The organism is Asticcacaulis sp. MM231 (genome assembly GCF_964186625.1).
In the GTDB taxonomy this organism is placed as follows: Bacteria; Pseudomonadota; Alphaproteobacteria; order Caulobacterales; family Caulobacteraceae; genus Asticcacaulis.
Genome location: NZ_OZ075110.1, coordinates 57,672 through 173,014 on the forward strand (window position 1 = coordinate 57,672; position 115,343 = coordinate 173,014).

The 115,343-nt window shown below is 55.4% G+C and carries 78 protein-coding genes and 6 pseudogenes (2 of these 84 cut by a window edge); 18 read left to right on the forward strand and 66 right to left on the reverse strand.

Translation table 11 applies throughout. The features are described from left to right. The 3 genes and pseudogenes from ABQ278_RS19625 to ABQ278_RS19635 form a co-directional block, all read right to left on the reverse strand. Positions 1-37, reverse strand: a pseudogene (locus ABQ278_RS19625) (TetR family transcriptional regulator); its annotated part reaches 425 nt to the left of the window's first position; the annotation flags it as partial. Next, positions 36-527: pseudogene (locus ABQ278_RS19630) on the reverse strand (ATP-binding protein); the annotation flags it as partial. The pseudogenes ABQ278_RS19625 and ABQ278_RS19630, both read right to left, overlap by 2 nt. Positions 528-545: 18 nt before the next feature. Continuing rightward, positions 546-1,130, reverse strand: coding sequence for a Mu transposase domain-containing protein (locus tag ABQ278_RS19635; protein WP_349322716.1), 585 nt, complete (start codon positions 1,128-1,130; stop codon positions 546-548). A 104-nt stretch (positions 1,131-1,234) separates the two neighbouring features. Between ABQ278_RS19635 and ABQ278_RS19640 the strand changes: the two genes are divergently transcribed. After that, the gene (locus ABQ278_RS19640) at positions 1,235-2,317 is read left to right on the forward strand and encodes an IS5 family transposase (RefSeq protein WP_349320246.1); all 1,083 of its coding nucleotides are present in this window, start codon (positions 1,235-1,237) and stop codon (positions 2,315-2,317) included. 137 nt (positions 2,318-2,454) lie between these two features. On the opposite strand, the pseudogene ABQ278_RS19645 reads toward ABQ278_RS19640, so the two are convergent. Further along, a pseudogene (locus ABQ278_RS19645) lies at positions 2,455-2,850 on the reverse strand (IS21 family transposase); the annotation flags it as partial. Positions 2,851-2,876: 26 nt separating this feature from the next. Here ABQ278_RS19645 and ABQ278_RS19650 point away from each other — a divergent pair. Continuing rightward, the gene (locus tag ABQ278_RS19650; protein ID WP_349322717.1) at positions 2,877-3,374 is read left to right on the forward strand and encodes a hypothetical protein; all 498 of its coding nucleotides are present in this window, start codon (positions 2,877-2,879) and stop codon (positions 3,372-3,374) included. Then, positions 3,371-3,970, forward strand: a complete 600-nt coding sequence (locus ABQ278_RS19655; protein ID WP_349322718.1) for a hypothetical protein — start codon at positions 3,371-3,373, stop codon at positions 3,968-3,970. The genes ABQ278_RS19650 and ABQ278_RS19655 overlap by 4 nt, the downstream gene beginning before the upstream one ends. A 25-nt stretch (positions 3,971-3,995) precedes the next feature. On the opposite strand, the gene ABQ278_RS19660 is transcribed toward ABQ278_RS19655, so the two are convergent. Together ABQ278_RS19660 and ABQ278_RS19665 are read right to left on the reverse strand one after the other, a co-directional pair. Then, entirely contained in the window at positions 3,996-4,787 is a 792-nt protein-coding gene (locus ABQ278_RS19660) for a hypothetical protein (RefSeq protein ID WP_349322719.1), read from the reverse strand. Between the two features lie 25 nt (positions 4,788-4,812). Beyond that, the gene (locus ABQ278_RS19665; protein WP_349322720.1) at positions 4,813-7,005 is read right to left on the reverse strand and encodes a hypothetical protein; all 2,193 of its coding nucleotides are present in this window, start codon (positions 7,003-7,005) and stop codon (positions 4,813-4,815) included. Between the two features lie 358 nt (positions 7,006-7,363). On the opposite strand from ABQ278_RS19665, the gene ABQ278_RS19670 reads away from it, so the two are divergent. The 3 genes from ABQ278_RS19670 to ABQ278_RS19680 all read left to right on the forward strand — a co-directional run bounded on the left by ABQ278_RS19670 (position 7,364) and on the right by ABQ278_RS19680 (position 9,643). Beyond that, positions 7,364-8,242 (forward strand): YqcI/YcgG family protein, encoded by an 879-nt coding sequence (locus tag ABQ278_RS19670; RefSeq protein ID WP_349322721.1) that lies wholly within the window; start codon positions 7,364-7,366, stop codon positions 8,240-8,242. A 107-nt stretch (positions 8,243-8,349) separates the two neighbouring features. Then, positions 8,350-9,105, forward strand: coding sequence for a phytanoyl-CoA dioxygenase family protein (locus tag ABQ278_RS19675; RefSeq protein WP_349322722.1), 756 nt, complete (start codon positions 8,350-8,352; stop codon positions 9,103-9,105). A 13-nt stretch (positions 9,106-9,118) separates the two neighbouring features. Further along, positions 9,119-9,643: a GNAT family N-acetyltransferase gene (locus ABQ278_RS19680; protein WP_349322723.1), complete on the forward strand. Its 525-nt coding sequence runs from the start codon at positions 9,119-9,121 to the stop codon at positions 9,641-9,643. Between the two features lie 158 nt (positions 9,644-9,801). Here ABQ278_RS19680 and ABQ278_RS19685 read toward each other — a convergent pair whose 3' ends face one another. From ABQ278_RS19685 to ABQ278_RS19705, 5 genes are all read right to left on the reverse strand, one after another. Further along, positions 9,802-12,069 carry a hypothetical protein gene (locus ABQ278_RS19685; protein ID WP_349322724.1) on the reverse strand — a complete coding sequence of 756 codons (2,268 nt, stop codon included), beginning with the start codon at positions 12,067-12,069 and terminating at the stop codon, positions 9,802-9,804. After that, positions 12,026-12,418, reverse strand: coding sequence for a hypothetical protein (locus ABQ278_RS19690; RefSeq protein WP_349322725.1), 393 nt, complete (start codon positions 12,416-12,418; stop codon positions 12,026-12,028). The genes ABQ278_RS19685 and ABQ278_RS19690 overlap by 44 nt, the downstream gene beginning before the upstream one ends. Continuing rightward, positions 12,415-13,110 (reverse strand): hypothetical protein, encoded by a 696-nt coding sequence (locus tag ABQ278_RS19695; RefSeq protein WP_349322726.1) that lies wholly within the window; start codon positions 13,108-13,110, stop codon positions 12,415-12,417. Before ABQ278_RS19695 ends, ABQ278_RS19690 begins: the two co-directional genes overlap by 4 nt. Positions 13,111-13,970: 860 nt before the next feature. Next, positions 13,971-14,636, reverse strand: coding sequence for an FAD-dependent oxidoreductase (locus ABQ278_RS19700; RefSeq protein WP_349323053.1), 666 nt, complete (start codon positions 14,634-14,636; stop codon positions 13,971-13,973). A gap of 217 nt (positions 14,637-14,853) precedes the next feature. Further along, positions 14,854-15,357 (reverse strand): hypothetical protein, encoded by a 504-nt coding sequence (locus ABQ278_RS19705; protein ID WP_349322727.1) that lies wholly within the window; start codon positions 15,355-15,357, stop codon positions 14,854-14,856. Positions 15,358-15,937: 580 nt separating this feature from the next. On the opposite strand from ABQ278_RS19705, the gene ABQ278_RS19710 reads away from it, so the two are divergent. Further along, the gene (locus ABQ278_RS19710) at positions 15,938-16,621 is read left to right on the forward strand and encodes a hypothetical protein (RefSeq protein WP_349322728.1); all 684 of its coding nucleotides are present in this window, start codon (positions 15,938-15,940) and stop codon (positions 16,619-16,621) included. A gap of 95 nt (positions 16,622-16,716) precedes the next feature. Here the strand turns inward: ABQ278_RS19710 and ABQ278_RS19715 are convergent, their stop codons facing one another. After that, positions 16,717-17,520, reverse strand: coding sequence for an ISNCY family transposase (locus tag ABQ278_RS19715; RefSeq protein ID WP_349322729.1), 804 nt, complete (start codon positions 17,518-17,520; stop codon positions 16,717-16,719). A gap of 178 nt (positions 17,521-17,698) precedes the next feature. Then, a complete protein-coding gene (locus tag ABQ278_RS19720; RefSeq protein ID WP_349322730.1) occupies positions 17,699-19,351 on the reverse strand; it encodes a S9 family peptidase in 1,653 nt (550 codons plus the stop codon). Positions 19,352-19,871: 520 nt separating this feature from the next. Between ABQ278_RS19720 and ABQ278_RS19725 the strand changes: the two genes are divergently transcribed. Then, complete coding sequence (locus ABQ278_RS19725) at positions 19,872-21,938, forward strand: M13 family metallopeptidase (RefSeq protein ID WP_349322731.1); 2,067 nt, start codon at positions 19,872-19,874, stop codon at positions 21,936-21,938. Here ABQ278_RS19725 and ABQ278_RS19730 read toward each other — a convergent pair. The 25 genes and pseudogenes from ABQ278_RS19730 to ABQ278_RS19850 form a co-directional block, all read right to left on the reverse strand. After that, positions 21,902-22,276 carry a WGR domain-containing protein gene (locus tag ABQ278_RS19730; protein ID WP_349322732.1) on the reverse strand — a complete coding sequence of 125 codons (375 nt, stop codon included), beginning with the start codon at positions 22,274-22,276 and terminating at the stop codon, positions 21,902-21,904. The two genes, ABQ278_RS19725 and ABQ278_RS19730, sit on opposite strands and share 37 nt — an antisense overlap. Positions 22,277-22,338: 62 nt before the next feature. Continuing rightward, positions 22,339-22,471: pseudogene (locus ABQ278_RS19735) on the reverse strand (SOS response-associated peptidase); the annotation flags it as partial. 236 nt (positions 22,472-22,707) lie between these two features. Then, positions 22,708-23,571 (reverse strand): nucleotidyl transferase AbiEii/AbiGii toxin family protein, encoded by an 864-nt coding sequence (locus ABQ278_RS19740; protein WP_349322733.1) that lies wholly within the window; start codon positions 23,569-23,571, stop codon positions 22,708-22,710. Between the two features lie 178 nt (positions 23,572-23,749). Then, a complete protein-coding gene (locus ABQ278_RS19745) occupies positions 23,750-24,472 on the reverse strand; it encodes a hypothetical protein (RefSeq protein WP_349322734.1) in 723 nt (240 codons plus the stop codon). Between the two features lie 353 nt (positions 24,473-24,825). After that, complete coding sequence (locus ABQ278_RS19750; RefSeq protein ID WP_349322735.1) at positions 24,826-25,179, reverse strand: hypothetical protein; 354 nt, start codon at positions 25,177-25,179, stop codon at positions 24,826-24,828. 538 nt (positions 25,180-25,717) lie between these two features. Further along, positions 25,718-26,320, reverse strand: a complete 603-nt coding sequence (locus tag ABQ278_RS19755; protein ID WP_349322736.1) for an RES family NAD+ phosphorylase — start codon at positions 26,318-26,320, stop codon at positions 25,718-25,720. Then, positions 26,317-27,000, reverse strand: coding sequence for a hypothetical protein (locus ABQ278_RS19760; RefSeq protein ID WP_349322737.1), 684 nt, complete (start codon positions 26,998-27,000; stop codon positions 26,317-26,319). The genes ABQ278_RS19755 and ABQ278_RS19760 overlap by 4 nt, the downstream gene beginning before the upstream one ends. A 92-nt stretch (positions 27,001-27,092) precedes the next feature. Then, positions 27,093-27,587 (reverse strand): PIN domain-containing protein, encoded by a 495-nt coding sequence (locus ABQ278_RS19765; RefSeq protein WP_349322738.1) that lies wholly within the window; start codon positions 27,585-27,587, stop codon positions 27,093-27,095. 174 nt (positions 27,588-27,761) lie between these two features. Next, complete coding sequence (locus ABQ278_RS19770) at positions 27,762-29,993, reverse strand: S8 family peptidase (protein WP_349322739.1); 2,232 nt, start codon at positions 29,991-29,993, stop codon at positions 27,762-27,764. Between the two features lie 163 nt (positions 29,994-30,156). Next, positions 30,157-31,233, reverse strand: a complete 1,077-nt coding sequence (locus ABQ278_RS19775; RefSeq protein ID WP_349322740.1) for an ATP-binding protein — start codon at positions 31,231-31,233, stop codon at positions 30,157-30,159. A gap of 245 nt (positions 31,234-31,478) precedes the next feature. Then, positions 31,479-31,658, reverse strand: coding sequence for a WGR domain-containing protein (locus ABQ278_RS19780; protein WP_349322741.1), 180 nt, complete (start codon positions 31,656-31,658; stop codon positions 31,479-31,481). A gap of 155 nt (positions 31,659-31,813) precedes the next feature. Continuing rightward, positions 31,814-32,059: a WGR domain-containing protein gene (locus ABQ278_RS19785; protein ID WP_349322742.1), complete on the reverse strand. Its 246-nt coding sequence runs from the start codon at positions 32,057-32,059 to the stop codon at positions 31,814-31,816. A 259-nt stretch (positions 32,060-32,318) separates the two neighbouring features. Next, the gene (locus ABQ278_RS19790) at positions 32,319-32,852 is read right to left on the reverse strand and encodes a hypothetical protein (protein WP_349322743.1); all 534 of its coding nucleotides are present in this window, start codon (positions 32,850-32,852) and stop codon (positions 32,319-32,321) included. A gap of 21 nt (positions 32,853-32,873) precedes the next feature. Then, on the reverse strand, positions 32,874-35,357 hold the full coding sequence (locus tag ABQ278_RS19795; RefSeq protein WP_349322744.1) for an RHS repeat-associated core domain-containing protein: 2,484 nt from the start codon (positions 35,355-35,357) through the stop codon (positions 32,874-32,876). Positions 35,358-35,368: 11 nt separating this feature from the next. After that, on the reverse strand, positions 35,369-37,702 hold the full coding sequence (locus ABQ278_RS19800) for a hypothetical protein (RefSeq protein ID WP_349322745.1): 2,334 nt from the start codon (positions 37,700-37,702) through the stop codon (positions 35,369-35,371). Positions 37,703-39,872: 2,170 nt separating this feature from the next. Further along, positions 39,873-40,493, reverse strand: a pseudogene (locus tag ABQ278_RS19805) (hypothetical protein); the annotation flags it as partial. 531 nt (positions 40,494-41,024) lie between these two features. Next, positions 41,025-43,430 (reverse strand): RHS repeat-associated core domain-containing protein, encoded by a 2,406-nt coding sequence (locus tag ABQ278_RS19810; protein WP_349322746.1) that lies wholly within the window; start codon positions 43,428-43,430, stop codon positions 41,025-41,027. After that, positions 43,427-48,031: a hypothetical protein gene (locus tag ABQ278_RS19815; RefSeq protein ID WP_349322747.1), complete on the reverse strand. Its 4,605-nt coding sequence runs from the start codon at positions 48,029-48,031 to the stop codon at positions 43,427-43,429. The genes ABQ278_RS19810 and ABQ278_RS19815 overlap by 4 nt, the downstream gene beginning before the upstream one ends. A 141-nt stretch (positions 48,032-48,172) precedes the next feature. Then, positions 48,173-50,971, reverse strand: a complete 2,799-nt coding sequence (locus ABQ278_RS19820) for an Ig-like domain-containing protein (protein ID WP_349322748.1) — start codon at positions 50,969-50,971, stop codon at positions 48,173-48,175. Positions 50,972-51,186: 215 nt separating this feature from the next. After that, complete coding sequence (locus ABQ278_RS19825) at positions 51,187-52,008, reverse strand: type II secretion system F family protein (RefSeq protein ID WP_349322749.1); 822 nt, start codon at positions 52,006-52,008, stop codon at positions 51,187-51,189. Continuing rightward, a complete protein-coding gene (locus tag ABQ278_RS19830) occupies positions 51,899-52,405 on the reverse strand; it encodes a hypothetical protein (protein WP_349322750.1) in 507 nt (168 codons plus the stop codon). The genes ABQ278_RS19825 and ABQ278_RS19830 overlap by 110 nt, the downstream gene beginning before the upstream one ends. Then, positions 52,398-54,068: an ATPase, T2SS/T4P/T4SS family gene (locus ABQ278_RS19835; protein ID WP_349322751.1), complete on the reverse strand. Its 1,671-nt coding sequence runs from the start codon at positions 54,066-54,068 to the stop codon at positions 52,398-52,400. Before ABQ278_RS19835 ends, ABQ278_RS19830 begins: the two co-directional genes overlap by 8 nt. After that, positions 54,065-54,808, reverse strand: coding sequence for an A24 family peptidase (locus tag ABQ278_RS19840; RefSeq protein WP_349322752.1), 744 nt, complete (start codon positions 54,806-54,808; stop codon positions 54,065-54,067). The genes ABQ278_RS19835 and ABQ278_RS19840 overlap by 4 nt, the downstream gene beginning before the upstream one ends. Beyond that, positions 54,805-55,227 (reverse strand): type II secretion system major pseudopilin GspG, encoded by a 423-nt coding sequence (gspG, locus tag ABQ278_RS19845; RefSeq protein WP_349322753.1) that lies wholly within the window; start codon positions 55,225-55,227, stop codon positions 54,805-54,807. Before gspG ends, ABQ278_RS19840 begins: the two co-directional genes overlap by 4 nt. A gap of 440 nt (positions 55,228-55,667) precedes the next feature. Continuing rightward, on the reverse strand, positions 55,668-59,867 hold the full coding sequence (locus ABQ278_RS19850; protein WP_349322754.1) for an RHS repeat-associated core domain-containing protein: 4,200 nt from the start codon (positions 59,865-59,867) through the stop codon (positions 55,668-55,670). 211 nt (positions 59,868-60,078) lie between these two features. Here ABQ278_RS19850 and ABQ278_RS19855 point away from each other — a divergent pair, with 211 nt between their 5' ends. Together ABQ278_RS19855 and ABQ278_RS19860 are read left to right on the forward strand one after the other, a co-directional pair. Beyond that, a complete protein-coding gene (locus ABQ278_RS19855) occupies positions 60,079-62,337 on the forward strand; it encodes an Ig-like domain-containing protein (RefSeq protein WP_349322755.1) in 2,259 nt (752 codons plus the stop codon). 31 nt (positions 62,338-62,368) lie between these two features. Then, positions 62,369-62,761: a hypothetical protein gene (locus tag ABQ278_RS19860; protein WP_349322756.1), complete on the forward strand. Its 393-nt coding sequence runs from the start codon at positions 62,369-62,371 to the stop codon at positions 62,759-62,761. A 215-nt stretch (positions 62,762-62,976) separates the two neighbouring features. Here ABQ278_RS19860 and ABQ278_RS19865 read toward each other — a convergent pair whose 3' ends face one another. The 7 genes from ABQ278_RS19865 to ABQ278_RS19895 are packed head-to-tail and all read right to left on the reverse strand — an operon-like array spanning position 62,977 to position 68,180. Then, positions 62,977-63,663, reverse strand: coding sequence for a hypothetical protein (locus tag ABQ278_RS19865; RefSeq protein ID WP_349322757.1), 687 nt, complete (start codon positions 63,661-63,663; stop codon positions 62,977-62,979). Further along, positions 63,644-65,569, reverse strand: coding sequence for a type II secretion system secretin GspD (gene gspD / locus ABQ278_RS19870; RefSeq protein ID WP_349322758.1), 1,926 nt, complete (start codon positions 65,567-65,569; stop codon positions 63,644-63,646). The genes ABQ278_RS19865 and gspD overlap by 20 nt, the downstream gene beginning before the upstream one ends. Positions 65,570-65,574: 5 nt before the next feature. Next, a complete protein-coding gene (locus tag ABQ278_RS19875) occupies positions 65,575-66,054 on the reverse strand; it encodes a hypothetical protein (RefSeq protein ID WP_349322759.1) in 480 nt (159 codons plus the stop codon). Then, a complete protein-coding gene (locus ABQ278_RS19880; protein ID WP_349322760.1) occupies positions 66,030-66,569 on the reverse strand; it encodes a hypothetical protein in 540 nt (179 codons plus the stop codon). The genes ABQ278_RS19875 and ABQ278_RS19880 overlap by 25 nt, the downstream gene beginning before the upstream one ends. Next, on the reverse strand, positions 66,566-67,312 hold the full coding sequence (locus ABQ278_RS19885; protein ID WP_349322761.1) for a hypothetical protein: 747 nt from the start codon (positions 67,310-67,312) through the stop codon (positions 66,566-66,568). Before ABQ278_RS19885 ends, ABQ278_RS19880 begins: the two co-directional genes overlap by 4 nt. After that, positions 67,309-67,851 (reverse strand): prepilin-type N-terminal cleavage/methylation domain-containing protein, encoded by a 543-nt coding sequence (locus tag ABQ278_RS19890; protein WP_349322762.1) that lies wholly within the window; start codon positions 67,849-67,851, stop codon positions 67,309-67,311. The genes ABQ278_RS19885 and ABQ278_RS19890 overlap by 4 nt, the downstream gene beginning before the upstream one ends. Continuing rightward, complete coding sequence (locus tag ABQ278_RS19895; RefSeq protein WP_349322763.1) at positions 67,848-68,180, reverse strand: hypothetical protein; 333 nt, start codon at positions 68,178-68,180, stop codon at positions 67,848-67,850. Before ABQ278_RS19895 ends, ABQ278_RS19890 begins: the two co-directional genes overlap by 4 nt. Positions 68,181-68,309: 129 nt before the next feature. Here ABQ278_RS19895 and ABQ278_RS19900 point away from each other — a divergent pair, with 129 nt between their 5' ends. Next, a complete protein-coding gene (locus ABQ278_RS19900; RefSeq protein WP_349322764.1) occupies positions 68,310-68,996 on the forward strand; it encodes a hypothetical protein in 687 nt (228 codons plus the stop codon). A 148-nt stretch (positions 68,997-69,144) separates the two neighbouring features. Here ABQ278_RS19900 and ABQ278_RS19905 read toward each other — a convergent pair whose 3' ends face one another. From ABQ278_RS19905 to ABQ278_RS19920, 4 genes are all read right to left on the reverse strand, one after another. Then, positions 69,145-69,474: a hypothetical protein gene (locus ABQ278_RS19905; protein ID WP_349322765.1), complete on the reverse strand. Its 330-nt coding sequence runs from the start codon at positions 69,472-69,474 to the stop codon at positions 69,145-69,147. Then, positions 69,471-70,568 carry an IS5 family transposase gene (locus tag ABQ278_RS19910; RefSeq protein WP_349322766.1) on the reverse strand — a complete coding sequence of 366 codons (1,098 nt, stop codon included), beginning with the start codon at positions 70,566-70,568 and terminating at the stop codon, positions 69,471-69,473. Before ABQ278_RS19910 ends, ABQ278_RS19905 begins: the two co-directional genes overlap by 4 nt. A 586-nt stretch (positions 70,569-71,154) precedes the next feature. Continuing rightward, on the reverse strand, positions 71,155-71,898 hold the full coding sequence (locus tag ABQ278_RS19915) for a hypothetical protein (protein WP_349322767.1): 744 nt from the start codon (positions 71,896-71,898) through the stop codon (positions 71,155-71,157). After that, positions 71,888-75,793: an RHS repeat-associated core domain-containing protein gene (locus ABQ278_RS19920; protein WP_349322768.1), complete on the reverse strand. Its 3,906-nt coding sequence runs from the start codon at positions 75,791-75,793 to the stop codon at positions 71,888-71,890. The genes ABQ278_RS19915 and ABQ278_RS19920 overlap by 11 nt, the downstream gene beginning before the upstream one ends. A 151-nt stretch (positions 75,794-75,944) precedes the next feature. On the opposite strand from ABQ278_RS19920, the gene ABQ278_RS19925 reads away from it, so the two are divergent. After that, on the forward strand, positions 75,945-78,065 hold the full coding sequence (locus ABQ278_RS19925; protein ID WP_349322769.1) for an Ig-like domain-containing protein: 2,121 nt from the start codon (positions 75,945-75,947) through the stop codon (positions 78,063-78,065). Between the two features lie 725 nt (positions 78,066-78,790). Here ABQ278_RS19925 and ABQ278_RS19930 read toward each other — a convergent pair. Both ABQ278_RS19930 and ABQ278_RS19935 read right to left on the reverse strand, forming a co-directional pair. Beyond that, positions 78,791-79,249: a hypothetical protein gene (locus ABQ278_RS19930; RefSeq protein WP_349322770.1), complete on the reverse strand. Its 459-nt coding sequence runs from the start codon at positions 79,247-79,249 to the stop codon at positions 78,791-78,793. A gap of 167 nt (positions 79,250-79,416) precedes the next feature. Further along, the gene (locus ABQ278_RS19935) at positions 79,417-79,725 is read right to left on the reverse strand and encodes a PadR family transcriptional regulator (RefSeq protein ID WP_349322771.1); all 309 of its coding nucleotides are present in this window, start codon (positions 79,723-79,725) and stop codon (positions 79,417-79,419) included. 182 nt (positions 79,726-79,907) lie between these two features. Here ABQ278_RS19935 and ABQ278_RS19940 point away from each other — a divergent pair, with 182 nt between their 5' ends. Further along, a complete protein-coding gene (locus ABQ278_RS19940; protein ID WP_349322772.1) occupies positions 79,908-80,501 on the forward strand; it encodes a recombinase family protein in 594 nt (197 codons plus the stop codon). Position 80,502: 1 nt separating this feature from the next. Next, the gene (locus ABQ278_RS19945; protein ID WP_349322773.1) at positions 80,503-83,493 is read left to right on the forward strand and encodes a Tn3 family transposase; all 2,991 of its coding nucleotides are present in this window, start codon (positions 80,503-80,505) and stop codon (positions 83,491-83,493) included. Between the two features lie 324 nt (positions 83,494-83,817). Here the strand turns inward: ABQ278_RS19945 and ABQ278_RS19950 are convergent, their stop codons facing one another. The 9 genes and pseudogenes from ABQ278_RS19950 to ABQ278_RS19990 all read right to left on the reverse strand — a co-directional run bounded on the left by ABQ278_RS19950 (position 83,818) and on the right by ABQ278_RS19990 (position 100,719). After that, positions 83,818-84,327: a hypothetical protein gene (locus tag ABQ278_RS19950; protein ID WP_349322774.1), complete on the reverse strand. Its 510-nt coding sequence runs from the start codon at positions 84,325-84,327 to the stop codon at positions 83,818-83,820. Positions 84,328-84,341: 14 nt separating this feature from the next. After that, positions 84,342-86,567 carry an RHS repeat-associated core domain-containing protein gene (locus tag ABQ278_RS19955; RefSeq protein WP_349322775.1) on the reverse strand — a complete coding sequence of 742 codons (2,226 nt, stop codon included), beginning with the start codon at positions 86,565-86,567 and terminating at the stop codon, positions 84,342-84,344. Next, entirely contained in the window at positions 86,564-91,021 is a 4,458-nt protein-coding gene (locus tag ABQ278_RS19960) for a hypothetical protein (protein WP_349322776.1), read from the reverse strand. Before ABQ278_RS19960 ends, ABQ278_RS19955 begins: the two co-directional genes overlap by 4 nt. A gap of 115 nt (positions 91,022-91,136) precedes the next feature. Then, positions 91,137-93,617 (reverse strand): Ig-like domain-containing protein, encoded by a 2,481-nt coding sequence (locus ABQ278_RS19965; protein ID WP_349322777.1) that lies wholly within the window; start codon positions 93,615-93,617, stop codon positions 91,137-91,139. A gap of 337 nt (positions 93,618-93,954) precedes the next feature. Continuing rightward, entirely contained in the window at positions 93,955-94,326 is a 372-nt protein-coding gene (locus tag ABQ278_RS19970) for a type II toxin-antitoxin system PemK/MazF family toxin (RefSeq protein WP_349322778.1), read from the reverse strand. After that, positions 94,326-94,625 carry a hypothetical protein gene (locus tag ABQ278_RS19975; RefSeq protein ID WP_349322779.1) on the reverse strand — a complete coding sequence of 100 codons (300 nt, stop codon included), beginning with the start codon at positions 94,623-94,625 and terminating at the stop codon, positions 94,326-94,328. Before ABQ278_RS19975 ends, ABQ278_RS19970 begins: the two co-directional genes overlap by 1 nt. A gap of 602 nt (positions 94,626-95,227) precedes the next feature. After that, positions 95,228-96,475 (reverse strand): type II toxin-antitoxin system HipA family toxin, encoded by a 1,248-nt coding sequence (locus tag ABQ278_RS19980; RefSeq protein WP_349323054.1) that lies wholly within the window; start codon positions 96,473-96,475, stop codon positions 95,228-95,230. A gap of 394 nt (positions 96,476-96,869) precedes the next feature. After that, a pseudogene (locus tag ABQ278_RS19985) lies at positions 96,870-97,218 on the reverse strand (transposase); the annotation flags it as partial. 453 nt (positions 97,219-97,671) lie between these two features. After that, positions 97,672-100,719 (reverse strand): TonB-dependent receptor domain-containing protein, encoded by a 3,048-nt coding sequence (locus ABQ278_RS19990; RefSeq protein ID WP_349322780.1) that lies wholly within the window; start codon positions 100,717-100,719, stop codon positions 97,672-97,674. 294 nt (positions 100,720-101,013) lie between these two features. Between ABQ278_RS19990 and ABQ278_RS19995 the strand changes: the two genes are divergently transcribed. From ABQ278_RS19995 to ABQ278_RS20010, 4 genes are all read left to right on the forward strand, one after another. Beyond that, on the forward strand, positions 101,014-101,547 hold the full coding sequence (locus tag ABQ278_RS19995; protein ID WP_349322781.1) for a DUF2271 domain-containing protein: 534 nt from the start codon (positions 101,014-101,016) through the stop codon (positions 101,545-101,547). 10 nt (positions 101,548-101,557) lie between these two features. Beyond that, positions 101,558-102,403, forward strand: a complete 846-nt coding sequence (locus ABQ278_RS20000) for a DUF4198 domain-containing protein (protein WP_349322782.1) — start codon at positions 101,558-101,560, stop codon at positions 102,401-102,403. A 185-nt stretch (positions 102,404-102,588) separates the two neighbouring features. Continuing rightward, positions 102,589-104,865 carry a catecholate siderophore receptor Fiu gene (locus ABQ278_RS20005; RefSeq protein WP_349322783.1) on the forward strand — a complete coding sequence of 759 codons (2,277 nt, stop codon included), beginning with the start codon at positions 102,589-102,591 and terminating at the stop codon, positions 104,863-104,865. A 73-nt stretch (positions 104,866-104,938) separates the two neighbouring features. Next, positions 104,939-105,619, forward strand: coding sequence for a Fe2+-dependent dioxygenase (locus ABQ278_RS20010; protein ID WP_349322784.1), 681 nt, complete (start codon positions 104,939-104,941; stop codon positions 105,617-105,619). On the opposite strand, the gene ABQ278_RS20015 is transcribed toward ABQ278_RS20010, so the two are convergent. The 6 genes from ABQ278_RS20015 to ABQ278_RS20040 all read right to left on the reverse strand — a co-directional run. Further along, on the reverse strand, positions 105,616-106,785 hold the full coding sequence (locus tag ABQ278_RS20015; RefSeq protein WP_349322785.1) for a serine aminopeptidase domain-containing protein: 1,170 nt from the start codon (positions 106,783-106,785) through the stop codon (positions 105,616-105,618). The two genes, ABQ278_RS20010 and ABQ278_RS20015, sit on opposite strands and share 4 nt — an antisense overlap. Before the next feature lie 319 nt (positions 106,786-107,104). Then, positions 107,105-109,291 carry a methyl-accepting chemotaxis protein gene (locus ABQ278_RS20020; RefSeq protein ID WP_349322786.1) on the reverse strand — a complete coding sequence of 729 codons (2,187 nt, stop codon included), beginning with the start codon at positions 109,289-109,291 and terminating at the stop codon, positions 107,105-107,107. Positions 109,292-109,647: 356 nt separating this feature from the next. Beyond that, the gene (locus ABQ278_RS20025; protein ID WP_349322787.1) at positions 109,648-110,892 is read right to left on the reverse strand and encodes a glycoside hydrolase family 5 protein; all 1,245 of its coding nucleotides are present in this window, start codon (positions 110,890-110,892) and stop codon (positions 109,648-109,650) included. A gap of 90 nt (positions 110,893-110,982) precedes the next feature. Beyond that, positions 110,983-112,566 carry a GH39 family glycosyl hydrolase gene (locus ABQ278_RS20030; RefSeq protein ID WP_349322788.1) on the reverse strand — a complete coding sequence of 528 codons (1,584 nt, stop codon included), beginning with the start codon at positions 112,564-112,566 and terminating at the stop codon, positions 110,983-110,985. A gap of 50 nt (positions 112,567-112,616) precedes the next feature. After that, positions 112,617-114,668: a beta-galactosidase gene (locus ABQ278_RS20035; protein ID WP_349322789.1), complete on the reverse strand. Its 2,052-nt coding sequence runs from the start codon at positions 114,666-114,668 to the stop codon at positions 112,617-112,619. A gap of 76 nt (positions 114,669-114,744) precedes the next feature. Further along, positions 114,745-115,343 carry the end of an alpha-L-fucosidase gene (locus ABQ278_RS20040; RefSeq protein ID WP_349322790.1) on the reverse strand. It continues 979 nt past the right edge of the window, so 599 of the gene's 1,578 nt are visible here — the last part of the coding sequence; its start codon lies beyond the right edge, outside the window — the gene reads right to left on this strand; its stop codon occupies positions 114,745-114,747.

Sequence of the window (115,343 nt, forward strand, 5' to 3'; positions counted from 1 at the left end):
CTTCGCGCGTCGGGAAATGACGAAGGAGGGTGGCTAAGCAGGTCAACGCGGGCGATTTGCTTCAGAAGCTTCGCGTAGCGTCCATCTGCCCTTGCCAGGGCGAGCGCCGTAAACAGTCGAGATGCCCGGTGATAGGCAACAGACATGTCTTCCCGACAGGCCTTCTGACCGAGAGCACAGGCAAGCCAGCTTTTACCGACCCCGCATGGCCCTGTTATCAGCAGGTTGTGCTTTCGTCTGATCCAGTCTGCGCTGGTGAGCTTCAGGAACATGGACTTGTCCAGCCCCTTGGCAGCCCAGTAGTCGACATCTTCGATGGTGGCCGACTGGCGTAACCTGGCGGTTTTGGCTCGGCTTTCATAGCGCTTCTGCTGGCGCAATGTGGTCTCTTGCTCGAGCAATATTGCCAGCCATTCGGCATGGTCGAGGCCGTTAGCTTCCGGCTGATTGGCAAGCTCCTTGAAGCCTTTTGCCATGCCGGTCAGGCCAAGCGCCTGGAGTGTGTCGTGGATTGGATGTGTCAGCATAATCTATGTCCTTTGTTTTTACTGAAGGAAGTACTGCGGCCCCCGCAGATTGGGATGGGTCAGTATGGATTCTGGTCCGTCATCCGTGCCGGTGGCATCCAGCCTGTGTTCGATGATCGAGGCGATGCTTTTGTAATTGAAGGCCCCTATGGCAACGGCCCTGGAAGCCACCCGTTCTGCCCGCGCCGGTTCAAGTTTTTTGAACATGTTCATGACCCCAAGGCAGGTTCGGTAGCCGTGCTCGGGATGACGGTGGCGGGCCAGAATGGCGACGATGAGCCCTTCGGTCTCGCGACCGATGGACAAAGCCCAGTGGCTGAACCGTTCGGGTGACCATTCCGCATAACTGCGATGGGAGCTGGGCATATGGTCCGGATTTGTACCATGTGACCGGCCATTGTACCGCCGCTCATGGACAGCAACCTGTTTGCCCCGGTGGAAGATCTCAACCATCCGAGCTGTTAGGCGGGTATCGACCTGTTCCCGGATCAGTTTATGGGGAACTGAGTAAAAGAAGCCCGCCAGCTCGATGTGATAATCCAGAGAAACCCGCGCCAGCTTCCACTCAGCAAACTCGTAGTCCGTCGCGGGCAGCTGGGCCAAAGCGGGCCTTTCTAAGGCCTCGAACAGCTCTAACAGTCTGCTGAAAAACCTCTGGTCATTTTGATTTTGCCGTGATTCCCTTCTTGAGCGAGAAGGAGCAACCAATGCGTGGCGAGTTTCGGGATCAGGGCGGATTATTTTCGTACATATCGTTGGAAGAACGCGTTCCGGATACGCATCCTCTTCGCAAGGTTCGTGAGTTGGTTCGCTCGGTTCTGGTCGACCTGAACGCGGACTTTTCGGCGATGTATTCGGAGGAAGGGCGCCCTTCCATTCCACCGGAACAGTTACTGAGCGCCTTGCTTCTGCAGGTGTTCTACGGCGTCCGCTCGGAACGCCAGTTGATGGAGCAGTTGGATTACAACCTTCTGTTTCGATGGTTCGTGGGCTTGTCACCCGACGCGGCTGTGTGGGTGGCGACGACATTCACCAAGAACCGTGAGCGCCTGCAGAAGGGTGATGTTTTTACGAAGTTCATGACGGCCTTGCTGTGCCACCCAAAGGTTACGCCCTTACTCTCGGACGAGCATTTCTCAGTCGATGGCACGCTGATTGAAGCCTGGGCTTCGTTCAAGAGCTTCAAGCCGAAGGACGGGCCGGACGATACGGACGGGTCTGACTTCCATAATCAGAAACGCGGCAATGACACCCACGTCTCGACGACCGATGGCGACAGCCGCTTGTACCGCAAGGCTCAGGGCCGTGAAGCGAAGCTGTGCTACATGGGCCACGCGCTGATGGAGAACCGCAACGGACTGGCGGTTGGTAGCGTTGTCACCCAAGCCACCGGCACGGCCGAGCGCGAGGCATCCGAAGCCATGCTGGCGGTTAGGGTCAAGCACACCGGCAAGCCGGCGACCGTAGGCGAAGACAAGGCTTATGATGTCGCTGCACATGGCGAAGCCTTACGCAATCTTGGCGTGGAGCCGCATGTCGCCCGTAATAACGCCACGACTAAAACCGGCAAGACCAGAACGACCATCATCGACGATGAAACGGCCGCCAGCGATGGCTACGCAATGTCACAGACCCGGCGAAAGATGATCGAGTGCATCTTCGGTTGGGGCAAGCAGCACGGCACGATGCGTAAGACAAAGCATCGCGGCCTTGAAGCTGTAGCTGGAGATTTTCTGCTCAATCTCATAGCCTACAACCTCATCCGGATACCCAAGTTGCTAACCGCATAGGAGAGGTCCGTCTAAATTTAGGAAAGCAACAAAAACAACAACGAATGAAGACCCATAAAAGACCAAGAGACTTACGCAAAAATGCGGAAAGGCCAAAGGCAAAGCCTTTTTCAGCAGACTGCTAAGCGGCTTTGCCCGATCTTGCGCATGATGCGCCCATTCATTCGCGCCATTATCTCCGCAATGGCTTCATTGGCTTCGGCCAGAGAGAAGAAGGTTTGATGGCGCAGGCGCCCTAAAATGTAAGACTGGGCAAAGCGAACCCCAGCCTCGACCTTCGACTTATCCTTTGGTTTATAGGGCCTGGCTGGAAGGACACCCATATTATAGTGGGTCGCCATCATCCCGTAGGTTCGGTTGATCTCGGGGTCGTAGAACGAGGCCTTGTTGACGCCTGACTTGAGATTGTCCTGCACAACTAGTCTCGGCGATCCCTGGAACACGTTGAGCATCCGCACGTGTGCGCCGATCCAGTCTGGCAGGGTTTGTGTCCAGGTGGCCTCGGCATAGGTGTAGTTTGACGCCCCAAGAACGTTGGAGCTCCGAAAGGAGCACAACCATGCAGTTATTGTCTTCGTTGTTAAAAATCCCTGTGATCGCAGGTCTCGTGCCACGGATTTCAGACAGCTTCCAATCCGAAGCGGAAGCCTTGGCGAAAAAACTCAACCTCGCTGCCCAGGCGCGAGAGGAAGGTGTTGAAAACCGACCTCATAGCAGCGAGACTTCTCTGGATAAACCGCAACACCAGATCGTCGAAGAGATTCGGTCGCGGGTCAGCCAGCTCAAGCAGCTTGCCGTCGCTGAGAACGCCAAGGCAATTGCACGCATCCGGTCCGCAACAGCGGAGACGATCAATGTCGAGCTGATTCTGGCGCAGATCGGCGCCGAGGTCTCGAAGGTCAAGCTGGCTATGCCCGAAAAGCTCGAAACGGCCCGGCTGACCGAGCGCAAGAAGCTCAAACATCTGCGAAAATTCAAGGCCGACAACCGGTTGAGGCGCTCTGCCCATTATGCCCGTGTTCCCTCGTCGCCATCGAAGGTGCGGTCAATGCTGTGATTTTCAGCTCCGCACTTGACGGCGGCCTGATCGAGGGCTGGTGCATGGCGGCCATGTTCAGCGCGGTCAATGTGGCCACTGGTTTCGCAGGCGGCTTTGCTGGGCTTAGGCTGATCGGCCATTGCAATCGGACTCTTCGGCTGATTGGCTGGACTGCGCTTGGCATCGCCGGACTGGTCGGCCTTTACTGGAACTTCCGGATCGCCCAGTTTCGCGATGCGCTCGAACGCGCTGGGGATGGTGCTTCCTTCTTCTCAGTGGGCTCCGAAATGGGCTTCGCACTACCATCCTCCCCGGCCTCGGTCGCGCTGTTGCTGCTCGGCGTAGGCGTGTTCCTGGTCTGTCTGCTGAAGGGCCGGTCGGGTGTCGTCGACGCCTACTGGGGCGATCGTGACGCCGACCACAGCTACGAAGCCGCGCGGCTGGACTACGACGGCGAACGCGAGTCCTTTCGCCGCTCAATCGACAAGGTATACGAAAAGGCGATCGGCAAATTGCGGGACAGGCACGCCGCCGACAGCCGAAACCTCGCGGCGGCCCGTCGGATTGTCACCGAAGCTCTCCAATCGAACCGGCCAAACTGGTCGGTTCCATAGTAACCTCTCGCTTCCGGTGCCGGATTTATTCAAGCTTTAGATTGTCGAGTTGCTTTATCTCCGCCGCCACCGCATCTGGCGATCTGATCAGGGAAAAAACTCGCTCGAAGTCATCGTTGATATCATACGAGGCCAAGGGATCCTGGGACACGCCATCGACTACAGTCGGTCGCATGTCCGTTTCAATGAAGGTTCCCTCGGAAATCTTGGCCTCGATATAGATGCTCACCGCATCCGGATTTTCCGGCGCACCGTCGTAAAGCTGGCCGATCTGCCGCAGCGCCTGCAACGCATATCCGCGGGCCTGCTGGGCCTCGCGCGTCAGAGACCTCGCCATCGCCCGCTCTAGGCATGGCACGAAGTAGATGCAATAGGCTCGGGGGCCGTTCTTCCGCGTCAACAGGTTGCGGCCGGCTTCCAGCAGGAAGGACAGGTAGGTCCGCTCCGAGCAACCATACATGTAGATGTCGCGATGAACGCCGTCGAGGCATTCGTCCGCGGCCTTGATCATCTCCTTTTTGCGCAGTAGATGTGCATGCGCGATCCGGAAACCGAGCGCGTCATGCTGCGCGCCGGCGGACGTGCTCTCGAAAAGGTTCTTGACGCACAGTTGCATCGCCCGTTCGGTGTTCTGCTGCATCACATGCTCCTCGTCCACAATGCTGGTCAAGGCGGCGATGAGTATGTGGGCCATGTCGCGTCTTAGGGGTCGCTGGTCGTATTTCGTAAACTCGTAGTCGTAGAGACCAACGGTCTCGAGCTGACGCGCCTGCAGGTAATAGATTTGCGCCGTCCGGCTGACGACGCGTTTGCGCAACTCGATGACCTTGCAATTCCTTTCGTCAGGCCTTTCGGGACCGACCTCCTGATCGATAAGCGCACTCGCCGAATTCTATGACATGCCCGGCTTCGATAAGCGCGGGCGCGCTTCCCTTGACGGTCAGAGCGAGGGCGATGTTCAGCATGGCGTCCGCCTCCGCGAGACGACCCCTGGCGCGAACGATCGAATGCGCTTTCACGAACGCGGACTTTGCGGCGTCCAACTCTCCAAGGTCCAACTTCGCAAAGCCTACGTCGTCGTAATAGGGAGCGTGCTTCGACTCCGGAAACGCCCAGTGCGGCGTCATCAGGCCGTCGTGGCTGCCCATGAGCTGGAGCAGTTCCGCCGTCAGGTGATAGGCGCCGTGCCGGTTGGAAAGCGCGCGAGACCCTGAACTGCCCGCCGTATTGCCGTTCAACTCGGCCTGGAACAGTTTTTCGTAGCAGATGCTCAGCACCTCATGGGGGTTTGGCTGAACAGGCTCCCCATTCCGGCGCGTGTAGATGTCGGTCGGAAAGTCCCCGAGGACCTTGGGGGCTTCGCCTTCAAACCCTTTGGCATCCTCGACCGAGCGCACGAGATGCCGGATGCACTCCGACAGGAAGTACATGCGCGATCGCCCCCAGTGAGCTTCGTATGGGAATTCGTGGTTGAGCATGACCTTCTGATGCCGCAGGTTATGGAGCCTGCGGGCAACGATGTAATGGGTCATGCCCCGGTCGCATCTCTTGGGATAGGTTCGCGCCTCCTCCTTCCAGTGGTCCTGAATAATGGCGCGGAAGCCCAACGGTGCCGTGTACATTATCGGTTCCTTGCCCGACTCCGGATTGGGGTGCACCTGGACGACATCGCCTAGATCCTCCTTGAGAATCCGCTTGGCTCGCGGAAAGTCGAAATAGGTCGTGACCCGGCAGAATTCCTTGATGGCGGGAACAGTCAGCCAGTACATGGCTGTGCTGATCCACCTGAGGACTCGAATGTCGGCCTGGTTCATGCCGAGCGTTTTCGACTTCAGATAAAGGGCCACCTCGTCGACGTAGCGCTGTACCTGCCGCGGAATGCCGCCATCCAGCGTTCCGACCAGCTTCATAAAGCCGCCGGTCGGATCGAAGTAGGCATAGTTGTCGCGGTTCGAAGCGAACAAGGCGCGCAGGCGGATATCTATTGGTCGCTTCTCACGGTTGTTCTTCAGATTCAGCTGCAGACGCGCACGCTTGGTCCTGAACCCGTTGTGGTCGTACAAGTGGCCGTGCCAGCGCTTCGCCTGAAAGAGGTCGAATTGCTCCATGAAGAAATCGAAGCGCTCCGGTCTTGGCACCGACAGCAGGTGATTGAGGTTCGTCAGCTTATGGCAATGCGCCACGTCGAAAAGGACTGTTTGCCCCCTGACATCGGTCGAACCGATGAACAGGATCAGCGGATGATCGGTCCTTGCCGACAGATTGTTGCGCTGGATAAGGGTGATAAGACGCCTCAGGGAAAGGTTCGCCTCGACGACCTCGTCCTGAAAATGCTCGTAGTCGTTCACCACGAGAAGGGTTTTCGATTCCTCGAGCTTGCCGATCAGGGCGCGTAACGACTCATCGTCGCGGCCTTCGACGCCGAAGGCCCTCCTGACCTCCGACAACTCGGCTTCATACGGCTTATTGAGATTCGACGGTGAAATGGCGATGACGCGCTGGAACTTCGATGGATCGAGATCGGGAAGGATCTCTCTCGAAATGAAGTTGGCGCCGCAAAAACGGGGGGCGGGCCAGTAGATCAAGGGAAGCCGGCAAGCATCGATTTCGGCGGCCAGCCTCTGAATGAGCAGATCCTCCGTCGCGGAATTGGTGGCGAGCCACCCTTCCTGAACGCCATCGCGCTCGATGGCCACCACCTTGGGAGTCGTCACCTGCTTCGCGGGCCGGTCTTCCGTCGGCCAGACCCGGCGGAGAAGTTCGGTGAGTTCCGGCAGGCTCTCGACATTGAAAAGGCCGGGTGCCTTGAACAGCTTTGCAACCGCCTCCTGGCCCTTTTTAGTCTGAAGAGCGCTCCATAGCGGCTCGCAGGGCTTGCCGGGTTCATTCAAACTTCGCGTGACAACGTAGGGTTTTAGGTCTATATCGAGCGCCACCCGAAGCGCCCCGGCCGTTATGTTGGCTCTACGCCAGATATCGTCCAAATCCGATTTTATATAGGCGAGGATACGCGTCGGCAGCAGTGTCTGGTTCAAGTTTCTCAAGCCCCCGAAAGCCTTAGTGCAAGAACGTGAATTCTCCTGATACGTGAGGGAATTACGGTTAATTTGCAAGTAGGAAATACTCAGACCACGTACTTTTTGCAGGCGCGACACCCTTGACTGGAAAGGGATTTGCTCCAGCGACCTTTCCCAGCAAACCTAAAAGATTGTCGGCTTGACTGACCTCCGGCCAGAGGTTTCAGTTATCGCCATCCGCCGAATTCCACATGCGAACTCGGCGGTTGCGGGGCGCCAGGAGCGCGCTCCGGTGTGCAACTGGCTAAGACGTGCAACGGGTTCGGATTCGCGGCTTCATTGTTCAACTCTTAGTCGATATGAGCAGGAGTCTGCGATGGCAGAGCAAGTTTCACGGGTTGGTGCGGCGCGTCCCGTCAAAAAAGGCGCCCATGCGGATACGGACTCCTACGGAAGCCTCTCCCCGGACGGCGACCGAAGTGTCTGGTTCAATGAGGATATTGAAGGGCCACATTTCCAGTGGCTGCCCCCCTGGGCAAAGCTGGCGGTCGGAAAATTCCACGACCGTATCCGGGACAGGAATTTCCCCTGCTTCTTCGCGCCAGCGGCGGACCGCCAAGGCACGATCGTCTATTCCTTCCTGAAAGGCACGAATACGGCGGCCGACATCGAGGCTCTCCTGGCGCAGATCGGCGACTATCTCCATGGCCTGAGGAGCCTTCCGGCTCAAAAGGCGGACATGACCGTCCTCGTCGCCTTCGTCATGCCGCCGGCGCGTCGCCAGACACTCGGCCAGTACGCGCGTCAGTCCTTCGATCTTCTGAGCGAACTCCATGCGCTCGATCCGGTGGATTGGCCGCTCCACATTCCGAAGGACCAGAACGATCCCAAATGGTCCTTCGCCCTGTTCGGCGAGGCGCTGTTTATCAATATCAGCACGCCCGCGAACGTAGTTCGCCGTTCCCGGAATCTGGGTGAGGGTCTCGTCCTGATCATTTCCCCGCGCGAGGTGTTCGATCGCATCGCGCCGGCAGGGGAGGCGGGCGACCGTGTCCGTGGAAACATCCGCCGCCGGTCCGCCGGCTACGACGGTCTCGAGACCGCGCCGTGGACGACGAACTACGGCATGGGTGGCCCTGGCGGCGAGCGTAAGCAGTACCTCCTGCCCGACGACAACGAGAACTCCATCGACCTCACGATCACGTACCGCGATTCCAAGCCTGGCCCGGGCAAGTGCCCGTTCGGTCATGGCTGATACCACCCAAGGCCCCGGCAGTGCATCGGTTTTCCGGAGCGCCGCCGAGGCCCACGCTCTTTCGAACAATCGCGGTCATTCCGCATCCTCTCATCAGGAGTAACGCCATGCTTACCTCCGCACAACACGCCAAGTTCCGCAAGGACGGCTATCTCTTCCTCCCCGGGCTTCTGCCGGCCGCTCTGATCAACGACCTAAGGCGCGAGTCCGAATCCCTCCTCGGCGCCGGTCCGAAGCGCCAGGCCTGGAACGAACGCGCATGCTTCCGGCGCAAGCCGTTTCGCGACCTGCTGACCGACGAGACCCTGATCTCGATCGTCCGCGACCTCGTCGGGGACGACCTCCAGCTTCTCGCCCTCGACCTGAGGATCGTCGGCCCGGGCGTTGGCCGTGTCGACTGGCATCGCGACACCAGTTTCGTGTGCGATCGCACCCTGGCGGTCAACTGCGCCATCTACCTGCAGGACACCAGCGAACGGCTCGGGCCCCTGCAGATCGTTCCCGAAAGTCACCGCAGCGAGGCCGAGCCATCGGCGCCGGACGAGACGCTCGCGGGCGGCGTAACGCTCCCCGGACCGGCGGGCTCCGTGGTCATCCACGACGCGGCGACTTGGCATACCGCCAGCCCGAACCGCACCGGCGACCGTTGCTGGATGGCCTTTCCCTTCTTCGGCAAATTCTGGATCAAGCGGATGGACCACTACTTCACTCAGCCCCTGCCAGCGGCGCTCACCCAAAGCCACGATCCCGTCATCCGCCAACTGGTCGGTGTCGAGCTCCAGCCCGGCGTCCGCAGCTTCCTGGGCGACAGCGCCGAATACAATCTGCGCGGCGAAGTCGGCATCGACTTCGAAGCCGCGTGAAGGAGAGATCACCATGGAAATCATGAGAGCCCAACGCCGCCACGCCGCTCGCGTTTTCGAACTGCTTGGAGAGTTCGCCAGGGCCGAGAATCAGCCCGTCCCGGACCCGACGCTGTATTTCAAGTTTCTCGATGACGGCTGGGGAGCCACGCCGCGGTTCGAGGCCTGGCTGGTGGTCATCGACGGGATTGAGGTCGCCCTCGCCCTTGCCTTCAATATCTACTCCTCCTTCCAGGCGAAGCAGGTTCTGTACCTCGAGGATCTGTTCGTAGTGAACTCCCGTCGCCGGCAGGGCATAGCCAGCGCCCTGGTGCAGCACCTTGCCAACAGCGCCATCGAGCGCGGCTACGCCCGCCTCGACTGGAGTTGCAAGGGTGATAATCCGGCCGCAAGCAGCCTCTACCGGAAGGTATGCGACCGGGAGCAGCCCAAGACCTCCTACAGTATCGTCACCAAACGGGAGCGAAATCCTACCGGCGACGCGGAAAAGCTTCTTCGCTGGCAGTCGATCTGCCGTAACCTGGTCAGCCAGGCCTGAGGCAGGACGGACCGTCACCTTTATGTGGCCGGAGCCATGGCTCCGGCCCATATGAGGAAAATCGACATGAACGCCAGCGATCTTCGCAGGACCACCATCGCCTTCGCCCCCTCCCGAACGAAGTCTATTGGCCGGTCGATCGCGCAGCCGCCTGCTGTTCAGATGCTATAGTCGCCGGACCGTTCCGATAGCGGTTCCGCCCCATCGTCGTCATCTGGCCGCGGAATCTTACTCAAAGTGCTACGGTAGGATTGGTAGACCTGATGCAGAGCCTTGAAAATCCCTGTGTCCAGCCGAAGGAATGATTTGTCGGGAGGTACGAAGTGCATGCCCTTTCCGTGTACCCCCTCAATGCAGAAGTAGAGCTCGATCTCCAGTTTCAGCAGATCAGGCGTGGGAACGACCTCCCGTTCGCAGAAATAGACTCTCAGTCGCTCGAGGATGGGACGCGCTCGCTCGCTGGCAGGGTAGTTTCGAATGCCGAGCGGGATGGGCAATAACTCGTCCAACCCGCAAGCCGCGGCGAAATTGATGCCGATCTGGATTTCGAGTTGATTGTAGAAGTTCCGCCTTTGGGCCACGAACGCCTTGACCTCCCTTTCCGTGGGCAGGTTGTCTAGGCAATCCGACAATAGAGCGACAGCCGTACGTATGTGGGCGGCGGCTTCGAGATGCAGACGTCTTTCCTCCGGAGGAGTGGGCAGCGCCACGAAATCCTGGCGAATGCTCGTGATCAGGGTGGCCGCGTAGAAAAGGTTCAGTGCGGCCAACTCGGACTTTCCGCGCAGGAGCCTAAGCTGGTGGCAGCCGTCCTTAAGGCGCCCCTGATGATAACGAATGCAGCCATTCAGAATTTCCTCGGCTCTTCGGAAATGTGCAGCCGCCAGGCTTTGGGTCTCCGTACGGGGAGAGGGGCTTATGGAGCCGATGTAGAATCTTTTTGATAGAGCGCAAAGGAAGAACGCCTCCGCCTGTTCATCGCTGCCCACGCGTGTCGCACCGCCAGGCAAGGCCTTCATCCACATCAGGCAAAGGTCGGCATATTCATCGGCCTCGCCCCATTTGGAGGAAACGAGCGCCAGCCAGGCGGCGAAGTAGAAGACGGTACTCGGCTGTTCGCCCAAAATCTCCCAATGAGAAGGCGTCAGTCGCTCCTTGCCGGCTTCCATGACGTCGTCCAGAATACCGCCCAATTGGCTTTGGCGGAAGAACGCTATCGGCACGCGGATATGACCCGGATCCGGGGATTTCCAGTCGCGAATGAATTGTTTGGCAAGCGGCACGGAATATCGCTCGCTTCCGGCAATCGCGCCGTCGATTTTCTTCTGGATATATTTCTTGACGGCCTGCTCGTAGGATGCCGGATCGTGATTGATCTCCGGCAGTTCCTGTTCGAGGCGGTAAAGCCGGGCGCGAACGTAATCGTCCGCCAGTCCGAGTGTCAGGCGCTCGATAAAGCGAAGGCCGTCCATCACTTCGTTCAGTGCCGGCAATGAATGCGGGCCACCTTCCTCTCTGATTTGGTCGGCCAGCAACTTGAGGTCGGGCTCCTGGCTGAGTTTTTTGCTTTCACCGAGGCGCAAGGGCATCGAAAGCCGGGTTTCCATGCGCCCCTTGGCTAGGTTCTCCGAAAAATAACGGCTTCGCGTGAAAACCAACGGGGACACGATCGTATTCACCGTCTGACGAATCTCCTGGAAGATCATGCGCACGTCGCCGCCGAGGGCATTGTCCGAATCAGCCATATTGATCATCGGCGTGTATTGGACGATGCGCCTCAGCGCGAACGGCAGGTTCTTTTTAAATATTGCAGATGAGGTGTACCAGCGCCGATAGGTATCGAACACGAGGTCGTCGGCGGTTATGAAGAGGACTGTTTCTCCCATATTGTCGGATTCATAAGCAGCGTGGAGTACGTGCGCGAGAGTACAGGCATCGGCTTCAAGCGCTTCTTCGGATCTCGGCTTTGTATAATTCTTTCGCTTTTCTTCCTTCTTGAGTTCCGCGAACCAGAACTCCTTGTCTTTCTTGAGGACGGAGCGCGGAATGTCGTATTTCTTGCCCAACAGACGGATATGATTGCTGATATTCGTCTCCATCAGCCGATTGAGCTGATCGACATTCTCTCGGAACCGGTCCTTGTCCAAGGCTTTCAGCAGCACACGGTTTGCGACGATGCTGGCGATTTCCTCGGTCTGAAATTTTCCCTGTTCGTTGTATTCCCTATGGTCGGCCTCGAGTAGCGCATGCGTCGCCGCGAGCGCCTTGACGCCGGCGACCGTCGGATTTTCGAGCACGGCCTTGGCCTTCTGAATAAGCGTGAACTGTTCCCTCACCATGGATTCATTGGAGTGGAGGCCGGTCCAGATGTCCCTCGTGATGCTAGTCAGCCGTCGGGCGTATTCGTGAAAATGCCATTCTGACATGTAGATGTAGCCATCGCCGCGGGCGCGAAAGCGGTTCGAGAACAGGAACTCGGTCGTTAGGCGAGCGGTTTGCCGCGGGATTGCCTTCAGCTCCCTCGAGTTCCAATTGGCTCAGCGAGAGCCAGTCGGTGGAGTGCAGGCTTGCCTGGGGGGCACGTTCGTCGTGTGGATCGATGAAGAGCTCGAAAATATTTGCATCGAAGACGATGACAGGCTCGGAATGATACTGGAAGTCGTGCTTTGCCTGAAGGCTGTCGACCATGTTCCGGTCGATGTCGAGACTTAGGTCGACCAGTTTCAGTTCGTAGCGAAGTATGCGCTCGACGTCCTTTTTCGAAAGATCGCTCATGAAACCGGTTCCCATGGTCCGGCCGGAAGCCCGACCAGGTCGGCCAGTTTTTCACGGGAACCCTCTTCCATGAACGCGCCGGAACGAAACATATGCCGGAGAAAATCATCCGTCTTCTGCTCTTCGGGGATCTCCTTGACTGTCTGAGGCTTGACTATCAAGAGGCCTGCTTCCTTGGCAAAGGCATGTAGCGGTATGAAAATAACGGACCGCCCCCTGCCGGTGAGCGCTATCCCAACGGCCTCGGTCACATCGCTTGTCTCATCGCGGTTCACCCGTGTGACCAGATGCCCGCGAACGCGATTCCTGAGCTCGCTTCCCTCTGGCAGCGTGTCCAGCTCGATTTCACCTACGTCGCGGACGAGGAGGGAAATGGCGCCGACCTTTAAGCGTATTGCCCCCTTCAAGGCGCGAATTTGACCAGACAAGCTCTCGGCTCCGCCGTTCACGATCTTCACGCCGGCGCCCAGCAACCTCAGATGGGATTTCGATTTCAAGGTATGAACCGGGACGTCGTCGGCATGGTCGCAGATTTCGAGCAGATCGCGCGAATCGACGCCGTTGGATGCGCCGGCGGGGGGGACCCAGTCGGGCTTCGAGGTGACCAGGACCACGGCCTTGCAGCAGCCGATTGCATCGACCGCCTTCACGACGGCGGCCCCGGACGCTCGGACACTAGGCGTCATATTCATCAAGGCCTCCTTCGGAAGCTCGTACGAAGATACCGCCGAAAAGCGACGCTATCTTGTTCACGCCGTATCGGCCGTCTCCCAGACTTGCCACGCACTGCTCGCAGACCTCACGGTCTGGCCAGGCTAGAGTGTAGGTATATTCCTCGTTGTCGGCGTCGATGACATAACGATCATCGATCTCCTCGAACATGGCTCGCACATAAGGTAATCGTCTGCCGAGATCCTTCGGTTCCGGGTCGTCCTGGCACAGAAGCCTTGGCTTATTCACCTCAAGTCGATCCGCCAGCATGATCTGGCGAAGCCTTAGGCTTTGCTGTTCGCGCACGTCGATGATGTTGGATCGTTCGGGTTCGGATCCGTGGCGTGGAACCAGGACGTTGTTCGAGTTGCTGACCACTCTTGCAAATTCCGAGTCGATCCAACTCGACAACTCGTCGGAATTGTAGCGGCCCTTTCGATACTCCAGCCGATTTTCCAGAAGCGCGTGGGCAACGAGGAGCTTGTGGATCGGCGCCGAGTTCGGACCAAACGGCGCGTCGAGGGGCGACACGAGGAACGCCCGTCCATTCAGCTTGATCTTGTTGAGCGACTTGGTCAGCAATTCGTTGACATGGGCGTAGATCGGATCGTTGTCGTCCTCGGGGGGCAAACGGAGCTTTTTGGCCTGTTCGACATAAACCATCTGCAGGTGGCGAGCGACGGCGCTGTCGGAATAGGCTGCGGCCGCATTCTCAGGGTCGCGCGCGACGATGGAGCGGGCCCACATCAATGCCTGCTGCTCGGCCTTCCGGATTTCCTCGGCTATCTTGGTCTTGAACAATGCTTCGGCGACGACAACCGTCAGCCAGCCATTCAGAAAGTCACCGTGCACCAGACGCAGCGCCTCGATCAGGCCGCCGTCTCCGCATCCTGTGATGTAGAACTTGAGCTTTCCGTCCTTGCTCTTGAGCGCTTCCTCCCGCTTCTCGATGAGCGTATCCGGATGCCAGTACGATACCGAAGTCCTTCTCGGCCTCGGCATTCTCGATGCCGTAGCCGGTCGCGACGATGACCAGGTCGAAGCTTAAGTCGGACTGCCAGTCGGGTGTTCCTTCGCAGCGCAGCCGTCCGTTCTTCGCGGAAAAGTTTTTCGTATAGTCGGTTATGGGGGCGTTCAGTGTAACCTTCAAAGGCTCGTGGGGCGGATTGTCATCCTCGCAATGAAAGGGTTCGAACGACTCCTCCCATTCATCCTTGATGTTCTGGATGATCTTGCTGCATGTCCCGGCGCACCAGTCGAATACGGGCAGGTTGGTGGAGTGGTGGGGTTGCTCCTGTGGCCATAGCGCGATCGACGGGTGAATCAGCCTGTGATCGGCATTGCTTTGTCTGCCCAGGATCTCCTTTCCGCCTTCGAACACGTGAACCTTGGCGCCGTAGTGCCGCAATGCCGCCGCCGCCATCAAACCGGCCAGTCCCGCCCCGACGACGGCGACCTTCAGGCTGGCAGCGTTGTGAAGCTTGCCGAAGAGGTTTAGGCCCGTAATGAGGTCTAGAGCCCTGTACTGCTGCGAAGCAAAGCTTACGCGCTGCGCGTAGGTCCCCACGAAGAAGCAATCGAGCTTCGTATGCAAGAACGCAGCTTCGAGCACCTGATGATGGTATTCAGTGTCCACGCCGGCCCCTTCGTCATGAATATGTCATGCTAGGCATAGTTTTGCTGAAATTTCAACCACTGCGACAGCATGGTCAGGATCATGTGTCCTAACTCTCCCAAGGTCTCCAGTCCGCAACATGGGCAACAAATTGCTTGATTGGATGAAAATCCAACCACAGATGGACGCCCCAGACATTGAGGATGACGCTGAGGATGAGCACGGCAGTGACGCCGCTCGTCAGGTACAATGCCAATTGATAACGCTTGCGCCGACGGGTCGTAATGACGATCAGATTTTCCAGGTGGGTGAATTTCTTGCTTTTGTATGAGGCGGCTGAGGAGGCCCAGATCGCGCTCAGGCACAGCATGCAGATGAACAGATAGGCCAAGAGTTCGAAGAGGAGCAGGACATCGTACTTTTCGTCGGAATGTCCGAACTGGAAAAGAAGAAGCGACGAGATCGCAACCATGATGGACACGTGAGAGAGGAGGGCGGAGGTCTTGTCATTCAAGCCTTCCGCGCCGCGTATGGCGGCCTGGCCCATCTCGGTTGCCGAGATTTCGACAGTGATGCGGGTGTACTCGAGACCTTTCTCTAGGTCGTTGTCCATCTGTCCCTGCCCGTCGCCGCCCTGCCGGCTACGATCCGCGCCGTACCGGTTGGGTGCTCATTCATTGAATCCAGGGCAAATAAACCACTCAATTTCCTCGGGTACCAGTTCGTGTAAATTTTTGGTTAACCATGTTGCGCAATTGCATCGCTTGGTGAGGCTGGTAGGGCGAACTCGATTTGGCTGTCACGCGTCGGCAGGGTCTGTCTCAGCGAGCGAACGGACGGACGATTTCCAGGATTCGTTTACGCTGCTTCGGGCTTTGTATCTTTGGAAAGGCCTCCGCGAGCTCGACATTCTGAAACAAAGACAAGTCGCATTTCAAACTGGAATCCGCCTACAATTTTTTTGTCTAGGCCGATTAGAGATGTCGCAGTTTGTGCCATTTAGAAATGTCACCGGTACCGTCAGTGGAGTAGGGCGGCGGGCGGCGCGGAGCTTTTCAAGCGAGCGCAGCGCCCGACCGTCGACCGACGCACTGGCGTTCTTTCGGCGAGTTTTGGTACACGCGCGAACGCGTAGCGGTTTTCTTTGCATGGGCTAACTGTTAGTTATTCTGTCTTCCATAAGGGGCGCTCATATGAAAACGGAAGATTATACCCCTGATGCCATTTGTGGTTCGCTTGGGATCGGTGTTTTCGATGAACCTTTCACCCGCGGTAGGCCAGGGCAACAGTTTCGTATGCTTCTCTGTCCATCGTTTGCACCTGAACTATCTATTACATTGACTGAAGTCACCGCTGCGTCGGGAAGTCCTCGAGGGCGAAGCGATGCTGAAATAACGACTGTGCTCTTGGTTGCCGCATCCCGCACACAAATCTGGACAATGGACAAGCCGGGGCTAGTGACTGTCGATCATGCAAAATCCGAAAATGCTTCGCTGACTCTCAAGGATTTGGAGCTCAAGTTCCGTGGTGCTCTCGCTGCGCCATCTCAGTCCGTGGTTACGTTGGATGGTATGCCAGTTTATGCAGTCTTGCGCAGGTACGGCAACTCAATTTTGGTAAGAGAAACTCCTGCCAAGGACAGCCCATTCGGAAAGTTTGTTGCTGAGATAGTGAATGTCGCCTTTTCGGTATCTGACAACATCGGTTGCCAGAATGCGTTAGCCCACGCTGGATGCTATGTGGGCCTCGATCTACCTGTTGAAGCGGTTCCTGAACCAAAACACTCAACGCAGGTAAGTGTTATCGGCGTGCCTGATGATCAAAACGAATTACTAGCTGCTTTGGCCGCAGTAGCTGGTCGTCAGACGCGCAATTAGGCTTACCGGCGTGCTGGTTAGCCCAGGCTGAACATGTGCTTGGTCTGATCACGCCGCTTCGGGCCCTTGCTTGTGCGCATGCCCGGCGGCTCGGTTTACTGACTCTGGCGGATCAGGGCGAGGAGGCCGCCCAGCCGCTTGTTCTCAAGCACTGCAGTCTCAGTGACACGTCGCAGCTTGTCGAATGTGCGGTAGGGCATGCTGGGGCCTTTGTAGCGGACCTCCAACCAACCATCGGGGAAATCCACGACCTCGACCCGCTGGCCGATCGCGGCCTGGGCGAACTCGGACGGTTCGATCATGAAGAGGATGTTATCGTACTGTAGCGTCAGGGACTGCGAAAGGGTTCTCTCGGCACGCCAGGTGAAGGCCTCGTCGAGCCGATCCCTGGGCGTCATGGGCCGGTGGAGATCCTTGTCGTTGAATGGCGCCTTGGCGAAACGGGCATTGTAGTCGGCCATGAAGGTCGGCAGGAAGGCGTTGCCAGCCTCCATGGTGCAGATGCCGGCGAGCCGAAGCTCCTTCACGAGCCGGTCTTGCAGGGTCTTGTTGGCGCGCTCGACGCGGCCCTTGGCCTGGCTGGAGTTGGCGCAGATGATTTCGATCGTCAAGGCCTTCAGCGCGCGACCGAACTGAGTCATGCCGTCGCCATGAAGCCAGGCGGCCTTGTTCACTCGGAAGACGGCATGCTTGTCGGTGTAGAAGGCTATGGGCTTGCCGTGCTCCTCCAGATACCGCTGTGTGGCGTTGAAATAGGCGAAGGTCGACTCCGACTGGACGAACTGCAGGTGCATCAGTCGGCTGGTCGCATCATCGATATAGACGAGTAGGGTGCACTTCGGCCCGCGTTTCCTTGAAATCAAACCGCCGGCGCCTTGCAGCCGGTAGCGCTTCAGCAATCGCCAAACCTGTCGTTCGCTGATCCCAAGCAGGGGTTTTCGGCCGAACCGTGCAAAAAGTGACGATAAACAACCTTCTGATTTTGCATGATTATTCGGGATGGTCGCGCGACAAACCTTTGAAAATATTAGAAAGTCAGGCTTTCGACCGGATAGCGCCCAAACCGGCCACTTCCGACTAAGGCCCAAATCGATCATGATCTTCAGACCTTTGACCCAGATGCTTCTCGAACCAGGCCACTGTCCGGTGCAGTGAATCAAGTTGATCTTCACGCTTGGTCAGCCCATGCCCCTCGTCAGCATAAATGACGGTTTCGACGATTGCGTTCTTGGCACCAAGTGCCGCTTGTAACTGTTTTGCCTGGGCGACAGGCACGCGCGTATCCCTTTCGCCTTGCAGAATCAGCAACGGCACATGAATATTGTCGACGTAAGATATTGGTGAAGCATCTGCGTAAAGCTTCCCATTTTGTTCTAGCTCTCCCAGTAACGACGTGATGAAGGCCTTTAGAGAAGGATCTGACGCCGTTGCCATGGTACGCCAGTCAATGACCCCGCACGTTTCTACCGCAGCAGCAAAAGCATGCGGCGCCTTGCCCAAGGCCATAAGCGCCAGGTAACCACCGTAAGAGCCTCCGGAAATACCGACACGATTAGGATCGACATAGCCGCTGGCCACCAGAAAGTCCTTCGCCGCGAGTAAGTCTTTTAAGTCGCCATTACCAATGTCGTGGACATTCGCCCTCTGGAAAGCCGTCCCGTATCCAGTTGACCCGCGATAATTGGGTTGTATTACAACATATCCGCGGCTGGCTAAGACTGTCGCCTCCGCGCTGAAGCCGTCCTGCGCTTGTGACGTCGGACCGCCGTGTGCAATGACGACGGCCGGTGCACGACCGCGCCGCTCCAAATTGAACGGCATGGTTACAATTGCGCTAACTAGAGTTCCGTCGAAGCTGCGATACGTCACGATCGTTGATTTAGGTAGGACTGACCGATTCAGACTACCCATCGCGAGGTTGGTTATTTTTCGTAACTGCATCTTGCGGATATCAACGGCGTACAATTCCGTCGGCTCATCGGCCCCGGATCGGGCGACAAGCACCTGCCCTGAATCCGAACTGAAGGCATTCTGGGGTGCAGCGCGGCTCTGTCCGGGAGGGATCGGTAAGGGAGTTTCCTTCATGGCCGCAATGTCGATCACGCTGAGGAACGAACGCCCATCGACGACCGTTCTCAGTAGCATCTTGCGGCCGTCTGGTGATATCTCGCCGGCCTTTTGCTCCCAGGGCGTCGGCTGGGCCCATCGGAACTCGCGCGTCGCAATATCGTACACCGCTGCACGGTTACGCCCAGTACCGTCATTCGTAGTGATCGCAATATACCTGCCATCACGGGAGGCTCCACCGGCCTCAAAAATGGTGTCAGGCTTAGCGAGAATGGGAGTTTGCCTGCCGGTATCCCGATCGACAGCGAACACCCCGGTTTCCGTTCCGGCCGCGTTGGCTCTTTCAGCAATCAGTGTCTTCCCATTCGACACCCAGGCAACCGGGCTCCAGCGAAAAGTAGGGTCGGGTTCGGAAACAAGGGGGCGGGTCGCCAAGGTTCGAAGATCGATGAGGGCAAGTTCGACTTGGGCCTGCGCGCGCCCTTTTGTCGTCACAACGGCGATCTGCCCGCCGGGTGAAATCAGCATATCAAATTCGCGGACATCGGCAGTCGTCGTGATGTTTTTTGCAGGTCCACCCGCGGTCGGTACCGCCCATATATCGTACATCTCATCGCCGCCGTGGTCCTGGAGGTAGTAAAGCGTGCGTCCGTCCGGCGACACAACCAGTCCCCGTTGCGCTTCGTCGGACTGTGTCAGTTGGCGAGGCCAGCTTCCGGCCAGTTCTGTGCGCCATATATTCATCCTTCCTGTCAGAATTCGTGGTGAGAAAGACCTCCCTGCCGTCAGGGCTCCAGACAGCGGACGACAAAGAACGCGTAAAGACAGCGTCCTCAATTGGAATGGGGTAGGCGTCCGGATGGCTAGTACTTTGGAGCACGAGAGGATTCGTGACCGCCCGCTCAGGCGTGGCGATTTGGGCCGCAGCTGTTGTAGAAAGTTGGCATGCAAGTCCAACGGTCAAACTCACCAACGCAAACTTCAAAACGGCTCGGCGTGTTGTGACGAAATCCCACTCGATCATAATCAAACTCCATATATACGAAGACTATCGTACGATTAAATTCGTAATTGTCAAATGATGCGGTCGGTCAAGTGCTGCGGCGTATTAGGACCTACGAAAATTATCGTTGACGATCTACGAAGGTCATCGTACGTGTCTTGCGTAGATCTGGAGGCGGATATGTTGCGCGCTAAATTCAATCTGGCTGTTTTGAGCGCGCTGGCTGTTCCGGCTCTGGCGCAACCCGTCGGTGCCGAACCATCGATCTGTCCGCCGTCCGTTGCGATGTCGGGCGCGTTCGCGCCCCAAGGCATCGATACGTCGACGTTCAATCGCACGTTACACCCTGGCGACGACTTCTTCGCCTACGCCAACGACGGCTGGGTCAAGGCTACGCCGATCCCGTCGGACCATTGGGACTATGGGCAAACCGACATTCTGGGCGCGACGGTCGATGCACAGATCAAGACTGTTATAGTCGAAAGCGTCACCCATCCAGGCGCACACGGCACCCCGAGCCGGCAGGTCGCAGATGCCTATGCCAGCTTCCTGGACAGCGACGGCATCAAGCGGACCGGATTGGCTTCGGTAAGACCTGAATTGACGCAGATTTTGTCCAGCCGAACGCCGGATGAGGTGGCGCGCTGGATGGCCGACCCGACGTCGAGTTCGCTCTTCGCCATCAACCTGTTCCCCGCCGACGGTCAATGGCGCGTTCATCTCGATCAGCAAAACCTCAGCCAGCCGATGCTTGGACTCAACCGGGATGACTACGGTCGAGAAGACGCTGCCAAGACGCGCACCGCCTATCAGGCCTATATTGAGGAACTGTTTGAAAAGGCAGGCGTGGACGCCGCCGCCGTCCGCGCGGTCCGCGTCGTCGCGCTCGAAACCGCGATAGCAGCCAACCAATGGGAATTCAACCGGTTGCGCGACCGCCGCGCCAACTACCATCCGATGACGGTTGAAGACCTCACGCGTTACGCCCCTGGCTTTCCGTGGCGCGCCTTCCTGAAGGCGCGCGGCGTCGGAAAGGTCAAGGACATCGTGCTGGGCACCGACACGGCGGTTCAGGCGCAAGCCCGCCTCTTTACCGCGACGCCCCTGGATGACTGGAAATCCTATCTTGCCTTCCACTGGCTGCAAAACCAGATCGATGTCCTGCCTGCCGCGTTCCGGCAAGCTAGCTGGACCTTCTACGGTCAGACCCTGTCGAACGCAAAGTCTCCGCCCAGTCGGGAAGAGGTTGCCTCGCGCCTGGTCAACACGTCGCTGGGACCGCTGATCGGACGCCTCTATGCTGATCGATATGTGAGTCCCAAGACAAGAACCGCCGCGCAAGGGATGATCGACTATCTGCGAACGGCGTTCGACGAACGGCTCGTCAACGTGACCTGGATGGATGACGCTACACGCAAAGAAGCACGGGCCAAGTTGGCGCACGTCTCGTTTAAGGTCGGATATCCCACCTTGTGGCGGGACTATTCCCGCGTAGATATCCGACGCGGTGACGCCGCCGGCAATTTGCGCCGCATAAGACAGGCCGACTGGGCCCATCAGGTGCGACGGCTGAACCCGAACATAAAGGACGAGCCGTGGTATCAAACACCGCAGACCGTCGATGCCAGCTACAGCGTCCTCTACAACGCGATCGAACTGCCGGGCGCCTACCTTCAGGCGCCCTATTTTGACGCAGACGCCGACCCCGCAGCTAATTTCGGCGCAATCGGTGCGATCATCGGTCACGAACTAGGGCACGGTTTCGACGATCAGGGCATTATCTACGACGGCGAAGGCCGTATGCGGGACTGGTGGTCGAAGGACGCTCTCGAACAATTTTATACCCGGACTGAAGCGCTGGTTGACCAATACAGCGCCTTCACCCCCTATCCCGGCCTGCACCTCGACGGCCAGAAGACGATCGGAGAGAACATTGCGGACCTATCTGGGGTATCGCTCGCCTACCGCGCCTATCATATGTATTTGCAGGATCATCCATGCGTGGGCCGGGTCTCTATGGACGGACTCACAGGTGACCAACGCTTCTTCCTCGCGTGGGCGCAGGTATGGCGCTATCAAGCGCCGGAGAGCGCCATACGCTGGCTTATCAAATACAACCCGCACGCCCCCGCCCAGTATCGCGTAAACGGCGTGGTACAGAATTTGGATGCCTGGTACGCGGCCTTTGACGTCAAGCCGAGCGACGCGCTTTACCTGCCGCCGGAAAAACGCGTGCGGATCTGGTAATGCTTGGAGGCCCAGCAGTACGGCATGGCTACTGCTTTCCAGGCACGTCGCATTCGGCTCCTGTTGGGCAAAGGACATTCCGTTACGCGATCGTTAACTCGCCGCGTGAGGGGAGGGCCTCGGCCGGACGGAGCCACGCCTCCACTTCGTGGCGGCGACCCGGCTGGCCATCTCATCGGCCGCGTCTTCTTCGGAAAACCAAAATGCTTTTGATTGTCCGACGGCGCCGATCCGACCCGACCCCAATGGCGCTCGATGGTGAACTCGCCAAACAGAGTTGGCTTGACGTCTATTTCGTACCAGCGCGCCATGTTTTTCTTCGGACCGCCCCGCGTCATTCGAGTCGCCGTTTTATAGCAATCCAAGTGCCAAAGAGAGACAATTTATATCATTGAATGGCCTCGGTCGTCAGGAAAGCGTAGAGGTCGTCGGTCGTTTCGCCGTCTTTTACCTTGCGCACAGATGTCCATTGCGGCGTCCAGATGCCGGCAAAGAAGAAGAGGGGGCTTGGTCTTTTGCAAGCTGCACCAGACGTTCCGCGGCATCACTAAGACCCCTGATCCTGACGGACACATATTCCTCCCTGGAATTGTATCGAACTCTACTCGCGGCAGCTTGAACTCTCACGAGGGGGGTGAAGTCTAGGATGTGCGCGAGCGCTGAAGACAGGCCTGGTCGCACCACTGTTGCGATGCTCTATGTATTTTTTGGACCCAAAAAGTACAGTCGAACGGGTCAAACTCGCCTGGCGGCGGGTTGTCGCTGCGTTTCAGGACCAGGGGAGGCTTTTGTAAAATCCTCGCACGCGTTCATAGGCGTCCTCGAATTCTGGTAGCGTCCCAATTTCAAGCTTCAGGGTGTCCCAGTCGTGGCGGGATCTCGCCCGGGTTTCCTCGTCATCAAAGGAGTTGATCGTGGGCTCGATATTTCGTGACCGCGATTTTTCCACAAAGGTCTTCAGTATCTCTGCTCTGAGTTTTTCATCGGGAGCATGCTCCGCTACCAACCTGTCAATGTCCTGACGGCGATTTCGGTCACGTTCCTTCTGCTGCAAAACCGAACGAAGTTTTTCAGCTATCAGCTCGGACAAGCTATAAGCCCTTAGCTCGGCGCCACCGGTTAGTTCCAGGATCTGAAAATAATTCATGATCTCGTTGAAGGAGATGTCGACCTCGATCAGCCGGGGCACCTTACCGTCGTTCAGGGTCTTTTCCTCGTCCGTGCCACGGACCGCGAAAGCAATCTTGATCTTCAGGGCCGGGGCCTCGGCGGTTTCGAAGATCTTCTTGGGCTGCTTTTTTATGGAATGAACCTTCAGGATAAGGTCCGTATAGCCTAGCCGGGCTGCAACACTCGGGAATGCTGAATTTAGAAGGGCCTCAATTCTCGCATCGACGGTCATGTCTGGATTCAACCCGGCGGTAAGGTCGATGTCCGCGGTCTGCCGGGGACTGCCGTAGGCGAGGCCCATCAGGATACCGCCTTTCAGGTAGAGCTCCTCATTGAGCGGGTGGGTTGAGGCTATTGCGTTCAGGGTAATTTCAATTGCCTGCCTTTGACGAAATGTCACAGGGTCGGCCTTGGCCTTGTCGACCCAAGCGGCAACGTCGATTTCCACGTGGGTGTCAGACATTCAGTGAAAGCATCCAAACTTCGGAATGATCCGAGACAAATTCACGGTCCGGATCAAGCTTCCTTGAACTTCCCCGCTACTCAAGGCCTTCCATTTTTCCACCTGATTATGGACCAACCGCATACGCTCTTCAAGGATATAGCCTGCCCGGACCTTCGCGATATCGGTCCGCGCCGTATCAACAGCCTCGATTATCTCGTTTAGATAGGTACGCGCATGTTGCTGCCAGACGTCGAGAACGTGGGTCATGCCCCCGCAAAGGTCGGGTTTCTGCACCATGTCCAGGAAGGTCTGTCCGATGGTGGCAACGCGAACCTCGCTGCTTCGGTCCTTCACGTACGCGCCCGACGTCTTCGAACTCATACATTGTGAGAGGCCGACCACGCACCTCATGCGGGTGGTTGATTATCTTCATCGCGAACGGGTTTTCTTCCGCAGCTTCGGTTAAGGCGCTTTCACGTAGGTGCAATTTTTCTTTGAGCGTCGACCTGTCGGGACGTGACATTATCAGGCTTTCAGGATGGCGATCCGTAAGCCCCCATCGCTGCATGGCAGAGAGATGGGACACATAACAAAATTCATCGACCAAGGAGGCAATGTCCTCAGCGGGCAGGTCCGGAACGCTCAGAATCCGCAGAACCGATGGTCCGTAATCCGGATCCGACGCGATCTTGCCGTTGTCCTTCAGGCTGTCTCGCAGCCGGAATGTGTCTGCTTGGGCCGGTGTGTGGCTGCGAAGATAAAGTTTCTTGTCTGTCGGCTCGGTGTACAGACGCCAGACCAGTCGATGAAATTCGAATATCGAAAGCACCGGCCGGTTATGGACATGAAGCAACTCGACAAGATGCTTGCCGGCGTGAGTTAGCTTGTCCGAGAAGGGCGTCGGCAGTCGCTGGGCCATAGTTATTGGTGATCCGATTTATAAGCGTCCTAAGGACGCTTATAAATCGGATCACGGGAGAAGTCAAGAAGCGCTGTCCAAACGAGCAATCGGCTTGACTTCTATAAAGTACCTATTATATACGTCCTAAGGACGTATATAATAGGTACTTCTGGGAAGTTTGAAGCATTCCGTTAGTTGGCTCCTGAAAACGAAGCATATTAACCTGCGTTGCGGCAGAAGGCGCGCAATGAAATGAAGCGGATTGTCATCGACATCAATTGCTTCGAGCACCCGGATCTTTCGAAAATTATCTGTCAGGCTCGTCTTCTGCGATGCACGCCTTCGGGCTCGATCCCCAACAAGTACCAAGGTCAGACCGTCTGGTCGAGCAAGAAGGTCCGGAAATCGCGAATGGGCCGCCACAGGCCTGCCGCGTTGGCGACATAGTGCTTGCAGGTCAGGACGACCTTCTGCTCTTCGCCGAAGCGAAGATAGTCCCTGTGGGCTTCGGACCTGACCGACATGGCGGCGGGACCTACGCCGCCTGTTGAGATGAGCAATGCGCCCTTTCGACCCTCGCGAATTGCCGTCTCCAGGCATGCGGACGCCTGCGTGGAGCCGACGTTTCGGGCGCGCCAGTGCTTGACCTCGATATTGTACCAATGAACGTCATCGACCAGTATGTCGCAGGCGACAATGTCCCGACCGCCATCGCGTGCCGGCACCACTGGATGAAGGCATAGAGGGCGTTCTTACGCGACTCGATGGTCCCGGCGGCATAGTTGCGCGTCTGCAGGGCCTCAAGATAGCGCTCCATCAAGGCCACCAGCCCCTGCGGATCGTCGCCGCCTGGCAAGGGGGGATTGCTCCGGCCGGTACGGGTCTTGGTCCGGCTGGCGGCTTTCGATGTGCCTGCCTCGATCTCGGCCGCCTGGGGTGTACTCGCATAGCCGGGACCGCTGCGCGGGCCGTTCGTCCGGGGCCGGGATTGGCGGCGGATCATCCGGCGAGTGCCACGCCGTTCAGCCTGGCGCCGTTCAGGTGCGGTACGACTGCGACCGGGCGATCCTCCGTCCCGAGACATGCGTTTTCGGCAGTTTCGGAGACAACCTCACGCTTTTGGCGTCCGGTTGCAATAAAGGCATCTATTTTCCGATTTTCCATGGCCGCTATATTGGCTTCGGAGCAATAGCCTGCAATTTAAGGTGGCAGCGCTGCAAGCGGACCAATCACTGCGCTTCCTACCAAACGAGACGTCGTGATTTATACCAGGCTAGGACCTGGCATTCGGATCACTTCTATTTTCAGCTCGTCCATATAGTCTGTAAGCTTTCGCAGACGTGGCAGATCGATAGAAGCAGATGCAGTGATGCGTCCGGTGATCGCTTTGTCGTATAACGCAACGCAATCCTTCTTGGTGAATCTGGAGGGATAAAGGATGCCGTCCAATGATGTCTGGCTATAGAGACGTTCGCTGAATGCTCGCCCGGCTTTGTGATTGCGACCGTTGACGGCGTCCGTTGGAATATTGAGAAGCGTGGGGGCATCAGCCCTAAGATCGAGGAGCTTGAACTTGGCACTGCGCGTAATCTCGCACATTGACCAAAGGTCGAACTCCTCTTCCGCCATTTCTCGCTTTGCCTTGTGTTGAAAACGGTCGCGGACGATAGCTTCCGCGACTGACGTTTTTGGATCGGCAGCAAGATAGATCAACTGGAAAGCTTTTGATGGGCTCGCAAACCGCGTCAGACCGTACCCCATCCCAAGTGGAGTACCAGAGTGGTCTCTTTTGAGACTGCGGACATATCCAACGAGAGTGGCGTCAACAGTAAAGGCGTCGAGGATCTTGTTGTTCAGCGTTATCATTGCGACTCGAAAATGGTCCTAGCCGCTTCTATAACCTTCACGCTTTCGTCTGTCTTCAGGACATCCAAGGGCTTCTTGCCCTTCAGTTCAGGGCAGGGCTCAATGAGCCAGAGCCAAGCTATTCGCTGGCCACCGGCGATCTTCGTAATCTCGGCCAGTCCCGCAACCGGGCGCCTATCCATAAATTGGGCAACCGGAAACACGTGTTTTTTGACGCCCTTCAGGAAGCTGATGACGTGTCCTGCCTGTTGCCAGTCATAGAGCGTCGACCTGGAAATGCCGAACGTCTCTTGGAGTTCAGTTGTCCCAGCCATTTTACCTGCCCAAACTTCGAGCGGGATATCCTTTGCATAGGCATGCAGCTTAGCTTTGCCCTCACTCACGGATACAAGTTCTCCCAGACCTTCGCCTTTTGCGATTTCGGCGGGTTTCGTGTGGATCATAGAATTGAGCAGAGTCTTGACGACTAGGACCAAATCCGGTTGTGAGCGCTGAATCAGATTTCCATAAAGCGAGGCGTTTTCCTCGACCATTACCGCGACAATGCCGGCAACGTTGGCTGTCAATGTCGCCGCCTGTGGCCCAAGTTTTGCCTTTAAAGTGGGCTGCAATTCATCGGCGATGCGATCAGCACGCCGCGCGTCCTTAGCCGTAAAAGTAATTGCTTCGGCGGTTGCCATGGGTCAAGCTCCAAATGTGCAGAGACATATAGTGCATTTTGTCCGGATTGTCCAGTTTGTTTGCAATGTCCGGACCAGGTGCGCATCCAGCTTCAAGCGGCCTTATCAACGTAGGATTTTAGGAGGATAGCGTCGGCCATGCTGTTTCGTTGCCGATGGAAGGGTGCGGATTTTGTAATGGCGCGGTCGGCGGCGCGGCGCTTGACTTCATCGGTTATGCCAATGCAGTCAGTGTCCCCGAACGTCTCGTCGATGGTGTATAGTGCTTCGTTAACGGACTGCTCGGTGTAGCCGATCAAGTGATCGATCTCGTTCAGCTTTTGGATAAGAGCGTCGCGGTCTTCTTTGGCGCCGAATTGCGCGATGGCCTGCCGCACCGGTCGGAAATGGCTTTTAATGCTTTTTCGACTTTCGGCGATCACCCTGTCCCGGTTCGAATTGAACTCATCGACCACGATCTGCGGCAGGATCAGTGTAAGGCGTTCGGCTTCGATCATCGCCGTCAGCATTTCGAGGATGGCAAACTGCCGCGCGTCCTGGACGATATCGAGCCAGACCGAGGTGTCGATGAGCAGATGAAGTTTCAATGCACGGTACCTCTCTCAAAGAACGGACATTCGCACGAGAATGATCGAACCGGGAGTCCGCGTTCCACTCTTTCAGGAACCGTGCATTGGGAGTCCTCACCAACTTATTGCCACCTCCGTGGAATGGTTCTTGGACCCCGGTTTCAACGGGAGCCTTGTCAGTCTATTCAGCCCTTAAAATAAGCTGCCTTGAGTTGTGATCACCCTGCGACTTAAGCTTTGTTGAGCGATACGGACTGAAACCTTGTGGGCGGTTTCAGTGTAAAGATCTGTCGTTACCTCACCCGCATCAATTTCGACCACGAGAGCAAACCGGACGCTATTCTGTTCAGGATGTTCGACCATTTTCGACTTCCACCAGCCGGTCACGGGGTGAACGGCAAGAAGATTGCGCCGGGCGAGGTCGGAAGCTTGACAGGTCAATTGGTCGATTTGGAGAGAACCAACGTCACGCCGGTTAGGTCCGAAATCCCAGATGTCCTGGAATTTCGAAGCCGCTTTTTCGTCTCCGCCCACAGCCTTACTAATTCTTTTGGTGAACTCGGTCATGCGTTCATCGGGCCCATTCAATTTAAAGCGAAGATTATGCGATGCATACCCGAATTTCGATCCCCTTGCGGCCTCAGACGGATTGGGAACAATAAACGTGCTTAGGGCGACCCTTAGCGTAACAGGCGTTGCGCCTAAGGCACGCAATGCCTCGGCCGGCCACGGCAACTGGAATAGCTTCATCTCGTTGTGAGCGTGAGGAGAATTGGCTTTATCATGCTTCTTGTAAGGCGTTATTCTGTCTTGCACGATTAGGCTCAATGCATTCGAGGCACTTCGCCGCGCACGGTCCATATCCGGAACGCCAAAACCGTATCGAGTGAATAGAGGGTCGAAGTCACCCTTCTTAGGTTTGACAGGCAAGTAGCTCAGCATCTGTGGCGTCCAGCGCGCGGAGTTCACAAACAGCGCTCGGATCGTTTCCGGCCATAAATCCGGATAATCAGTCCAAAGTTCGGTTATCGCTTTGGCGCCTAAAGCCGTGGCGCCGCTCGTGTCGGCGATCGTCGTGAAAGTACGTGTTGGATATTCATGGGATGTCGTCAGAGTGGCAAGGGCGGGATGAGGGTAGGGTGGGGGCAGGTGACCATGCACCCAGTTACCCCCTTCAAAGACGACGTCTGGCTTAATCGGCCATTCCGAAGTCCAGCTCGCTGTTCGAGAAGACGGCGACATGTCACCGGCAGGCGCCACCGTAGCCATTTGCTGTTGGGCAGGCATAACGGTTTTGGTTGTATACGCGCCGACTGCGACCACGTTCCAAGCGTGAGCGGGCGATTGCAGTTCGTTATCCAGGTGATCGCAGGCAGCGGGATAAGAAAGCGTACGAAATGAGGCTTGGTCTGTGTTCCCAGCCGAAACCAACATTAGGCGTTGAATTTTCACATCGCCTGCCACACCCGCGGAGAGCTGATCAAGCGTACTAGACCAAGAGGTCGGGGCGCCGTCGTGTGGTGTATCGTCCGATGTCGTCGTCGCCATGGTGAAAGTCCGCAAACGATCCGGCGTAAGTTCGACCGCGTTTACACCCGCAAGAGTAACGGCGCCCAGGAGGTGGTGTGGATTGCTCCCCCGATCTGGGATTATTTTCACGGATTCTAGCCGGTGATTTATCTGAATTGGTCCCATGGTTTGAAGCGCTGCCGCGACGTCGCCATACAAAGCAGCGCCCGCGAGTTCTGTTCCATGCCCATCCACATCGTTTAGCCCCCAAGCGGGCCGTGCTGCATGACGGTCGGCCGAATTGAGTACCGGCGCGATCAGTGGATGAGCCAGCGAAATGCCCGTGTCCATAATAGTCACGAAATTTCGGGTAGGTAGTGGCCCATAAGTCGTGCGGCGTTGTAACTCGGCAAGCCAGCCATCTTGTTCATCAACTGGCATAGAATCGAAGAAATCGATCATGTTTGAAGGAGAGGCGAGCGCTTTCACAGCCCCAAAATGTTTAACCGCGGATGCCAGCAAAGCCTGAGTGGCAGAAGCCAAGACCACGATGTCTTCAGGAAAGTCCAGGCGTTCAGTATCGAATACGACCCCGATCGCTGTAGCCTTCCGGATAAATTCACCAGCTTGATCCTTTTCGAGCCAAACTTCCCAAGGCGCCGTCACGGTCGGTGAGGGGAATTTCGCCGACGGGCTGCGCCATAACTTTCGAAGGCTAGCTTCGACGATTATGCCTATGCTTTGAACGAGGGCAGCGTTCTTTGGCTTTCCCCCCTTACCCTCGTCAGTGACAGGTGTATCTTCGGTTTCAAATTCAGAGATTTTGCGACGAAGTGCCGATAAGCCTTTAGGCGTCGCAAAGATCGTAGCTTCCTCCGGTCGCCCGGCTTGAGTATCGGCGGCGCGAACGGTCAAAAGATTGAGGCCGCTCTTGTTCAGGCTGGCTGTATTTAGGTCTTCGCCGGCGCGACTTTGGACGTTCAGATAAACGCCGGGAAGACCGCCTGTGGCTAAATCAGGAAGAGCGTCAAGACTTCGTAAGAGCGCTTGAGCATGTCCAGCCCGATCAAGGACGTCACTAGGTGGCTTTCCGCCCCCGCCGCCCTTTGGGCTGAATGGGCGGCTCTCCCCGATGTCGTTGACTATCAGATGTTTGCGATCCCTCGGCATTTATAGCGCCCCCTATGCCCTGTAACGATCGCCGTCTATTTAATGATGCAGCTATCGATTCTGTGTCGATTCGTTCTGAACTGTTTAGAACGGCTCGCCGTGCCGCGTCTTCGCTGGCTGCGATCACGTCTGCTGTGGATAGCCCGTGAGCCAAGTGCGTAACCGCGGCCCAACTGATGGGGGCAATGTCGAAGGCCTTCAACCGCCGACGCATCACTCTTTCAATAGCAGGCTCGCTGGGCAGCTCGTATACCAAGACCAAGTCGAACCGTCGCAAGATCGCACGATCAAGAATCTCAGGAAGGTTGGTTGTTGCGACAATTATCGATGGACCAGTGTCTTCATCGAGAAATTGAAGAAACGAATTGAGAATGCGGCGGGCCTCGCCCACGTCGTCACCGCCGCGTGTAGCTGCAAGTGCGTCAATCTCGTCGAATAAATAGACCCCGCGTGTCGTGCGAACTGCATCAAACACGAGGCGCAATTTCTGGGCAGTTTCGCCCATGAACTTCGTAATCAAGCCATGAAGCTGCACCGTGAACAATGGGAATTTGAGTTCGCCGGCAAGAGCCGATGCGCTCATGGTTTTTCCAGTGCCTGGCGGACCTGACAACAGTAGACGGCGACGGGGCCGCAGGCCCTTGGCCTCAAGCGCGTCGGTCATCCTCGTTTCAACGACTACGTGGCGCAACTCGTCGTCGAGTTGCTCAGGAACGATAAGATCGTTGATGCGGGCGGTCGGATAACTGGCAGACAAGAGACCCGCGAGATCACCACGTGGTGCGGCAATCGGCGTTGGGACAGCGCGAACTTTTTCAGGCGGGCTTTGACCAGCCTCGGCCCAGCTGCGAAGTTGCTCGGCGAGACGCTTATGGCCTTTTTGTTCTTCGGCGGCAGCAAGCTGCATGGCGAGGTCGAAAAAACGATCCTCATCTCCTTCAGCATGGCTCTTGAGAAGCCCTATAAGTTGCTGTGCCGATGCCATTACAATTGCCTGATAGAATTCGTGAAACGAGTTACGCTGTGATTGAGACTACACGCCAATGGTATTTTTTAGTTAACTGGTTTGCATCTTATCGCTTGAAGCGAGCCAAATAATGTCAGTTCGGGGTCACAGGCAAGGATTATAACGTTCCTGACCCAAAGATCGCGCTCATGACGTGCAGACGGCGGGGTGTACTGTCGATGACTGATATCATCGACTAATTTTTTGTTTGAAAAGCTTGGCCACTAACTCGTCTGCGTAAAATCCCGTGGAAAACCAATGCTCTTTAGACTGGCCATTCGTTCCGATAGACTCCAGTGGCGTATCACGGAGATATCGCCAAATAGGCCTAGTTGGACGTCGAGTTCATAGAAGCGAGCCATATTGCGCGCTTCGTCGACCCGTTTCAAAATAATAGCCGTCATGAACAAAACGTCAGTGCATCCATGGAGTTACAGTAGCATATCTTTCGAATTTGGCAAGAAATTTCCCATAATTACCGTTATACTTCAATGAGTTATGAGGTTTTTTAAAAGGCATCACGCCTGTCCAGACACCCACTATCGAAAGGGTTAACAGATTAAATAGGGGAGGGAACTGGCGAGGTATAGCCACGGCGAAGCTTTTGGCTCAGGAGCCTGCGAGCTAGTTCGGTCGCGCTGGTGTCTTCAGCGAACCATTGCTGTTTGGATTGACCGTTGGCGCCGATCCGGCCCCAATGCCTGGTTACCGCGACATCGCCAAAGAGACCTGGCTGAATGTCGAGCTCATAAAATCGCGCCATATTTCGCGTTTGATCAATTCGCCGTAAAACTGTCGCTGGCATCGAAAAATCCTTAGTGAATCCAATGACCTAACGTAACATGTTTCGCAGATTTCCCATAACGAAAATTACTCCGCGATTTTATCGCGCATAATTAGTATTCAGGAAAATGGCCTGTCGATTTCCCATAAGATATATTATGCGATAAAGGTTTGTACCCCATCACCGATAGAAAGGACATGCCTCTCACGGATAGAAATGACACAGCGGCATCCACTTATCTCGGCCCGCTGCGTGTCCAAACGAACTGAGCCAGCTCTATCTACTGGATGCTAATGTCGAATTTTGATGGCGAGTCAGCTGATTGTGTTAGTCGCGTCCCCAGCTCAGCTGCAGCATAAGCTTCAGGTCCGACCCAAAACTCGCCAGCTTTCTTGAAGTGTTTCCGAAATCCCGATCGAAATAGCTTCATAAGTTGTTTTGAGATTTCGGTGTCCGACACGGTTGAGAAATAGCCCGCAACTATAGCCTCTTGCCATTTCCCTGCCGGTGCCAAGATACCGCTGTCAGCGTTAGTCAGCTGATCAACTAGGTATCTCGTCTTGCCACCAGCCCCGGCGATGGTTCTAACATTCACAACCTGAGAGACCGGCGTAATTAGGTAGGTTGCGCTGCCCGCACTTCGCGGGCTGCTCGCCGTGCCGATATCTGCGATTTGAGCGGAACTTGTAAAAGCCTCAATCCGATCGTCTTCAAAATTACCAGTCAGAGTATAACGTAGAGGCAGTGCGGCTTCAACCAACGACAGGACAGGTAGCAAATCTTCTTTGGTCGCCAAAAAATTAATCTGAGACATACCGCACTGCCTTTCACTTACTTACTTATTTATTATCAGCAGCGTGTCAAAAGGAAACTTCTCCGCAATCCTTGCCGCTGCCGCTTCTTCGCGTTGCGTAACCACTCCACTGAAATGGTCGACCGTTTGTACGCGCAGCCATTGTCCATTTCTTGTCGCCGTAATGTCAACATAGGTTCCTCCTTTTGTGGTGCCCTTCGCGCCGGCTGCGGCAAAGTACTCCTCCTTAGCCCGACCAGCCCCGTTGGTTATCCTCCAGCCCTGGGATTCCAGATCGCTAGCAATTGCGTCATTTAGCGTACGTGTTGCGTTGCTCCCCCATCGACCACCCGATCCAGACAAATAGCGGGTAAGTAAGGGGGATGATACCTCATAGGCACCGGCGGCACCTTCTTTAATGACGTTTCCGAGGCCATCAGTTCCCACTATCAACGCAACATTGATCGCTGTTCCGTAAAGCGTGCGCATCTGCACCGTTTCAGGGACTAGTGTGCCCGCACCCATCACCGGCGCCACTCCAGCAGCCGTCGGGTTGATATACATCATCCGACCAGTTGGCGTTGGATCGTTCAGGTCGTGCACATATTGCTTTACGGCAGTAATCGTATCCCCGATGGGATCGCGAGTGGGAGGCGGCTTCCATCCTGGCATGGTCGCGGCCGCATATTCTGTACCAGTAGGATCCGCTCCGTTTATCGGATCTCCAGAGGTGTAGGCATATAAGTTCAGATCGTCCTTAGTGCCGACAGGGTCTGTCTGCAGAAAACGACCGTACATCGGATCATAGATGCGCGCTTTGTAGTAGTATAGCCTCAGTTCTGGCAGGACAGTTTGGCCGGTATACCGGAAACGGCTTCCGCCCGTGAATGAGAGTTGATCAGCGGCGTTCTTCGGCTCGCCGTATGGTCCGTATTTGTACCTCTCAGTGACTGTACCGCCGCCATTCGCCGATGCGAATATCGAACCTTGGTAGTTGGCATAGAGATAGCTGACTGTTGTCGAGTTAACGTCGGTCCCGCTTGCTTCTGCCCACGGATCATCCACACCGACGCTATGAAGATACCGCTTAGTGACCTGGCCAGCCGAATTGTACTCGGCGATCAACCGTGTGCCATCGTAAAGGAATGTCTTTGCGGTAGTTTGACCATTTTCTGTTACCGCATAGGCGGCCAGACGCCCTTCCGGATCGTAAGTTAGCTGCGCGGATATCCCGCCATTCGTGGCACTAATAAGCCGATTATAAATGTCAAATCCGAATGTTCGTCCTCCGGCCCCCTCATTCGTAAGATTGCCGCGTGCATCATAACCATTGGACAGCGCGGCCAAAGTAGAGTCGCGATTAAGCCCGTCAAATGTTCTCGGATCTGAAGAAGCGGATATCTCCCGGAACTCATATTGATCCGTATTAGTTGAGACAAGAGACGTGCGCTGCGAGGCCGGATTGAAGGTAAAGGCCCAGGAAACATTTTTAGTGGAGTCGGGGAAGGTGTATCCAAGCCCCGTCAACCGGTCTAGTCCATCGTAAGACAAGGACGTCGAAGTGCCATTCGCCCGCCCTCTCCCGGTCAAACGCCCCGCAAGGTCGTAGCTTTGAGAGATATAGACGCCGCTGCCGGTGACTTCAGAATAGGTCAGCCGGTTCAAAGCGTCGTATGTATAGGACTCAGTCTTGTTGTCTGGGAAAAGCAGTGTGCTGCGTGTTGACGCCTGAGTGTAGCCGTAGGTGACAGTCCGGTTATTAACATCCGTTGACGTCTTGATACGGCTCAACCCGTCGTAGGTGTAGGTAACTTTCGGGCCTGTCGAATTTACGAGCTGCTTGGAAATAACTCTGCCGCTAATGTCGAACGCGGTGAACACATCGCTGGCCGTCCCAGGCGCATCCGCACTGACCTCCCGGTTGAGATTATCAAAGCCATAAATGATCGTCTGATTGTCACGCCTTTTCCAACTGGTGCGATTGCCGTTGTTGTCATAACCGAACGTTTCGTAATCGGTCGTACTGTAGGCCCCCGCCGTCGCCACTGCATTGTCAGGTGACGATGTCGAGAATGCGGTCGGGCGCACAGGCGACGGATAATTGAGTACGGAAAGACGGTCGAACTCATCGTACGCCATGTGAGTGCGATTGCCGTTAGCGTCGACCACATCAGTTGCGCGGCCATTCGGCGAATACGCGACTGTCGAGTAATAGCGCGCTGATGTTGTGCCGTACGCCTGAATGGTCTGACGAACCTGGCCAGCTGCATCGTAAACCGTTTTCGTAATACGGTCTTGTCCGAATGTTCCAGCACCACCCAAATCACACGCGCTTGATGGCAAAGCATTGAAGACCACCGGGTTCATTCGTAGGGCTGAACATTCTCGCCGCCCATTCACGTCATAGCTATATTGGGTGACGCCAACGATGGTATCTGCGTGTGTCTGCGTGGCAACCCCACTGCCGCCAAACAAAACACCGACAACACCCAGGACCAGCATCCTCGCAAGTTTGATCGCTTTCATTGCCCTCCCCCTTAAGGTACGACTGCGTCAGTGCGGATGGGCCGCGCCGCTTCGTCGAAAGTCGTTACCATTGCAGACGTCCAGGCGTATTCCGTACACCCGGAAGGTACGCTTCCCGTGTAGGTGATATCCCGGCACGTTCCGTTTTCAGTTCGATATTCAAGCCCATCCAAATCATAAAAGTGCTTCAAGATCGGGCGCTTCAGAGGCCCGCCAGCGTCCGGATCCGGTCCAATCTCAAGCAGCTTCCGCCGTAACCCGTCGTATGTCGTGATACTTTTATCGTCGATGTCTGTGCGGGGACCGTCGATAGAGATCACATTTCCAAACGTATCGTACTCGTACGTCGTCGTAATCGCCAAAGAGCTGTCCCCTGCACGGAGTTTTTCCGCTGTTAGAAGCAGGTTGCTATTGTTGTATTGATATTCAACCACTGTATCATCTGCGCCACCACACGTTGCTACGCTCGCTGCGCAGATTTCCTTACGGGTCACCCGCCAGATAGCGGCTCCGGAATAGGGGGTGCCCGCAGCATCTTTCAGCGTTGGATGAAGCTGGGTATAATAATAGCGGGTTTTAGGCCGCACCCCATTGACGTCCGCAGGCCCTGTTTCACTCAATAACCGCCCATCGTTAGGATCATACTCGAAGTCGGTCTGATTGTTTTTGGGGTCACGCACCCAAGCCGGCTTGTTGCAAGTTAGTGGATTGCCACAAGATGCGGCAAAGGATGAGGTTGTTGTTAGCGCGGCGCCCGTGCCTGTCTTGGGAACAACCTTAATGGTTTGAACGTTTCCTCGGGAGTCATACTCGAATTGGGTTGCTCCTGGATACTCATTATTGCTGTTTTTAGTTGTACTTCCCTCAGGGGGAACGATTGCGGTCAGTTGAGAGCCGCTATCGGCCAACTGCGAATACATGTAGTTGGTGGCCCGTCCCAATTCGTCTACGATACGAGCGGGGCCAAATGCACCATAGTAAGCAGTCGACTTAGATATGCCATCAGGAGCAAGCAGGTCGACCGTGTACGGGCCGTTAATGACAGTATCATTAGTATTCTTATAGGTGTAGCCCCACTGCGCCCCGTTCTTCGAAACCTTGTAAACGCCGGTCTCATAGTTTGTTCCGGCTATATTCACGACAGTTTTGGCAATATTGACAATCTTTCCGAGAGGGCTCGTAATCGTGACAAAGCCTTGACTGGAACTAAAGCCCAGAACATTGACTCCGTTCTTATTAACCCAGCGATATCCGTTCGCATCAACGTACGCCGAGGTCTGTGGAGCGGAGCAGTCATTGGCATCCTGTTCGCAATACTCGTATGCTCTATTCCAGGCTATAGCCTTATAGAAGGTGCCGTCTGAATTTGTGCGAAACTTCAACCCCCACCCAAGGTTGCTCGAAACTGTCTTCTTGCTGGGGCTAAAGCGGCATTGCGGATCAAGATATTGACCACTACTGTTTTTATAAGAATAGCTATAATACCTATATGTGCAATTTGTATATTTGACAATGTTGTTGCTTGCATCACGATTGTATGTGACGGTTATTTCTTCACCATCGATGCGCTTCAGACTAGTCAGCACTCCCTCGTTATAGGTGAGCGTTTCTCCACTTGCCAGGATAAGCTTGTACTTTCCAAGCCCCCCATTGTCCTGCAAAGTGGCGACGTTACCGCCGTTATAGTCCATAAGTTTGTAAACACCCGCACTATATGGGTTTCTGGATACGGTCGCCGTCAAGATTGTGTAGGTGATGTTGTGCTCTAGCTTATTAACGCCACAATTGTATATCTTCTTGCCGCCTTCCGTACGCTCCTGAACACTAACAACCTGATATTCAGGCGCCGGGAATTGTTGACCGCAGGGAACAGTAATATTCGCGAATATCCCTGCGTAGGCGTAGCTCGGATTTGTATTGGCGGAGTCGGTCGTCCCAACAATTTGCCCTTCACCGTGATAGTTTGCGGCAGGAACTGTTGTGGTGTTATAGGTCGAAGTAATCGTGCCGCGGGAAAACTTGAACAAACGTTCGCCGAAGGAAACGACGACCAGCATGTTGGAGTAATCCTCCAATTCTTCAGCAGTGCCTGAATAGGAGTCATATTTAAGGGTTTGCTGGAAGGCTAACCCACTGCCCTTGTTGCCTATAGCCAGGTCCAGTGCTGGGAGGTTGAAACCACCTGTCGCCAACTCAACTCCATTGCTGTCAACGGAGACGAAACCGTTAGGCTTCTCAAGGCTCTGTGCTATTGCGATTGAGAACGACGCCGTCCCCAGAACACCAGAAACCATCAGCACAGCCAACACTGGCAGGCATGACATCCGCTGAAATCTTAAACGCATTTGGATTTTCCCCTTCGCGCAGTGCGCGCCGCGTGTTTGCCGTTGCCTCAGGCAATCGTCCCGCTAACAGTGCCATTGTTCATCACAGTGACTACGTTCCCGTTCTTGCGAATGGCATAACCGGCCTGCCCAACGTTCGAATTACTGTAGCCAGCGCTTCCTGCCAGCCCCGCATTTCCCCCATTCCCCCCATAGGCGCCCCACTGACCAACACCGCCAGCTCCGCCGCCAGCAGTGCTGCCGCCCGTTCCGCTTACGCTGCTATATCCACTCATCGAAGCATACCCACCTGGTGCACCATTTGGAAACCCGCCCCCGCCGCCGGAACCGGGTCGCAACCCAGAAGCTCCCTGGGACTTCGGCGCGCCACCAGCACCGCCACCACCCCCCCCCTTCACAGAGCCACTGCTCGCGACCGTGATTGTTATCGGCGCCTGTATGTAAATAGCATCCCCCCCATTTCCGCCCGATCCGCTGTTGCCATTGCCTCCAGCGCCACCGCCGCCATAGACATTTCCATAGACAATCAATGTAAGCGTTACGCCGGCGGGCCACGCACCGGTGTCTAGCCCACGTCCAGTGCCGCTAGCGCCTGAAAGCGTCACATTGGCCGGCACCTCAAATTGAAATGTTGCGTTGGCCGCCCCACTATAGCCGACCGCGTTGGCCAGAGATCTGAGGTCGCCCGAAGAAGAAACCTGAATGACCGTAGGTCCCCCCGTTAGGCTTCGACTAGTTTGAACCCGGTTGCCGACCTTGTCATATGTAAAAGATGAACTCGAACCATCGAGATAGGTAACTTTCGTTACCCGTCCGAGCGGATCGTATTCATATTTTGTTTCCCCTGCCAACGTTCGTCCAGCGGTAGTTGTTGCGACCACAGCTATCCACGACACCGTTTTGCTGAAAAAATCTCGCCTGGAGGTGCCCCGTCCCGCCGTCTTGAACACTTTCACCGTTCGCCCCCCCTGGAACCATATTCGCGTATATCGTATACATAATTCAGGGCCACACGCAACCGTGAAGTGAAAAAATAATCGGAGAAAGTGAGTTTCGCCGAGACAGCATCGTTATCGAGAGCGCATTATTGGGGTGACGCCGTAAGCCGGAGTCAAAAACCGCGCTAAGGGGACAAAGCAAGAACGAGCGGCTCTCATTTTCTGAGCGCCTCGACACCGAGCTCTTTCCACATCGTTGAGCCGGGCACCGACATCCTTCTGGGTTACACCACTCGCTAATGGAAAACGAATATCGTGGAAGAGAATGTCGTCTCCCTCGAAGTTCTGCATAGACGGGGTAGTGGCGTTCGCGATCCGCCCTAAGGTCTCTGTCACCCAGACTATCGTAAACAGGAAGGCCGCTTCCCGCAGTACATCATCCGCTAGCCTTGGCATGGATTTTCTTTTCTCCTTACCACGAAGGCGCTTTAACCCATCGAACAACAGGGCCTACATTTCGTTGGAAAACGCCAGAAGGGCGCATACGAAGCGAACAACGTAAGGAAACGAAGGTGGCTCCAACCGCAACGATCGCAATGATCGCTAGAATATCTTCCAGCCTGTAAGGCTCGTGCGAGCGGCTGAAATGATAAAACGATTTAAACCAGTTGAAATCATGCAGTATATAGATCCCGACCAGACTGAGGATAATTGAGACGCCTAGCGCCCATAATTTTCTAAAAACTCAATGCTGGATATTTCCCAAGGATTTTCCATTTATACTCAAAGAACCTTTATAGGAAAGTGTAATAGAAATTGACTGGTCTTCACACTCCGGATGTATAGCAGTCGTGTTAATAACGTATGTGACCCCATCAAGAGGAGACTTGTTATCTAGGAATTGCGCCTGCTGTATATTAAAATTTGACCTTATCCAGAGAGCCGCGCCGATGCGCTTACTTCCAATATCTCCAGTCGAGGCGTGGAATATCAAAATTCTAGACCAACCATTCTTAGTTACTATTAACTCAGGGTCAAACTTTCGGATAAACAGGCCACCCTGCTCAGAGGTGAGTGAACTTACCTCGCCCGACAATGTCGCTACATCGCTAACTGAAAAAGTTTCAGTTGGGTTATATTTGAAGGCGAGCGGACATTTGCGCGTCGCTGCATACGACGGATTCATGGATGTGGTTATACCTACGAATAATAGGGCTGCCACGATCGACTGTCTACCTCTGACCGGATGCATGTATATGGTCCTGATGTTGCTGTTCAATTGTTCTTCCCTCTGGTGATGCCCGACGTCGAGACCAATCTACAGGATCACCTCCAGAAGTCAGCTTTTTTGTGGAACTATTGGGGCCAAAATTCTCACGCGAATTTGGCTCGTTTGAAAGTGCATTTTGTAGATCAGTGGCACCTTCATTCGACCTATTTACCCGTTCACCATTTACACGGTTTATGTCAACAGCTCTGCCTCTCCCGTGATTGCTGTCGGGAGAATGCTGTCCCCCGGTAGAACTATTAATATTGACCGAGTCAACGCCAGACTTTGCGATTGCACTTTCAACCATATTTGCCGTCTCTGTTGATATCGGTTGGTTTGGGCTCGCTCCTCTCGGATTATCATTTTCAAATGTCACCCTTGCCGGTGCCACGTAACTTCCATTTCCCGGGATCTCGGATGAGAAGCCAGGGGTACCTTTCTGACCAACATTAGAGTCAATTGTCGACAAACTACAATCTGAGTTTGCGCAAGTAGATAGACCGGAAGGATCCGTTGCGTTGACTGGATCCCCGTGGACATACGCATACAGGTTCAGGTCATCTTCTGCACCGACGGGGTCAGTTTGTAAGAACTGTCACCCCTGACGCACCTGATCGTACTGGCAACGATTTTTCCTTGGTGCCTCTGTGGCTTACGGCGCATTTTTGCCGTCGCGATTCACGCGCTGGCTAAAAATCGCCTTGAGGCGGTTTTTCTTCAGTTTTCAAAGACCGTAAGCGGCAACATGGCACAGGCCCGCGCGTGTGGGAAGGCCCGTTTTAGCTGGCTAAGAGGAAGATCGGGCGGGACCAGGACTCAGTCGTCGAAGCCGTCGTCCAGGTCGCCGTCATCGCCGTCCGACAGGATGAGCGCCAAGCCATCCACTGGATGTCTTGTATTACTTCCTCTTATTGAACCAATCAAAATAGCCGAGATTAGACAGCGCTAAATATATAATAAACCAAATGCCAATGAGGCCCCAAAATGTATAGAGTCCAAATTTTTCCGAAAAAGTTGGAAAGTTAGCGTTTGCAAACATATAGACAAAAAATACTACCAGGAATACCGCTGTCACCAACTTGCCTACGAACGATTTATTCATCTCTAACCTCATCTATTTGTTTTTGAAAAGTCCACCAAAGAAATTTACAACATCCTTTACAGATAGACTCCCTCGCGCATCGATGGACTGAGATGCCCCGACGCCGACCTTTCCAACTTTGAGGTTGAATTTTTCTACAGTTGAAATGTGGGCATTCCCTCGCCCCGTAATCCGCTCACTACCGCCGGTAGACACTGGCGCACCCACCTGATCGCCACTCTTTCCTGCTTCTTTTCCGGTTAATGGCACTGTTCTTGAGGCGCTAACTGGGCCAACGGTGACGTTTGTACTTGTCGTGACGGCCGTTGTATCGTGAATTGTTCCGCCCTGAACTGCAACCTGAACCCCTGCGCTACCATTGAGCCCCACAGCTCCGCCGACAGACGCGGTTACACCTACATCCCACTTGTCCGAAGTCGCCCAGTTCTCTTCTAGCGACGGGAGTTCAAAAATTATTCCTACGGACCCTCTAATTCCCACTCCAGGTGTCGCCTCGCCTCCAATTTCGATGGAAACGGTCGACTGCCCAGTAGGATCGCTCCCATTGACGGGATCACCTTTGACATAGGCATAAAGGTTCAGGTCATCCTCTGATCCGACGGGATCAGTTTGTAAGAACCGCCCGTATCTAGGATCGTAAATACGGGCCTTATAATAGTAAAGGAAGGTATCCGGCAGAGCGATTTGCCCCGTATAGCGGAACCGTTCGCCAGTCCACTTTCCATCCATAGGTTCACCGTATGGACCGTAGGTGAAGATATCGCTAGTCGTCACGGTTCCCGCACTATCCGCCAAGGCTATGATGCTGCCCTGATAATTCGCGAGCAGGAACTTTCCGCTGGTAGCGTTTACGGAAGCGCCGGTGAACTCAAGCAAGGGCTGATCATTGCCAAGTCCGTGCAGGTATCGTTTAGCCAGGTTGCCAGCCTGATATTCCGCAACCAGGTTGACCCCGTCGTAGGCGAATTGAATGACGGTCCCAGCCCCTGCCTGATAGCTTGATAGTCGCCCTTGCGGATCGTAGGTCAGTGTTATATTCGCCACCCCGCCCGTCGCCGTCAGGAGCCTGTTGTCCATATCGTAGGTGAACACCCGTGCGCCTGGTGACGTGCCCTCACTCGTCACATTACCATTGGCGTCATAGCCGCCGCTAACGGCTGCGATGCCGGCGTCCCGGTTAAGACCATCATAAGCACGACTGTCCGTCACCGTCATCTTTTCGATATAGTCGTACACCGATGTACCGGGCGTCATGTTTGTGATTTGTGACGCCGGGTTGTAAGCAAAGCTCCAATTCACATCACTGCCTGTCACCACGTCATGGCTGAACGAGGCTGTCCGGTTCAGGTCGTCTGGAACAATAGTCGTAACAACATTATTAGACCGCGTGATACTAACCAGTCGGCCGCGCGTGTCATAGCCGGGCGTCATACCGATCGTTGTGGCGCCGACACCAGTCCAACTCAACATGTTTCCGACGTTATATTGATACCCCTGCACCACCCCATCAGGATAGGTCATGGAGATCCGGTTGCCTGCCTGGTCATAGGCATAATTGAAGACGCGGCCGTTGGCATCACGCGTGGCAATCAGCCGGCCCGCCTTATCATATTTTCTGTAGAGACCTGGCGTCACTATATTGTCGAACCGCTCGGTACAATCCCCTACGATACTGCCATTGTCGGTAAAGGCTTTGCCACATTCTCGGTTAAGTAAGTCGTATGATGTGTACACATCGGTGGTCGTCCCGGGGAGATCATCCAGCCACTGACGATTTAAGCCGTCATAGCTGAAGGCGTGGGTCTGGCCGTTGCGACGGCGCCAAGTCGTGCGATTGCCTGAGTTATCATAACCATATTGCTCGTAATCTGCGGTGCTGGTCGCGCCCAAAAGAGGAGTTGGGCCACCAGTGGCGGCGCGCGCAGTGTAAGGCTCGATGCCATTGCACCAGGTATTTGCGGTGGCCGAACAGGGCTGGGTCGTCCGGGTCACTGATGTGCTGGGATAGTATAGATACGCCAAACGATCAAAGCCATCATAAACCAACCCAGAGATATTGCCATTCGCATCCGCCTCAGATGCTTTTTGACCATTCAGGGTGTAGGTGTAGGTGGCATAAATCTGCTCATTCGTGGTCCCGACGCCGCGTTTGACCTCGATCGCGTTGCTATCGCGATCATATATCGTCCGGGTGATACGATCCGGACCAAATGCGCCTTCCGTGCCTAAGACACAGGCATCCGTCGCGGTACTCGCAAGGTTCATGCGAACCACAGCGCATACGGGTCGATCATTGGCATCATAAGAAGTTTGGGTGAGACTCAATATGGTCTCCGCATGTCCCTGACCATATGCCACCAAGCCTAAAACCAGGGCTGATGCCGTGCCCCAAAACCTTTGCTGACTGAAGCGGCTCATGGCTTGGTCACCTTCGATTGGATTTTGTTACCCATCGCATCATATGTCGGCACCTCGGATGTTGTGATTACGAAGCCCGTGCCATCGGAGGCCGTGGCGGTGCCTGTATCGGTGCGGGAGACAAGGCTGTCGGCGTCGTAAGTGTATTTATTTGTCTTCCGAAGAAGGGGGCCTGCGCCATCGGGATCAGGGGAAATAACTGCGGTGATACGTCGACCACCGTCCCATTGATAGGTTGTAATGTCCGTGACATCTGTTCGCGGGCCATCCACCGAAATCAGGTTCCCCAGCGTATCGTATGTTAAGCTGGTCGTCAGATTTAAGCCGGTGGGATCAACCGTTACATCCTTTAGGACGTAATGGTTCGATGGATCATAGCTATATGTTGTAGTTAAGGATTGAGATGCCCCGATTTTTTCGATTTTCGAGGTTAAGAATCTTATCCCGTTATGTGCCGTGTAAAGATAATCTGTTTCCGGCCTTGGACCTGTCCGACCAGCCGGCAATTTTATGTTTGTTAGCTCTCCTGTAGTCGTATTCCACGTGTAATTTTTAATATTGCCAAGGGCATCCGTCTCAGTAGCTGGCTTGTCGCAGACTATGTTATTCAGACAATTGACGACGGTTGGGCCTTCTACATAGCTGGTAAACGTATTGATGTCGTCTGCGCAGGTCTGTGCGCCCACCGCACACGTTTTAGAAAATTTTCGCTCTTGAATCAGATTGCCGCGCAGATCATAGGACTTTAACGAGCCATTGCCTTCCGGTAGTGTCGTTCGAACAAGCCGGGACATATTGTCAAAAGTTTTCGTGGTGACACGTCCCGACGGCGACCTGCTGAAGATATTTCCATTTTTATTGTCAAAGATGTCAATTGTAACGTTCCCGACGCCATCTAGGGACTCGCTGCGCTTCCATTCCTCCGCCCCGTACAATCCGCTGTAATAGTACGACTTAGTGTGGGAGTTCCGATCGATCAATCGGACCACTCGCGACATGCCGTCATACTGCAATTTTTGGTACGGAACGGACGCATCTTTGGCCGTGAACCATCGCCGCAGTTGATAGTCGTTTCGGACAGTAAGGTCGACTTCGCCGCCCCCCGACCCCTTATTATATTCATATCGCGTGACGTGGTTAAGCGGATCGGTTGCCGTAAAATAGTTGCCATTGATTTGACCGCCGTTGTCAAAGGTTGCCGTCCGGCCGGTTTCATCTGCAACACTTTTGAGGGCATAGGTGTAAAAGCTTGTCATAGCGCAGCTTGAAGTCGAAGCCTGTCTTGTCCACTTTTTTTCAAAGTTGAACACCAGCTTGTGGCCCACGCTATTTGTGACGCTATATAGTAAGTATCCAAATTGCCCTGTGTAGGGCTGGTGGATAACTGTATTATACTGATCCAGATAACAATTATCACCCGTCGAGAGAACATAGGGTGCATACTGGAAATTTAACTGGAAGCCGTTTGGGAACGTCCAATTGTCGGCTTTGAATATTTTAACATAATTCGAATAACTGGATGGAGAGCCTACCAAAGTCTGCGTATCATGCGTAATAGTTGCCTGATCGTAGCGATAAGGCGAGAACGTTATAACCTCGCCAGACGCGGAAATATAACTCCCCTGAGAGGATATTTGGGCCGTCGGACTTTGCGGAGAGAAGAGAGTCCCATCAAACATCCTGTGAAAAACGACCGGCTGTGCGCCCGTACGCACCATGACAGTATTGTAGGTGTAAGGCCCAATTTCCCTCTGAATGTTATAAAGAGCAAACATGGCTCCAAGCTTGGTCTGAAGGTCAGAACTCGTTCCAAGCTCGCGCGTGATTTCAAGATTTGCGATAAATTCGCTGCCGAGGTATGCGCTGATCGAGCCCAGAGCATACTCAAGGTCGGTCGAGTGAAGTTTCATGACCTGGTAGTTGTGCGTCCAGCCACCACCAAGTCGATCATGGTATTGTGAATCAGGGCCACCAGTGACAGACGAACCACTTGCCGTTGAAGCAAGGCCGCCTGAGGTCGTATAATAGTAGGTCGAAGAATTCCTACTCTTTTCCGAATATGTCGGTGAAAAGGTCCGAACAAAAGGCAAACTATAAGGGAAGTCGCCTGTCCCCGTCACGATGTCAGGACCGGCCACATATGACATTTCGCCCGAACTTGGCGAAACAGATAAAAATTTGCGTCTTAGTGTGCTTGCGTCCACCACCTCAACTGATTTCATGGCGGTCGAAAGCGCGTCACCGACCGTCGTTCCGCCTTTGACATACTCCCAAAGAGTGAAAGCGCGCTCACTAGACACAGATCCGCTACCGGCCTTGTAAAACAACTCGCTTTGAGCGCCTTGCATCATCAAGGTAGAGTAGCCTTGGTTGGCGACATCTTGGAGCGCCAAATGGCGCCAGCAACCATCTGGCCCCAAACTGTTATTGTTCAGATCTAAATATTTGATACAAAAGTGGCCATAGGTGAAGGATCCATCAGTATTCGCGACCTTGTCCTGATGGGGGGTCATCAACAGATAGGTTGACATATTGGCTGCGGAAACGTCGTAGACCCGACTGGCCTTGGTCGTTGACTGCACCGGTTGATAACCAAAAAAAGCTGTCGCCGCGGATATGCCCTGACTGCCATCTACAGCATTGGCCCGCGACTCGGCTTCTGCAAGCATGAGAGCGTGCATGTCGAAAGCCGCATTTCGGTCTTGCGCCGTGCCACTTTGAGCGGTGACACTCACACTTTCTTGCAGGGACATAATTGCCAGCCCCTGCATGCGACCTGCGTAAACAATACCGATATCATGGTGGCGTGAGCTGACCGATTTCCCCACACCGTCGACAAGCGTGTCCGCATAAGTACGTATGGTACCGAAGGCCTCACCAACAACCGCGTGCTCATCGAACTGACATTCGCGCGAGACTAACCGTGTCGCGGTCGTCGTTATTCCACAACTTAGCCCATTGGGATTTTTCAGCGCTATCCGGTCACTCATACTTTTGTGTGCGGATGGGCCCGCCTGCCCAAACTTTTGCACAATCGTAATCGGCGCATATGTTAAATAATTTTGTTCCGGGTAGTGGGTAGGATAGAGCCCTTGCGACGGAACATATTGGGCCGGGGTTGCAGAGATCCCGCCGTCCCAATAAAGATACGCGGCTCGCATTTGGCGGTAAAAGCCAACTTCGTCCGAAGGTGGGTCAACCGTCTTGAAATTTACGATATCGTCAGCATAGGTACCTGCCGCAGCTGCATAGGGGTGATCAACTTGGATCTGAGCATATGGCGCGGCAATCGCACTGCAGCTTCCTGCCGGGACATAGCTAAGAGTTGATATGTTGGTGCCATCGACGGAGAAGAAATTTGAAGCGCCAGCAGTCAAAGCTCTGACATATACTAAGGCGCGCCCTGACGTCTCGTCAGCGAAGAATGACCCGCAGGCAGTCCCGGCTTTAACACGTAGTACCGTCCTGAATTGATCCGGAACGCCTCCAGACCAAGTGGTTCGGGCATTATAGCTCAATGGAGCCGCCGGCCCACTTTGAGCATTGAGTTGCCTGCCACCCAGAACGTCATACACCGACGCGGCAACGCCCTGGCCGTTAATATTCTGGGTCTTTATGTAAGTTGCCAGATTCGATTTGAGGGTATCGTTTGCAGTCTTGGCGCCACCAAGATTGTAGTTATCAACGTAGGGAATGCCATTCGCTACGCCCTGAGTGGCGCCGACCATCCCAGCATTCTTGACGGTTGTCCCACAACTCGGCGCGGCTTGGGTCCCACAACTCATGGCCGAAGGCAAATCTATGCCAGTCCGGAGCGTATAGGTTTTAAACGAGGGATCATAGATGGTCCCGTTAGCCTGCACCCAAATATGCGAAAAGGTAATACTGTTCAGATTGCCCGACAAGGTCGCGCAATCTGAGGATCCGTTGACGATGGCGCCTATACCTCCGTCGGCGAGCAACTGGCATGCAACCTGCGCGTCCACGACAAAACTTTGCGTGCTATCATTGAGGCTCTTCACCAAGCCCGTCCATTGCCCAAACTGTGCAGCCGTGAGTGTCGCGTCGCCAACAATGTAGTTAGCTGTAATTCCACGCTCCCGTAACAACATCACCATAAGCTCGGCTTGATCGAAAGGCGTCCCGGATTGGTCCAACAGTGCGCCACGGCCGCCTTTCGACAAACCGTATCGAAGCTCAACAGCGATATTGTTTCGCACGTAGTCGAATACATTTTGGATGTAGGCGGGCGCATCTGCGGGTAAAGTCCGGGCACCCAACAGCGAATTTGAAAGTGTTTGTATCTCGATTGCTGAAGCGTTGCCTGGCGTTGGGTCTGCGAGAGATAGCCCAACCGTGTGACTGGTTCCCCCCCCATAATATGACCAGGCTGTCGCCGGCGATATCATGGTCGCCGTCAAGAGTTTTGTAGATGGAGGGGCAATGGTCTCGCTTGTCGCCTGCGTGGCGTTCGCCGCATTTGCTTCAGCCGCGATTCCACTCGCCGTTGCAATCATGGCAAAGCCCGATAAGCAGAAAGCCAGCGCAAAAAATGAGCTTTGCCAAAGGGTATGTCTTGTCGCCCCTTTTGATAATTTCATTGACCTGCCCCACAAGATTGTTCGTTATTTTAAAACACTTAGAACGCTATTTTTACTTGACAGCAGTTGGACCTACAAAAGTGCGGAACGCAAACTTCGCAGATTCAATGTAGGAACTGATGGTGCCGTGCCCGATCCGTGCTAATTTTGAACACCCGTGATCGTGCCATTGTTTATTATCGTCACGGCTTGACCATTCTTCCTTATTGCGACACCAGGCGTTCCGCCGGCAGCGCCGCTATAGGTTTTGCTGCCGCCAGTACTGCCACTTGTGGCAGCGGCTCCGCCATTTCCGCCCGCGCCTCCAGGTGCGGAACTTCCAGACGCATAACCCCCGCTGCCCCCAGCACCGCCGCCAGCAGTTGTGCCGGGAGATCCTGTCGAACCGGAATCCCTTTTTGAGGCTGATGAATTGGTGCCACCGCCGCTACCGCCTGCCCCATTGGGGAAACCGCCGCCGCCGCCGCCGCCGCCATTGCTGTACGAACCTCCGGGATTGCTTCCATACATATAGCCGCCGCCACCGCCACCAGCGCCGCCCGCCTTAATCGAGCCACCGGAATTGATAGTCACTGTGATCGGAGCCTGAATGATAAGTGCGTCACCGCCGTTGGCACCCACAAACCCGTTCTGCGATACGCCGCCACCGTTCCCACCAGTTCCTCCGCCACCATAGAGATTGCCGTTGACGACCAATGCTAAGGTTACACCAGCGGGCCATGTTCCTGTATCAATGCCTGTGCCTCCGCCGGCGTTCCCCATGACATTCGTCCCGGCTGGAACAACAAATTGATAGCTAGCAGGAGATCCGTTATAACCGTTATTGTTCGCCAAAGTGCGCAGATTGGCCGCAGAGGTGACGTTTATCGTTATGATCGGCTGCGGTTGCACGGTGACGGAAACCGTCGCGGGCGCTGAGGTTCCGCCAGGCCCCGAAACTGTGTAAGTAAAGCTGTCTGGGCCAGAATATCCAGTTGTGGGCGTGTAGATCGCGGTTGTTCCAGAGATCGAGGCGACGCCATGGGATGGTCCAGATGCGACGGATAGCGAACTATATACGCCCGATGCAGCAAGGCCCACGATACTGGTGGTATTATAAGGCGCTGTCATCGCTACATTTCCAGCGGTCGGAGCGGCCGGTGTCGCAACACTCACAGACACGGTAGCCGCAGGGCTTGTGCCACCCGGACCGGTCGCAGTATACGTAAAGCTATCCGCCCCATAATAGCCCGCGGTCGGCGTATACGTGGTCGTTGTGCCGCTGATTGAAGCCGAACCATGGGCGGGTGAGGTGGCGATGGCTAGTGAGCTATAGACTCCGGATGGTGACAGCCCAACGCTGTTGGCGGTATTGTAGCTGGTGCTTAGCGAGACATTGCCCACGGTGGGCGCTGCCGGCGTCGCTACGCTTATGGTCACCGTTGCGGCAGTACTAGTCCCCCCGGGCCCGGATGCAGTGTATGTAAAGCTATCACTGCCGTAATAGCCTGCGGCGGGGGTATAGGTGGCCGTCGAGCCGCTGATTGAAGCCGAACCGTGGGCAGGGCCAGTCGCTATTGCAAGCGAGGTATACACCCCTGACGGAGACAGGCCGACGTTCTTCGATGCGTTGTAGGCGGTACTCGTCGATATATTCCCGACAGTAGGTGCGGGCGGTATCGCAATATTCACCGCAACTGTACCTGGCGCACTGGTGCCACCCGGGCCGGTAGCCGTATAGGTGAAGCTGTCCGAACCATAATAGCCGGCCGTTGGGGTATAGGTTGCTGTCGTTCCACTGATTGAAGCCGAACCGTGGGCGGGCACAGAGGCCACCGCAAGTGAATTATAAACACCGCTGGGGCTCAAAGCGACCGATCCGGCCGTATTATAACCTGTGCTCATCGACACATTGCTGACAGCAGGCAAGTTTGGAACTGCCACGGATACTGAGATCGTCGCCGTCGAGCTGGTGCCACCCGGTCCGGTGGCTCTATATGTGAAGGTATCTGCACCGAAGTAGCCTGACGTCGGCGTGTAGGTTGCTGTTGTACCCGAGATAGAAGCCACGCCATGGCCAGCGTTGGTCACAATGGACAGTGAGGTATAGACACCGGAAGGGCTAAGTCCCACCGAACCTGTCGTATTATAGGCGACGGAAAGAGACCCATTACTGGCCATCGGTGCAGGCGGCGCCGCAACGCTGACAGAAACGGTGGCCGGCGCGCTGGTGCCTCCAGGGCCCGTCGCTGCGAATGTGAAACTGTCGCTACCGTAGTAACCGGCCGTGGGCGTATAGGTCGCGGTCGCTCCGGACACGGACGTCGTTCCATTCGTTGGACCGACAGGGATGGATATGGATGTGTATACGCCTGACGGCGCCAAATTCACTGATCCGGCTGTATTGTAGGCCACAGAAAGAGATTTGTTGCTAACGGTCGGCGTGGCCGGTGTGCCGACTGTGACATTAACGGCCGCAGTCGCAGTACCGCCCTGCCCGTCAGAGATCGTATATGTGAAGCTATCGGCACCGTAGTAGCCCGCCGTCGGCGCATAGTTGACAGAGGCAGCAGAATAGCTAGTTGTGCCATGAGCTGAGGCTGATACTGCGGTCACCGTGAGCGGATTGTTATCTGGATCGGTATCATTCGTGCGGGGATCGATCGTAAAAGACGCCCCGTAACCGGTCGCCACAGTGTCATTGTTCGCAACTGGGCTACGATTGAGCCCTATTCGAGCAACCTGTGTACGATTGCCCGCTGCATCGTACTGAAATGTGACCGTGCTGCCATCCGAATACGAAACGGAGACCACACGACCAAGCGAGTCGTACCCGTAGGAAATTCCGGCGTTTGCTGAAGCTGCTGTTAAGCATACAAAAGCTGCGGTTGAAAATACAACCCGCTTCCAGTCAGACACCGCAGATTTTGTCGGCAAACAGCCGATAACCCCTTTACGCATATTCCCACCCCGAGCGTATTTGTGTAAGAGTTTACCACGAAAAACGCGCTAAGCAAGAAAAATGGGCAGGCTTTGGCCAATACTCTTGCGTTTAGGTTGTGAATCTCTTTTCGGACAAGGATTGTGGCGAGTTCAGTTCGATGCCGACAACTTATGAAATCCATTTCGCTTAGGTTGTGGTCTTGTTATATATATTGAAGGCCACCGTCTATTGCTCAGGTCCCGGCCACCGACCCGATGTCGGTCAGGGCGGTCAGTACACCGGCCATCAATGCGCCAATCATGGCACCAAGAACCATGATCAAAAGCGGGCCGAGCAGCTTCGAATATTTGGAAATACGGCCCAGCGCCGCCGTTTCCTCGCGCTCGCCCGCGCGGCCCAGCATGGGGCCCACGGCGCTGGATGCCTCGCCAACCTCGCACAGCTTGATCACAGGTTTGGGGAAGCCCTTCACACTGCGAAAGCCCTCGCTCAAGCTCCTGCCCTGTCGAACCAGGGTCATGACGATATCAAGTCGCTTACGGGCTTCACCATTGGCGACACTTCGGCTGCACAACCTCAGGCCTTCACTGAGGTTGGCGCCAGCCTGAAGGCTATCGCCCAAGGTGCGCGCGTACCCGCCGAACACAAGCGGCGTGACAATGCTGCGCAAGGGGCCATCAAGAAGCCAAACGTCGGTCCATGAACGTAAGCCCCCGTATCTCCAACCGAAATAGACCGACAAGCCAATCAGGGGAACAGCTCCAGCCAGGAATGGCCACCCGGACTGAAGGGCACGACTTAGGAACAGGATAACGCTGAAGTAAACGGGCATCTTCTGACCGGAATCGGTAAGCAGGGGCGCAATGGCCGGGACGACAACGAGCAGAATGATGCTAAGGGCTGCAATGGCCGTCACGAATACAAATGCTGGGTAGCTCAGAGCTTCAAACAACTGCTGACGTATTTTCCGGCGGGTCGCCAGGACTTGCGCGGCGCTCTCCAGCCCGGCGGCTGCATCTCCCCTTGCCTCCCCGGCTGCAACCAAACCCCTCAAATGCGTCAGGGCCAGGGGAATGATCGTACCAAGCGCGGCTTCGAGACTCGCGCCCCCCAGAAATCTTGGTCGATACGTCTTTCATCACCTCGTTGTCACTGCTCAGCACACCAAGCGCGGTGCGAATGTCAGCGCCTGCGCGAAGTAAAACCGCAAGGCTTTGGAACAACTCTTCCAACTCGAAATCTGACAATCCCTTTCGAACCGTCAGCCATTTGGGAAGAGAGGTGCCAGCGCCTGCCCTGCCCTCGGCTTTTACCCTGATCGATAGGGGCGATAGATTATCGGCACGTAGCTTGGCATAAACTTCGGCTTCGTTGACCGCCATGATTTGGCCATGCCGGGTTTTTCCGTCAATCTGCACGGCCTTGAAACTGAAATTGGAAAGCCTACTCATCAGCGATAATCGCCACTTCGTCGAAACTGGTTTCGCCCAGTTCAATTTGACGCAAGCCCTCTTGCACCATTGTCGTGAGCCCGGATTGACGACCAAATGCCTTGAGGGTTTCGAGGTGCGCGCCATCGCCGACCAGGCCCAGGAATGTCTCTTCAGCCCAGACCCCTTCAGCAAGCGCGATCCGCCCGTGATAGCCCGTGCCGCGACAACGCGAACAACCTCGCGCTTCGAATTGGCGGGCCGGAACAGGCGCGCCCACCCGGCGTGCGAAGTTTGAGAGCAAATCGGTGACTGGAACGTCGGCCCGGCAGATGCAGAGTTTACGGACAAGCCTTTGCGCCATGACCCCCTTGATGGAGGCAGCAAGCTGATAGGGCTCAATCCCCATATCGTGAAGCCGTGGAGCGACAGCTAGCGCCGTGTTGGCGTGGACTGACGCCAGCACCAGGTGTCCCGTCATCGCCGCCTGGACAGCGACAGCTGCGGTCTCAGCATCGCGTATTTCTCCAACCAGGATTACATCAGGGTCTTGCCGTAGGAACGAGCGCAGGCAAGCAGCAAAAGTGAGCCCTATCTGGCTTTGCACCTGGGTTTGCGACACGTGCTCGAAATGCCGCTCGACCGGATCTTCGACGCTCAGGATTTTCTTTCCGGAGTTTTTGAACGCGGCCAGCAGCGCATAGAGTGTGGTGGTCTTGCCGGAACCCGTAGGGCCTGTCACGAGAAACAGGCCGTGGGGCGCGCGAACCGCCTTGTCGAGCAAGTCAGTGATGTGAACGGGCAACTGAAGCGAGCCAACATCCTGGGGGGCGCTTGCCCGGTCCAGGAGGCGCAAAACAGCGCCTTCGCCGAAGACGGTCGGTGATGTCGCCACCCGCACATCGATCGATCGGCCGGCGTTGATAAACGAAGCGCGTCCGTCCTGCGGAAGGCGGCGCTCACCAACGTTTAGGTTCGACAACACCTTGATACGCGAAACGCAAGGACCAGTGAGATCAGAAGACGCCGTGACATAATCTATCAGCCGGCCATCAACGCGTAGCCGGACGAGCAGGTCATTACGGCGCGGCTCAAAATGGATGTCCGAGGCATTGCGTTCCACGGCTGCCGAAAAGGCCTGTGACACAAGCTCCACCGCCTGCCCCTCAACGCCGTGATCTTCGACAAAGGCCAGGTCGCGCTCTATGCGTCGCTCGTCGAGAAAGCTGTCGGTCTGAATTTCGAAGTTGTCTGCATCGAAAACCCGCCTCCAGTCCGCCAGGCGTGCGACGCTTAGGGCAATATCGCGACCGACGGCAAAGCTTAGACCAGCCTGCATCTCTTCGTCGAACGGATCGCATGCGGCACACAGCAACGTTTCCCCGTCAAGCCGAAGAGGTACTACGCGGACCTTGCGCAAAAATTCTTGACCAAGCCCCAGATCACGATAGTCGACCATCACAGGCTCGATGTCCGGATCCCAGAGCGTCAAGCCTGTGACCGAAGCATAGGCGCGCGCCAGGTCATCATCCGACAACAGGCCGAGTTGGTTCAGAACCTGCTCGACGGGTTGCCCCGTGCGATCACTGAGCGTGCGGGCGCGGCCAATCGCTTCGGGCGTTATCCGACCCAATTCCAGCAGGTTGTCGAGGACATCATCTCGGATGATTTCAAAGGCATTCATAAAAACCACCCCTCCGGTACCAGGACGCCCAAAACAAAACTGGCGACAGCTATAAACGGGCCAAACGGAACAGCGCCCTTGCGTCGTCGCAGTACTACAAACCCCAGCGCCATTATAGCCGCGAAGGCTAATATCGCGGGTGTCCTGGCGCCAAGCCACAGAGCGAGTGCCGCGACAAGCTTCACATCCCCTAACCCCAGCATACCTCTTTGATGGCGCCGCTCCAAATACCATTTGAGCGCGAAGAGAATGATGAACGCCGCCACAGCCGCGACAAGGCCGTATTGCCACGTATTCGTCATTGCTCCGATGGCTAAAGCGCAGGCCGCGACAAGAGCTGTGAGCACATCGGGCAGTCGCATCGTCTTCAAATCGATCAAGGCCGCGGTAAGCAGGCAAAGACAGAGAAAGCCAGTCAAGGCACCTAAAATATCAGGTTGGACGTCAAGGCAGATCGTTAAAACGAACGCACCGAGAAACTCACCCACCATATGAAAGCGATCAATGGGCGCATGGCACGTTTGACAGCGACCATGTGATAGGACAAAGCCTATCAGAGGCAGGGTTTCCAACCAGCTGAGTTGCCGGTGGCAATGATCACATTGAGACCGCCCCCGAAGTGGGTCTTTGCCCTCCGACATTCGTATGGCTGCTGTCGCGGCAAAAGAGCCCACAACCGCGCCGACGCTTAAACCTAAGACTATAAGAAAAGCCAGGGCAGCCGGAAAGTCCGGGGTCATTTTAGAGCGACACTGATATCCGCATCGACGCCCTTGCCACCCGTCTTGCCGTCTGCACCCAGGCTGGTGATCGAGACGGCACCATCTGCGCTAATCGCATAGGTGATCGGGTGACCCCATGGGTCATTCACGGATTTGGCGGACTTTAGATACGGCCCTAACCAACCTTCAATACCCGGATCCGCGACAAGAGCGCCGAGTCCCTCTTCCTGGGTGGGGAAGCGACCAGTATCATCCTTAAACATTTCGAGCGAAGCCGAGGTCGTATCCAGTTGCAGCGTCGCCGTCTTAGCACGGGCGCGCGACAATTGCCCCAAAAGCGAGGGCGTCAAAACCGCAGCTATGAGTGCGATAATAACGATCACCACGAGCATCTCAGTCAGAGTGTAGCCGTCGTCGTCATTTACGTCCCTGTTCAAGGAAGTCCCCCTGTTATCTCTTAGCTTCATCCATGAACGTGCAAGGTCAGACGCTATCATTTTAGTAGTCAATTTGACAACAATAGTTGCGTCGCTGGGTTTTCGTAATTGCTTGACATAGCGCTTTGGGCAATTTCTGGCGCATCCGTGCCGGTTCAATGATGCCAACAAAGAGCTGGCTCAGTTCGTTTGGACACGCAGCTTCATAAATTCCTCTGCCAATTTTGCCCGCCATCGACCATGTGGCTACCGGCTAATGAAATTTGGCGACTTCTACTTAAGTTTTTGAAGGGCAATATTGCAAACAAGCATCAAAATTGCCACACCTATTAAGTCGTCATTTGAGAACGTTCCCCAAATGAACTTCATTATTAGCATAGTTACCCCAACTACCTGCAGACCTATCGCAGAAAACTTTAGAATTTTTTTAGCAAGTGATGTCATGTACCGCAGCCCGCCGGCGGGGCTGCTTTTGGAACGATAGAAAGTCCAAAAGGCCTGTAACCGGCACCAGTCGTCAAAGATGATACAAAAGTTGAAAAAGTGGTCAATCCACCGATAACAGGACTCTTTCCGCCGATTATTGCCGCAGTCGCAAATCCGTCGTTCGCTTTAGTCGCACCATCCTGCAAGGACGCATAATTTTTGCACACTATCTTTTGGTAATCAGGCGTGAATACTAATTTGCCGTCTTTATTGCGAACATAAACACACATGCCAGCCGTATTGCGGTATTCGCAACCATCGGATGCAGCAGCGGTAGCGGCTGTAGCCGGGGTTTGAAGAAAGTTTTGAATATTCTTATAGTCATTAGCGGTCAACTTCGCATTAAAAGGCTTTCGCTTTGCTTTACCATAAACGGTAACAAACGTCATGCCTTCACCGCCGGATGTTCCAGAACCACCTCCATCCTCGCTGCCAGAACAGGCGACGGACGGACCTTCATCGAAATAAATTTGACCAATGCGACCTGGATCATCTGATTCGCTAATACGCCACACCCAATGTTCCCGTTTACAGGTGACAGCCAGTCCACTGGGATCGCTCCCATTCAAAGGATCGTTGTGAACATAGGCGTAAATGTTCATACCATCCGAGTAATCGATCGGATCGGTCTGCAGGAAGCGTCCAAGGCTCGGTGCATACATTCGGGCCTTGTAGTAATAGAGGCCCACCTCCGGCAGCCATGTCTGACCAGTATAACGGAAGCGGCTGCTCAGCGAGCCGGAAAGCGTCGAAGGCACACCATACTCGCTGTAGCCATATACGGTATTCACGACACCGGCGCTGCTGGTTACGGTTGTTACCGAACCGCGTTCATCGCTATAAAGATAGTATTTCGGCGTGGTTGTAACGCCCTCGTACCAAACCAGCGGATTGTCGGTACCTGGCCCGTGCACATATCGACGAAGCAGTACATTCGAAGCATTATATTCGGCAATCAGATTTTTACCGTCATACAAAAATTTAGTCGTTACGCTACTCTTATTGATGCTGTAGAGCCGGTTCTCAGCGTCATATGTAAGAGTTGAGGTGACACCCCCTTGCGTTGCCGAGGTCATCAGGTTGTTGACGTTGTAGATATATGTCGCACCCGAGCCGTCACCCGTAAGATTGCCGCGACTGTCGTAGGCGAAAGCTGTGCCACTATTGACATTGATGATCCGGTTAAGTCCATTAACGCTGTAAACAGTTGTAGCGGCCGTGCCGGGACCAGCCACAACGTAGGCGGCATTGCTCTGCGTGCGGGACTTGATTTGGTCGGCCGCCGTATAAGCGAGTGTGATAATGTTGCTGGTGCCTGATGCTGCATTCGTGAGACTGTTCAAACGCTGGTTAAAGTCGAAACCTGCTGTCGTCGAGTAACCACTCGCTCGGTTTAGTGCAGCGACATTGCCATAACTGTTATAGGAGTAGGAGGCAAGCGCTGAGCTGCCATTCTCATAGATCCCCGTGAGTTGGTCGCCATTATTATATTCATAAGTGATGTACAGGCCCGTACCAGGATAGGTCATCTGGCTGCGGCGGCCAAAGGCATCGTAACCATAGATTATTGTACCTAAAGGCTGGGCATCGCTCATTAGCCAACCGACGGCGTTGTAGTCGTAGGTCTCACTGGCCGCGGCGCCGCCTGTCGTGTTGTTAACGTGGGTTAAAACTTGATTGAAGTTGTTGTAGGAGAAAGTCTCTGATACCGCATTCGTCTTCGATATCAGACGGCTCAGCGCATCGTAGCCAAAACTGATCGTGGAGGCAGCATCGCGTAAAATCACAGAACCCGCACGTCCATAGTTATCAAAATTCGTCTGGGCGCAGTCTGTTGTAGAACTTGCGTGCGTTGTTGTACCAATCGGGTAACATAGACGATACGCACGGTTGAAGTCATCGTAATAGTACGTCGAGCGGTTGCCATTACCGTCTTCCAAATAGGCAAGTGTGCCGTTGGTGTTATACCCTTTTGCCACTTCCGTCCGGGCAGAGCTCGTACCAAAGGCGCCTATTACCAAAGTGACAGCTCCTGAGCTGTCGTAACTTGTCTTCGTAATTCGGTCGTTGCCATCGGCTCCCGCTGTGCCAAGAGAACAGGCTCCGGTGGAGGTAACGGTGCCGAAAACCGAAGGATTAAGACGCTGTGCCTGGCAACTAATTCGAAGGTTGTTATCGTAGGCCACCTGACCGAGATAGGTCAGGGCACCGGCATCATAATGACGGGTGATTGCAGGCAGAACCGTAGTCGCATTGTAGGCGGTCGCGTCGTTGCGCAGCACCGTCATGGATTGCCACTCGGTCTTGGCTTGGGCCCAACGCGCTGCGGCATTGGTCCCACTGTAGATCGCCGATGTGCCAGCACCCGCTGTGCCGGTTTCGCTGTTACTTACATTGCCATTAGTATCGTAGGTGGTTCGGCTCGCAGAGCGCTTAACGATGCTAGCTCCATCGGGGTCCATACTTACTGCGCCAACGGGTCGATTGCCGGCATCATAGAAGAAGTAGCTTTCATCGACCTGACCGGCCTTAGGACCATCGATGACGATAACATTGCCATTGATGTCATAGGTGTAGGTCGAGGTTTGATACACGTTTGTGCCGGAAGCTGCTGTGCTCAGATTGGCATTACCGAGTTGAGTGGTGACAGTTGTCGGCAGGATATTGTTTGTGCCGTAGGAATATACCGTACGGTTTTCATCGGCTGTGCCCACACAAGCGGGCGCGGCACCCGTCATGCAAGTCGAAGTCGAAGACAGGCGCCAGACTTGAGGCTGCGCTACCAGGGTGCCGGCGCTATTCTTGGCATAGGGCGTATATTGGTTATAGGCATAGCGGACTTGCGGCGCAACGCCGTTCACGACTGGGCGTGTCAGGCTGAGAACATTTCCATTATTGCCATCATACGCATAGGTCGTTACTGCCCCCGTTGCGTCTGTGGTGGTTAGAGGCTTGTCACAGTATTTCTGGGTCGCGGTTGTACATACCGGATAGGTAGCACTGATCACGATGTCGGCCAGACCAGAGCCAACCTTGGCGACGGTACGCTGCTCGATGACATTGTTTTTGCCGTCGTATTTGTATTGGGTGTAGCCCCCCGTTGGCGTCGACCCACTCCAGGTGGCGTCAGGCCATATGACCTGCTTCACAGAATTCAGATAACCGCCGTTTGCATCGGTCGCCGTGTAATAGGTGTAGGTCGTCTTGCGGCCAAGTTCATCCTGATCTGTGAGGATATGTGTGTCGTAAGTTACGATGTGCGTGGACGCATCCGGATTTGTGACGGTAGTGGTCTTAATGGTGCCATTGGTGGTACGAACGTACTGCCACTGGCTCGATCCGACCGTGTACAGGTAGTGATCTATATCACCATTCATCGCAAAACTTTTGGTGGCCCCTGACGGATAGGTCACGCCGCTGGAGTTCACTGTGGGCGTCGAAATGGCTCCCGTGGCCGGCCAACTCCCCGAATTTGTCGAGGTACAGGCCGATGGTGATGTTGGCTCGCAATAGTCCAGAGATGAGTTGACGATATAGACTTTGCTGATTGTCCAGGTCTCTTGCCCCGCGCCCGGCACGTTGTGTAGCAAATCATATTTTACTGTCCAGCCTAGCGAACTCGTGACTCCGTTAAGATGAAACGATTTAACTATGTTGGCAGTGTCGATGACATGCGTAGCGGTCTGATAATAATATTTGAGCACCTCGCCGTCGGGTTTCGTCTGCTGGATAAGCATCCCCGAAACCCTGGGCGAGTTCATGCTCGTGTCGTAGATCCAAATCGATCCGTCGCTCTCCGTAACGGTAGTGAGACTTCCGCTAATAGAAACCGTACTACCGTCTGCCGTAGTCGGAGTGGTCACCACGCCACCGTAGGTCCTCGTCCCATTCGTATAGATCAGCCCGACGAGATCGTCATAATACGCTCCAGAACCGGAGCTTGGCGCCCGACTTATGCCCGCAGTAGAGATCGGCGTTCCGCCAGCAACGAAGTCCAGAGACATCAGGTCGACGTTATTTTGATCAATGATTCGGCTGGTCGGCGGCTGAGGCGCGTCCTGCGCCTGTGCCTGTGAAAGTGCTCCCGCAAGCAAGCTCATCAGAGCACATCCGGCAACTCCAGCATGCAAATACTGTTTTCTGGTCATTGTCATCCCCCAAGGCTTTGGCCAACCGATTCGCGTTATCCGCGCACAAGTTGGCAAAGCTCGCAAGAAAATTTATCATGACATGCATGCCATTTGACGTAAATTCATGATAACAAATTGACGTAAAACAATTTTTGCTTGTGAAAATTATGTACTTGCAAGGCGGTATTATTTTGTACGATTGTGACGGTGTCATAGGGGATCGACGGGGGAATTTATGCGCCGAACACTTGGTATTCTTATAGCCGCTGGCTTGCTCGTGACAAGCCCAAGGGCTGATGCGCAAACCTATTCTTATGACGACCTTGGAAGGCTCTCAACCGTCATCTATGCCGATGGCAGCAAGGTCGTGTACCAGTATGACGCGGCCGGCAACCGCACAGCTGTCACAAACATACCCCCGGCGCCAAACGCCGGAAACGTTTTGTTGTCAGTTCCTTATAACACCGCGGGCTCAGTAACCCTGACGCCGACGGGCGTTTACTCTGCCCTCTCCGTTGTGACAGCGCCCGCACATGGTTCGGCAAGCATCAGCGGAACGACGGCAACCTTTACACCAACGGCGGGTTACTACGGCGCAAACTCCTTCACCTACCGCGCAACCGGCCCAGGCGGAAATAGCCCGGCAGCAACCGTCAGCGTCACGGTGGGCTTACCCGCAGCACCGGTGGTCAGTAATAAGTCGCTTTCAGCCGGCTACAACACGGCCGGAACAGTCTCGCTAACGCCTACGGGTGTCTATTCTTCCGTAGCGGTGGTCGCAGCGCCTGGACATGGCTCCGCGTCGATTAGCGGCACGACTGCGACCTATACGCCGACGACTGGTTATTATGGCTCTGACAGCTTCACCTACAATGCGACAGGTCCGGGCGGAACGAGTTCGACTGCGACGGTGACCGTAAATGTCGCAACGCCCGCCGCGCCGACGGTGAGCGCCAAGACCCTTGCTGTCTCCTATAATACGGCCGGTACCGTCTCGCTTACACCAGGCGGGGTCTATACCTCTGTCACGGCCGCTACGAACCCGGCGCATGGCTCGGTTTCCATTAGCGGCACGACCGCCACCTACACCCCGACAACATCCTATATAGGCTCCGATAGTTTTACCTACACCGCGACAGGTCCGGGCGGCACCAGCGCCGCAGCGACCGTAAGTGTTACGGTAGCCGCACCTGCGGCGCCCACCGTCAGCAATAAGGCGCTCACCGTCGCCTATAATACCGCCGGTAACGTCTCCCTGACGCCAAGTGGTGTCTACACATCCGTCGCCACCGCAACGAACCCGGCCCACGGCGGTGTCTCGATCAGCGGGACTACAGCGACCTACACGCCGACGAGCGGCTATTACGGTTCGGACAGCTTTACCTACACAGCCACAGGACCTGGCGGCACGAGTTCTGCGGCCACGGTTGCCGTTACAGTGAGTACGCCGCCTGCGCCGACGGTTTCGCCTGCTACGTTTACCGTGGCATACAATACGGCCGGTACAGTCTCGCTAAATCCAAGCGGTGTTTATACCTCTGTTGCCGCGGCGACGAACCCCGCACACGGCTCTGTGTCAATCAGCGGGAGCACGGCGACCTACACACCGACGAATGGCTATTACGGCGCAGATAGCTTCACCTACACGGCGACAGGTCCTGGTGGCACGAGTTCAGCGGCGACCGTTTCTGTTACTGTCGCCACACCGGCGGCACCGACTGTCTCGGCTAAATCTCTGTCCGTCGCCTACAATACCGCCGGGAGCGTCTCGCTTACGCCAAGTGGGGTCTATAGCTCAGTTGCCACCGCTTCCAACCCGGGCCACGGAACGGTGTCCATCAGCGGTACAACGGCCACATATACCCCAACGACGGGTTATTATGGCTCTGACAGCTTCACCTACACAGGCAGCGGACCGGGCGGCACCAGCTCGCCTGCCGCCGTTAGTGTAACGGTTGGCAATCCAGCTGCTCCCACCGTCGGCAACGTGTCTTCGACGGTGACCTACAATACGGCAAACCAGATTGGCTTAGCTCCGTCGGGTGTCTATAGCTCGCTGGCCGTAAGCTCTAACCCAGCCCACGGTTCCGTGTCTATCAGCGGAACGACGGCAACCTATACGCCAGTCACCAACTATTACGGCGCTGATAGCTTCACTTATTCCGCAACAGGACCAGGCGGAACGAGCGGACTTGCAACCGTTTCGCTCAATGTTGTCGATCCGAACAATCACGCGCCTACGTGTACGGGATATGTGGTCTATCCGACTTCCCCGGGTATCAGCGTCAACCCCGCCACCTTTACATTCCAGAACGCTGGCTTGATAAATCACTGTTCGGATCCAGATGGTCATACCCTTACAGTTGTCAGCCCTTCAGCCCCATACACCATACAATCCTACTGGAATGAACCAGCGCAACTTACATACACCGTGACAGACGGCCATGGCGGTTTTGCGACCGGCTACGCGACCGTTCTCCGCGGCGGAAACTAGTGCAAAAACGAACGTACTAATTGAGAAAGTTATGGGCATGGCCTGGCAACGGAAAATGAATCAAGCAATCGCAGCCATATCGTTGATGCTCCTCATAAACGGCGCTTTAGGAGGAAACGCATTGGCACAAACGGAAGGTGGTCCGTCTTGTCAGAGCAAAATCCTGACAATTGGACCAATGCCGGCTGATTTAGAGCTGGGGGCATTTTCCGTCGATCCTCTGAAAGATGGTCCGGCATGCGTCGATCCGACTGGCGGGAGACTCAGGCTTGTGTCCGTCGCTGCACCGGGCACACTCGATCCCACCTTTGGCATCCATGTCAACGCGCCGCCGGCACCTGGGCAGACCTTGACTATCGGCTTCACCGTCGAAGATTTAAAGGGCGTGCGTGCCTCGACGACCCTGTCGATTGTCAGGCAATAGGGGTTGCCGACCAACGCTAGCAAAACCGAACCGCGCCCTTTGGATCGGACTCCGACGCTGGGAATTCCGGTTCGCTGATCTGGCCCAAACAGAGTACGTCAATATGTCTGAAGCGCATATTGGTGATCCGTGACGCCCGCCAAATCGCAGGCCTGCAGGCTCCTGCAGAGGCGACCTGGAGACTCAGTAGACATATGATTGACACGGAGCACGAGCTAACCATGCGTCTGGACCGTTGTGACGCTTGCAGCGCAGTTTGGCATGACAGGCACGCTGATATCTTCTTCAGCTATGACAGCAAAAAGGTGGTGCGGATCTCCGAGAAATCGAACCAACCGCTCCTGTAGTCTTGAACCATTGCTCGCCCGTATCCGCCACACCTGACCATCGTGACCTGCAGACACTGAGATAATACCCGTCCCCTCGGGTAGCGGCTTGTCCGGTGATGCGTAGCCGTACTTTGAGAATAAGCTCCTAAGGCAATCAAACTGTGGCGCGATTCCATCATCGGAATGCTGCGTGTAGACCCTCAAAAACTCACTCTTGGGAATAGCCGTATATTTCGCCAATGCGCTCTCGTCGACCTCGGCGATTTTGGCAAGGGGCCATTTACGGCCTTCGTATTCCGCGCGTAGAGCCACCTTGATCGTGCCGCCTGGAACCACGATGCTTTCGTCGCGGACGATCGTCGCATCGCCTTGCGCCCTCGTGATGTCTGCCCCTAGTCGCAATATCGCAGTGTTGATAGCCTCATCCTGCTGTGCCCTGAAAAGCGCTCGCTCGGCCTGTTTTTTTTGCGTCATGACCAGACTGAGAACACCCGCGCACAGCATGGAGAGGGCGGCGCAGATAACGATGGCTGTCACACTCGCATAGCCAGCATCATCGGACAGGCGGCGCAAGACCAGCCTCCGGCGCTGCCGCGGGTATAATCAGGAAGCCTTGCCGCATAAGTTCCTGCAAATCCGCGCTAAAATTGGCGGTGATGACGCCATAGTCAGTCGGGTTACGGATGATCTTGGCCTGCAGAAGAATTACAAGCTCGGTCCGGCCGCGCGAATGGGTTTGGCCCTTGAAGAGCCCACCCACCAAGGGAATGTCTTTCAGGCCAGGAATGCCATTGTCGCTGGTGGAATCGCTGGAACTGATCATGCCGCCCAGGGCCACGACTACGCCTTCCGGGACGATGAGGCTGGATTCGATCTTGCGTTGATTGATCGTGGGGGAGTCGATGCCCGATGTGACCGTTTTTACAACCGAGCTCACTTCCTGGCTGACCTGCAGCATAATCCGGTTTTCGCTGGTGATGCGCGGCGTGACTTTCAGCATCACCCCCGTGTCCTTATAGTCGACTGAGTTGATCACGGGCGTATCGGACGACGATGTGGATTGCGCCGATTGCACCACGACTGGCACCTGGTCGCCCACCTGCAACGTCGCCGCCGTATTCTCGACCGTCGTGATCTTCGGCGCCGAGACGATGCGGACATTGGACTGCGAGCTCAGGGCGTCGATCGCTGCGGAAATATCCGTCCCGACGTAACTGATCGAGAAGCCCGGCGCGACGGGATTGAAGCTCGTCGAGTCACCGGTGTAATTGCTCACCTTGAGATGGCCGTTCGAGGCCAGCGCCGCCCAGTCGATTCCGTAGTTCAAATCCTTGGTGAGGGCGACCTCCGCAATCGAAGCCTCGATAAAGATTTGAGCCGGCTCATGGTCGATCTCATTGAGCACCTCCTGAAGACGGATACGCGTCGCTTCCGGCGCATTGATGATGATCGAGTTGGTATCCTTATCGGCCACAATGCGCACACCGTCCGCGCCCCCCTGCCCCGCCGTATAGCCCGCACTGCTGGAAGCAGGCAGTGAGCTGGTTGAGGTTGCGGTTGCCGGTGTGGTCCCGCTTCCAGCTAATGATGGCTGCATAAGGTCAGATCCATTACCAACGACAGCGTTGAGCGTTTTGACGAGGTTTTCAGCAGATGCTCCGCGCGGGTGGTACACCCATGCCTTGATGGCCTGATCCTTAGACGGCACATCGAGGCGTTGCACCCACTGGCCGATATGATCAAGCACGTCCGACGACTGCGAAAAGGCAAATATACCGTTCAGCCGGCGCATGGGTGCAATCGCGACACTCGATGTGCCCGACGCCTTGATAAGGTCAGTCAGATCGGTCGCCACAGCCGAAGCGTTCGCGCTCGATAACGGATAGAAGCGAATCCGCAACTCGCTAAGGGTACTTTGATCAAACAGGGCGATCGTGGTGATCGCATTGTCCAACTCATCGGCCCGACCACCCAGCAGTATCAGGCCCTGTTTGTCGGATGAATAGAGGACGAGGTCAGACTTGGAGACTGATGTCAGGGCCTTGGCGATTTCTGTCGCGGAGCCGTAGTTGACTGGCACCGCCCGAATCTGGAAGCCAATACCAGAAGCTTTGCCGGTGCCCGTGGTAATCTGCCCGCCGACCGTCGCCGATTTACGTGGTTTAAGGACGACGGCCTGGCCCTCCTGCATCATCACGACGTCATATTGACTAAGGGCCGCCTCGAACGCGGCCAGAAGCTGCGCCTTGGTCAGCCTTTGCTCGATGCTGAAATTGATCTTGCCGGCGACGCCTGGATCAACGCGATAGGCAACCCCTAAACTGTTACCGAGGATTTCCTCAGCCACCTGGGAAATGTCCGCATCCTTGAAGACAAACGTATAGGTCTGGGCCGACTGCGCCACAGCGCGTAGCGGCATCGAAACGGACAATGGCGCCGCGACAACTGCGACCGCCACTACCAACGAATTATAACGCATACCTTTTATCCCCCGACACTGCTTGTTGGCGCCGCCGCTGCGGGCGTGTCACTCATATTCACTGTACGCTCTCCGAGTGGCGTATCAAATCGTGCGCTTCCCGCCTGAACGTCGATAAGCTGCACGTCACCGCTAAGCTCGCCGGCGCGAAGCCAAGCCGGTGAAGCACCATCTATGCCGACCAGCGCAGCCTTGCGACTGGCGGAGATCGACACGCCGAAGAGCTGAAAGGTCTTCTCAGCATAGGCGCCCGTACCCGTCGTCATAACGAAGATAGGATGCTCGACAAGACTATCGGCAGAACCACTGTGAGCTGTTTTTTTCGCCAGCGTCGACAGCTTCGGCGCCGCGTTGGCATCCTTGGCGAGAGCGTCCAATTTTCGACTGTCGGACTGGGTCGGGTCGATGAAACCAAGAAGAAGCAACAAGGCCCCGCCCGTCACCGCACCGACGCTCAGGACTATCCTTGTTTTTTCAATCGACAATAGAGCCGTCCTTCCACGTTGAGATCGACCGAGCTGGTCTGATTGCGCAGATGCATACTGTCCAGAAATACTGTGGGCTGGTACTGCGCCAGGATATTCAACGCGCCCACGGCCTGCTCGTAGCCACCACTGGCTTTTAGAGTGAGCGTGTAAGCCCGCAACGGATGGATGCCATCTGTGGGCCCATCATCTGAAACATCCAGGGCCTCTATCTTGACCCCACTGTTAAGCAAAGAAGCGCTTAGGCGGTTTCTGAAAGCATCGCCCAGATCCTCAGTACAGACACTACCCAAGGGATAGGTCTGAAGATCGCCTTGTGTCTTCTCAGCGGCCTTTATAACAAGCGCCTGCCGCTCCAGAGCCGCCATGCGAGCCTTGGCATCGCTTGGTTTAGAGAGACACCACATACCGACCATCAGGATCACCATCACAGCCCCGGCGGCATAGGCGCCTATAGGGATGTCAGCGATACTAAATCCGGCAGGCTTGCGCCTTTGAAACCTTGGTTCGATCATGGCTGGCCATCCTGACCCGGGGCAACCCAAAGCCAAACGTCCTTCCGGACGGGCTTCGTCGATCTTTGCAGGGGGACGGTTGCGTCCTTCACCGGTGAATCCTTGCCTCTTGCCTCGACCGCCCAATAGCCTTTATTCCAATAGAAGGCTTCGATACGCGATGCCGGATCGCGTTTGAGGCTAAGCGTCTTAAGTTCGGACAAGGCCTGGCTCATCGATCTATGCCTCAGATCGAGCTCTTCCAAAGCGGCAGCGTCCAATCGCGCTTTCTGTATGCCAGTTGCCTCGCGCACCGCGCGCGTCATCTTGGCCTCCAGCGTGCTTAATCGATCTTCTTCCGCCGCGCGACGTTGTAAGGTGAGTGTTCCCATGGCGAGCAGGCTAATCGCCATCACTAAACCAGAGCCCAGTATCCACATCTGAGACTTGTTCTGATCTGACCTTTGCTGCGGCGACGGCATGTCGATGGCAATGCGTTGTCCCTGGATGTCCAGCTCGAATTTCAGGCCGTCGCGCATCTCAACGGCTCGCAGATAGATAGCAACAAATTTGCCTGTTTCACCAAACGCCCAGGGCTTCAGTCTACGCACGACGATGGTGATATCATCGCCCGATACCGGAGAGGTGTGCTCTGCCTCGAGCCGGGCGACGCGGGTTTGGTCCCACGGCCAAGCCGGCGGCGCGTTGACCACGCGCGTGAAGGGTTTGAAGCGCACGCGCTCCTGAATGTTCAGATCGTTCATGGCATCGCCACCTTGGAAGTGTCCGGTTCAGTCTGAGGGCTGACCTCACGGCAGTTACGCGAAATCATATCAAACTGGCAATCGCCTGCATGTTCAACCGGTAATTTAATAACGGCTAGGGTTTTCCCCTGCTGATCCCGTAGCGCCACGGCTTCAAGACGCGCTGACGGCGTTGAAGAGGATGGCTGGCCGTAAGGCCAGACGGCATGGGCGCTACCGCCACTCAGGTAAACAAATGTGCCTGTTGGTGCGCTGAGGGTACAAAGCGGGGTTGGCGCCGTTGGATCGCAGGGAAAAGCCATCTGCCTTGCATCCCCCTTAAGCTTGTCGTCGGTTATGGGTTGAAGGGGCAAAAGCCGCTTGGCGGCCTGCGCCTGAAATGAAATCAAATCCTTGTCTCTCTTCGCTTGCGTGACAACGCGCGAATTGAATTTGGCGACTATCCTGCTGGCCTGTAATGCCCCTGCCAGTGCCAGGCTGATCACAAGTAAGGCGATGAGTGCTTCGGTCAGCGTAAATCCTGAATCCTTCCGGGTCATGAAACGGGCACTTGGGAACACCAGCGCGTCCCCACCAGGTGATAGGCCCGTTGACGTTTTGGCGCTCTGACATCGACAGAAATCTCGCACATCGGCACGTCATTGACCCTTTTGGACTGGACCGTAACCTTATAGGCAAGGCCGCCCGACACGCCTTTGTAATCACCGGCGATGCGGGGTGTTGCTTCCATGAGGCCGATCATCAGGTGCTGCGCGTCCCCCATGTCTCTTGCCGTTTGAGTCTGAGAGCGAGCAATTTTGATGGTCGTGAGACACAGCGCTATCATGAGGGCAATGATGGCAGTTCCCGTCAAGGCGTCTACCAGCAAGAACCCGGCCTCGCCATCGCTAACCTTCTTACATTGCACGCTGCCCCCACCATGAAAGACCTCGCGATCATCCCTAAAAAAGTAACATATTCCTTCACAGCGAGCAACCGTGCGTAGTATGCTGCTCTCATGACATGGGGCAAAAAGACCAACAAAAGACTTCTGGCGGTGACGGTATCTATTGCCCTCCACGCCCTCCTCCTCGTTGGCCTCATTCCTTCAAGCGGTTCAACTTTAGCCAATGTGTCGACAACGGGGGAAGGTGAGTCAGAAGCCGAAGGCATCCGCCTCGATCTTGTGGGCATTGAAGACGATGGCGCGGCGCCTGCGCGCGCTTTCCAGGCGCCCGCTGCGCAGTCATCCCCTATGGATACTTTCATGCAGATGACCGACACGACCGCGCCTTCGTCGGAAACTCCCTCCAACATATCCAATCCCGCGAAATCCATCAGCGAAGCATTGGGTGAGAATCCCTTTGAAGCTCAGCCCGGCGCTGCGGCACGAACGGCAGCGGAAAACCACGTAAACGCGAACAACACGTCGGTTAAAACGCCCAATGATTTATGGAAAGCGATTGCGCCGTGCTGGAACAGAATTGCCGACAAGAACACATTGCCAGTCGTCCTTGAGGTCAGTTTTTCGCCGATGGGCAATTTGGCCAAGCCTCCGACCATACGCAGAAACACGTCGATGCCGATCACCGATCAGATGTTGAGATCGGAAAGCCAAGCCATTTCGGCTCTATCACAATGCGGACCCTACCTCATGGTATTTGGCCAGGAGAACGTCAGTGTGGGTTTCCCAAAGAAAAGCTGATGGCTTAACAGATGATAAACTCGACGAGCACAAAATGGGAATTTTCTTCTGTGACGGGCGGTGTCGATGAATATTGGGCCTTTCTGTTAACAGACTTTTCAAGCGCTTGCGGAACATTCAAATTGTCTTATTTCAGGTATCTTATCGTCTAGCAGGGTGTTGAAGAAGTCGGCCATGGGATGGCTTTGAAAGTGGTCTCGTCGCCATTTAGGTAGCTAATTTCACCGATTAGGGAACCATCGGTCTGCAACTCGGCCCAGCCTGTTCCTTCGACGTGGTCGCCTTCGTCACCGCCGCTCCAATCGAAGTCAATTCCGCTGGGTGTGTATCCTATGTCAAGGCTAGCGTTCATGGCTCCATATGCCATTTCAGCATTCCCCTTGTCGTCGATCTCAATAAAAGCGGGTCCTGACAGGTCGAGATAGTCCCTGTCCCACAGGGCTGTCTCGACGATCCGCCACTTTCCCAGAAGCCTCATGTCGATGCCTGCAACAGTTTGGGTAATCGCACGAGATTGTAGGCCGCCATGGCGAAGGTAAAGCCCCACCCGACGCGATCTGTGCCTTTGAACCGCGTCTTTCGGGAGTTGCCAACGGTCTTCAGCCAACCGAAGCCTTCCTCGATGCGCTTACGTATCTTCTGGCTCATGGCGTAACCGGCATGACGGGTCGTGCGCCGATCAATGTTCGAGCGTCGGCCAGTATCATTCTGCGCGACGTGAGGGCGAACGTTCATCGACTTCAGTTCATTGACGAAGTCCTCGGCGTCGTAGCCCTTGTCGGCCCCAAGGCTGATAGCTTTGGGCCGGTCCGCACGCGGTTCGATCATCGATAACGCGGCAATGCGCTCGGCATGACCGTTTGCTGTGGTCATACGGGTGTCGACAATCAGGCCCGAGCGGTTCTCCATCAAGGTATGACCCATAAAGCAAAGCTTGGCCTCCATGCCCGGCCCTTTGCGGTAAAGCTTCGCCTCAGGGTCAGTCGTACTCTCATGGGTGTCGTTGGAGCGTTTTTGGCCTTTAAAATCGACATCAGCATTGCGACCACCCGAGCTTGGTGCCGGTGGGTCTTTGTCATCCTGCGCCCTTGCCTTAAAGCTTTTCATTGAAGCCCAGGCTTCGATCAAAGTGCCATCGACGCTGAAGTGGTCCGTTGAGAGCAAACGTTTTACGCGCGGCTGTGCCAACACGGCGGCCAAAAACTTGGCCGCAATCTCGCCTTCTAAAAGACGGTCACGGTTTTTAGAGAACGTCGAATGGTCCCATGCCGCACCGTCGATACCCAAGCCAACGAACCAGCGAAACAGCAGGTCAAACTCAAGACGTTCCATAAGCTGACGCTCCGAACGGATCGAGTAAAAGGCTTGCAAAAGCATGGCCCGCAGCAGCATCTCAGGGGCGATCGAGGGACGCCCCATGCCAGAGTAGAGCTTGGAAAAATCAACTGTCAGCGTCTCAAGAGCCGCATCTGACAGTTCGCGGATCGTCCGCAGCGGATGATCGCGGCGGACACGAGCCTCTATGTCGACATAGGAAAATAGAGAACCACTCCGACTGTCTGAACCACGCATAGCACGTCCTCGAACCTAACCATGGACCAAGTGAATCATGCCGAAAGTTCCGCCGCAAGTGACTTCTTCAACACCCTGCTAGGCCAAGGCCGACGAAGAGCCCGAATTATGGTCGATTATTTACAAGAAACTCAGTCTGCGCATCGCCTCTATGGCAACTGCAAGTGCAGATTAAGAATGTTCGATTGGCTCGGTGAAAATGCCGTATACTAACTTGGCTTAACACTCAGATGCTTCCTGCCCGCACAAGGCCCAAGCTCCAACATTTGTTCCACGAAAACCATTTGCAATTATCAAATTTTAGTTGAACGGCTTCTTGCCACATGTCCCACATTTATCAGCAACCGTTAATGGAATGAATGAAATTCCGACTTTGGATTTTGACGCAAATTTTGGCTGTACGACGTTTGCCCCGCAGTGTCGACATTTCGCCAGAATTACTGGCAGATCGATTGTTGCGATTACCAAAGCATAGAGAAATGGCAGTATCGGTAAACCGAGTTTGTCTCCTAGTAGCCCTACAACAAATATCCCCGGAACGGATATATAAGTTAAAATTAAAGCAAATTTGATATAAATTCTCATTTTAACATCCAGCATTATATATTGCGGGTGCATTGAAACCCACCTGTCCACCAATATTTGCATTAGCTGTGAAATCTGGTCCTCCGCGAGCAGCCGCCGCACCCCAGTCCCCTTTATTAGAGCCTAGCAATGAATATGAGCCGCTGCCACCAACCAGTAATTGACCGGAAGCTGTCGCCACAACATTTGCTGTTACGGGGGGTTGCGCCCCATTGCTTCCTTTTCCAAAGCCTACATTTGGTCCTTTACTAACACTTCCATAAACCCCGCCGCCGATGCCCACTCCCACTCCCACGCCCAACGTTATACCGATCTGCCCATTTCTTGGATTGAAGGTTAGTCCAACCGAACCGCTACCACCAAGGCCTGCATAGGCATCAAAACCGGCCCCAACCCCAAGCTGTGGAGCATTGCAGAGTACGTCCTTGAACGTAATAGTGCCGATAAAGCGCCCTATTGAACTTATTATCAGATCCGGTTGATAAGCCCAGGGGTCCGAGTAACTAGATGCGCTCGTCCAATTTGATTGCCAGTATCCCCATGGGTTCCCTCTAGCATTAGAGGTTTTTCCTGCGTAAGTTTCGATATCGTTTTGGTAGCCCAAGTACCTTGAACCTTCAGCACAAAGCGAAACCGGGCAGCTGTCGCCACCGCCACCTAACACAGGATGATACACACCATCTGCTCCACCAAAATAATTTCCATGACCAGTAAAATCACACGAAATGGCTCCGTCAGAAATCACGCGAAATGCACAGGCCCGAAGGATCAGTGCTATTCAATGGATCGTTTCCGACATACGCATACCAGTTCATTCCGTCGGAGTAGCCTAATGGATCCGTCTGCATGAAGCGACCAAGGCTTGGTGCGTACATGCGGGCCTTATAGTAGTAGAGGCTTACATCCGCGAGCCACACTTGCCCCGTGTAAAGAAAGCGGCTGTCAATTGTACCGTTGACTTTTGTTGGAAGGCCGTACGCATCGTAGATGTACTGCGCGAGTGTCGCGCCGGTGTCACCATTAATGGAAACGATTGACCCCCGCTCGTCACTGGCAAAGAAGCGCTTATCGAAACTGGCGCCGTTTTTCTCATACCATATCAACGGTTCGTCGTTGCCTGTGCCATGGACATAGCGGCGGACGATAACTCCCGAACTGTCGTACTCCGCAATTAAATTCACGCCATCATATAGGTACTGTCGCATCGCGCTTGAACCGGAACTTGCCATCCGCAATCTGCTCTCAGCGTCATATTTAAGCGTCGCGCCTGAGGTCGTCGAAATCAGCAGGTTAGAAGCGCTGTAGCTATAGGTCACCGCGCCGTCTGAACTCAAATTGCCGCGAGCATCATAACCGAGCGTGCTGGTACCCGCCGCAGTCATATGGTTGAGTCCATTAACGCCGTAGGTCGTAGTTCCGGCTACCGGCGCCGGGGGGTCAAAAATTGCCATGGAGTTGGAACGACTATTGATTTGGTCGGAGATAGTGTAGCCGAGCGTGATCGTGTTGCCTGGCAATGCTATCGTTTGCATACGTCGACTGGTGTCATAGCCATAAGACGCCAGTGTCAGTGCAGAGCCGTCGGCTTTTCGCGCCGTTGTTGAAGTCCGGCGGCCATAGTCATCGTAAGCGAAGTTGAGCGCCGACGTATTACCATCAACGCAGTTCGATCCGTTCTCGCAAATTCGAACCAATTCATTGGCATCACTATACCTATAAGTAACGTAGAATCCGTCGGGATAGGTCATTTGGCTGCGGCGGCCGATGGCGTCATACTGATAAGTTAAGGTCTGGTTCGTTGTTGTACTGGCATCTGCCGCCGTTAAGATATTCGTGGTCGCGGTCAACAACCAGCCCAAGGCATTATAGGTGTAGGCTTGCCGGGCCTGCGCTGCGTTGCTGAGTTGGCTCCACGTACTATTGCTCTTATGTTCGATGACCTGATCGAAGTTGTCATAGACGTAACTCTCGGCGACAGGCCCACTTTTCGATGTCAGGCGAAGCGCACTGTCGTAGCTGAACATAATCGTCTGATTGTCTCGCAAGGTGACCGTATTAGCAACGCTTCCCACCGAGCCTGTGCCAGTAACAGGCGCTGTGCGATAAGTCGTTTGCTCGCAATCGGTCGTCGAACTCTGGTGCAGAGTACTGGCTAGGGGATAACAGGTTTTAATCAAGCGATTGAACGTATCGTAAGTATAACTTGTTCTATTACCTTTGGCGTCTTCTACCCAGAGGAGATTTCCCGTTGAGGTGGCCCCACTGGTATCAAAAGACTTCAGCGAATCTGTACGCGCAAGTGTCGTGCCATATCCTGACGCCGTGCTCAGTAAAAGTCCTGTGACGTTATCATAATTATACTTTGTAATTTGATCTTTTGTCTCGCTGCCAGAGGCCGTTCCAAGAGAGCAGGCGCTCATATTGGATAGGTTGGCAAAATCCGCAATTTTAAAACGCTTTGCATCGCAATCCACCCTGAACATGGTGTCGTATGAGCGCTGACTTACAACTTTCGGCGTCCCGGTCGAAGCGCCGATAAAGTGACGAGAGATCGCTGGAAGCCCTGCCGCGTTGAATTCGATCGTGTCACTAGCCTGAATAGTCATCGAACCGAGGTCGGCGTAGGCCTGAGAATTTCGCGCCGCCGCTGTACCTCCGGAATAGGTCGAAGTTGGAACTGTACCTACATCCGTCCTCCAGGCCCGCCCCGCCCCATCGTACCAAGTGTGGCTTGCATGACGCTGGCGCGATCCAGATGAACCGTCCGGATCAGGACCAACAGTGCCCTCCACACGCCCCAAGGCGTCATAAAAGGTGTAGATTTCATCAACGGCACCGGGCATCGGCCCGTCGCTAACCACCACAGCACCATTGTCGTTGTAGGCTACAGTGGTTGTCTGAGCTAGGCTGCTATCGCCTCTGCTGACCGTCGTAGAAACCGGCAGGATGTTGCCGCCCGCAGCGTAGGCAGTCGTCGTCTTACGCTCGTCAATACCCCCTACGCAACCGGCCAAGCTCTGAGCCATACAACTTGACGTACCTATCTGGCGCCAAATTTGAGGCTGGTTCGACACCGTGGCATTGGGATATTTGGCCGTCGGCGTCTTCAGTTCGTAAGTAAAACGGGTCTCGGCTTGCACGCCATTGACGCTCGGTCTCCGGACCTTTGCGACTTCACCACTGCCGGAATGGTATTCGTAGTCCGTGCGGATGCCATTGGTGTCAGTGACGCTCAATGGTTTGTTGCAATATCTATAGTTTCCGTTTGTGACCGTCGGCGCGTCGCAGCTCGTCGCATAGATCGCCGTTGTAACAATGAGATTTGTGGCGGTTTCGTACACGCCCCCTGTAATTCCGTTCTTTGGAACAACAAAGGTCTTTTCGATGTTGCCGCGAACACCATACTTGTACGCTGTGAAGCCACCTGTTGATTCGCTGCCGTCAGGATTTATAACCTTAAAAACCCTGTCATAGCCATCGTATCTATATTCGGACTTCCGATTGGCTTCGTCTATTTGATAAATTATCTTCTTTTTACTATATTCAAAACCACTTTTTCTAACCGATCCGTTCGGAGCCTGCACCGTTGCCACGAATACTGTAGGCGTGACGGTATCATATCCATAGGAATAGGCCCAAGTAGAGGTACCAATCTGAATTGACTTAACACGTCCGGTGTAGGCGGTGTCGGTCGTAGGGTATAGCGTAACTGTTTTTGTTGGCCCGCCAGGAACGCTGATAGTGACCGTATCTCCGTTGATTGTGTAGCTGCCGATCGTCGTCCCATTCTGCGCCAGTGTCCGAGTTCCGCTGACAATATTAAGACTGGCGGCGGGAGCCCCAGAATTGGGCGTGCATGACGACGCGACGCACTGGCTGAGTGTTGTGTTCACGGCTGTTACACCTGTTACTACGTAACTGCTATTTACCGTGTATTTGAGGGCCCAGCCGAGTGAGTCATTTACAGTATTGATGGCACGAGGCGAACCATTTGAATCGTTGTAGTAGGCGATATCTGTCACCTCGCCGGCGGGCGAGGTGATTTTAGTCATAACCCCCTTCTGTCCCATTGCGGATCCGACGTAGACAACCTCCGTCGTATCGGCGAGCTTAAGGGTACAAGTGGCCTGGTAGTCATTTACCTGCTGCCCTGTGAAGCTTCCGCAATCGAATTTGGCGGGTGTCGGCACGCCAATCTCTTCGTAAGGTCCCGCACTAAACGACGCGGGATAGGATGGGTTCATATAATACCCGCTGCCCAGAAGGAAACGCATGACCTTGCCTCGAAAACTTACAAAGAGCCAGTAAGTCCCTGCCGGATACGCAGACCCCATAACAGCAGTGCCTTCGAAACCAACCACATAGCTCCCAGTGAAGTTATCAGTTGATACGACGGAACGATTGGACGCCTTTAGGAAAGCTTGCCCCGTGCGACTGATGCCGGCGGTCGCGACACTAAGGTCCGGAAGTGACAGATTGCCGGTCGCCAAATTGACACCGTTCTGATCGATTGCGCTGAGAAGCGGTGGCTGTTCGATCGATTGGGCTGTTGCAGCAGGACCGAATGCTAGTCCTGCCAAAACACCTGCCGCCAAGATGGCGCCCGTTACCGTTTGACGCATAGCTGCAAGCGTTATCATCCCCATTCCCCCATGGACCGCGTTATTTGGGCCAAATCGAACACAATTGCGGCTATCTGGCAAGGTCGCCAATATGGAGCATTTGTGATATTTGCTCGCATACAGGGCAAATAATTGATATTTTACAACTTATTTTTGTAAAATAATTTGCTTGCACGCTTTCGAATTGCCCCCGAATATCTGCAAGTTGGGGTGGAAAATTCGAGGGGCAATCATGCAACACAAGGCAACGGCGTTGACGCTACGACTCACAGGTCTGGGGTCCAGCCTTAGGGCGCTTTCTGCGGGCGTTTGCATGCTCGCCCTGCTTGCCACACCTGGTTTGGCTGGCACCCTGTCCTATTCTTACGACGACTTAGGCCGAGTGAAACGCGTCACGTATCCGAATGGCACCGTTGTCGATTATTCCTATGACTCCGCTGACAATCGCACGCAGGTGGTGCGTACGCCGCCGGCACCGAGCGCTGGCAACGTCTCGCTGACCACGGCTTACAATACAGCAGGCACAGTCGCCTTGGCGCCCGCCGGGTCGTGGACCTCACTTTCGGTCGTGACGACGCCCGCCAACGGCACGGCCTCGATATCCGGGTCTAATGCCACCTTCACGCCGAACGCGGGCTATATCGGTTCGACCAGCTTTACCTACAAGGCGAGTGGTGCCGGCGGAGATAGCGCTCCTGCGACCGTTAGTGTGACAGTTACTGCACCGGCAATTCCCACTGCGGGCAATGTGTCAATGACGACCGCGTACAATGCGGCAGGTTCGGTCACATTAGCGCCTGGTGGTGTCTGGACATCCTTATCGGTTGTTTCGCAGTCACCAAACGGCACGGCGGCGATTTCTGGAACGACGGCCACTTTCACACCAAACGCAGGGTTCATTGGCACCACAAGCTTTACCTATAAGGCGACGGGGCCTGGCGGCCAAAGCTCTTCGGCAACCGTCAACGTCACGGTCAACGCGCCTGCCGCGCCGACGGCGGCCAATGTCTCGTCGTCAACCAACTACAACACAGCGGCGTCGATCGCGCTTGCGCCAGGCGGTATGTACAACTCGCTTGCGATCGCCTCACAACCTGCCAATGGGACGGTTTCCGTTTCCGGAACGACGGCCACTTTTACGCCGAATACGGGCTTCATCGGGAACACCAGTTTCACTTACACGGCGTCCGGGCCCGGTGGCACCAGCGCACCTGGCACAGTTACCGTCAGCGTCGCGGCGCCGGCAGCCCCAACAGTAGGCAATGTCAGCCTCAGTACAGGATATAACACGTCCGGTACCGTGGCTCTGTCGCCTTCGGGCACTTACAGTTCACTGGCTATCGCATCACAGCCAGCCAACGGCTCAGCCTCCGTATCGGGCACTACGGCGACCTTCACGCCCAATGCAGGCTTTTATGGCAACACCAGCTTCACCTACACGGCCACAGGCGCGGGGGGAACAAGTTCGCCCGCAACCGTCAGTGTTAATGTTGCCACGCCACCAGCCCCTGCCGTAAGCAACGTAACTTTGAACACGGCTTACAATACCGCGGGCAGTGTCGCACTTGCACCCTCTGGGGTTTATAACTCCCTGTCCGTTGCGTCTCAGCCTGCTAATGGATCCGCTTCGATCTCCGGAACTGCGGCTACCTTCACGCCGAATACAGGCTTCTATGGAAACACCAGCTTCACCTATACGGCGACTGGCCCTGGCGGGACAAGCTCTCCAGCCACGGTGAGCGTGAACGTTGCGATACCCGCAGCGCCCACCGCAGGAAACGTGTCGTTGACGACGTCGTATAATACGGCAGGGTCTGTTGCTCTGGCACCTTCGGGCGTCTACACATCACTCGCCGTAGCCTCTCAGCCTGCCAACGGTACCGCTTCGATTTCGGGAACGACGGCAACCTTTACACCCAATTCAGGCTTCAGCGGAAACACGAGCTTCACCTATACCGTTAGCGGACCAGGCGGCACAAGCGCTCCCGCGACAGTTAGCGTCAATGTGCCGGCCTATGTTAACCAGCCACCAATATGCAACAACTGGCAACAAAGCTCTAGTTACCCGGCTCCGCCATATGGCCCGAACTCGATTACCCTTAATATTCCTGCTGCTGCATATCTTTACCAATGTCATGATCCTGACGGCGGAACTCTCTCGTTAGTTACTCCGACTATGCCCTACCCAATCACCGTGGTTCGTGGTCAGACGCGCTATGTTTCGTTTACCGTTTCTGACGGTCAAGGGGGCAGCAGCACAGCCACCCTTACAGTCATATTCCAGCCGTAGCTTGCTCATGAATACATTGAACTCTAAGGCGATCTAAACGCAAGCGGTGTCGTCCGCGGCATATTCGAGCGGTGAGGTGGACCAACAATCGTTGGGCAAGGAAATTGCCGTCGCGAATGGCGCTGCGTTTTTGATTGTTCAATCAACCTTACGCTGGCGAATCTAGCCGCGCCATTACCTGCCTCCTGGCGCCCGCACGCGCCCAAATTCCTAAATTTTCTAACCTGACAACTTCAAGGGCCCATTTCAGGAAAACACAATGCAATTCACCTCACCTATCTGTCGCCTTGCCTCAGCAAAGACGGCGGTTGCCGCTGCGCTGGTTGCGACGACTCTCTTCGCGGGGCAGCCCGCGCATGCCCAGCAGTATGCGAAGTTGAACATGCTGTGGGAGGTTCGTGTCAACGGAACCGATTATATGACCTCGACGAGCGCCACCGAACGCGATCTCTATACGTCTCGTGGCGCCGTAGTTATACCTGCCAGCGACAAACCTGGCCGGCACCGCAGCGTTCAACCGGTTGTATAATGGCACATTTGACCATATGGACTCGGTCCACACCGCAGAAGGTCCCTACTTCTTTGACACCACACTGGGTTACTCTTGGACCAGTCCGACGGCTGCCGCCGGCCTGACGGAAATCTCGCGTGCCTATAAGGCCAGAGGTAACCAAACGTGCATTTTTGTAGCATAAGCGGACAAATCAAGAACGGGTTCCGGTGCGCTATGCCAATAAGTGTGGAGTTGTTCTGCGGTTGTTGAGCAGCCTCAAGACGTAGGCAGCCCCCGCCAGCAGCGCAAGTGGTACGAACGGCCACGCCCAAGCAAATATCGACCAGGTCTTCTCTCCACTAGCCAATCCGAATACGGTAAGTGTGGTGGCAATTACCGCTACACCTGAGCATGCTACGGCAAACAGCTTTGGCCGCCAATTGATGAGGAACACTGCGGCGGAGATATTGAATAGGCCCATACCAAGGTTAAATAGCATAATGAATGGCGCGGCCCTGAAGTGATCAGCCGCAGCTTCCACCTGGCCATTCGCAAGTAGTAGGTTATGGTAGTAATCTGGCCGACCCAATAAAAAGGCTATTGCGTTTATGCCACCTATAAGGAAGAAAACTCCATATAGGGCCGTAACAGATCCGACACTCCATCGCCCGAGCGAAGTGATGAGTTTCATTGAATTGATCCTTTGATGAACGGCTGTCCATAAGCAGCCAATGGCGAAATCTATAGATTCGGAGTTTGATTTGATGAGGAGGAACTCCTGCCTCATTGCCTCCCCCCAATTGGATCGGTTGCCAGGCAGTATATGTGCCGCCAGAGCTATTAAAATGGAGGCCAATTTCATGCGCTGGCCGCCCTTGAAGGATTGCGAATGACGACCAATTCTGATCGTTGTAATAACGCGAGGGCCAATCCAGCGCTGGTTAGGCGGTAGGCATGGCGCGGCGGGCGCCCAGGCTGTGCAGCGGGGCGCCATTCCGCCTCAAGCAGCCCTTGATCGTGAAGCCTAATTAGTAGCGGATAAAGGGTGCCCGACTTAAGCTCCGTCTCTTTCAACAAGTCATATCCATAGCGCCAAGCCTGGGGCTGGCTTATAAGTACTGAAAGGACCGCACGGGTCTGATGTGAAATATTAGGCGCTCGTGTCATTCCGTCACTCTACATATGTAGATAATGAAGTCAAGCTCCCTGCTGCATTAGCGCAAAACATGTGTTTTCCGTCACCTTACCAGCCTCAGCGAAACTCGAGCCGTTTGTGCACTGATTTTGAGCGACAAACCCTGTCGGAATGGATAACTATACGGAAACTCAATTCTAGGTGATTTCCGTATATGCTTATTGGATACATGCGCGTTTCTTCGGAAGGGGAGCGCCAAGTGGTCGACTTACAGCGCGACGCCCTCGTGTCTGCCGGCGTCGATCCGCGCCATTTGTTCGAAGACCACACCAGCGGCGCCAAACAAGATCGGCCCGGCCTCAAAAAGGCGCTGACCTATTTGAAGCCAGGTGACTGTCTGGTTGTTTGGAAATTGGATCGGCTGGGTCGATCACTGCCGCACCTCTTGACCATTGTGAATGACTTGAAGGCCAAGGGCATCGCTTTCCGGTCGTTGACAGAGCAAATGGATACGACCACGCCGCAGGGTGAGTTCCTGTTCAGTGTCTTTGGTGCCCTGGCTCAGTATGAGCGATCGCTGACCCAGGAGCGGATCATGGCCGGTCTCGCAGCTGCCAAGCGCCGTGGCCGACGCGGCGGTCGTCCCGTCGCCATCGATGCTGAAAAAATGACGGCCATAAAATCTGCCCTTGACGGTGGCGCCACCAAAGCCGCCGTATGTCGGACCTTCGGTGTAAAGCGCAGCACACTTATTGACTCATTGACGCGCGGAGGATGGTTGCCAGGCAGCAAAACGCACGGAGGATAAAATGTCCAAGGGTCCTATATTTACAGCAGACCAGCTTTGCAGTTTCTACGACCCAGCCATTTCTCAACGTGATCTGATACGGCACTACACATTACAACCTTCTGACCTGATGCACATTCGTCGTTGCAGGGGGGACCATAACCGATTGGGATATGCGCTGATGCTTTGTTATCTACGCTATCTCGGAAGGCCATTGCTCGAAGGAGAAAAGCCGCCCCAAGAGACCATCGACTTTATCGCCGGTCAGATTGACGTCCTATCAAACGAGATTGATCAATATCTCGAACAAAGTCGACGGCGGCATAGCGCTCTTTTGCAAAGCGCGTTGAATCTTCGCCCCTTCGGAACCGTGCCAGCCACAGAGTTGCAGCGGTGGCTTATGCCTCACGCTATTGAAAAGGACCAGCTCGGTCACTTGGGCGCCCTGATCATGGCGGAATGTCGGAATCGCCGGATCGTTCTGCCACATATAGGGAGCCTTCAGCGTTTATGTATTCGCACGCGCATCGAGGCACGCCGCGAGGTTTACAGACGTCTCACCGCAGACCTCACAGGTGATCACAAATACCGGCTTGACCAACTGACCTCTCTCCGAGGCGAGACAACGCAGACTTGGCTGGGTTGGCTTCGCCAGTTTCCCGAGAGTTCCAAGCCGACGGCTATGCCAGCGCTTCTGCAGCGCCTGGATCACCTGAAACGCTTGAACATCGATGTTTCCGTTGGGGGCCGTGTGCACCAAATGCGCCTGGTACAGATAGAAAAGGAGGGACGGCGGACGACAATACAGCATATCGCCCGCTTGGACCCTGATCGTCGGCACGGCACTCTAGTTGTCATTTGTGTGGACCTTCGCGCCCAGCTTACGGATCAAGCCATTGAGCTGTTCGAACGCCTCATCGGAACGATGTTCCGCAAAGCCCAGGGACGTCATGACCGCGAATTCCGCGCCGACGGCCGCGCTATCAATGAAAAGCTGCGCCTTTTCGTTAAGGTTGGCAAGGCGCTTGCGGCAGCCAAGGATGATGGCCAGGACGCCTTCGACGCGATGGACGCCGTCGTCCCTTGGGATGACTTCTGTAAGAGTCTTGTCGAAGCGGAGGCATTGTTGCGTCCCGCAGACTTTGATGCTGTCCAAATCCTCGACCAGCAATATGCAGGTATCAGGCGCTGGGCACCGGCGTTCCTGGAAGCCTTCAGCTTCGAAGGTGTCCCCGCTGTCGCGCAGTTACTCAAATCTATCGCGCTCTTGAAATCACTGAACCGTTCAGGTCGTGGCGGCCTCCCGCAGGATGCTCCGACCGGCTTCATAAAGCGTCGCTGGGCGCGCTATGTCTGGACTGACGGCATCCTGAACCGCCGGCACTATGAACTGTGCGTGCTGTCTGAATTGCGCGAGCGTTTGCGTGCGGGCGATGTATGGGTGGTCGGCAGCCAGACCTATAAGAGCTTTGAAGAGCGGTTGATCTCGCACGAAGACCTTAAGACGCTGACCATGACAAACGCATTGCAGATCAACGTCACATCGGATTTCGATGCGTTCCTCAAAGACCGTCAGGCACTTTTGAACACGCGATTGGATCAAGTCGAAGCCAAGGCAAAGGGCGGCGAGCTTGTCGACGTGTCTCTGGACAAGGGAAACCTGAAAATCTCACCGATCGAGCGCTCAACGAACCCGCAAACGGACGCTATGGTCAGCCGCTTATACAGCCTGCTGCCGCGTATTAGGATCACCGACCTATTGGCTGAGGTCAATGAGTGGACGAACTTCACAGATGCATTCACGCATCTGCGTAGCGGCGAAAAGCCTGAAAGTCCACAAATCGTTATGGCAGCGTTGATTGCGGATGGTCTAAATCTCGGTCTCACGCGCATGGCTGAAGCCTGTCGAATTGTCAGTTTGGGGCAACTCGCATGGGCGGCAGACTGGCATGTTCGAGATGAGACCTATGCGCTTGCGCTTCAAGTCCTGGTCAATGCCCAGCATAGTCAGCCGCTTGGAACGTCGTTTGGTGCCGGCACGTCGTCTTCATCCGATGGGCAATTCTTCCAGGCTACAGGATTTGGCAGGGATTCCGGCCGGTTGAATGCGCATTACGGGCAAAAGCCCGGCGTTAAATTCTACACCCACATCTCCGATCGGTACGCGCCGTTCTATACCAAGGTGATTGCAGCTACCGCCAGCGAGGCATTGCATGTCCTCGACGCCCTGCTTTATCATCAAACCGAATTTACGCCGGCCCGCCACCATACTGATGGAGGGGGCGTTTCGGACCATGTCTTTGCTCTGTGTTCCTTGTTGGGCTTCCAGTTTGCGCCAAGAATCCCTGATCTGAAGGATCGGCGTCTATATGCCTTTGAGAAGCCGTCGACCTATCCAACCTTGGAGGGCCTGATCACCGCGAAGATCGACGTCGAGCTCATCCAGGCCCATTGGACAGAAATCCTGCGTGTGGCGGCATCAATCCGAAGTGGTCAAGTGACGGCTTCGGTTATTATGCGGCAGCTCGCGGCCTACCCGCGACAAAACGGCGTCGCCACGGCCTTGCGGGAATATGGGCGGCTGGAACGCACCCTGTTTACGCTCGATTGGCTGGAAGACCCAAGTTTACGCCGTCAGACCACGCAGGAATTGAATAAAGGGGAGGCTCGCAATAGCCTGGCGCGCGCAGTTTTTCTGCACCGTCTCGGCGAGATACGCGATCGCACTTATGAAAATCAACAATACCGCGCCTCCGGTCTGAACCTACTGGTTACAGCCATAATCCTTTGGAACACGAGATATCTGGAAAAGGCAGTGAAAGAGGTGCGAGCCCAAGGTGAGATCATCGACGACGCCTTATTGGCCCACCTATCGCCGCTGGGCTGGGAGCATATCAACCTCACTGGCGACTACATCTGGCACGACGCCGCGGAAATCGCGCAGCGGCCAGATGGTACGCGCGAACTAAGAGTTGTTCGGTCGCGACCGAGGATCATAAGGTCTGCGGCATGATGTTCTTGATTTGTCTGTCTATGCTACAAAAATGCGCGTTTGGTTACCGCCGGCCCTTTCCGCATAAGTGAGAGACATAAAAAACGATGTGCAGACAAACACTTAAGGCTGGTCGGGAGACAAGCCTTTTATCTTGCGCATTCCCGCTTTGCCCTCACCAGAGGTAAGGTGGCATCACACCGCATGCGCGGGGTTATAGCTTTTTCACTTTTAGGGGTTCGATAAATTTAAAAGGACCGCCCTCTAAACCATTAAGTGTTTAAGCATAACGAACGTGCTGATGATCACTGGCCCTAACGAAGAATATCCGCAGGGAGGCGATGCCTAGTTAACCTTTTTCAACCGACTTGCTAGCCATTCTTGCGCCAGTTGGGGGATTTTTTCGACTAAATCACCGTCTTTAGTACTCCAGACTATGTAAACTGGATCAATACCAACCTTGTATTGAGCGAGGACGCAGACTGCTTCTCGGATGTTGGCGTTATCCGAGGTATAGGCAACATAAACGGCGTTTGACAAAGCAAAATCATCACTGTTGTAAAAGCGCAAAGCAAAAACTGATGCCAGTTTCAGACTGCCATAGGGATCCCATTCAACACCGTCAATAAACCTGAAAATACTCGCCCAATAATCTTTGCTGCCTACACTCCTTTCGGCCGACAAGCTGATAGCTAGTGATGAAAGATCAGGATCGGCACTTGGCCTAATTCGTCGCGTTATAAGGCTCAAATCTGGAGCTCTGTAAATTTCATCATACTCACTCAGCAGTTCGTACAGACGGAAATCATCGTCTGGCAGTTCTAACAAAAGCGCTTCTATTTCTATCAATGTCATTTGCGAATCCGTAATTAGCGCATATATGACTCAACTCTAGTGATTGTATCATTTACGCGATGCATTTCTTGTCCCAGCCTACTAGCTTCTTCGTAGTTTCCCGAACGAACTGCGTCGCCTTGTTGCCTTATAAGCTGGCTTTCGTAATTGCGTAGTTGGCCTAAAGCCTGATGGACCTTGCTTACATGATCGTAGCGGCTTCCATCTTGTTTGAACGAGGTCTCGTCGCCGTTGAGCTCCCGGCGCGCCCCTTCCAGCGTGCGCGGATTAAGCCTACTTGCAATAACTTTGTCTAGAGTGGTAGGCGCGCCCCGGGGGCCTGGTAAGGAAGGCGAAGGTGCCACAGGCGTATCGACTGGTTGGCGCGGCGCAGGTGGAGCACGTCCTGGTGCAACCGCCTCACGAGGAACCTGTGGAACCACACGTGTCGGCCGCGGCCTTATTGGCGCCATACGGGGGGGAGGACGGATCTGTCCCTGCGTTCCTGTGGGATCCGTTGCGTTAACCGGATCATTCGCCACATAGGCATAGAGATCGAGGTCATCCTCTGACCCGATGGGGTCAGTTTGTAAGAAACGTCCTGCCGCTGGGTCGTAAACGCGAGCCTTGTAGTAATATAAGCTGGCCTCCGGGAGAGAAATTTGGCCGGTATAACGGAACCTCGCACCAGACCAGCTTTCGGCGTTGTTTGCATTTTTAGGCTCGCCGTACGGGCCGTATATATATGCTTCGGCTAAGGCGCCTGACGCATTGCTGTAGCCTATAATACTGCCTTGCTGGTTCGTGTAAAAGTAACGGAGGTCGCCAGTGCCAGCCCCTTCGTACCATGCGACAGGATCATCAACACCGCCCCCATGGATGTATCTCCTTATTAGAGCACCTGCACTGTCATATTCGCCTATAAGATCGACGCCATCATAAAGGAAGGTTGTGATAGTAGAGCCTGAAATATATTTGTAGAGACGGCCCTCCGGATCATACGCCAAGGTCAGAGAAGCGCTTCCTCCCGTGGCCGTAAGCAGGCGATTCTCGAGATCGTAAGTTAAAGTGCGGGTACCATCATAGGTCATATTCCCACGTGCATCGTAACCGCCCGTGAGCGCTGCAATCGTCGCATCACGATTGAGGCCGTCAAAGGTTTTGCTGGTCGCCGCAGCCCCAATTTGTTTATAATCATAGATCGTCGTTGACGCGTTCCAGGCCATCAATTGTCTGGCGGGATTATAGTTTGAGAACGACCACGAGATATCGTTCGCTGTTCCCGCAAAGTCGTTTGTCATTGCGATCAGGTGGTCGGCGTCATCATAACTATAACTTGTTGTTCCTCCCCCTTTAACTATCGCAGCCACGCGCCCCAGACTGTCGTAGGTCTGAGACACCAACCCAGAATTCGCGTTCATGCCGATACTGACAAGGCGGTTGGTATTGTCCAGTCCAAACCCTGCGTAGTTGTTATCGGGCCAGGTTATTCGGGTAGCGGCGGAAGCGGCATTATACTGATAGGATAGCGTTCGGCCATTCATGTCCGTGGTTGACGTAATTCTACCCAAGGCATCATGTGTGTAAGAAACACCTGTGCCAGAAGCGGATACAAAGCGCTTGTATATGACATCTCCCAGAAGGTTGTAACCTGTGTAGACGTCACTGCTGGTCCCAGAGGGCAAGTCTCTTACAATTTCTCTTGCCAGGGCATCGAAGGTATAAGCGATTGTATTGCCGTCACGCCTACGCCACGAGGTTTTATTTCCTTTTGCATCATATCCAAACAATTCGTAGTCCGAAACGCTAGATGTGCCTGCGCCGGAGGTGGTAGACGGATATTGCAACTTCAAAATGCGGTCGAAACCGTCATAGGATAAGGACGTAAAGTTTCCATTGGCATCTTGTTCTGATGCCTTTTCCCCGTTAAGCGTGTAGGTATAACGTGCATATTTTTGATTCAGATCGCCGACACTGCGATCAACTTCAATAAGTTGCCCCGCTAAGTCATAGATGTTTTTGCTGATGCGGTCGTCGCCGTAAATGCCTGTGATGCCTAATAGACAGGCATCTGCGGGAACCGAAGCATAAGCAGACGCATTCATTCTTGTTGCGGTGCAAACAAGCCGATTTTGCCCATCATAACTGTATTGAGTGACTTCTGTTACAGTTTCCGCGAACACGCTTTGCGCGGCGGAGCCCAGGAAGCTTACCAGGCCGATTGCAGCAATCACACTGTTCCAAATCTGACGCTCGCTCATGGCAGCACCGTCTCAGTCTTAATCAGATTTCCGGCGTAGTCATATGTCATCCGTTTGAATGATTTTACGATAAAATCTGATCCATCCGTAGCTGTACCTGTACCGCTCTCTGTCTTGGTTTCGCGACCATCCAGATCATATGTGTGCTTGATCACACTCCTGGGCAGTCCTCCTGTACCATCAGGATCCGGACCAACCTCAAAGATTACATGCCTGGCCTGATCATATGTTTTATAAGTTTTGTCATCGATATCGCTGCGCGGACCGTCCAAAACTGTGATATCCCCCAAACTGTTAAACGTCTGGCTTCTCGTTTCAGCGAGCCCACTCAGGTCTGCAATAATTGTTACGGGATTTCCGTAACTATCGTAGGCTGTCTTGCTAACGAAAGTCTCGGCTGCCGTCACTTTTGAGGTTATAGTCTCCGGGAGACCGGCTGCAGTATAGGTATAAGTAATTTGGGGCCGAACCGAAGTTCCGCTGACCGCATCAAGAACAGATGGTCGCTGTACCTGTAAAATTTCACCTTTTCCGTTACCGGACTGAACGTATGAGATATCTGTCACATTGTTGAGGGCGTCCGAAATGCTTGTCGGCTTATTGAAAGTCGGGTCGTAGGTTGCGGAAACCACCCTGTCTGCCAATCCACTTCCAGGTTTGGCTATTGAACGGCTCTCCAAGATATTACTTTTCAGGTCGTATGTGAACTTCGCAACATTGCCTTCCGGGGCTGTCCGCGTGAGAACACGATGCCAACTGTCGTACTTTGCAGTGGTTCTCCGCGACAGCTCATCGATATATGTTTCGGCATTTCCGAGTTTATCATAGTACACCTCATAGGTTCCACCGACTGGATCCTGCCGTTCTCCCCAGCGACCCGGCGCTATGTAAAATGCCGTGGCGTTCCGCTCGCCAGGTGCGGCAATTGCCTTTCCGTCGTAAATCTTCGCTACCTGCCAGATATTGTCGTATTCAATTCGTAGTGTCGCTGACCGTGAACTCGCCTCCTTTGCCATCTCAACAGAATCATAGACTTGGCGTATGCGCGGCGTAGCCGATGTTTGCATAACAGTCGGCGCACCTGTCCAAATCACGCCATTACCTACGAACTCATATTTTAAGGTACGTGCACCGGGTAAATTCACGGTATCGAGGGTGACGCCTTTGTTCCCATAAATGCGAGTTCCTAGCTGTCCTCGCGTAAAGGTGACTGTCTGTCCGGCGTTGTCCGACACACTTGTCAAATCTTTGATGCTCCCACTTATTCCATCGTCCGCATAGGTAAAGGTCAGCTGTCGGCCGAAAGTGTTGGCAACGTTTGTGAGGAGGTTCGCCCCGGTGAGCCCATAAGTAAACGACACCGTTTGGCCATTTGCCGCGACCCAGCTAGTCGGCAGAAAATATGCATCCCGATGCTCTGCGTTGCCGACAAATGCATTTGTCGTGTCTTGGGCTTCACCTGGATATTTTGGGCGATCCTTGTTGATAAAGTTAATTGTATCTCCGCCGGAGCCACTCCACGTCACAGAGATTCCTCCATAGGTCCAGTAACGAGTGAAAGCATTGTTTTCCCACCCAACGCTGCGATCACCTATGACGTTAATGGACGACGCCGAACCCGCCGGAGATAACCAGATATTACCTGTGCCGGTTGGAACCCTCACAAACTGTTCCAGTGTTTGCCCACGACGAACCGACAACACGTTAAAATCTAGCTGTCGACGCCACCAATCATTTATCAGCAATGCCTCGACTTGATTCCGCGTCGCAAGTGGTCCCGATTTATAAACATCCTGCATAGCATAGAAGGCGATCAGACTAGCGACGGCTGCACGGCCCTGGCCTTGCCCCATGGCTTCGTTCCCGGAGCCTGAGAACTGAGCAGAGACATCCCAGTTATGTGTCCAACCGTCCGGCAAGCCATAAGTTGCCCCCTCCCCACCTGTAAATTCCCGCTGAAACCACAGAGCCCCCGCGCGCGAAATGTCTCCCACGACGAGGTCTGGCTCTTGCGACAGATTAAATTGACCATTCGCTAAACTAACGCCGAGTTCCGAGGATTTATCGATAAACGTGTCCTTCAGGATGTCAGCAGCCGTCTTAGCATCATACTCTCGGCTGCTCTTGACATTGCCGCCGCCTCCGCCACCCTTAACAAGCGCTGATGCATCCCTGACCATGTGCCGGAACTCGGTTAGATCATCACTTGTTGTAACCCATGCGTTGCCCCGCCCAAATAGATTGGGCTGGAAGAACCCGCCCACGGCAGCACTCGCTACGCCTGGTCCAAGCCCAGTCGCGGAAACAGTGGAGCCGGAACAGCACACCTCAATCCCCAGAGTACGGCCGGCAGTCTGAGCATATGCCCATTGGAGATTGGTTGCCGCGACACTATCGACCATTGCCATCTGTAGCGGGACCGGGGAAGCGCAGGTCAGGAGCGCTGTTCGCTGGCAACTGTCTTGATTGCCGAAATTGTTAGCCCAGGCAAACCTCGAAGCGGTAGAGGTCGAGTCAACCAATCCTGCCTGTTGTTCGTATATCGAGCCTTCCAGCGTAGCTGATGCCGCCGCGATGGCTTGGCGCAAACTGGTTTGAGTTGACGTATCTGCTATGGTTGATCGTACCGAAGCGGCCGTGTCAACGGACAGGTGCGTATATTCGTTGATTATCGCAACATTCTCGTAAACAGGATTGAAAACCTCGGTCGTATTGCCGGGCCGGTCGGCCTGAAGCCTTGGCGTGCCAAACGAGACACCGAGAATGGCGTGCTGAACAACTGCCCCACTTGCAATTCTCGCCTGAAGTTGAACCATACGACTGGTCTGATCAAGCCATGCGTCTGCAACGCGCGTCTTAATATAGTCAGATCGAAAGAAAGGACCGGAGTCCGAAAGAGACAATCCACTCGGACCCGAAATAACAATGTTATCGGAGTCGCGAGCAACGGTGGCAGCATCGGGATGCCAGGTATCAATTGGAAAATAGGTCCGTTGCCCATACATTTCTGGTCCGTGGCGCGAAGCCAGGCCCCCCGTAACATTGCCTATACCGAGAACCACGGTAAACGGCTGTTGATAGGGAATATCGAACTCCATAGACTTATCAAGGTAGGCGCCATTGCCTGCCGCATAAGGATGGTTAATCGAGAGGATAATATAGCCAGCGCCTCGGTTTAGGGGATGTAGGGGCCGGGTCGCGCCCGGCTGGGTAAGTGTGGCGGTCTGAACAATAGTGTCGTCTATTTTCAAATTCAGGACAAACGTACGTATCGAAACCCCATTTTCGCCGGTATCTACCCAGAAACGATGACCGTATATGTCATCCGTATAGTAATCAGTCGCACCGTCAAAATACTCCGTCACAGTTCCATTTGATGCCGTCGCATCATAAACGAGGGCATCAAATTTAAAATTCAGTTTTTTGCGATACTGATTGGGTATTCGAGCATTGCCGGACCAGACCGCTCTAGTGGTCCCGGCATAGGCGAGTGTGGGATGCCTCCACCCGCCGGCCGGCTTGGCTTCTTCGATGAGCGTGAAACCCCCGGTAATGTCGTCAACACTAGAAACCGGCTTGTTGTTGTTGATCCAGTTCAACAAATTGCCACTGTAAGAGGCGAGGAGTGAATCCGCACCTGATGCGTTGAACCCTTTGACTGTTGGCACCCCGCTGAGAGTACCAGCGGTCGCGCTGGTTTCGAACGTAGCTGTCAATGCGCCGGCAGTATAACCCATGCCAGTTGCCAAAGCCGTCCCCGCAACATGGCTGTAAGATTTGTACGAAGGGTCAAACAGATAGGTTGCACCCGAGATTGTCGCGGCAACGACCGGCTGCAACAACGTGACAGATGTGGACGTCGAGGAGAATGGCGTGCCGGTGTCGGCGAGGTATTGGAGTAAGGAAGAGCTGTTGTATGTTCCGTCAGCCGCACGGAATCTAAACCAATCTGCCATCTCGTCCATTGAATGAGTAACGTCGACCAGACGATACTCAGCTGCGACGCCCCCACTTCTCAGAAGCTCCACCATGAGTTCAGTCTGATCGAAGGGCGTTCCGCTCTTATCAAGAAGAGTACCCAATATACCCTTTCCCGAACCGAACATTGTTTCTGTGTCTACCGAGTTGCGTACAAAGTCATAAACCCTATCGACGTAATCCCCAGGATTTGACGTAGCCGTTGCAACTCCCAATGCGTTTGCGAGCGAGAGAAATTCTGGCGGATAGACACTGCTTGCCGGCGATGCAGTGTGTGTTGTCGCGGATCCGTAATACGCCATGGCGTCTGACGGGGTGATCTGGACGCCCTGCCCTATCTTGAAACTTGGTGTCTCAATTGTTTGAGCCAGTACTGGGAGTCCGGACAGCGTGGCGCCCACTAGCCCGAGACCAGCCATGAGTGCCAGGTGATTGCAGGATTTCAAACCCTTTAATTTTGAATAGGTCCGCGACATTATACACCCCAAAATCCATGCCCGGCAGTAAGGGCATTCGCTAAAAATATCTGTTCTTGACTTCCGGCCTTGCCGCGTGTGGCCGCAGAAACTCATACAAACTGGCCTGTGCAGGTTAGTAAGTACCCGTAATAGTTCCGGAATTGCTGATCGTGACGGCATATCCATTTTTCCGTACGGCGTACCCCGCCACACCGCCGGCACTGCTGAAGTCCTCGCCATAGCCGGTGGACCCCGCCGTCGCCGCACCGCCGCCTTTACCGGCGTTCCCCGCAGGAGAACTGGTTCCGCCGGCGCCTCCGCCACTTGTGGTACCCACGCTGCCAGAATTTCCAGTTCCACCGGAGCCGGTGGCGCCCGTGCCTGCTCCCCCGTTGGGGAAGCCGCCCCCGCCCCCGCCCCCACCCTTTTTGCCGGCACTTACGAGTGAATAGCTGCCGCCGCCGCCGCCGCCACCGCCGCCCTTCACTGAGCCCCCTGAAACGACAGTAATTGCTATCGGCGCCTGCACATATATCGCATCGCCACCCGCTCCCCCGGCTACACCCGCTACCGAAGCGCTTCCGTTGCCGCCCTTGCCACCGCCGCCGTATACATTTCCGGCGATTGTCAAAGTCAGCGTCACCCCTGATGGCCAGGTTCCCGTATCCAGGGCATTTCCACTTCCGCTGGTGCCGAGTATCGTCGTGCCGCTTGGCACTGTGAATTGATAAAGGACGTTCGCTGCGCCGACATATCCGCTGTTATTTGCGATGGTTCTCAAATTGCCGGCCGCAGTCAGCGTAATGGAATAAGTGGGCTGTGCTTGCACCGTGACCGTCACAGTTGCGGTAGAGCTGGTGCCGCCGGGCCCTGTAGCCGAATATGTGAAGGCATCAGAGCCTGTATAGCTTGCGGTCGGCGTATAAGTAGCTGTCGTGCCGCTAATTGATACAGAACCATGGGCAGGAGACGTAACCACAGCGACAGAGGTGTAGACACCGCTAGGCGTCAAGCTGACTGTTCCGGCCGTGTTGTAACTCACAGCGAGAGTTTTAGCTGATACGGTCGGTGCCGGAGGGTTGCCCACGGTGACCGTCACGGTCGCGGCAGAACTCGTGCCGCCGGGCCCTGTACCTGTATAGGTGAAGCTGTCCGAGCCATAGTAATCTGAGGTCGGGGTAAAGGTCGCGGTCGTGCCGCTAATTGATACAGAACCGTGGACAGGAGATGTAACCATTGCGACAGAGGTGTAGACCCCGCTAGGCGTCAAGCTGACCGTTCCGGCCGTGTTGTAACTCACAGCGAGAGTTTTAGCTGATACGGTCGGTGCCGGAGGGTTGCCCACGGTGACCGTCACGGTCGCGGCAGAACTCGTGCCGCCGGGCCCTGTACCTGTATAGGTGAAGCTGTCCGAGCCATAGTAATCTGAGGTCGGGGTAAAGGTCGCGGTCGTGCCGCTAATTGATACAGAACCGTGGACAGGAGATGTAACCATTGCGACAGAGGTGTAGACCCCGCTAGGCGTCAAGCTGACCGTTCCGGCCGTGTTGTAACTCACAGCGAGAGTTTTAGCTGATACGGTCGGTGCCGGAGGGTTGCCCACGGTGACCGTCACGGTCGCGGCAGAACTCGTGCCGCCGGGCCCTGTACCTGTATAGGTGAAGCTGTCCGAGCCATAGTAATCTGAGGTCGGGGTAAAGGTCGCGGTCGTGCCGCTAATTGATACAGAACCGTGGACAGGAGATGTAACCATTGCGACAGAGGTGTAGACCCCGCTAGGCGTCAAGCTGACCGTTCCGGCCGTGTTGTAACTCACAGCGAGAGTTTTCGCTGATACTGTCGGTGCCGGAGGGTTGCCAATAGTTACGGTCACGGTCGCGGCAGAACTCGTGCCGCCGGGCCCTGTAGCTGTATAGGTGAATGAATCCGAACCGTAAGCCGAAGCCGTTGGCGTGTAGGTCGCAGTGGTGCCACTAATATTGACGATACCCTTCGTCGGACTTGCAGCCAAAGACACTGAGGAATAAACGCCGCCAGGCGTTAGACTCACCGTTCCCGCGGTATTGAACGCTACCGACAAGGTCTTCGGGGTAACCGTTGGCGCGGGCGGCGCAGCGATGGTCACAGAGACCGCGCCCGTCGCCGTTGCACCAACTGCGTCTTTAATCGTGTAAGTGAATGCGTCGCTGCCGGCATTTCCGGAGGTTGGCGTATAGGTAATAGACGTTGCGCTAAAGGCGGTCGTACCTCTAGAAGCCGCCCCTACGGCTGTTACCGTCATACTGTCCCCATCAGCATCCGTATCATTTGATCTAGGGTCAAATGTAATCGCGGTCATGTAAGGTGTGGAGATCGTATCTATATTAGCTATGGGTGCGGAATTCCCGCGAGCGCTAACAACGCTCACACGATTTCCCGCCATGTCATAGGTAAAACTTACCAGGCTTCCGTCCGGATACACTGCGGAGGTGACACGCCCCAAACTGTCATATGTGTAAGCACCGTTGCCGGCGTAGACTTCGCTCGGACAAGTCAGCAGGGCACAAATAACAAGAGCCAACAAAACTAAGGCACGAATCAAAAATTCACATACGGTTAAACAACTCTGCCCCATGTAACCCCCAACCCAGCATTACCCCGGGCTAAATTACATTCACCCACAATGCCTAAGCGTAATTACACATTAAGGCTTCCGCACTGTCAAGAATTAAGGTAATATTTCACCTTTGAAATGTTTGACTTTCCGACAACTGTTGAATTTCCTAAGTAAGCGATGGGGTGGACGCTTCCTCTCTTGCTTGGTCCCCAATGACTGAACATTAAGGGGGCACAGGATTACGGCAGCCGGAACGTTTGGCCAACGTCGCAGAGCCCACCCTGGGTGGACACCTCCATCGCACAATAAATATTATGGTAAATTAATGTTATATATCAATTGCTTACGCATATTTCTACGTTTCGTCGGCTATAAAGATTGGCGCAATCCTCTCTAAAACCTCGTCGACGATAAAACTTGGAAGCTTTTCGACATATGACACTTTGCGCTCTGCCGACTTAAAATCTACGGCTCTAATTTGCATTAGGTCGATCACACCGGTCGTCTTCGTGCCGGCACCGGAGAGCGACACCTGGAAGCCGACGTTGCGTGCCAGATTGGCCGTGGTACTGATCGGCGCCACATAGATCAGGTTTGTCATCCGATTATAGGCATCCGGGGAAATTACGATCGCGAAATGCTCATATTTCATTTCCTGGCCCGCGGCCGGCGAAAAATTCAAATGCCAGATGTCCCCTCGCTTCGGGTGCTTAACACCAGGAGGCATCAGATTTCATTCCCAGTCGGACGCATTTGCTCCCAGGCGGCATGGTCGTTACTGAGGTCCAGCTGGTCCGGCATTTCGGCAAGGAGCTCCGTCAAAGAATATTTGCGTCTCGCCTGCGTCATGGGAATAATCACCTGCTCGCCGGTTTTCGTATAGGCGATCTTTGCAACGGAGCCGTCCGTGACATGCAATGCGGCGGCATTGGCACTCGGCCAAATTACCGATAGCGAGCCCCCTGTCTTCCGAAACTTGACCTCGGTGATGGGCCGGCTCTCATCTATTTCCAATGCACGGCTCATCGTCTGCTGCCTTTCCAGTTTAACAATGTTCAACATAATTCAAGTTGAACAAAAATTCAACCCTTCCCTCTGGAACCGCCAGACCGTAACAAATTTTCCAAAGTGTTTAATATGGATTTTTTGACAACTCTCTGACTTTCCTGCATAATTTATCTGACACGATGCTTGGAACTGCGATCATGGCCATTAGATTTTTTCGTATCGATCCCGGCAAGAGCATGGCGCGGCTCTACGAACTGGATATTCAGACCGGACTGTTCGGGGATGGCCACCACTCTGCCCTGCTGAAACCGAGATAGGCGTCGCTCACAGGCGAGTAAAACCTGATTTCTGAATTATTTCAATGATTTAGTTCTGTAAAATTCCTATTTTCTGAAGCTTTTCAATAACTTGCTTATCGTCACATTCTGCGCGTGTTCGCCGAGAACCCCATTCCTACCACAATCGCTATAGCCGGTTCCTCTTGCCGAAATGTAGAGATTGTTCTTCGTGCCAAATTTCTCATTTTGAGTCGTACCATTTTTCTCATTTCACGCCGCATGAAATTTCTCTATTTCAGCGCACGAGGCTTTCCCGCTTATTGTAAGCGACAGCCATAACGTCTAAGCGGCCAAAGCCTTCGCCTTATCAGAATGCTCGAATGCCGTTTCCATGCGCTCTATTTGCTTCGCCGTCGCGCCCTTCGATTTCGCAGTGGCAGCCCAATGATCGACAGCGGTTGCAACCTCGCGGCTGATTTGCCTGGCCTGCTTTACATCCATATTGAAATACGGCCCGACCTCCCAAGCGAGGTCTAAGTCGCACGTACCGTCGTCGCCATCGATGGCCGTGGTGAGAATGCGTGGCTTGAGGTCGACTGGGACCGGATTGAGATCATACGCCGGCGACAACGTCCACCCAATATTCCCGCTCCACAGGAACCCATGGTTTCTGAGATGGTCGTCAACATTCGAAATCAGGATATTGAAAATCATACGCCGGTAAAGCTGGCGCACATCGGCTTTTGTATTGGCACCATTGTGGGTGAGCGCCTCCACGAGATCAGGATAGCTCGCCCGCTCGCCATCCTTTAGCGCGAGCATGGACATCGCCGATAGAAACGGCACACGTCGCTCGCCCATCCGGTCAAAGCGCTTTGAGATCAGCACCTGCTTATTCGCGACTTCCTCAAGGCGGTGTTCTGCAACCGTGATACCGGCCTCGCCGGCTAACGTCAGGGCCACGCTCTCCCACAACTCGATGCTATAGGCGTCGGACTCCTTCGGAAACTTGGCAATGGACAAGGCCCCTGCCGTGTCGACAACAGACGCCTTCGGCCGCGCCCCGCCCAATGACGAGCCTGGCGCGAAGATCATCAACAGATCCTCGTCGGTCTCTTCGTCACGTAAAATGCGCTCCGTTACGCCCAACAATTCGGCGAGATGCACCAGGCCCGGCACACCTTTGGCCAGAGGCGTTTGAAAGGCGTCGTCCCCCCCGCACTTGAACCGCATCGCACCAAGACGAGCAAAGTCGGAGACACCCAACAGAAAATCCGTTTCCCGTAGCGTCCGGGGCACCCTACCCTCAGCGTTTGCCCGCCGACGTTCCGAACGTTGCATAAGTTGCCGCCCCCAAGTGTCGGGCGCGGAATCACCCAGTGATCCGAACATGGCTCTGTCGGCCTGGGGGTAAAACCGACCACGCGTCAATTGAAGAGCAGGTTCCAAAGAGAATGCCTTGTCGTTCCCGATCCAGGCACCTGCGTACTCAAAACTGACAGACTGTCCACGCGGCCCGTCAATCAGGTGCATGGTCCCAATGCGCTCGGTCACGCCGTTAATTTCGCCATGAACCTCAATGTCAGACATTGCGTGGCCGCGTTTTGGTGGTGGCGCGGGCGGGTAAGGATTGGCGGAGCAGGTCTTGACCGATTTCATCGTCGGCCAATGAGCCTATATTGCCGAGTGCATCAAGCATCCCTAAGGCATTCAACACCGAGGCATAAATGCCTATACCAACGCCGGCGTCGCCCTCCTCATTCGCCTGAGCGTGGGACGGCTGGTAAAAGCACGCTCCGCGACGACTTCAGCAGGCAGATTCCGCCGCAGCCTGGCCTCCTTTATGTTAAGGCCAAGAGTAACAAGCGCTTTTCGTACGCCAAGCGAGGGCCTATGAGGCGACGGCATTGTAAACATCCTGTTCCATAAGAGCGGATTTATGTAACACGATATTTCCAACAAAACAATAAGACCGAAGGCCAGCCAAGAGTCTATCACGGTTCTTGGTGAATACCGTGACGTCCCAGATCGGTGCGTCCATAGACAAGCCGACGAACCATCGGAACAGCAAATTGTAGTCCATCTGCTCCATCAGCTGGCGCTCCGAGCGGATCGTGTAGAAGGGCTGCAACAACAGGGAGCGCAGCAGCTTCTCCGGCGGGATCGATGGGCGGCCGATGGCTGAATACATCGCCTCGAAATCAGGGGGACAGAACTTCCAACGCCTCGTCGACAATCGCGCAGATGGACCGCAGCGGAGGGTTTGTCGGGACGCGTGCTTCGCAGCTCACATAAGAAAACAGACCCGCCGTCTGGATATCACTGCCGCGCATGTCTTACTCCTGCAGACCAACCAATAAGGGATGGAATCACAGCAATACGCTCGCAGCAAGCGCCTTTTTCCGCATCCTGATAAAGCCTCGACATTCAACAGAGTGTCAGTGCCTTTTTCATCTCCTCATCCTTGATGACTGTCGTCAGGCCAATGCCCCGTAGTGAGAGGTGACGAACAATAGGTACATAGGCGCCTGACGCTGATGGGGTTCCATGCTGCGGGTTGTACAGCCACTGACCTCGACGCACCCGGCGAGCTCCGTGATGTGAACCGGGCAATTTTACATGCATGAGGCCATTGCGCGTATCTACTGTTTAGCCGTGCAAATAATTTGAGCTAATTTTCCAATCGTTCGACTGGAAAATTAGCTCAGGGTCAAACAGTATGGCTAAAGTGCCGACCAATGGAGTTTATTTTCTCGGTAGCTCTTCTGCCAATATGCTGCAATATGTTACCAAATTTTGGCCCGTACACCGACCCGGATGGTACGGCCAAATGCATCGTAAAGTTGCGGGTATGTGTTGAACCAGGCGCCACTGCCGGCATCGGCATAGCCGACCTTAGGCGGATTTTTGTCCATCAGGTTCTGGATGTTGAAACGCAGCTCAACATCCTTGGTGATCGGATAATTCAGCGCCAGATCAAAATAGCTGGAGGCCGGCAACTTAGCGATCAGAGGATAGCTATCCGTATTGTTCCACGATGGGGCGCTGGCCAGCGGTGCCTTGGGCGCCAATTTGGAATTGGTCGTGGACGAGGCATAACGCCAGGCGAGCGTCACCCTGCCCTTCCACGGCATACCCCAACTGGCGGAGGCGTAATGGCGATATTCGGGCCATGGTGCGTCACAATAGAAGCCGAAGTAGCCCAGGCACGAATAGACTGGCGCGCCCGGCGCGAAGGCCTGATCGTATCCCGTGAGGAAGGAGCCATTATAGGCTAACCCCAACGTACCCAACGCGCGATCACCGATCTTGAGGTTGCGGATATAGTAGTTCATGCTCAGATCGTATCCCTTATTCCGTACAAAGCCGGAATTTTGATACATGGCGTTGATTTCGGTGACCGTCCCCGTCGTCGGGTCACGCTTGATCAGGCTGCAATAGAAGTCGACATGCTGGTTAAAGCATTGGTCGGCGACGATGCCGGTGCGTACCCAGTTAAACGCGCCTTCGACATTGATGTCATAATAGTCCAGTGTCAGGTTGAAATCGGGCAGGAATTTCGGCTGAAAAGCCAGCCCAATCGTCGTACTATCAGAGGTTTCCGGTTGCAGATTGGGGTTGCCGCCGGGGCGATAGAGCACCGGGCAATAGCCATTGGTATCGCAGGCCTTGGAGTTCGAAAGCGCGTCATATTGCGCCTGTGTCATGCCCGAACTGGCGCATTGCTCGTACGTGTATCGTTCGAGATTGGACCCTGCGCCGGGAGGGGCGCAATAGTCCCGGAACGTCCCGGAATAGGGGCTTGCCTGTTGCAGGCGCTCCAGCACGCCCTGACGGATCGCGCGGTTGACACTGGCATGGAAGCCAAGGCCCGGCACGATGATGTAGTTAACCTCCATCTTCCAGGTCTTCAACGGGTCTTTGATGGACTTGTAGTCCGAAAGACGGAATCCGCCGCTGACCGAAAGTTGCTTGATATAAGGGACGTCCTGAATCACCGGGACATCGAGTTCGCCGCCCAGTTCATTGACGCTGTCGCTGTTGTCGTAACGCGACCACCATGCATAGGCGCCGCTGCCTTCTTCCGCAGCCCGGTTCCATCTGTGCTCGACAACCACAGCATAACCGACACCGTCCTTGGCCCATGGCGACCTTATGCCTTGGTCCTCCAGTGTGCCGTTGATGGCGCCAGTAGCGACAAACTGCTCGGTGACAACGCGGCTTCCGCCCGTCAGCGTGACGTACTTCCAGACATCCGGATTTGGCCCATTGGAACTGAAGGCATCGAGGGGCACGCAATTGGGATCCGTACCGTCAACCACGGAACGGCAGGTCGCGACGCCGTTAACATTCACGACGTCCAGCGCCTTTTTGTAGAGGTCCTTGGTCGCCCACCAATCAAAAATGTCCGTACCGAGGTATTTTTCTGTCCGGCGCGAGCGTTGAACGCTCAGATCGAAATTGAGCGCGGAGCTCATACGACCCGACAGATGCGCTGAGGCACGCACGTCATAGGCTTTGATATTATACTGATTTGTGTAGTCGGGCCGCCAGATGGCGGCGTAGAGCGTTCCGGTTTTACCCGCCACGCCCGCATCTGCGCCACACAGAAGATTGGCTTGCTGTGCGCCCAGCAGAGGGTTGTCGCAGGGCACCTCTGCGCCATCGACGTAGAAGCTGACGGCTTGCGCATTCTGACCACGCTGCTCGTAGCCTGTCGTCAACAGGCTGGAGTCAAAGGTAATCCTGTCCGTCAGGTTATAGGTGAAAAACCCGCCGGCATTTACCGTCTTTGTTTCCCGTTGCAAATAGTCGTTTTGCGCTGTCCGGACCGTGTCTTTTTCGTCAAATTCACGCCAGGTCCGCGAACCGTCCTTGGCGTTTGTGTAGTTTCCACCCGCTACACCAAACCAGGAATAGGGGTTGTATTCGGTGAAACCGCAGGACCATTTATCGTTTTGCAGAACGCCGGAGGGTACGGGCTGCTCATTCATATACAAGGGGCAGGCCGTGTGGTCGAACATGCTGAACTTCATGGGTTCTGAATGCCTGAAGCCGGCAAACAGGCTGATATTGCCCTTGCCACCCGCTAGATTGCGGCCGCCGGCAATGGTCGTGTAGGTTTGCTCACCACCCCACACTACTTTCTTCGGTTGTGGGTAGCCGTCTTCGGCGAGCAGGTTTTCATAGAAGGGGTCATCATTGGTGCTCTCCTGCGTACTCACTTCGGAGTCGATCACCAATCCGTTGAACCGCTTCTTGACGATGAAATTAATGACGCCGGCAATGGCGTCCGAACCGTACACGGCAGAGGCCCCGCCCGTTAGAATGTCGACCCGCTCGACCAATGTGCCGGGGATGACATACACATCATTGCTCATCCGCTCCCCATTCAGAAGCGTGAGGGTCCGTCCGGTGCCGAGGCGGCGGAGGTTGATGCGTGCTGGCCCCAGGCGTGGGTCATTACTCCCCTTTTCTCCCAACATAGGCGCAACCTGCGGAAGTGCGCTCAAGGTGTCGTCCAGCCGCCCCGCTCCGCGGGTGGTCAGGAGGTCGCTGTTGACAACCGTGACGCCTGGGCGGCTGCGGCGGATACGCGAACCTGTCACCACCACCTCGGCGACGTCCGGGTCAGTGACCGCGGAGGCTTCGGTTTGTTTGTCGGCCTTCTTCTTTGCCTTGCCCGACTTAGCCTTTGTCGTCGGCTCAGCCTGAACTGGAGTGGAGTCCTGAGAGGCCCCAGCCCACACGGCCTCATCGGCAAAAGCCGTGCTCGCGACGCACGCCCCCAGACACACGGCTATGGCCGTACTGCTCTTTAATAGTCTTAACATCGATATGTTCCCCTTTGTCTCTCCAGGTCAATTCAACTGGAGGCAATCGAGAGGAAATAACATATATCGTATACAGTAAATGGATACCCGTTGATTTGCCGTCATTGTGTCAATTTCGTCACAAAATAGACGGTATGCCTGTGAGCAAATTTCGATTTGGTACGTCGTATTCCGACGTCTCCGAATTCGGATTTAAGCGCCAATTTATGCGAATGATTTGCATTTGTGTTGACTTTGAGCCGTTTGAGATTTAGTCGCAACATAGCTTCCGTCATTGGCTATGAAAGGTCTCGTATGCCCATAAATCCTTCCTTGCGAAACGCTGTCTGGGGTGCGCCCCTGCTCCTGTCGGGTCTGGCCACGGGCGCCTCCGCCGGTGCGCTGAGCGTTCAGATCGATATACCCCAGCAAAACACGGCTGAATATCACAAGCCTTATGTGGTCGGCTGGGTCGAGGATGCGTCCGGGGCCGCGGCCGCCAATGTCTTCATCTGGTATGATGTCAAGAAGCGCGACAATGCCGGCCAGAAGTGGCTCAAGGATCTGCGCACCTGGTGGCGCAAGAGCGGCCGCGACCTGGCGTCGACCGATGGTTTCAGCGGTGCGACGCGCTCGCCCGGTCGCCAGACCCTCAGTCTCGACACCAATGCGACGGCGCTCAAGACCCTGAAGCCCGGCAGCTATGTCTTCGTGGTGGAAGCGTCGCGCGAAGGCGGTGGCCATGACCTCGTGAAGGTGCCGCTCAACTGGAATCCGGCCAAGGCCGCCGCCGGCGCCGCCAAGGGCACGGGCGAACTCGGCGATGTCCGCGTCAGCTACAAGCCCTAGGACCCAGTCTATGAAGCAGATCAAATCTCCCATGAGTGTCGCACTGGTCGGCATTCTTATCGCAGGCCTTCTGCCCTTTTCGGCGCAGGCCCACCGTCAATGGATCGCCCCCTCGGCCGCACAGGTGGAGGGCAAGGCGCCCTACATCACAGTGGATGCCGCCGTGTCGGAAAGCCTGTTCGAGATGGATTCCTTTCCACTCAAGCTTGACGGACTGGTGATCACCGCACCCGATGGTAGCCACATCACGCCGGAAAATTCTTATACCGGGAAGCTGCGCAGCGCCTTCGACCTGCAACTGACCCAGCAGGGTACGTACCGCATGGCGGTCGTGACCGAGTTGGTCATGGCGAGCTATAAGCTGAACGGCGAGGAAAAGCGCTATCGCGGCACGCCCGACGGCCTGGCCAAAGACGTGCCCGCCAACGCTGAAAACCTTCAGGTGTCGCGCACCTTCGGGCGCGTCGAATCCTTCGCTACCAATGGCAAGCCCAATGACACCGCGCTCCAGCCGGTCGGCAAAGGCTTGGAAATGCAGCCCCTCACCCACCCGAGCGACTACGTCGCCGGTGAGCCCGCCCGCTTTCGTATGTTGTTGGATGGAAAGCCCGTCGCGTCCTTGAATGTCACCATCGTGCCGGGCAGCGTCAAGTATCGTGACGCCCTGCAGGAAACCGCCGCAACGACCGATGCCAACGGCGAATTTAGCGTCACCTGGCCGATCGCTGAGCGCTACTGGATTGGCGCCAGCTATCCCCCGCGCGCCGAAGGCCCGCCCCCTGCGCCAGGCCAGCCGCGCCCCATGGTGCCGGTGCGATACAGCTATTCCGCTACCGTACAGGTCCTGCCGAACTAGGCTCGCCATTGCTATGTCTAAAAGGCCGCACCCTCAACAGGGCCGCGGCCTTTTTGCCTTTTGTACCTGTCAGGCGCCACGCGCAAAATAAATGCGAATGAGTGTCAGATTCGCCTTGCAAGTGCGATTAATTCTCATTAAGGCCTTTTTTAGCCCTTCTCCCTGGGAACATCTGAGAGAATAACATGTCTTCCTCCACTATCCGCAGCCGTAAGCATTCAGTCAATCGTTACGCCCTCGTCATGGCCGCCTCGGCCCTCGCCCTTCCTGTCGCCGCGCTGGCTGACGTTGAGGCAGACGCCGATCAAAAGGGCACCGAAGTGACCATCAAGGGTGAGCGTCACCTCCCCTATAAGACCGATAAGGCCTCTTCGCCCAAGAAGACCGAGGCCCTGGTCGATACGCCGCAAACCATGAGCGTTATCAGCAAGGAACTGCTGGAAGACCAGAACGCCACCACCCTGGTCGATGCGCTACGCAACACGCCAGGCATCACCATGCAACTCGGCGAAAATGGTAACACGTCCGCCGGTGACACCTTCCAGCTTCGCGGCTTCTCGGCAACGTCATCTATCTATCTCGATGGCATTCGTGATCTCGGCGCCGTGTCCCGCGACGTTTTCACGATCGAGCAGATCGAAGTCGCCAAGGGGCCAGCCGGCAGCGACGTCGGCCGTGGCGCATCCGGTGGCTATATCAATCTTGTCTCCAAGCTGCCCTCCTTGCGTGCGGGTAGCTCCGCGACCGCCAGCCTCTACAGCGAAGGCGGCGAACGCGCCACGGCCGACGTCAACCTGCCCGTCGGCGACACCAGCGCCTTCCGCCTCAATGTGATGGCGCAGGACGTCGACGTGCCGGGCCGTGACGAAGTCAAGAACAGCGGCTGGGGCATCGCGCCGTCCTATGCGTTGGGTCTGGGCACCAACACACGTTTCTACGTTTTCGCCCAGGTGGTTCATCAGGACAATGTCCCCGATGGCGGCGTGCCGGTGATCGGTCTCAAGGGCTATAACAGCACCAATACCAATGCGGCGATCAAGGCCGCACTTGATGCCGCGGCGCCGGTTGATCGCAACAACTTTTACGGTTCGGTGCACGATTATGAAAAGGTCGACGCCAGCATGCTGACGTCCAAGATCGAGCACGGTTTCCGCAACGGCTGGAATCTGACCAACACCACGCGCTACGGCCAGACCCAGATGGACCGTATCCTGACCGGCGTAAATGCGATCACGGTGCCAACGGCCAGCATAAATGATCCGACGACCTGGACCGTGGCACGGACGCGCCAGCGCGTCGACCAGGATAACAAGATCTTCGCCAACGCCACCAATCTGAGCGGCAGCTTTGAGACCGGCGCCTGGCAACACGATCTCTCCGCAGGCGTAGAAATCGCCTATGAAAGCCAGGTCTCGGTCACCTACTCCACAACTCCACCGGGCGGCACCGCGCCCACCATCCCGGCGGCCAGCCTGTATAATCCGGTCTCAGATATCGTTCTGCCGGATCTCTATAAAACCGGCGCCACCAGCGACGGCGATAGCACGACGGTCTCCGGTTATGCCTTTGACACCGCCAAGCTCGGGAAATGGCTGCTCAGCGCCGGCCTGCGCGTCGACAGCTATACGATCAAAACCCGCAACACGCCGGCCAGCGGCGCGGTCGCCCTAGAAGCAATCGAGGACAGCGGCACGCTGGCGAGCTGGAACATCGGTGCCGTCTATAAACCGCGTGACAACGGCAGCGTCTATATCTCGCTGGTCAATGCCCTGACGCCTCCGGGCAGCAGCAACTTCCAGCTCTCCAGTACAGCCAGCAGCCTTTCCAACGCGGCGTTTGATCCGGTCGAGACGGAAAACTTTGAACTCGGCACCAAGTGGGAGTTCTTCAATAACCACCTGTCCCTGACCGCCGCCTATTATGCAACCACGGCTAAGAACGAACTGGCGCTGCTAAACTCGACCGATCTCACCTCTTACATCCAGATGGGCGAGCGCAAGGTCAGCGGCATCGAACTGGGTCTAGTCGGGCAGGTCAATCCCAAATGGCTGATCTCAGCTGGCCTGCAAACCCTGGACACCGAGATCACTCAAGGTACGACCAACAACAACAGCACGGGCGCGGCCACGCGCTGGTCGCCTGACCTGACAGGGACCGTCTGGACCACCTATAAGGTCACGCCTAAGTTCACGCTTGGCGGCGGCATCTCCTATGTCTCTGAGCAGTTGCTCGTCGTCAATCCGGCGACCGTGATCGGCACGCAAAACGGCCTGCCGGAAATTCCGGCCAGCACGGTCTTCAACGCTATGGCCGCCTATGACATCAATCCACGCCTCGCCCTGCAACTGAACGTCTATAATGTGACGGACGAGGACTATATCTCTTCGCTCAATAGCGGTGGATCACGGGTCGTCTTCGGCCAGCCGCAATCGGCGACGCTGAGCCTGAAGGTTCGTTTCTAACGGACGGCAAAGCTTGACCTCCAGGAGCGCTCCGGTTTACGCCGGGGCGCTCTGTCTGTAAGGAGTAGCGATCATGATGCTACATATCCCCGACGTTCTGAACCAAGACGAACTGGCGCATATTCGCGGCGTGCTGGCCACGGCTGGCTGGACCGAAGGCCGCCATACCACCGGCGCGCAGGCGGCCCAGCAAAAATGGAACTATCAGTTGCCGGTTCTGGCGCCGGAAGCGCAACCCCTCGCCGATCTGGTACGCGCCGCTCTGTTGCGTCACCCTCTGTTTCAATCCGCCGCCCTGCCGAAAACCGTCCTGACGCCGCGCTTCAACGCCTATGAGGACGGCGGCCATTTTGGCAATCATGTTGATGGCGCTATCCAGCCTGACCCGGTCACCGGCCAGGCGGCACGGACGGACGTATCGACAACTGTCTTTCTCAACGAACCGGACGACTACGAGGGGGGCGAACTGATCGTCGAGGACACCTACGGGTCTCACGAGGTAAAGTTGAAGGCCGGTGACGCTGTCCTCTATCCGGGCACCAGCATTCACCGCGTTGAGCCGGTGACGCGCGGCATGCGCCTGGCGTCCTTCACCTGGACGCAATCCATGGTGCCCGATGCCTTCCGTCGCCAGATGCTGTTCGAGCTCGACATGACGATTTTGCGCCTGCGCGCGCAACTGGGTGATACGCCGGATGTGGTCAATCTGACGGCGCACTATCACAACCTGATCCGCCAGTGGGCTGAGGTTTAAGGCGCAGGTTTAGCAGCCGTTTTGTTCTTTTGAGTGTACACAAGCAACCAGTCACCGATAGCTTTGATCGCTGAAGTGGCAAGGGTTTCATCAATCAAGGCGTACTCCGACGGTGCGCCTGTTCTGGCCGATTGTAACTGATGATTAAGTCCGGGTAGCTCTAAAATTGTGACGTCCTGATTGGCCCTTAAGGCCGACCGCATGGCGGGCAAATTTTCTTTTGGCGGCGCTTGGGTATCTAAAGATCCACTCAGCACCAAGACGGGAATGTTGATTTGTGACAGATAGGGCTGGGGATCGTAACGCATCATTTCGAAGCCCAGCGGGCTCGTTAAGCCAGCTATGCCGACATCCGCTTCGGCTTGCGAAAAGCGACCACTGACAATCAGGGGCTTTGACATGGCTGTGAGGGTGGCGCGCGCCTCTTCGGGGCTATGGGCGGCAAGAACGACCGAAAATATCTGTCGATAGAGCGCTTCGTCGCTGGCGATATCGGCCTCACCTTTGCCTTCCGCGCGAGAGATGGCCGCCTTCTGAATTAAATTGACCTGATCAAAGGGTAATGCCGCCGTTGAAAGGAGCGCCATAAACCTAAGACTGGGCTCTCGTGTTACGATCATAGGCGCAATATATCCGCCTTCAGAATCGCCAATAAGGCCAATTCGATGTTGGTCAACATCCTTACGTGTGGCGAGATAGCGTATGGCAGCCTGTGCATCGCTGGCAAGATCACTCAGGCTGGCGCTGGCAAAATCGCCCGTAGACCGCCCTACACCCCTTTTATCATAGCGCAAGACGGCGATGCCGCAGCGATTAATGGCATCGGCCAGGACCAGGAATTTCTTGTGCCCGGTATCTATCTCCTGCGGGCCCTGAGCGACTTCGTCGCGATCATTGGGGCCTGAGCCAGCCAAAAGGATGACCGTTGGGAAGGGCCCCTTACCTTCGGGCGTGCTAAACGAACCCGCAAGGGTTACGCCGGCCGCTGCATTGCTAAAGCGCACCTCTTCGGCAGGATAAGGCTTGGAGGCTTTGGCGATAGCCGCCTCTTGTGGTCGGGGTGAGGCCTCTCCCGCGCTCCCCTGCGCCGGCAAAAAACACGCCATGGTCACCGCCATAAAGAGAGACAATCCATAAACATGGACCTTGATCCGTTGCTTTTTCATCAAGCTCCCCCCTTGGGAATTGACGCATGGAAATGCGCTCGGCCCATACTGCCAACAACTTTGCGTCTGAATTTTGACATCTACAACCGAAGGCCGGGCGCCTTTACGCTTCGCCAATGGGTAAACCGATGACACACATGATGCGTCATCGGTCGGAGAGGTGGTACGCTTTACTATAGGCTACGCTTTTACTGGTTCGACGCGGTACCCGATCCGGTCGCCTCCCCTCGTCTGACCCTTGCCCTTCAGGGGGGGGGCAAGCATCAGAAAAGCCTCAATAACAATCTTCAGGTCCTAAGTGTTCACGGACGATGGTCCGTCACGCCGCCCTGACCGTGGCCAGGAACTTGTCCATCTCGTGATGCAGCCGTTCCGCCTGCTGGGCCAGCTCGGCCGACGCATTGAGAACCTCGACGGCCGAGGTGCCGGTCTGCTCCGCCGCTGACGCCACGCCGGTAATGTTGGACGTCACCTCCTGCGTGCCAATCGACGCCTGATTGACGGCCTGGACGATCTCTTGCGTGGCGGCAGTCTGCTGTTCCACGGCGGAGGCAATGATGGTGTTGGTCTGGTTGATGTTCTGGATCGTGCCGGAGATATTGGCGATGGCGGAGGCCGCCTTGGCGGTGGCTTCCTGGATATGGGCGATCTTGGCCGATATCTCGGTGGTCGCCCGCGCGGTCTGTCCGGCGAGCGCCTTGACCTCGGACGCCACGACCGCAAAGCCCTTGCCGGCCTCACCGGCCCGCGCCAATTCGATGGTGGCGTTCAGCGCCAGAAGGTTTGTCTGACTGGCAAGGCCCGCAATCAGATCGACAACACCGCCGATGCTGGCCGTCACTTCGTTCAGTTCGTCAACGATCTGCACTGCGCCCGAAGCCTCACGTACGGCCTCGGCGGAAATGGTCGCCGAGGTCTCGACCTGACGGCCAATTTCATTGACGGAGGCCCCCAGTTCTTCTGCCGACGAGGCGACCGAGGTAACATTGGCGCCGGCTTCTTCGGCCGCCGCCGATACAGCGATGGACTGGGAGGTGGCGCGCTGCGCCGTCGTGGACAACTGCTGAGCAGACGCCTGCATTTCTGTGGCGGCACTCGATACCAGCGTCACAATACCGCCGACGGATTTTTCAAACTCATTGGCCAGTTTCAGCATGATATCGCGGCGATCCTGATCCTGCTTGATGCGCTCAGCCTCGGCGCCCGCCGCCTTTTGAAGCGCCTCTTCTTCGGTGACCTCACGGATGCGATCCACAGCGCGGGAGATGTCGCCGATTTCATCGCGGCGTTCCGCCCCGGCGATCTCAAGCAGCTTTTCGCCCTTGGCCAGTCGACCAAGCGCTTCGGTGAGGCGGGCGATCGGATTGGCGACATTGTTCGCCATAACGGCGATAACGCCGATTCCGAGCACCGCGACGATGCCGGCGCAGACCATTTCCCACATCACGTCGCTGCCGCCACGCTTTTTGAGCGCATTTGACAGCCGGTCGGCATCCGCCATGACCACGGTGCGCGGTACAGAGATGATGACCGACCAGTATTGCCCGCTGCGGCCAAGCTCGATGGGCGCATAGACCCGCATATCGTCATGCTTCTTATCAAGGTTGACGAACGATTTGCCGGCCTTGATGTCGGCAAGGGCGTTCCATGCCAGGGGATCCAGGCTCTCGACCGTGCTGCCAATAGCGTCGGGATGGGCGCTGGAGGCCACGACCAGTCCATCGGAGGTGACGATCGTAACATTGCCCTTGCCATCGTAGATCGATTTCTTGACGTCCAGGGCCAGGGTCTGGACAAACGTCAGGTCAAAGTCCGCGCCGGCAACCCCCTTGAACTGACCCTCGACGATGATGGGCACGGACATGGTGGCGAGGAAGACGTTTTTGCCCTGCACAATATAGGGCAAGGGCGCCAGAATGCTCTCACGACCGTTGGTTTCCGGTCCGATAAACCAGCCGCCCTTCATCAGGCCGTTGGTATGAAGCTCGCGGCTGTCATATTCCACCAGAGGCTGGAGAGCGATCTGGCCCTGGGCATTTCTGGTCCAGTAAGGCAAGGCGCGACCTGTGGTGTCGGCGCCCATCTCCTTGCGATTGACGTAGGCGCCGTCAGCGCCGTCCAGCGCATTGGGCATCCAGGCGCTATAGGTGCCATTGAAGCGCGGATTGTCCTTAAGAACGCCCACAAGAATGTCATTGAGCTGGCGGCGGCGCGACGCCTTTGGCGCACCATCTGGACCTGCGACCACTTCAAGGCTGCGCGCCATGTTTCGCGCTGAGGAAAAGGCTGTGTCGACTTCCGCGCGGACCGTCCCGGCCTGGGCGGAGGCCAGCCGCGTCAGGGACTCGCTGCTACTTTTGTCCAGCAAGCCCTGTACGTTTTCGTTGACAAAATGCGTCGTTTTTCCAGAGGAAAAAATACCATAGCCGACCAGAGCACCCGTTGCAGCCAAAAGGCACAGGGCTGACAGGGCTACGATCTTGGTCTTAACAGAGTGGATATTCATATGTTCCTCCAGCCGCCTCTTGGTGCGTGTAGGAAGGACATACCCATATGCTTAATGGGGTCTTAAGGCGTGGAAGGCTTACAAGTTTAAATAATTCAAAACACAGGGCCTTCATGAATAAGGTGTTGCATATAGCGACACAATTTCAAATAAATGTCGCATATGCACATGTATGCGACATTCATCTAGAGAAAATATTCCACATAAATATTACCTCGAATACGCTGAAACACGAGATTTAATAGTGAATATACGTGAAAAATCATAAATAGTACAAATCATTATTATACCGCTTCTGTTAAAGCATCAAGACGCATCTACCTGAATAGACAAAGATCAATCAGGCCTGCGCGTGCCTATATCTTGCCGGCACCTGAAAGGACGGCGTCCAGTCCCCGCGGGTCGAGAATGGCCTGCGTGTTGCGATCGATAAGCCCGCCGGTGTCCCACAGGAAGGGTAAGAGCCCGTTCGCGAGCGCTTTCTGCGTGACGTACTTCAGCCAATGGACGCGCGAAGCCAGGTGCCGTTCCAGGTCCTTAGGCGTGCTTCGGATAATAGCGCCATACTCCCCCAGAATGACGGGGACGCCGGCATCGGTGAACAACCGCTTCACGATGGCCATTTGTTGATCGACATTATCTTCCTCACCCCATATCGTATTGCGGTCGGGCTCAACCGTGGAATGATAGTCCTTGCCCCAGTAATAGAACATCTTTCCCCAGCTCTGGTCTTCCGTCATGAGCGCGAACTGGAAAGGTGTATAGAAGTGCACTTCGGTCATGAGGCGGTTGGTAGCGCTGTCGACCGGCATCTTGTACCAGAGGGCGGCGGCATTATCGATACTGGTGTTGGGCGCCTGCAGCACCAGGGTGCGATAGGCGTTCCTGCCACCGGTGGAACGGACCGTGTCGATGAAGGCCTGGTGATAAGCATACAGCACCTCCATCTGCTGCTTTGTTTCGCAGTTGGGCTCATTGGCGCTGGCCAGGACAAGCCGCTCGTCATAGTCGCGCAAGTGCGTAGCGATCTGCTCCCAAAACGCCCTCTGCTTGGCGATGACACCGTCCTTCGCGGCCGGTGTTACGTTGTTTTCAAGCCAGCCGCCGTCCCAATGGATGTTGAGCACCACGTACATGTCGGCATTGATGCAATACTGAACGACGTCCTTGACGCGATTAAGCCAGGTGCGGCTGATCTCGGCCGTGGCGGCATTGGCATATTGATTCCATGAACATGGCAGTCGAATGGCGTCAAAGCCCTTGGCCTTGGCCGTGTCAATCAGTGCCTGCGAGATAAGCGGATTGCCCCAGGCGGTTTCGCCACCTATGGCCTCAAGGGTATTGCCGATATTAAGCCCGAGCTTGATGCGCGCGGCGATCTCCGTGGCCGAACGCGTCATCCCGGACGCGTCCGCCGCCTTAGGGCGGGTATTGTAGCTTGGGTACAGTCCGCCTGAAGACGATGAGGCGCCCGCCCCCCCGTCATCACGTGTGACAACACCGCCTGACGCTGCCCCGCAAACGGCGCCCCCCAGTGGCAGAAGACTGATGCCCGCTGCGATAACCAGCTTACGGCGGTTGCTGTCGAAAGAAGGTTTCATGGTGCTCCCGTGTGTAAGACGGGGTCGAAGCCAGACCCCGCCGTCTTTTTTTGTTAAATATTATATGGGTCAGGGCCGTCGTCTGCGGCTTTATGCCTGGGGCGTCAAGGTAATCAGAACGATGTCATTGCTGTTCATCGGCAGAGTTACCTCGGCCGTTCCGGTCGCACCGATCGTCACGGTGCGCACGCTGTCGGGCTGATCGCGGGTGACATCCTGCAGGGTCGCCAGTTGCGCCGGGGTCAGATCCTTGGGGGAGCCCATGGCGATGTAATGGCTGTAGGCGTCATTGCGCTTATAGCCCGTGCGGCGAAGCGTCAGCGCGTATGTACCCGGCTTGAGACCGCTCAGCCTGACCTTGACCGGCGCGGAGGCTGCGTTTGGCACCAGCTTGCTGTAGAAGGTCCCGTTGCTGGTGCCCTTCTGGTCGGGGAGCTGGTAGTCCCAGACGACGGCGGATACCGAGGCGCCATCATAGGAGGCCCAGACCTGCTTGTCGGCGGCAGGGATTTCATGGCCGCGCAGGGCGTGGAGGTATTTGTAGGCAAACCAGGAGGCCTTGCGGATCCCGTCCTTGGTCATCAGGCCGAAGCCGCCGTGGAAGGCGTTGCCCGGAGGGCCCGGCTCCTCGAACAGATCGGAATAAACCCAGTAGCTCATCCCCTGGACAAGGCCTTGCGTGCCCTTCAGCTTGCTGAGGATATAGGGGGCCGCGACGTAGGAATCATGGGTCAGGTCGCGTGGATTATAGCTGGTGCTCCATTCGGTGAAGAACAAAGGCATACCCGGCAGATGCGAGGCTTCGATCTCACCCCGGACCTTGCGGACATCAGCGATAATGGCGTCAGGATTCTTCGATAGCTGAAGATCCATCTTGCCCTCTTCATCGAGATAGCCGTAATCGACGCCGTAGGTGTGGGTGGAGGCGAAATCGACCGGCGTGTTGGTCGCTTTGGCGTAGGCCAGAAGCTCCGGCACCCAGGCGGCGCCCGCCGTTGACGGGCCGCCCACGCGCAGTTTTGCATCCACCGCCTTGAGCGTGCGGGCCGTGACGCCATAAAGCGCGAAATAGGCTTCCTGGTCGCCATACTGCCAGAAACCATCGAGATTGGGCTCGTTCCACACCTCGAAATACCAGCTCCGCACCTCGTCGATGCCATAACGTGCGATCAGGTGACGCGCGAAAGTATCGATCAGTTGTTCCCACAGATCGAGGCGCGGATGCGAGGTATTGCCCTTCCAGTAGAAGATCGTCTGGTCGGATGACTTCATCGCCGACGGTGTGAAACCCAGCTCGACGAAGGGCCGGATGCCCATTTTCAGGAAGGCGTCGTAGAGATAGTCGATCTTCGTCCAGTCATAGACCAGCTTGTTATCGACCATCTTCACCGTGCCGAGATCATCATGGAAGATGTCGTGCAGGCGGATGTAGCGGAAGCCCAGCTCATCACATGTGATCTTGAGCTGCGCCAGATTGGCGTCACGAATCGTCGTACCCGAATAGTCGGCGCCGACCGAAAGGTCAAAGAAGCGGTCAATCGGTCGGGTGGCCTGGCGGACATCCAGGTCGACAAGGCGCGTGCCCGCCGGTTTGGCGAGGGCGCCGGTCGCCGGCAGGGCCGCACCAAGCGCGATCAGGGAAACCAGCGAGCGCCGGGAAAGGTGAGGTGTCATTGCGGAGGATCCAATGGTTGACGGAGGCAGATGATGGCGAGTGTAGTGTCTTATTGGAGAAGTTCAACGCCGTCGGCATCGAGGTGGAGGGTTCCGCTCCATGTCTTGCCGGTCAGGACGCTGGTGCCCTGGCCGTCCAGAACGACATCCTTCGGGCCGTAAGACGCATTGACGTAAAGTGTGCGGCCATCGACGACCCGGGCATAAACACCCTCCGGTGTTTTCGGTCCCGGCACGATCTTCAGTTGCTTGTACAGGCTGCGGTACAAAGGCTGCATGATTGACGGCTGAGCCGGTGTGGCGACATAGATCGCCTGCCCCTTGCCGAACGCGTTGACCGTGATGACCGGCGGCGATCCCTCGACATTGGAGAAACGCGCCATGACCTTTGCCGTCGAGGGTTCGAGCACTTCATAGAAGTTGATTGTGGTCGTGAAGTCGCTGTCGCCAATCTTGCCCGTCAGCGGCGCATAGTTGCGATAGAAGGCGTTGGTTTTCAGACCGAAAACATCGCTTAAACGGCCCGGCAGGGGCGTGTTGAACCACTGGTTGTGCTCATTGACCTTGGCCGAGAAGGCCGTCATGATGACCGTACCGCCCGCCTTGACATAGTTACGGATCGCATCGGCTGAGGCCTGTGTCATCAGGTATTCACCCGGCACGACCACGAGCTTGTACTGGCTGAGATCCTCATGGGCGATGTTGATCACGGCCACGTCGATATTGTCGTTATAGAGCGGGGCGAAGGCGTTGTGCTTTTGCTCCATGTAAGGCGTGGTGATGTATTGCTTGACCGTGTTGGACGGACCATTGGGACTGGACGCCACTTTTGATTCGAACGAGTAGGCGATCGCCGCCTGCGGCTCGAGCTTGCGCGGGAAACCCATTTTTTGCAGCTTCTTGAAGTCCGTGGCCATCGCGCCCCATTCATCGAGTTTCCACGACGGGGTGTCATCGTGATCGATCAGGCCAAACAGAGCCTGCTCCTCACCGCCCAGATGGCTGTTGAAGGTCCAGGCCAACATACCCTGACCGCCGTTGAGCAGTCCGAAATAGGCCCACATGCGCGACCGGCCCTTGGTGCCGTAATAGCCCCCGCCGCCCGCCTGAAACTCATTGAACCAACTCGGGGTCGTCAGCGCCCCCTTCATCATCATCGTCTCGAAGCCACCACTGATCGCGTCGCCATTGTAAAAGCCATACGACCCGTAGCTGACATAGGTCTTGTAGGTCGACAGATAGTCAAAGCCCTTGCGATCGCTTGAATCCCAGAGGTTCGAGATCGTCGGCTTGTCCGGCGCGTTGCGGCGGCGCGCCTGCTCCAGATCCATCAGGTTGTCTATAGTGACGTCAGACCAGAAGCGGCGCAGATCGAGGTAACGCTCAAAGGGGCCAGGGCCCTCGCCGTAGGGTAATTCGACCTGATCCCAATCGGTCAGGGTACGAGCCCAGCGCTGGGTTGCCCACGCCTTGTTCAAAGCCTCCAGCGTGACATATTTCTTCTGCAACCAGGCAATGAAGCGCGTGCGGTCGGCCGGCGAGTAGGACATGAAGCCGTTGCCGATTTCGTTATTGTACCCGATGGCGATGACCGCCGGGTTTTTGCCGTAGCGCTTGGTCATGGCCTCGGCGAGATCCCGGGCCAGCCGGCGATAATCCGGATCGCTGGTATCGTCCATGTAGCGCTCGGCGGCATAGAGCCGGGTGCCGTTCTGAGCCACCAGATCGACGCCGGGATATTTCTTGTGCAGCCACATCGGCGCCGGCTGTCCCGGAATGTCGACAATGACCTTGATGCCATTGGCGTGCATTTCGGCGATGACCGCATCGAACTTTTCAAAGGTGAAGACACCCTCAGCCGGCTGGAAATAATCCCACGACAGGTCACCCATTCTGACGACGGTAAAGCCTGCTTTTTTCATCAGGGCTATGTCCTGATGAATCTGTTGCGGCGTGCGATCGACCGGCTGATAGTTTGCGCCGATGTAGAGTTGTCCGGCGCCCGGCCAGTCCGGATGCCCCGCGGCGCTTTGGGCTGAGGCCACCCCGGTGATCGCTGCGAACAAGGCGGCGGTGCTGATAAGAAGAGCTTTAAGCTTCATGAGGCGTTTTCCTGAAAACTATACAACATGGCCGGTGCCACGCTGGGCACACGAAGCCGATAAAAAAGATTGAGGCTTAGGTGCGAAAGGTGATCTCAAACGCGCTGGAATGGCGCGTCGGCAGGGAGGCCGGCAGGTCGATGATCAGCGCCTCGGCCGTCTGGCGGAAGTTAAGCGCCTTCTTGACCCCCAGAAGCTTGACGCCACGCACGGTCTTAGCGCCTTGCTTTGATTTGCCCAACGCCTTCACGGCCACGCTTTGCACGGGCTCGCCCAGGGTGATCGCGTACAGCTTATCGCCGCGTGTCGTGAAGCGGATATCCTGCGCCGTATAGTCATTGGTTTCGCGGAAGGCGCCATCGACCGTTTCCGTCGGCCCCTCGCCAAAGCTATGCCACGGGCGCGTGCCGTGAATAGCGTCGCCATTGACCTTCATCCACGCCGCCAGCTCATCGAGCAGGGTCTGCGATTCCGGCGGCAGGCTGCCATCGGGATAGAGCACGACATTAAGCAGCAGATTGCCGTTCTTGCTGACGATGTCGGTCAGCATGGTAATCACCTGCGGCGCGGTCTTGTAGCTATAGTTGTCGCTGTAGAACCAGTCGCCGTTGGAGGTGTCGGTTTGCCACGGCCGCGGGTTGATGCCCTTGAGCACGCCGCGCTCGACATCCTGCA

What these genes read in the sequence shown, in the direction of transcription:
- ABQ278_RS19930 (WP_349322770.1), bottom strand. Translation starts at nt 79,249, where the DNA reads ATGAAACTCATCACTTCGCTCGGGCGATGGAGTGTCGGATCTGTTACG.
- ABQ278_RS19830 (WP_349322750.1), bottom strand. Translation starts at nt 52,405, where the DNA reads ATGAGTAGGCTTTCCAATTTCAGTTTCAAGGCCGTGCAGATTGACGGA.
- ABQ278_RS20015 (WP_349322785.1), bottom strand. Translation starts at nt 106,785, where the DNA reads ATGAAAAAGCAACGGATCAAGGTCCATGTTTATGGATTGTCTCTCTTT.
- ABQ278_RS19680 (WP_349322723.1), top strand. Translation starts at nt 9,119, where the DNA reads ATGGAAATCATGAGAGCCCAACGCCGCCACGCCGCTCGCGTTTTCGAA.
- ABQ278_RS19860 (WP_349322756.1), top strand. Translation starts at nt 62,369, where the DNA reads ATGGGCATGGCCTGGCAACGGAAAATGAATCAAGCAATCGCAGCCATA.
- ABQ278_RS19650 (WP_349322717.1), top strand. Translation starts at nt 2,877, where the DNA reads ATGCAGTTATTGTCTTCGTTGTTAAAAATCCCTGTGATCGCAGGTCTC.
- ABQ278_RS19840 (WP_349322752.1), bottom strand. Translation starts at nt 54,808, where the DNA reads ATGACCCCGGACTTTCCGGCTGCCCTGGCTTTTCTTATAGTCTTAGGT.
- ABQ278_RS20035 (WP_349322789.1), bottom strand. Translation starts at nt 114,668, where the DNA reads ATGAAGCTTAAAGCTCTTCTTATCAGCACCGCCGCCTTGTTCGCAGCG.
- ABQ278_RS19950 (WP_349322774.1), bottom strand. Translation starts at nt 84,327, where the DNA reads ATGACATTGATAGAAATAGAAGCGCTTTTGTTAGAACTGCCAGACGAT.
- ABQ278_RS20020 (WP_349322786.1), bottom strand. Translation starts at nt 109,291, where the DNA reads ATGAATATCCACTCTGTTAAGACCAAGATCGTAGCCCTGTCAGCCCTG.
- gspD (WP_349322758.1), bottom strand. Translation starts at nt 65,569, where the DNA reads ATGCGTTATAATTCGTTGGTAGTGGCGGTCGCAGTTGTCGCGGCGCCA.
- ABQ278_RS19640 (WP_349320246.1), top strand. Translation starts at nt 1,235, where the DNA reads ATGCGTGGCGAGTTTCGGGATCAGGGCGGATTATTTTCGTACATATCG.
- ABQ278_RS19815 (WP_349322747.1), bottom strand. Translation starts at nt 48,031, where the DNA reads ATGAAATTATCAAAAGGGGCGACAAGACATACCCTTTGGCAAAGCTCA.
- ABQ278_RS19705 (WP_349322727.1), bottom strand. Translation starts at nt 15,357, where the DNA reads ATGGACAACGACCTAGAGAAAGGTCTCGAGTACACCCGCATCACTGTC.
- ABQ278_RS19755 (WP_349322736.1), bottom strand. Translation starts at nt 26,320, where the DNA reads ATGATAACGCTGAACAACAAGATCCTCGACGCCTTTACTGTTGACGCC.
- ABQ278_RS19900 (WP_349322764.1), top strand. Translation starts at nt 68,310, where the DNA reads ATGACATGGGGCAAAAAGACCAACAAAAGACTTCTGGCGGTGACGGTA.
- ABQ278_RS19745 (WP_349322734.1), bottom strand. Translation starts at nt 24,472, where the DNA reads ATGGCCCAGCGACTGCCGACGCCCTTCTCGGACAAGCTAACTCACGCC.
- ABQ278_RS19935 (WP_349322771.1), bottom strand. Translation starts at nt 79,725, where the DNA reads ATGACACGAGCGCCTAATATTTCACATCAGACCCGTGCGGTCCTTTCA.
- ABQ278_RS19780 (WP_349322741.1), bottom strand. Translation starts at nt 31,658, where the DNA reads ATGACGGCTATTATTTTGAAACGGGTCGACGAAGCGCGCAATATGGCT.
- ABQ278_RS19990 (WP_349322780.1), bottom strand. Translation starts at nt 100,719, where the DNA reads ATGTTAAGACTATTAAAGAGCAGTACGGCCATAGCCGTGTGTCTGGGG.
- ABQ278_RS19970 (WP_349322778.1), bottom strand. Translation starts at nt 94,326, where the DNA reads ATGCCTCCTGGTGTTAAGCACCCGAAGCGAGGGGACATCTGGCATTTG.
- ABQ278_RS19790 (WP_349322743.1), bottom strand. Translation starts at nt 32,852, where the DNA reads ATGTCTCAGATTAATTTTTTGGCGACCAAAGAAGATTTGCTACCTGTC.
- ABQ278_RS19675 (WP_349322722.1), top strand. Translation starts at nt 8,350, where the DNA reads ATGCTTACCTCCGCACAACACGCCAAGTTCCGCAAGGACGGCTATCTC.
- ABQ278_RS19730 (WP_349322732.1), bottom strand. Translation starts at nt 22,276, where the DNA reads ATGACGCGGGGCGGTCCGAAGAAAAACATGGCGCGCTGGTACGAAATA.
- ABQ278_RS19670 (WP_349322721.1), top strand. Translation starts at nt 7,364, where the DNA reads ATGGCAGAGCAAGTTTCACGGGTTGGTGCGGCGCGTCCCGTCAAAAAA.
- ABQ278_RS19810 (WP_349322746.1), bottom strand. Translation starts at nt 43,430, where the DNA reads ATGAGCCGCTTCAGTCAGCAAAGGTTTTGGGGCACGGCATCAGCCCTG.
- ABQ278_RS19820 (WP_349322748.1), bottom strand. Translation starts at nt 50,971, where the DNA reads ATGCGTAAAGGGGTTATCGGCTGTTTGCCGACAAAATCTGCGGTGTCT.
- ABQ278_RS19960 (WP_349322776.1), bottom strand. Translation starts at nt 91,021, where the DNA reads ATGTCGCGGACCTATTCAAAATTAAAGGGTTTGAAATCCTGCAATCAC.
- ABQ278_RS19940 (WP_349322772.1), top strand. Translation starts at nt 79,908, where the DNA reads ATGCTTATTGGATACATGCGCGTTTCTTCGGAAGGGGAGCGCCAAGTG.
- ABQ278_RS19795 (WP_349322744.1), bottom strand. Translation starts at nt 35,357, where the DNA reads ATGAAAGCGATCAAACTTGCGAGGATGCTGGTCCTGGGTGTTGTCGGT.
- ABQ278_RS19710 (WP_349322728.1), top strand. Translation starts at nt 15,938, where the DNA reads ATGAAAACGGAAGATTATACCCCTGATGCCATTTGTGGTTCGCTTGGG.
- ABQ278_RS19800 (WP_349322745.1), bottom strand. Translation starts at nt 37,702, where the DNA reads ATGCGTTTAAGATTTCAGCGGATGTCATGCCTGCCAGTGTTGGCTGTG.
- ABQ278_RS20005 (WP_349322783.1), top strand. Translation starts at nt 102,589, where the DNA reads ATGTCTTCCTCCACTATCCGCAGCCGTAAGCATTCAGTCAATCGTTAC.
- ABQ278_RS19890 (WP_349322762.1), bottom strand. Translation starts at nt 67,851, where the DNA reads ATGACCCGGAAGGATTCAGGATTTACGCTGACCGAAGCACTCATCGCC.
- ABQ278_RS19760 (WP_349322737.1), bottom strand. Translation starts at nt 27,000, where the DNA reads ATGGCAACCGCCGAAGCAATTACTTTTACGGCTAAGGACGCGCGGCGT.
- ABQ278_RS20010 (WP_349322784.1), top strand. Translation starts at nt 104,939, where the DNA reads ATGATGCTACATATCCCCGACGTTCTGAACCAAGACGAACTGGCGCAT.
- ABQ278_RS19835 (WP_349322751.1), bottom strand. Translation starts at nt 54,068, where the DNA reads ATGAATGCCTTTGAAATCATCCGAGATGATGTCCTCGACAACCTGCTG.
- ABQ278_RS19965 (WP_349322777.1), bottom strand. Translation starts at nt 93,617, where the DNA reads ATGGGGCAGAGTTGTTTAACCGTATGTGAATTTTTGATTCGTGCCTTA.
- ABQ278_RS19905 (WP_349322765.1), bottom strand. Translation starts at nt 69,474, where the DNA reads ATGAGGCTTCTGGGAAAGTGGCGGATCGTCGAGACAGCCCTGTGGGAC.
- ABQ278_RS19695 (WP_349322726.1), bottom strand. Translation starts at nt 13,110, where the DNA reads ATGAATATGACGCCTAGTGTCCGAGCGTCCGGGGCCGCCGTCGTGAAG.
- ABQ278_RS19880 (WP_349322760.1), bottom strand. Translation starts at nt 66,569, where the DNA reads ATGATCGAACCAAGGTTTCAAAGGCGCAAGCCTGCCGGATTTAGTATC.
- ABQ278_RS19995 (WP_349322781.1), top strand. Translation starts at nt 101,014, where the DNA reads ATGCCCATAAATCCTTCCTTGCGAAACGCTGTCTGGGGTGCGCCCCTG.
- ABQ278_RS19855 (WP_349322755.1), top strand. Translation starts at nt 60,079, where the DNA reads ATGCGCCGAACACTTGGTATTCTTATAGCCGCTGGCTTGCTCGTGACA.
- ABQ278_RS20000 (WP_349322782.1), top strand. Translation starts at nt 101,558, where the DNA reads ATGAAGCAGATCAAATCTCCCATGAGTGTCGCACTGGTCGGCATTCTT.
- ABQ278_RS19685 (WP_349322724.1), bottom strand. Translation starts at nt 12,069, where the DNA reads ATGTCAGAATGGCATTTTCACGAATACGCCCGACGGCTGACTAGCATC.
- ABQ278_RS20025 (WP_349322787.1), bottom strand. Translation starts at nt 110,892, where the DNA reads ATGAAACCTTCTTTCGACAGCAACCGCCGTAAGCTGGTTATCGCAGCG.
- ABQ278_RS19885 (WP_349322761.1), bottom strand. Translation starts at nt 67,312, where the DNA reads ATGAACGATCTGAACATTCAGGAGCGCGTGCGCTTCAAACCCTTCACG.
- ABQ278_RS19945 (WP_349322773.1), top strand. Translation starts at nt 80,503, where the DNA reads ATGTCCAAGGGTCCTATATTTACAGCAGACCAGCTTTGCAGTTTCTAC.
- ABQ278_RS19955 (WP_349322775.1), bottom strand. Translation starts at nt 86,567, where the DNA reads ATGAGCGAGCGTCAGATTTGGAACAGTGTGATTGCTGCAATCGGCCTG.
- ABQ278_RS19725 (WP_349322731.1), top strand. Translation starts at nt 19,872, where the DNA reads ATGTTGCGCGCTAAATTCAATCTGGCTGTTTTGAGCGCGCTGGCTGTT.
- ABQ278_RS19850 (WP_349322754.1), bottom strand. Translation starts at nt 59,867, where the DNA reads ATGACAATGACCAGAAAACAGTATTTGCATGCTGGAGTTGCCGGATGT.
- ABQ278_RS19785 (WP_349322742.1), bottom strand. Translation starts at nt 32,059, where the DNA reads ATGCCAGCGACAGTTTTACGGCGAATTGATCAAACGCGAAATATGGCG.
- ABQ278_RS19980 (WP_349323054.1), bottom strand. Translation starts at nt 96,475, where the DNA reads ATGTCTGACATTGAGGTTCATGGCGAAATTAACGGCGTGACCGAGCGC.
- ABQ278_RS19920 (WP_349322768.1), bottom strand. Translation starts at nt 75,793, where the DNA reads ATGATAACGCTTGCAGCTATGCGTCAAACGGTAACGGGCGCCATCTTG.
- ABQ278_RS19740 (WP_349322733.1), bottom strand. Translation starts at nt 23,571, where the DNA reads ATGTCTGACACCCACGTGGAAATCGACGTTGCCGCTTGGGTCGACAAG.
- ABQ278_RS19975 (WP_349322779.1), bottom strand. Translation starts at nt 94,625, where the DNA reads ATGAGCCGTGCATTGGAAATAGATGAGAGCCGGCCCATCACCGAGGTC.
- ABQ278_RS19775 (WP_349322740.1), bottom strand. Translation starts at nt 31,233, where the DNA reads ATGGCATCGGCACAGCAACTTATAGGGCTTCTCAAGAGCCATGCTGAA.
- ABQ278_RS19910 (WP_349322766.1), bottom strand. Translation starts at nt 70,568, where the DNA reads ATGCGTGGTTCAGACAGTCGGAGTGGTTCTCTATTTTCCTATGTCGAC.
- ABQ278_RS19690 (WP_349322725.1), bottom strand. Translation starts at nt 12,418, where the DNA reads ATGAGCGATCTTTCGAAAAAGGACGTCGAGCGCATACTTCGCTACGAA.
- ABQ278_RS20030 (WP_349322788.1), bottom strand. Translation starts at nt 112,566, where the DNA reads ATGACACCTCACCTTTCCCGGCGCTCGCTGGTTTCCCTGATCGCGCTT.